The organism is Paenibacillus sp. SORGH_AS_0306, from assembly GCF_030819345.1.
GTDB lineage: Bacteria > Bacillota > Bacilli > Paenibacillales > Paenibacillaceae > Saccharibacillus > Saccharibacillus kyungheensis.
Genome location: NZ_JAUTBP010000001.1, coordinates 2,768,229 through 2,883,571, shown reverse-complemented (window position 1 = coordinate 2,883,571; position 115,343 = coordinate 2,768,229). Strand labels below are relative to the sequence as shown.

At 38.8% G+C, this 115,343-nt stretch carries 98 protein-coding genes, 4 tRNA genes, 1 pseudogene and 2 other annotated features (2 of these 105 cut by a window edge); of the genes and pseudogenes, 89 read left to right on the top strand and 14 right to left on the bottom strand.

Annotated elements, in window-relative coordinates; all coding sequences use genetic code 11:
* From QE450_RS12520 to QE450_RS12340, 37 genes and pseudogenes are all read left to right on the top strand, one after another.
* A protein-coding gene (locus QE450_RS12520; RefSeq protein WP_273613092.1) for a peptide ABC transporter substrate-binding protein crosses the window boundary here: on the top strand, window positions 1-273 show its 3' portion. The gene continues 1,395 nt to the left of window position 1, outside the view; 273 of the gene's 1,668 nt are visible here — the last part of the coding sequence; its start codon lies beyond the left edge, outside the window; its stop codon occupies window positions 271-273.
* A gap of 245 nt (window positions 274-518) precedes the next feature.
* A complete protein-coding gene (locus tag QE450_RS12515) occupies window positions 519-1,451 on the top strand; it encodes an ABC transporter permease (RefSeq protein ID WP_301263745.1) in 933 nt (310 codons plus the stop codon).
* 48 nt (window positions 1,452-1,499) lie between these two features.
* Window positions 1,500-2,375 carry an ABC transporter permease gene (locus QE450_RS12510; protein WP_273616336.1) on the top strand — a complete coding sequence of 292 codons (876 nt, stop codon included), beginning with the start codon at window positions 1,500-1,502 and terminating at the stop codon, window positions 2,373-2,375.
* Window positions 2,376-2,396: 21 nt separating this feature from the next.
* The gene (locus QE450_RS12505) at window positions 2,397-4,169 is read left to right on the top strand and encodes an ABC transporter ATP-binding protein (protein ID WP_204823264.1); all 1,773 of its coding nucleotides are present in this window, start codon (window positions 2,397-2,399) and stop codon (window positions 4,167-4,169) included.
* Window positions 4,170-4,352: 183 nt separating this feature from the next.
* Window positions 4,353-5,999, top strand: coding sequence for a bacillithiol biosynthesis cysteine-adding enzyme BshC (bshC, locus tag QE450_RS12500; RefSeq protein WP_307299566.1), 1,647 nt, complete (start codon window positions 4,353-4,355; stop codon window positions 5,997-5,999).
* A gap of 41 nt (window positions 6,000-6,040) precedes the next feature.
* A complete protein-coding gene (locus QE450_RS12495; protein ID WP_274172253.1) occupies window positions 6,041-7,300 on the top strand; it encodes an adenosylhomocysteinase in 1,260 nt (419 codons plus the stop codon).
* Between the two features lie 279 nt (window positions 7,301-7,579).
* Window positions 7,580-8,017, top strand: a complete 438-nt coding sequence (mraZ, locus tag QE450_RS12490) for a division/cell wall cluster transcriptional repressor MraZ (RefSeq protein WP_204823267.1) — start codon at window positions 7,580-7,582, stop codon at window positions 8,015-8,017.
* Between the two features lie 20 nt (window positions 8,018-8,037).
* On the top strand, window positions 8,038-9,003 hold the full coding sequence (gene rsmH, locus QE450_RS12485; RefSeq protein ID WP_273613088.1) for a 16S rRNA (cytosine(1402)-N(4))-methyltransferase RsmH: 966 nt from the start codon (window positions 8,038-8,040) through the stop codon (window positions 9,001-9,003).
* An 18-nt stretch (window positions 9,004-9,021) separates the two neighbouring features.
* On the top strand, window positions 9,022-9,438 hold the full coding sequence (locus QE450_RS12480; RefSeq protein WP_273613087.1) for a hypothetical protein: 417 nt from the start codon (window positions 9,022-9,024) through the stop codon (window positions 9,436-9,438).
* Window positions 9,439-9,454: 16 nt separating this feature from the next.
* The gene (locus QE450_RS12475; protein ID WP_307299562.1) at window positions 9,455-11,938 is read left to right on the top strand and encodes a penicillin-binding transpeptidase domain-containing protein; all 2,484 of its coding nucleotides are present in this window, start codon (window positions 9,455-9,457) and stop codon (window positions 11,936-11,938) included.
* 111 nt (window positions 11,939-12,049) lie between these two features.
* Window positions 12,050-13,537 carry a UDP-N-acetylmuramoyl-L-alanyl-D-glutamate--2,6-diaminopimelate ligase gene (locus QE450_RS12470; RefSeq protein ID WP_307299560.1) on the top strand — a complete coding sequence of 496 codons (1,488 nt, stop codon included), beginning with the start codon at window positions 12,050-12,052 and terminating at the stop codon, window positions 13,535-13,537.
* Window positions 13,537-14,943, top strand: a complete 1,407-nt coding sequence (locus tag QE450_RS12465; protein ID WP_307302694.1) for a UDP-N-acetylmuramoyl-tripeptide--D-alanyl-D-alanine ligase — start codon at window positions 13,537-13,539, stop codon at window positions 14,941-14,943. The genes QE450_RS12470 and QE450_RS12465 overlap by 1 nt, the downstream gene beginning before the upstream one ends.
* Before the next feature lie 6 nt (window positions 14,944-14,949).
* Entirely contained in the window at window positions 14,950-15,918 is a 969-nt protein-coding gene (gene mraY / locus QE450_RS12460; protein ID WP_204823273.1) for a phospho-N-acetylmuramoyl-pentapeptide-transferase, read from the top strand.
* A 3-nt stretch (window positions 15,919-15,921) separates the two neighbouring features.
* Window positions 15,922-17,400, top strand: a complete 1,479-nt coding sequence (gene murD, locus QE450_RS12455; protein WP_307299557.1) for a UDP-N-acetylmuramoyl-L-alanine--D-glutamate ligase — start codon at window positions 15,922-15,924, stop codon at window positions 17,398-17,400.
* 111 nt (window positions 17,401-17,511) lie between these two features.
* Window positions 17,512-18,633, top strand: coding sequence for an undecaprenyldiphospho-muramoylpentapeptide beta-N-acetylglucosaminyltransferase (murG, locus tag QE450_RS12450; protein WP_307299555.1), 1,122 nt, complete (start codon window positions 17,512-17,514; stop codon window positions 18,631-18,633).
* An 18-nt stretch (window positions 18,634-18,651) separates the two neighbouring features.
* The gene (gene murB / locus QE450_RS12445; RefSeq protein ID WP_274172259.1) at window positions 18,652-19,557 is read left to right on the top strand and encodes a UDP-N-acetylmuramate dehydrogenase; all 906 of its coding nucleotides are present in this window, start codon (window positions 18,652-18,654) and stop codon (window positions 19,555-19,557) included.
* A gap of 159 nt (window positions 19,558-19,716) precedes the next feature.
* Window positions 19,717-20,502, top strand: coding sequence for a cell division protein FtsQ/DivIB (locus QE450_RS12440; RefSeq protein WP_273613081.1), 786 nt, complete (start codon window positions 19,717-19,719; stop codon window positions 20,500-20,502).
* A gap of 366 nt (window positions 20,503-20,868) precedes the next feature.
* Window positions 20,869-22,125: a cell division protein FtsA gene (gene ftsA / locus QE450_RS12435; RefSeq protein ID WP_204823278.1), complete on the top strand. Its 1,257-nt coding sequence runs from the start codon at window positions 20,869-20,871 to the stop codon at window positions 22,123-22,125.
* A gap of 63 nt (window positions 22,126-22,188) precedes the next feature.
* The gene (gene ftsZ, locus QE450_RS12430; protein WP_307299550.1) at window positions 22,189-23,337 is read left to right on the top strand and encodes a cell division protein FtsZ; all 1,149 of its coding nucleotides are present in this window, start codon (window positions 22,189-22,191) and stop codon (window positions 23,335-23,337) included.
* 132 nt (window positions 23,338-23,469) lie between these two features.
* Window positions 23,470-24,381 carry a hypothetical protein gene (locus tag QE450_RS12425; protein ID WP_273613079.1) on the top strand — a complete coding sequence of 304 codons (912 nt, stop codon included), beginning with the start codon at window positions 23,470-23,472 and terminating at the stop codon, window positions 24,379-24,381.
* A 128-nt stretch (window positions 24,382-24,509) separates the two neighbouring features.
* Window positions 24,510-25,355, top strand: a complete 846-nt coding sequence (gene pgeF / locus QE450_RS12420) for a peptidoglycan editing factor PgeF (protein ID WP_307299545.1) — start codon at window positions 24,510-24,512, stop codon at window positions 25,353-25,355.
* A 7-nt stretch (window positions 25,356-25,362) separates the two neighbouring features.
* Window positions 25,363-26,052: a YggS family pyridoxal phosphate-dependent enzyme gene (locus tag QE450_RS12415; RefSeq protein WP_274172262.1), complete on the top strand. Its 690-nt coding sequence runs from the start codon at window positions 25,363-25,365 to the stop codon at window positions 26,050-26,052.
* A gap of 2 nt (window positions 26,053-26,054) precedes the next feature.
* Window positions 26,055-26,504: a cell division protein SepF gene (locus QE450_RS12410; RefSeq protein WP_204823282.1), complete on the top strand. Its 450-nt coding sequence runs from the start codon at window positions 26,055-26,057 to the stop codon at window positions 26,502-26,504.
* 4 nt (window positions 26,505-26,508) lie between these two features.
* Window positions 26,509-26,781, top strand: a complete 273-nt coding sequence (locus QE450_RS12405) for a YggT family protein (RefSeq protein WP_373462044.1) — start codon at window positions 26,509-26,511, stop codon at window positions 26,779-26,781.
* Window positions 26,782-26,847: 66 nt separating this feature from the next.
* Window positions 26,848-27,630, top strand: coding sequence for a YlmH family RNA-binding protein (locus QE450_RS12400; RefSeq protein WP_307299543.1), 783 nt, complete (start codon window positions 26,848-26,850; stop codon window positions 27,628-27,630).
* Window positions 27,631-27,788: 158 nt separating this feature from the next.
* Window positions 27,789-28,292 (top strand): annotated as a pseudogene (locus QE450_RS12395) (DivIVA domain-containing protein); the annotation flags it as partial.
* A 201-nt stretch (window positions 28,293-28,493) separates the two neighbouring features.
* Window positions 28,494-28,794 (top strand) — a binding site (T-box leader).
* Between the two features lie 82 nt (window positions 28,795-28,876).
* The gene (gene ileS, locus QE450_RS12390; RefSeq protein WP_307299542.1) at window positions 28,877-31,972 is read left to right on the top strand and encodes an isoleucine--tRNA ligase; all 3,096 of its coding nucleotides are present in this window, start codon (window positions 28,877-28,879) and stop codon (window positions 31,970-31,972) included.
* Window positions 31,973-32,189: 217 nt separating this feature from the next.
* Complete coding sequence (gene lspA / locus QE450_RS12385) at window positions 32,190-32,681, top strand: signal peptidase II (RefSeq protein ID WP_204823285.1); 492 nt, start codon at window positions 32,190-32,192, stop codon at window positions 32,679-32,681.
* A 128-nt stretch (window positions 32,682-32,809) separates the two neighbouring features.
* Entirely contained in the window at window positions 32,810-33,721 is a 912-nt protein-coding gene (locus tag QE450_RS12380) for an RluA family pseudouridine synthase (RefSeq protein ID WP_307302691.1), read from the top strand.
* Window positions 33,722-34,314: 593 nt separating this feature from the next.
* On the top strand, window positions 34,315-34,878 hold the full coding sequence (gene pyrR, locus QE450_RS12375; protein WP_274172265.1) for a bifunctional pyr operon transcriptional regulator/uracil phosphoribosyltransferase PyrR: 564 nt from the start codon (window positions 34,315-34,317) through the stop codon (window positions 34,876-34,878).
* The gene (locus tag QE450_RS12370) at window positions 34,875-35,786 is read left to right on the top strand and encodes an aspartate carbamoyltransferase catalytic subunit (protein WP_307299541.1); all 912 of its coding nucleotides are present in this window, start codon (window positions 34,875-34,877) and stop codon (window positions 35,784-35,786) included. The genes pyrR and QE450_RS12370 overlap by 4 nt, the downstream gene beginning before the upstream one ends.
* Window positions 35,787-35,825: 39 nt before the next feature.
* Window positions 35,826-37,151, top strand: coding sequence for a dihydroorotase (locus QE450_RS12365; protein WP_307299539.1), 1,326 nt, complete (start codon window positions 35,826-35,828; stop codon window positions 37,149-37,151).
* A gap of 73 nt (window positions 37,152-37,224) precedes the next feature.
* Window positions 37,225-38,355: a glutamine-hydrolyzing carbamoyl-phosphate synthase small subunit gene (carA, locus tag QE450_RS12360; RefSeq protein ID WP_273613069.1), complete on the top strand. Its 1,131-nt coding sequence runs from the start codon at window positions 37,225-37,227 to the stop codon at window positions 38,353-38,355.
* A 1-nt stretch (window position 38,356) separates the two neighbouring features.
* The gene (gene carB, locus QE450_RS12355) at window positions 38,357-41,656 is read left to right on the top strand and encodes a carbamoyl-phosphate synthase large subunit (protein ID WP_273613068.1); all 3,300 of its coding nucleotides are present in this window, start codon (window positions 38,357-38,359) and stop codon (window positions 41,654-41,656) included.
* Window positions 41,657-41,803: 147 nt separating this feature from the next.
* Entirely contained in the window at window positions 41,804-42,553 is a 750-nt protein-coding gene (pyrF, locus tag QE450_RS12350; RefSeq protein ID WP_274172268.1) for an orotidine-5'-phosphate decarboxylase, read from the top strand.
* Window positions 42,540-43,181 (top strand): orotate phosphoribosyltransferase, encoded by a 642-nt coding sequence (gene pyrE / locus QE450_RS12345; RefSeq protein ID WP_273613066.1) that lies wholly within the window; start codon window positions 42,540-42,542, stop codon window positions 43,179-43,181. The genes pyrF and pyrE overlap by 14 nt, the downstream gene beginning before the upstream one ends.
* Window positions 43,182-43,456: 275 nt before the next feature.
* A tRNA-Ile gene (locus QE450_RS12340) sits at window positions 43,457-43,530 on the top strand.
* Between the two features lie 182 nt (window positions 43,531-43,712).
* Here the strand turns inward: QE450_RS12340 and QE450_RS12335 are convergent.
* The gene (locus QE450_RS12335; RefSeq protein ID WP_274172269.1) at window positions 43,713-43,913 is read right to left on the bottom strand and encodes a hypothetical protein; all 201 of its coding nucleotides are present in this window, start codon (window positions 43,911-43,913) and stop codon (window positions 43,713-43,715) included.
* 292 nt (window positions 43,914-44,205) lie between these two features.
* On the opposite strand from QE450_RS12335, the gene QE450_RS12330 reads away from it, so the two are divergent.
* The 24 genes from QE450_RS12330 (at window position 44,206) to murI (ending at window position 66,626) form a co-directional block, all read left to right on the top strand.
* Window positions 44,206-44,619 (top strand): hypothetical protein, encoded by a 414-nt coding sequence (locus QE450_RS12330; RefSeq protein ID WP_307299534.1) that lies wholly within the window; start codon window positions 44,206-44,208, stop codon window positions 44,617-44,619.
* The gene (locus QE450_RS12325; RefSeq protein ID WP_307302689.1) at window positions 44,561-45,478 is read left to right on the top strand and encodes a sensor histidine kinase; all 918 of its coding nucleotides are present in this window, start codon (window positions 44,561-44,563) and stop codon (window positions 45,476-45,478) included. The genes QE450_RS12330 and QE450_RS12325 overlap by 59 nt, the downstream gene beginning before the upstream one ends.
* Window positions 45,479-45,631: 153 nt before the next feature.
* Window positions 45,632-45,717: transfer RNA gene (locus QE450_RS12320), tRNA-Leu, on the top strand.
* Window positions 45,718-45,811: 94 nt separating this feature from the next.
* Window positions 45,812-45,897, top strand: a tRNA-Leu gene (locus tag QE450_RS12315).
* 570 nt (window positions 45,898-46,467) lie between these two features.
* Complete coding sequence (locus QE450_RS12310; RefSeq protein ID WP_307299532.1) at window positions 46,468-47,862, top strand: glycosyl hydrolase; 1,395 nt, start codon at window positions 46,468-46,470, stop codon at window positions 47,860-47,862.
* Window positions 47,863-48,111: 249 nt separating this feature from the next.
* A complete protein-coding gene (locus QE450_RS12305) occupies window positions 48,112-49,158 on the top strand; it encodes a LacI family DNA-binding transcriptional regulator (RefSeq protein ID WP_273613062.1) in 1,047 nt (348 codons plus the stop codon).
* Window positions 49,159-49,405: 247 nt separating this feature from the next.
* Window positions 49,406-50,656, top strand: coding sequence for an ABC transporter substrate-binding protein (locus QE450_RS12300; RefSeq protein WP_307299529.1), 1,251 nt, complete (start codon window positions 49,406-49,408; stop codon window positions 50,654-50,656).
* A gap of 130 nt (window positions 50,657-50,786) precedes the next feature.
* On the top strand, window positions 50,787-51,671 hold the full coding sequence (locus QE450_RS12295; RefSeq protein WP_274172273.1) for a carbohydrate ABC transporter permease: 885 nt from the start codon (window positions 50,787-50,789) through the stop codon (window positions 51,669-51,671).
* Window positions 51,672-51,677: 6 nt separating this feature from the next.
* Window positions 51,678-52,505, top strand: a complete 828-nt coding sequence (locus tag QE450_RS12290) for a carbohydrate ABC transporter permease (protein WP_307299527.1) — start codon at window positions 51,678-51,680, stop codon at window positions 52,503-52,505.
* A gap of 37 nt (window positions 52,506-52,542) precedes the next feature.
* Window positions 52,543-55,227 (top strand): glycoside hydrolase family 2 protein, encoded by a 2,685-nt coding sequence (locus QE450_RS12285; protein ID WP_307302688.1) that lies wholly within the window; start codon window positions 52,543-52,545, stop codon window positions 55,225-55,227.
* 225 nt (window positions 55,228-55,452) lie between these two features.
* The gene (locus tag QE450_RS12280) at window positions 55,453-56,124 is read left to right on the top strand and encodes a uracil-DNA glycosylase (RefSeq protein WP_307299525.1); all 672 of its coding nucleotides are present in this window, start codon (window positions 55,453-55,455) and stop codon (window positions 56,122-56,124) included.
* Window positions 56,125-56,152: 28 nt separating this feature from the next.
* Complete coding sequence (locus QE450_RS12275; protein WP_273613057.1) at window positions 56,153-56,569, top strand: hypothetical protein; 417 nt, start codon at window positions 56,153-56,155, stop codon at window positions 56,567-56,569.
* A gap of 169 nt (window positions 56,570-56,738) precedes the next feature.
* Window positions 56,739-58,637, top strand: coding sequence for an Ig-like domain-containing protein (locus tag QE450_RS12270; RefSeq protein ID WP_273613056.1), 1,899 nt, complete (start codon window positions 56,739-56,741; stop codon window positions 58,635-58,637).
* A gap of 206 nt (window positions 58,638-58,843) precedes the next feature.
* Window positions 58,844-59,110: a hypothetical protein gene (locus tag QE450_RS12265; RefSeq protein WP_307299521.1), complete on the top strand. Its 267-nt coding sequence runs from the start codon at window positions 58,844-58,846 to the stop codon at window positions 59,108-59,110.
* A gap of 147 nt (window positions 59,111-59,257) precedes the next feature.
* Window positions 59,258-59,329, top strand: a tRNA-Val gene (locus tag QE450_RS12260).
* 61 nt (window positions 59,330-59,390) lie between these two features.
* On the top strand, window positions 59,391-59,699 hold the full coding sequence (locus tag QE450_RS12255) for a hypothetical protein (protein ID WP_273613054.1): 309 nt from the start codon (window positions 59,391-59,393) through the stop codon (window positions 59,697-59,699).
* Between the two features lie 230 nt (window positions 59,700-59,929).
* On the top strand, window positions 59,930-60,097 hold the full coding sequence (locus tag QE450_RS12250) for a hypothetical protein (protein WP_273613053.1): 168 nt from the start codon (window positions 59,930-59,932) through the stop codon (window positions 60,095-60,097).
* A 463-nt stretch (window positions 60,098-60,560) separates the two neighbouring features.
* Window positions 60,561-61,175, top strand: coding sequence for a hypothetical protein (locus QE450_RS12245; protein WP_273613052.1), 615 nt, complete (start codon window positions 60,561-60,563; stop codon window positions 61,173-61,175).
* Between the two features lie 223 nt (window positions 61,176-61,398).
* A complete protein-coding gene (locus QE450_RS12240; RefSeq protein ID WP_307299519.1) occupies window positions 61,399-62,178 on the top strand; it encodes an amino acid ABC transporter substrate-binding protein in 780 nt (259 codons plus the stop codon).
* A 148-nt stretch (window positions 62,179-62,326) separates the two neighbouring features.
* The gene (locus QE450_RS12235) at window positions 62,327-62,986 is read left to right on the top strand and encodes an amino acid ABC transporter permease (protein ID WP_274172300.1); all 660 of its coding nucleotides are present in this window, start codon (window positions 62,327-62,329) and stop codon (window positions 62,984-62,986) included.
* A gap of 15 nt (window positions 62,987-63,001) precedes the next feature.
* Entirely contained in the window at window positions 63,002-63,748 is a 747-nt protein-coding gene (locus QE450_RS12230) for an amino acid ABC transporter ATP-binding protein (RefSeq protein WP_307299518.1), read from the top strand.
* A 98-nt stretch (window positions 63,749-63,846) separates the two neighbouring features.
* Entirely contained in the window at window positions 63,847-64,602 is a 756-nt protein-coding gene (locus QE450_RS12225) for an SDR family NAD(P)-dependent oxidoreductase (RefSeq protein ID WP_307299517.1), read from the top strand.
* A gap of 106 nt (window positions 64,603-64,708) precedes the next feature.
* Window positions 64,709-65,728 (top strand): alpha/beta hydrolase, encoded by a 1,020-nt coding sequence (locus tag QE450_RS12220; protein ID WP_307299516.1) that lies wholly within the window; start codon window positions 64,709-64,711, stop codon window positions 65,726-65,728.
* 112 nt (window positions 65,729-65,840) lie between these two features.
* Complete coding sequence (murI, locus tag QE450_RS12215; RefSeq protein ID WP_307299515.1) at window positions 65,841-66,626, top strand: glutamate racemase; 786 nt, start codon at window positions 65,841-65,843, stop codon at window positions 66,624-66,626.
* A gap of 173 nt (window positions 66,627-66,799) precedes the next feature.
* Here the strand turns inward: murI and QE450_RS12210 are convergent, their stop codons facing one another.
* Window positions 66,800-67,228 (bottom strand): hypothetical protein, encoded by a 429-nt coding sequence (locus tag QE450_RS12210; protein WP_307299514.1) that lies wholly within the window; start codon window positions 67,226-67,228, stop codon window positions 66,800-66,802.
* Window positions 67,229-67,439: 211 nt separating this feature from the next.
* Here QE450_RS12210 and QE450_RS12205 point away from each other — a divergent pair, with 211 nt between their 5' ends.
* On the top strand, window positions 67,440-69,713 hold the full coding sequence (locus QE450_RS12205; protein ID WP_307299513.1) for a glycoside hydrolase family 3 C-terminal domain-containing protein: 2,274 nt from the start codon (window positions 67,440-67,442) through the stop codon (window positions 69,711-69,713).
* 184 nt (window positions 69,714-69,897) lie between these two features.
* Window positions 69,898-70,359 (top strand): GNAT family N-acetyltransferase, encoded by a 462-nt coding sequence (locus QE450_RS12200; RefSeq protein ID WP_273613043.1) that lies wholly within the window; start codon window positions 69,898-69,900, stop codon window positions 70,357-70,359.
* 90 nt (window positions 70,360-70,449) lie between these two features.
* Here the strand turns inward: QE450_RS12200 and QE450_RS12195 are convergent, their stop codons facing one another.
* Window positions 70,450-71,187, bottom strand: a complete 738-nt coding sequence (locus QE450_RS12195; protein WP_273613042.1) for an MBL fold metallo-hydrolase — start codon at window positions 71,185-71,187, stop codon at window positions 70,450-70,452.
* 352 nt (window positions 71,188-71,539) lie between these two features.
* On the opposite strand from QE450_RS12195, the gene QE450_RS12190 reads away from it, so the two are divergent.
* Together QE450_RS12190 and QE450_RS12185 are read left to right on the top strand one after the other, a co-directional pair.
* Entirely contained in the window at window positions 71,540-72,094 is a 555-nt protein-coding gene (locus tag QE450_RS12190; protein WP_301263175.1) for a stalk domain-containing protein, read from the top strand.
* Between the two features lie 164 nt (window positions 72,095-72,258).
* Window positions 72,259-72,567: a DUF1292 domain-containing protein gene (locus QE450_RS12185; RefSeq protein ID WP_069329002.1), complete on the top strand. Its 309-nt coding sequence runs from the start codon at window positions 72,259-72,261 to the stop codon at window positions 72,565-72,567.
* Between the two features lie 114 nt (window positions 72,568-72,681).
* On the opposite strand, the gene QE450_RS12180 is transcribed toward QE450_RS12185, so the two are convergent.
* Window positions 72,682-74,166 carry an aminotransferase class I/II-fold pyridoxal phosphate-dependent enzyme gene (locus QE450_RS12180; protein WP_204823334.1) on the bottom strand — a complete coding sequence of 495 codons (1,485 nt, stop codon included), beginning with the start codon at window positions 74,164-74,166 and terminating at the stop codon, window positions 72,682-72,684.
* A 190-nt stretch (window positions 74,167-74,356) separates the two neighbouring features.
* Between QE450_RS12180 and QE450_RS12175 the strand changes: the two genes are divergently transcribed.
* Window positions 74,357-75,697 (top strand): MFS transporter, encoded by a 1,341-nt coding sequence (locus tag QE450_RS12175; protein ID WP_307299512.1) that lies wholly within the window; start codon window positions 74,357-74,359, stop codon window positions 75,695-75,697.
* 84 nt (window positions 75,698-75,781) lie between these two features.
* On the opposite strand, the gene QE450_RS12170 is transcribed toward QE450_RS12175, so the two are convergent.
* Window positions 75,782-76,405, bottom strand: coding sequence for a YktB family protein (locus QE450_RS12170; RefSeq protein WP_307302686.1), 624 nt, complete (start codon window positions 76,403-76,405; stop codon window positions 75,782-75,784).
* A gap of 339 nt (window positions 76,406-76,744) precedes the next feature.
* Here QE450_RS12170 and QE450_RS12165 point away from each other — a divergent pair, with 339 nt between their 5' ends.
* The 3 genes from QE450_RS12165 (at window position 76,745) to QE450_RS12155 (ending at window position 79,651) form a co-directional block, all read left to right on the top strand.
* The gene (locus QE450_RS12165) at window positions 76,745-77,341 is read left to right on the top strand and encodes a hypothetical protein (protein WP_273613038.1); all 597 of its coding nucleotides are present in this window, start codon (window positions 76,745-76,747) and stop codon (window positions 77,339-77,341) included.
* A 202-nt stretch (window positions 77,342-77,543) separates the two neighbouring features.
* Entirely contained in the window at window positions 77,544-78,956 is a 1,413-nt protein-coding gene (gene gndA / locus QE450_RS12160; RefSeq protein WP_204823337.1) for an NADP-dependent phosphogluconate dehydrogenase, read from the top strand.
* 161 nt (window positions 78,957-79,117) lie between these two features.
* Window positions 79,118-79,651: a shikimate kinase gene (locus tag QE450_RS12155; RefSeq protein WP_307299511.1), complete on the top strand. Its 534-nt coding sequence runs from the start codon at window positions 79,118-79,120 to the stop codon at window positions 79,649-79,651.
* Window positions 79,652-79,722: 71 nt separating this feature from the next.
* Here the strand turns inward: QE450_RS12155 and QE450_RS12150 are convergent, their stop codons facing one another.
* Window positions 79,723-80,028, bottom strand: coding sequence for a rhodanese-like domain-containing protein (locus QE450_RS12150; RefSeq protein WP_273613036.1), 306 nt, complete (start codon window positions 80,026-80,028; stop codon window positions 79,723-79,725).
* Window positions 80,029-80,195: 167 nt separating this feature from the next.
* On the opposite strand from QE450_RS12150, the gene aroA reads away from it, so the two are divergent.
* The 4 genes from aroA (at window position 80,196) to ptsP (ending at window position 85,896) form a co-directional block, all read left to right on the top strand.
* Window positions 80,196-81,491 (top strand): 3-phosphoshikimate 1-carboxyvinyltransferase, encoded by a 1,296-nt coding sequence (gene aroA, locus QE450_RS12145; RefSeq protein ID WP_307299510.1) that lies wholly within the window; start codon window positions 80,196-80,198, stop codon window positions 81,489-81,491.
* 75 nt (window positions 81,492-81,566) lie between these two features.
* Window positions 81,567-81,998, top strand: a complete 432-nt coding sequence (locus tag QE450_RS12140; protein WP_307299509.1) for a CoA-binding protein — start codon at window positions 81,567-81,569, stop codon at window positions 81,996-81,998.
* A gap of 263 nt (window positions 81,999-82,261) precedes the next feature.
* Window positions 82,262-84,136: a glucose PTS transporter subunit IIA gene (locus QE450_RS12135; protein ID WP_273613033.1), complete on the top strand. Its 1,875-nt coding sequence runs from the start codon at window positions 82,262-82,264 to the stop codon at window positions 84,134-84,136.
* 2 nt (window positions 84,137-84,138) lie between these two features.
* Window positions 84,139-85,896, top strand: coding sequence for a phosphoenolpyruvate--protein phosphotransferase (gene ptsP / locus QE450_RS12130; protein ID WP_273613032.1), 1,758 nt, complete (start codon window positions 84,139-84,141; stop codon window positions 85,894-85,896).
* A 145-nt stretch (window positions 85,897-86,041) separates the two neighbouring features.
* Here ptsP and QE450_RS12125 read toward each other — a convergent pair whose 3' ends face one another.
* Window positions 86,042-86,569: a type 1 glutamine amidotransferase domain-containing protein gene (locus QE450_RS12125; protein ID WP_273613031.1), complete on the bottom strand. Its 528-nt coding sequence runs from the start codon at window positions 86,567-86,569 to the stop codon at window positions 86,042-86,044.
* 301 nt (window positions 86,570-86,870) lie between these two features.
* Between QE450_RS12125 and ytxJ the strand changes: the two genes are divergently transcribed.
* Together ytxJ and ccpA are read left to right on the top strand one after the other, a co-directional pair.
* Entirely contained in the window at window positions 86,871-87,212 is a 342-nt protein-coding gene (gene ytxJ / locus QE450_RS12120) for a bacillithiol system redox-active protein YtxJ (RefSeq protein WP_273613030.1), read from the top strand.
* Window positions 87,213-87,326: 114 nt separating this feature from the next.
* Window positions 87,327-88,334 carry a catabolite control protein A gene (gene ccpA / locus QE450_RS12115; RefSeq protein WP_069329015.1) on the top strand — a complete coding sequence of 336 codons (1,008 nt, stop codon included), beginning with the start codon at window positions 87,327-87,329 and terminating at the stop codon, window positions 88,332-88,334.
* Between the two features lie 215 nt (window positions 88,335-88,549).
* On the opposite strand, the gene QE450_RS12110 is transcribed toward ccpA, so the two are convergent.
* Window positions 88,550-91,696, bottom strand: a complete 3,147-nt coding sequence (locus QE450_RS12110; RefSeq protein ID WP_307299508.1) for a penicillin-binding protein 1A — start codon at window positions 91,694-91,696, stop codon at window positions 88,550-88,552.
* 173 nt (window positions 91,697-91,869) lie between these two features.
* Window positions 91,870-92,131: a binding site (T-box leader), on the top strand.
* 93 nt (window positions 92,132-92,224) lie between these two features.
* Between QE450_RS12110 and tyrS the strand changes: the two genes are divergently transcribed.
* Complete coding sequence (gene tyrS / locus QE450_RS12105) at window positions 92,225-93,478, top strand: tyrosine--tRNA ligase (RefSeq protein ID WP_307299507.1); 1,254 nt, start codon at window positions 92,225-92,227, stop codon at window positions 93,476-93,478.
* A 226-nt stretch (window positions 93,479-93,704) separates the two neighbouring features.
* A complete protein-coding gene (locus QE450_RS12100; protein WP_307299506.1) occupies window positions 93,705-95,762 on the top strand; it encodes a methyl-accepting chemotaxis protein in 2,058 nt (685 codons plus the stop codon).
* Between the two features lie 165 nt (window positions 95,763-95,927).
* On the opposite strand, the gene rpsD is transcribed toward QE450_RS12100, so the two are convergent.
* The gene (rpsD, locus tag QE450_RS12095) at window positions 95,928-96,527 is read right to left on the bottom strand and encodes a 30S ribosomal protein S4 (protein WP_204823349.1); all 600 of its coding nucleotides are present in this window, start codon (window positions 96,525-96,527) and stop codon (window positions 95,928-95,930) included.
* 401 nt (window positions 96,528-96,928) lie between these two features.
* On the opposite strand from rpsD, the gene QE450_RS12090 reads away from it, so the two are divergent.
* From QE450_RS12090 to QE450_RS12075, 4 genes are all read left to right on the top strand, one after another.
* On the top strand, window positions 96,929-98,899 hold the full coding sequence (locus tag QE450_RS12090; RefSeq protein ID WP_307299505.1) for a sensor domain-containing diguanylate cyclase: 1,971 nt from the start codon (window positions 96,929-96,931) through the stop codon (window positions 98,897-98,899).
* Window positions 98,900-99,078: 179 nt separating this feature from the next.
* On the top strand, window positions 99,079-100,194 hold the full coding sequence (locus QE450_RS12085; protein ID WP_204823351.1) for an aminopeptidase: 1,116 nt from the start codon (window positions 99,079-99,081) through the stop codon (window positions 100,192-100,194).
* Between the two features lie 208 nt (window positions 100,195-100,402).
* Window positions 100,403-100,660 (top strand): HPr family phosphocarrier protein, encoded by a 258-nt coding sequence (locus QE450_RS12080; protein ID WP_069329023.1) that lies wholly within the window; start codon window positions 100,403-100,405, stop codon window positions 100,658-100,660.
* Between the two features lie 196 nt (window positions 100,661-100,856).
* A complete protein-coding gene (locus tag QE450_RS12075; RefSeq protein ID WP_069329024.1) occupies window positions 100,857-101,156 on the top strand; it encodes an Fpa/YlaN family protein in 300 nt (99 codons plus the stop codon).
* Window positions 101,157-101,225: 69 nt separating this feature from the next.
* Here QE450_RS12075 and cax read toward each other — a convergent pair whose 3' ends face one another.
* Window positions 101,226-102,290: a calcium/proton exchanger gene (gene cax / locus QE450_RS12070; RefSeq protein WP_273613025.1), complete on the bottom strand. Its 1,065-nt coding sequence runs from the start codon at window positions 102,288-102,290 to the stop codon at window positions 101,226-101,228.
* Between the two features lie 193 nt (window positions 102,291-102,483).
* Here cax and QE450_RS12065 point away from each other — a divergent pair, with 193 nt between their 5' ends.
* Window positions 102,484-102,846, top strand: a complete 363-nt coding sequence (locus QE450_RS12065; RefSeq protein ID WP_204823353.1) for an Asp23/Gls24 family envelope stress response protein — start codon at window positions 102,484-102,486, stop codon at window positions 102,844-102,846.
* A gap of 71 nt (window positions 102,847-102,917) precedes the next feature.
* Here the strand turns inward: QE450_RS12065 and ftsW are convergent, their stop codons facing one another.
* The gene (gene ftsW, locus QE450_RS12060) at window positions 102,918-104,252 is read right to left on the bottom strand and encodes a putative lipid II flippase FtsW (protein WP_273613024.1); all 1,335 of its coding nucleotides are present in this window, start codon (window positions 104,250-104,252) and stop codon (window positions 102,918-102,920) included.
* A 342-nt stretch (window positions 104,253-104,594) separates the two neighbouring features.
* On the opposite strand from ftsW, the gene QE450_RS12055 reads away from it, so the two are divergent.
* Window positions 104,595-105,776, top strand: a complete 1,182-nt coding sequence (locus QE450_RS12055) for a M20 metallopeptidase family protein (protein ID WP_307299504.1) — start codon at window positions 104,595-104,597, stop codon at window positions 105,774-105,776.
* A 180-nt stretch (window positions 105,777-105,956) separates the two neighbouring features.
* Here the strand turns inward: QE450_RS12055 and QE450_RS12050 are convergent, their stop codons facing one another.
* The gene (locus QE450_RS12050) at window positions 105,957-108,584 is read right to left on the bottom strand and encodes a X2-like carbohydrate binding domain-containing protein (RefSeq protein ID WP_307299503.1); all 2,628 of its coding nucleotides are present in this window, start codon (window positions 108,582-108,584) and stop codon (window positions 105,957-105,959) included.
* 56 nt (window positions 108,585-108,640) lie between these two features.
* Window positions 108,641-109,708: a SurA N-terminal domain-containing protein gene (locus QE450_RS12045; protein WP_307299502.1), complete on the bottom strand. Its 1,068-nt coding sequence runs from the start codon at window positions 109,706-109,708 to the stop codon at window positions 108,641-108,643.
* Between the two features lie 211 nt (window positions 109,709-109,919).
* Between QE450_RS12045 and QE450_RS12040 the strand changes: the two genes are divergently transcribed.
* The 6 genes from QE450_RS12040 to QE450_RS12015 all read left to right on the top strand — a co-directional run bounded on the left by QE450_RS12040 (window position 109,920) and on the right by QE450_RS12015 (window position 114,553).
* Window positions 109,920-110,750, top strand: a complete 831-nt coding sequence (locus QE450_RS12040) for a helix-turn-helix transcriptional regulator (RefSeq protein WP_307299501.1) — start codon at window positions 109,920-109,922, stop codon at window positions 110,748-110,750.
* 169 nt (window positions 110,751-110,919) lie between these two features.
* Complete coding sequence (locus QE450_RS12035; protein WP_273613019.1) at window positions 110,920-111,360, top strand: YlbF/YmcA family competence regulator; 441 nt, start codon at window positions 110,920-110,922, stop codon at window positions 111,358-111,360.
* A gap of 64 nt (window positions 111,361-111,424) precedes the next feature.
* Window positions 111,425-111,673, top strand: coding sequence for a YlbG family protein (locus QE450_RS12030; RefSeq protein ID WP_069329121.1), 249 nt, complete (start codon window positions 111,425-111,427; stop codon window positions 111,671-111,673).
* 392 nt (window positions 111,674-112,065) lie between these two features.
* Window positions 112,066-112,503 carry a hypothetical protein gene (locus QE450_RS12025; protein ID WP_273613018.1) on the top strand — a complete coding sequence of 146 codons (438 nt, stop codon included), beginning with the start codon at window positions 112,066-112,068 and terminating at the stop codon, window positions 112,501-112,503.
* Window positions 112,504-112,710: 207 nt separating this feature from the next.
* Window positions 112,711-113,613 (top strand): selenium metabolism-associated LysR family transcriptional regulator, encoded by a 903-nt coding sequence (locus tag QE450_RS12020; RefSeq protein WP_273613017.1) that lies wholly within the window; start codon window positions 112,711-112,713, stop codon window positions 113,611-113,613.
* Between the two features lie 52 nt (window positions 113,614-113,665).
* Window positions 113,666-114,553, top strand: a complete 888-nt coding sequence (locus QE450_RS12015) for a PHP domain-containing protein (protein WP_301263183.1) — start codon at window positions 113,666-113,668, stop codon at window positions 114,551-114,553.
* 178 nt (window positions 114,554-114,731) lie between these two features.
* On the opposite strand, the gene QE450_RS12010 is transcribed toward QE450_RS12015, so the two are convergent.
* Window positions 114,732-115,343 carry the 3' end of an Rqc2 family fibronectin-binding protein gene (locus tag QE450_RS12010; protein ID WP_307299500.1) on the bottom strand. 1,149 nt of this gene lie beyond the right edge of the window, so 612 of the gene's 1,761 nt are visible here — the last part of the coding sequence; its start codon lies beyond the right edge, outside the window — the gene reads right to left on this strand; the stop codon is at window positions 114,732-114,734.

Genomic DNA, 115,343 nt, shown 5'->3' with positions numbered 1-115,343 from the left:
TTCTTGGATATGTGGATGACTGGTAATGGCAACAATGATGCAAAATACAGCAATCCTGAATATGACAAATTGTTGAAAGATGCGCAAGCAACTCAAGATAATGCTAAACGTATGGATGATATGTCTAAAGCAGAAAAAATTCTAGTGCAAGATGATATGGCTATGATGCCAATCTATTACTACACTAGCGTTTCATTGGTTAAACCAAATCTTAAAGGTATATTTGTAGACTTTAGTGGTGCAATTGACTTTACTCGTGCTTATTTCCAATAATTAAGTAAGATTTCGGTTTAATGATTGCAGCGGGATATGTATGTGTGGATTCTCCATCCATATATATCCCGTTTTTGCGTGTTTATCATTTTTCCATATATTGCTATTCTAAACATGATAATTTCAAGTTCTACTTGTTATCTATTAGATGAAGTTTTAAAATGAAAAAGTTGTTGAATAATGACGAGCTGTTTTTAAACATATTCAATAAACTAGAAAATGTGATAAAGGAGGTTCTTGGGGAAATGGTTCGTTATATCGCCAGTAAATTTTTGTATATGCTGTTATCATTGTTCATTTTGGCATCAGCTACATTTTTCCTGATGAAAGCTATACCTGGTAATCCGTTTATGTCAGAAAAAAATGTACAGCCTCAAATCAAAGAACGTCTAATGGAGCAGTATGGATTAAATAAACCAATTGCTGAACAGTATTTACAGTACCTAGGAAATTTAGTTAAAGGTGATTTGGGGATTTCGATGAAATACCAAAATCAGGAGGTTACACAACGTATCGCTGATACATTCTCACCTTCATTACAAATCGGTATTTTCGCTATTATTATTTCGATTGTAGCGGGTATTGTATTGGGATTAATCGCTGCACTTTACCATCGCAAATTAATTGATAATGTAGCTATGATTATTGCTGTATTAGGTATCGCTGTTCCGAGTTTTGTATTGGCAACATTGATCCAGTATATTTTTGCTCTAAAACTAGGTTGGTTTGATGTTATGGGCTTTAATGAACCAAGTGACTTTGTACTTCCAGTTATAGCACTTGCTGTTCAACCGATTGCATTTATAGCACGATTAACTCGTTCAAGTATGCTAGAAGTATTGAATGCAGATTATATCAAAACAGCTAAAGCAAAAGGTCTAAATGGTTTTACCATTATGACTAGACACGTTGTACGTAATGGTATTCTTCCAGTAGTTACGTATGTAGGTCCTATGACTGCAAATATCGTAACGGGTTCTGTTGTTATCGAGCAAATCTTCGGTATCGGCGGTATTGGTAGAGTATTCGTAGATAGTATTACTAACCGTGATTATACAATGATTATGGGAGTAACTATTTTCTATGGCGTGTTGTTGATGCTTGCTCGTTTTGTTACAGATATTTTATATGTGCTGGTAGATCCGCGGATCAAATTATCAGGTCGGAAGGGGAGCTAAACGTTGTCAGCTAGCGGAAACAAAAACAATCAAAATGCGACTACAGATGTGGTCGGCGAACCAATCGCACTGCAACAGGAAAGTATCTCTTTATGGCAGGATGCTTGGATTCGTTTAAAAGGTAATAAAGTAGCTATGTTTAGCTTGGGTACTTTGATTCTTATTATTATCGCTTCGATCGTTGGACCAATGATCTCTGCTTTTAACTATTACTCTAATGATTTGATGAATACCAATAAGCCACCTTCTGGAGTTCACTGGTTTGGTACAGATAACCTTGGACGTGATATGTGGGTTCGTACCTGGATGGGTGCACGAATCTCTCTTATCGTAGGTTTGGCAGCAGCAGCAATTGACTTAATTATCGGTATTATTTATGGTGGAATCATGGGTTACTTCGGTGGCCGTGTAGATAACATTATGAACAAATTTTCCGAAATTCTTTATTCTATTCCTTATTTGCTAGTTGTTATTCTATTGTTGGTTGTATTTGAGCCAGGTTTGGGAACAATTATCGTTGCTTTGACTGTAACAGGTTGGATTACGATGTCCTGGATCGTTCGTGGTGAAATTATGCAACTGAAAAGTAGAGACTTCGTATTAGCAGCTCGTTCTATGGGTGCAGGTGCTGGACGTCAATTGTTCAAACATCTTTTGCCTAATGCTTTGGGTCCTATTATTGTTACTGTAACTCTTTCTGTACCAAGTGCTATCTTCTCTGAAGCATTTTTGAGTTTCTTGGGTCTAGGTGTACAGGCTCCTGTCGCTTCATTGGGTTCTATGATCAATGATGCATTAACAGGATGGAATTTGTATCCTTGGCGTATGTGGTTCCCGGCTGCTCTAATCTGTTTGACAATGCTTGCATTTAACTTGCTAGGCGACGGTCTTAGAGACGCTCTGGATCCAAAATTGAGAAAATAAAATCTATAGGAGGTGGAACAAGTGGAGAAAATCTTAACAGTAAAGAATTTAAGCGTATCCTTTCAAACGCGTGCTGGTGAATTTGATGCGGTAAAAGATGTCAATTTTGAAATTGGCAAAGGCGAAACGCTAGGTATTGTTGGGGAATCCGGTAGTGGTAAGAGTGTAACAGCTCAAACAATTATGCGTCTGATTCCTTCTCCGCCTTCTAAGATCAAAAGTGGAGAGATTGAATTCCTAGGTCAAAGTCTACTTGCTAAAACGGATAAACAAATGGAAGCAATTCGTGGTAAAGATATCGGCATGATTTTCCAAGATCCGATGACTTCCTTGAATCCAACAATTAAAGTAGGTAAACAAATTACAGAAGTATTGCGTAAACATCAAAATATGTCTTCTGCTCAAGCTAAAGAAAGTGCGCTTGAAATGTTACGACTGGTTGGTATCAAAAATTCTGATGTTCGTTTTAATCAATATCCTCACCAATTCTCTGGTGGTATGCGCCAACGTGCGATGATTGCAATCGCTCTAGCTTGTCGTCCATCATTGCTAATTGCGGATGAGCCTACAACAGCACTAGACGTAACGATTCAAGCTCAGATCCTTGATCTGATGAAAGATATGCAACAAAAATTGGGTACTTCAATCATTTTGATTACCCATGACCTTGGTGTAGTAGCAGGTATGTGTGATCGCGTGGTTGTTATGAAAGAAGGCGATGTTGTTGAAACAGGAACAACTGCTGAAATTTTCAAAAACCCTCAACATCCATATACACAACGTTTGCTTAATGCATTACCACGTTTGGATGAGCCTAAAAAACCTAAATTAGCGTCTGCTAAACTTAATCTAGACCCACGTAAACCGTTGGTTGAAGTAAAAGGATTGAAACAGCATTTTAATTTAGGTAAAGGTAATATCCTTAAAGCGGTTAATGATATTAGCTTCAACATCTACGAAGGTGAGACACTTGGGGTTGTAGGAGAATCTGGTTGTGGTAAATCAACAACAGGGCGTACGATTCTTCGTTTATACGAACCTACCGGTGGTAGTGTGAAGTTTAACGGAACAGACATTTATGATCTGTCTCCACGCAAAATGAAAAACATGCGTAAAGATATGCAAATGATCTTCCAAGATCCATATGCTTCTTTGAACCCTCGTTTTAATATTATGGACATTATCGGCGAGTCTCTAGATATTCATGGTCTGGTGAATAGCCGTGCTGAACGTAAAAAACGTGTAGAAGAATTGCTGGATATGGTAGGCTTGAACCCAAGTCATGCTCTTCGTTATCCTCATGAATTCTCCGGTGGTCAAAGACAACGTATCGGGATTGCTCGTGCACTTGCTGTAGATCCTAAATTTATTATCTGTGATGAGCCATTGTCTGCTTTGGACGTATCGATTCAAGCACAGATTGTTAAATTGCTAGAAGAACTACAACAACGTCTTGGATTGACTTATTTGTTTATTGCGCATGATTTATCGATGGTAAAACATATCAGTGACCGTGTAGCGGTTATGTATATGGGTAAAATTGTAGAATTGGCTGAAAGTGAAGAACTGTATGCTAATCCTCTACATCCTTACACCAAAACTTTGCTATCTGCGATTCCTATTCCTGATCCAGAAGTAGAAGCAAATAAACGTAGAATCTTATTGCCTGAAGAACATCTTGCCGCTTCTCAAGAAGCAGCAGCAACTTTGGCAGCTAAAGATCCGTTTAATTTAGAAAATTCTCAGTTGATCGAAGTATCTGAAGGTCACTGGGTTTCTCAACCTTCTGCTTAATTTATACTTTCAAATCAAAAAACCGCCATTTGCTGGCGGTTTTTTGGTTGTTACTAAAAATATTCAAATATTTTAAGAATAGCTTTTGACTAAACAGTACTAACTTCGTTACAATCAAATAAGATTTAATAAGTTACGATTAGTAACAATCAAAAGCAATAGCGATGAGGAGGACTTCACCCCATGAATGTGATTCCGGAGAGCCTACCCGCGAATCAGCCGCTCGCTGAGCGGTACATCAATGATTTTGCATCGGTAAGCAGTTTGTATAATATGAATGTCTCTGATCCACAAACATGGATCAAACGTGCAGAATGGCTGGATCAGAGTAAAGACTCCCGAATCGACCGTGGAGCTTTAGTTGACTGCTTAACCATATATAACGGTAAGTACAATAATCATGAAGCTGTACAGCAATCTTTAGCAACACTACGAACAGATGAAGCACTTGTGATGGTAGGTGGACAACAAAGCGGACTATTTACAGGCCCACTGTTAGTCATTTACAAAGTGATTACATTGTTAGCATCTGCGCGTGAAGCGTCACAGCGTCTACAACGTCCAATCGTACCTGTATTCTGGATAGCAGGTGAAGATCATGACTGGGATGAAGTGAATCATACGTATCTACCTGATCAAGATGGAGCGGCTGTCAAAATTCGCTTAGATCATGAACGTGGTGGACATTCACCGGTGAGTCGTACATTTATTCATGAACAGAATACTGAACATATTTTGAATCAATTTGAAAGTCTGTTACCGGATACTGAAAATAAAAATCAATGGACACAGACATTGCGAAATATTATGGAGCATGCTACAGATTTGAGTAGTGCCTTTGCTGAACAATTGGGTCTTTTATTTGGCCGTTTTGGATTGGTACTCATCGATTCAGATGATGCTGCTATTCGTCGCTTAGAAATTCCAGTATTTCGTCAATTGATAGAACATAACGATAAATTGACGCAAGCATATATGTCTGCTGCTGAGCAAGTAAGACAGTATGGATATGAAGAACAAGCGACAGTAGATGAAGAAAGTGCTAATTTGTTCTATATCCATAGTGATGAAGTATATACCAACGAACGTTTGTTATTGTTCAAACGCAATGGGATGTTTACAGATCGTAAAGGATTAGTTGTTTTTACCAAACAAGAGTTGTTACAGTTGTTAGAACAATATCCAGAACGGTTTAGCAACAATGTATTAACACGTCCTTTGATGCAGGATTCATTATTCCCTGTACTTAGTACCATTTTGGGAACAGGCGAGATTGCATATTGGGCGTTAACAAAACAAGCATTTCCTGTCTTGAATCTACAAATGCCTCCGATTGTTCCTAGAATGTTATTTACAATGGTGGAAGAAAAAGTTAAAATTTTGATGCAACAGTATCAATTAACATTTGATGATGTCAGACAACGCTTTGATGATATTCGTCAGATCTGGTTAAGTGAGCAAGAAGATTATCATTTAGAAAAAAGATTCACTACATTCCGCGAGCAATTTCAACAATTGTATGCGCCTTTTGTAGACTCTTTGCATGAGATCGATCCTTCATTACCGCATCTCGGAGAAACGACTCAGCATAAGATTGATTTGCAAATTGATTATTTGTACCGCAAAAGTCAAAATGCGATAGCACGTCAACATCAGACAGGATTACAACGTTTGGATCGAATCGCGTATGCGTTGTATCCGTTTGGCAAGCCGCAAGAACGTACGATCAACAGCTATTACTATCTTGGACGTTACGGAGAGCGCTGGATCGATCAATTGTTAACCCTTGAGCCTGATTTTAACGGTTCGCATCGTCTTGTTTATTTATAAAAATAGGTTATCTATTCCAACTAACAAAGGAGAACTGTACAATGACATCATCTATTCAAGCAAGTATTGTTGCCGATATGGCACTTGCTCCTGAGGGACATCTTAAAATTGATTGGGCATCTTCTCATATGCCGGTATTAAATCGTATTCGAGCAGAATTTGAAAGAGATTTGCCTTTCAAAGGTTTGAATGTAACGATCTGTTTGCACTTGGAGGCTAAAACCGCTTATTTGGCTAAAGTTATCCAAGCCGGTGGAGCTAATGTCACTATTACAGGTAGCAATCCCTTGTCTACACAAGATGATGTATGTGCAGCTTTGGTAGAAGACGGTATTACTGTATTTGCAAAATATAATCCAGGTGTTGAAGAATATAAAAGCTTGAACTTAAAAGCATTAGAAGCGAAGCCTGATCTGATTATTGATGATGGTGGCGATCTGATTACATTTTTGTATGGAGAACGTCCTGATCTATTATCAACAATTCGTGGTGGAGCAGAAGAAACCACAACTGGAATCATCCGTCTCAAAGCTTTACAAAAAGAAGGAACGCTGAAAATTCCAATGGTTGCTGTAAATGATGCGTATTGTAAGCATCTATTTGATAACCGTTACGGAACAGGACAATCCGCTTTTGATGGTATTATTCGTACAACCAACTTAATTATCGCAGGTAAAACAGTTGTAGTAGTAGGTTATGGCTGGTGTGGTAAAGGTATAGCGATGCGTGCTAAAGGTTTGGGTGCTAATGTTATCGTAACCGAGGTTGATCCAATCAAGGCGGTAGAAGCACATATGGACGGCTTTGGTGTGATGCCGATGAATGAAGCCGCCAAGCATGGTGACTTCTTTATTACAGTAACAGGAAATAAAAGTGTTATTGCAGGCGAACACTATGACGTGATGAAAGATGGCGCTGTGATTGCAAATGCTGGACATTTTGACGTTGAAGCGAATAAGCCTGATCTAGCAGCTCGTTCTCAATCGATTCGTACAGTTCGCAAAAATATTGAAGAATACAAATTGACTGATGGACGCCGTATTTATCTGCTTGCAGAAGGTCGTCTGGTTAACTTGGGAGCAGCAGATGGTCATCCGGTTGAAATTATGGATATGACTTTTGCTTTGCAAGCAGTAGGTCTTCGTTATGTGAGCGAACACTATGAGCAGTTGGAAGCAGGAGTGATCAGTGTGCCTTATGAACTGGATGAGCAAGTGGCACGCTTTAAACTAGAAAGTCTAGGTATTCATATTGATACATTGACTGAAGAACAAAAATTATATTTAGATAGCTGGTCGTAATCTGTAAGCAATCTCAATATATTTAAAAAATAAAATAAAAGTTACTCATGCATAACAAAAAGAACTGATTTTTCCGATAAAGAGAAATCGGTTCTTTTTTATGCCTATTTTTGCAAATGAATTGGCTGATTTACATAAAATAAAATTTTTCAGTATTTTTCTAAAAAAAAATGATATTAAAAAAGGATTTTGATTTTCTGCGTCGAATCTATTATGCTTATGGTAGTGGTGGATAGTGGGACAAAGTGGGAGACTATGGTTAAGAGGAGTGAAACGTCAATGTTTATGGGAGAATTTCAACATAGCATTGATGAAAAAGGTCGGATTATTATTCCTTCCAAATTTCGTGAACAACTCGGAACTTCGTTTGTAGTCACCCGCGGATTGGATCATTGTCTATTCGTCTATCCTATGGAGGAGTGGTCCCTCCTTGAGCAAAAGCTCAAATCTCTACCGCTGATGAAAGCGGATGCCCGTGCATTTAGTCGTTTTTTCTTCTCCGGTGCAACCGAAGTGGAATGGGATAAGCAGGGCAGAGTCAATCTGCCGGGAAATTTACGGCAGTATGCCAAACTCGAAAAAGAGTGTGTTATTATTGGCGTTTCGAATCGGGTAGAGATTTGGAGTAAAGAAACATGGTCAGAGTATTATGATACTTCTGAACAATCTTTTAATGAAATTGCAGAAAAGCTGGTTGATTTTGATTTCGACCTGTAATCGTCCGGGAGGTTTACATCTTGTTTCATCACATCACAGTATTAAAAGAAGAAGCGACAAAAGCACTTCAGGTTAAGCCTGATGGTATTTACGTTGACTGCACACTCGGGGGAGCTGGTCATAGTTCAGTTATTGCTGCTGAACTTGGAGCAGGCGGAAGACTAATAGCTTTTGATCAAGATGATACGGCACTTGCCAATGCGAAAATAGTACTTGCACCTTATGAAGATCGAGTAACGTTGATCAAAAGCAATTTCCGTCAATTGGAAGAGTCGCTATTGGCAGCAGGAGTACCGGTCAAAGATGGAGTTCCGCAAGTAGATGGCATTTTGTTCGATCTTGGCGTTTCTTCACCTCAATTCGACGACGGTGACAGAGGATTCAGCTATAACCATGATGCAACTTTGGATATGAGAATGGATCAATCTGCCGAACTCACAGCCAAAACTATAGTGAATACTTGGCCGGAAGAAGAAATCGCCCGCATTTTATATCGATATGGTGAAGAAAAATTTTCAAGACGGATTGCTAAAGTCATTGTTGCCAAGCGAAGTATCCAGCCGATCGAAACAACGGGGGAACTGGCTGAACTTGTCAAAGAAGGCATTCCAGCAGCAGCAAGAAGAACAGGGGGACATCCTGCGAAACGGAGTTTTCAAGCACTTCGTATTGCTGTAAATGATGAATTAGGTGCTTTTGAAGAAGCTCTTCATCAAGCAGTACGTTGTCTAACGCCTGGGGGAAGAGCAGCGGTTATCACGTTTCATTCTTTAGAAGACCGTATTTGCAAACAAATTTTTGCGGAATATGTGGAAAAAAACGTCTCACCACCTGGTTTTCCAGTCTACGTTAGTACTGGTGGAGAACTGAAGTTGATTAATCGCAAACCAATCCTTCCTTCGGAAGAAGAATTGGAAGAGAATTCGCGTGCAAGATCGGCTAAATTGCGTGTTGCCGAAAAGGTGGAAAAACAAACGAAAACTTAATTTAGAGGAGACGGATCAATGGCTTATACGCGCGGCAATCTAGCTGTCAAAGAACAATCGGCTGAAAAAGCTGCTCGACGATATCGTGAGACTACAAAGGTAGTCCTACGTCGTAGCGCACTTCCAACGAAAGAAAAGCTGCTTTATTTGATGACTATCATTTTTTGTGCGACAGTAGCAAGTGTAATTGTTTTTCAATATGCACATATCTATGAAGTGAATAAAAATATTCAAAGTATGGATAGTGAAACGGCAAGTATTAAAAAGCAAACGACACAAAACGAAATTCGCAAATATTCGTTACAAGATCAAATTGTTGAACGTGCCACTGCTCTAGGTTACATAGAGCCTACGGATACGGCTCCGATCCAAGTATCTCGGGTAAAGGGAACAGAAGCAACAACCTCGACGACGGATGAGACACAAGGCAAGTAAAACGGGGGAAACAACAGTGAATAAGAGAATAAAACTTCGTACTTTATTTATAGGGGGATGTATTACCCTCTTTTTTGCTGTACTGATTATTAAAGTATTCTGGCTACAAGTGGTTCAAACAGGTAACTGGACTGACAAAGCTATTAAACAATGGACAGCTAACAATGATATTTCAGCTAAGCGTGGTACGATTACAGACCGTAATGGTAATGATCTAGCAATGGATGCTCCGGCTTATAATGTTGCTCTTAATCCTAAAATCATCGCTGAGTATGGGATTAAAAGTGATGTTGTAAGCCAGCTTCACGCTATTTTAGGCACCGATGAAACAGAAATTGAAAAGCAAGCCACTTCTGTATTGACCAGTGGAGATAATATCGGTCAACTTCGTACTTGGCGTGAGCTCAATTCAGGTGGTCGTCTAATCGATCAAGAAAAAGCTGATCAAATCAATGCTTTTATCAAACAACTAAAAGAAAAAACTGGTCAAAAATGGGATGTTGGTGTGTATTTAAGCGCTGATTCCAAACGCTTTTATCCTAAAAACGAATTAGCGGCTCATGTTATTGGTTATACGAACAAAGATGGCAATGCTGTTGCGGGAATTGAAGCGTATTATGATGAAAAGCTTAAAGGGACAGATGGTCATATTCAATATCTTCGTGATAAACAAGGAGATAAATTACCAGATTCCAAAGATGTCTATACTCCTGCTAAAGATGGAGATAATCTGACGTTAACGATTGATGAGACAATTCAGTATTATATTGAACAAGCTATGAAAGATGCTTATGAACAATTAAAACCTGAAAGTATTACAGTGATTGCAGCAGATCCTAATACGATGGAAATTCTAGGTATGGCAAATATGCCAACTTTTAATCCTAATAAGTTTAATGAAGTTACCAATCCTATAGATTTTCGTAATCTGGCTGTCAAAGCGATCTATGAACCAGGTTCTACATTTAAGATTGTTACTCTTTCTGGAGCAGTACAAGAAAATTTATTCAATCCTAATGCTACTTATCAATCAGGTTCTATTCAAGTAGGAGGTACAACACTGCATGACTTGAATCATAGTGGATGGGGAACGATTAGTTACTTAGAAGGTCTGAAGCGTTCAAGTAATGTAGCTTTTGTTAACCTTGGTTATAAGATGCTTGGTGCAGAACGTTTGCGTAAATATATTGATTCGTTTGGATTTGGTGAACAGACAGGCATCGAATTGCCTGGTGAAGCTAAAGGTGCTATTACTTTCCATCCTAATATTCCGACAGAAGTAGCAACTGCTGCTTACGGACATGGATTGGTACAGGTGACACCGATTCAACAGTTAGCCGCTATTTCTGCGGTAGCCAATGGTGGGAAATTATTAACACCACACCTAGTCAAATCGATCACTGATCCCAATACAGGAGTCACTGAAAATACACAGACTAAAGTCGTTCGTCAAGTCGTTGACCCGTTAACTTCTGAGAAAGTACGTGGTTATCTGGAACAGGTCGTTTCGGATCAGGAAATTGGAACAGGTCGTCATGCTTATATTGATGGTTATCGTGTTGCAGGTAAAACAGGTACTGCTATTAAAGTTATCAATGGTAAGTATGATTATACGAAGCAAGTGGTATCTTTTGTAGGATTTGCACCTGCTAATGATCCTAAGATCGCTATGATCGTAGTGATTGACCAACCGTCAGATTCGAAGCTAGGCGGAGGTACAGCAGCAGCTCCGGTATTTAAAAAAATCGTGAGTCAAGTGTTGCCTTATATGGGTATTTCTAAAGTCTTTGACGATGGTGAAAAAAAACCTAAAGCAGAAGTGGATTCTAAAAAACTAATGGCTTCCTATACTGCTCCTACACTAACAGGTAAAATGCTTGCAGATGCGAAGAAAAAATTGCTTGCAGATGGTATTTCCTATACAACAGTAGGATCAGGTACAAAAGTCGTCAAACAGTATCCAGCTAGTGGAGCAGCTATGACAGGCGGACAAACCATTTATTTGATGACAGAAGATCCAACCAAAATGAGTATTCCTGATCTAAAAGGTGAATCGTTGCGGGATGCTCTGCAAATCTTATCGTTGATGAAAGTAGAAGTAACAGCGACAGGCGAAGGATATGTATCTGAACAGGTAGAGTCTTCTAGTAGTGGTAGACGATCTGTAACACTTACACTTAAATCTGCTCGAGCAACAGTCACAGGAGTCGATGATACAGAAGAAGATCCAGCGACTTCAGTTGAAGCCACCACACCAAAAGATGGAGCAACAGACAGTACAGAATCTACATCTTCTGAAGGGTCTTCAACAGACAAAGATACTTCTACAGATCCAAATGCTACAGAATCAAAAGATACAACATCTTCCGATACCAAAACAGATTCTGGCACTACTACTGAAAGTAGTACGGATAGTAAGGGTAAATCGGAAAGCAGTACAGAGCAAAGCCCTACAAGTAGTCTTAAAATTCCAGAGCCTACCGGGGCGCCAACGAATTAATGTAATCTACGATCACCCGGCATCATCAGCAAAGATAGAGTGCAATTGACTCTATCTTTTGTCTGCTATTTGTCGGGTATCGTTATTAATATTTAGAAAAGAGGTAAAACTATGCTTTTGTCAGAAGCAGCACATCTGCTGATCACATCTCAAGTGCTAGGTGATGTTCACACGAAAATATCCGGTATGGAGATTGATTCTCGCAAAGTGAAGTCAGGTGATCTGTTTATCTGTCTGCCTGGTTTTACAGTAGATGGACATGATTATGCCGCTCAAGCGATTCAAAAAGGTGCTACTGCCTTAGTAGTAGAACGTCAACTTGAATTAGATATTCCACAATTGATCGTTAGTAGTTGCCGTCACGCGATGGCTGTATTATCTGATCATTTTTTTGAATATCCAAGTAGAACGTTAAATATGATCGGAATTACAGGAACAAATGGTAAAACCACAACTTCTTATCTGATTGAGCGTATTATGAATGATGCACATATCAATACAGGGTTGATCGGAACTATTGAAATGCGTTATAACGGTACAGCAACACCTATGCCTCGTACAACACCAGAAGCGTTAGAGTTACAACGTTTATTACACGAAATGGTGCAAGCAAATGTAAAAAGTTGTGTGATGGAAGTATCCTCTCATGCTCTAGAGCAAGGAAGAGTAAAAGGAACAGATTACCGTACAGCTATTTTTACAAATATAAGTCAAGACCATCTCGATTATCATGAGACGATGGAAGAGTACATTGCAGCCAAAGGGCTGTTTTTTGCACGTTTGGGGAACCGTTATGAAATAGATCCTGCAAAGCGTAAATATGCTGTTTTGAACAACGACGATCCTGCTGCTGAATATTTCCGTAAAATTACAGCTGCAGATGTGATTACATATGGAGTCGATCATCCTGCCGATGTACATGCTTCACAGATTAGAATTACATCTCAAGGCACGACTTTCCAAGTGGATACGTTTAAAGGCAATACAGAAATCACACTTCAAATGGTCGGCAAATTCAATGTTTATAATGCTTTAGCAGCGATCACAGCTGCTCTCATTGAGAATATTCCGTTAGAACACATAAAGTCTAGTCTTGAACAGATTGCCGGTGTAGATGGGCGTGTAGAGTCTGTAGATGGCGGTCAACCTTTTGCAGTGATTGTGGATTACGCTCATACACCGGATGGATTGGAAAATGTATTGCGTACGATCAAGGAATTTGCAGAAGGTAATATTATTACTGTTTTTGGATGCGGTGGTGATCGTGATCGGAGCAAACGACCTTTGATGGGACAGATTGCTGCTAAATATAGTGATTATGTATTTATTACTTCAGATAATCCGCGTACAGAAGAGCCAGCTACTATTTTGGAAGATATTCAAAAAGGATTAGAAGAGCAACAGATTGCTACAGACAAATACGAATCTATTATTGATCGCAGACAAGCGATTGAAAAAGCGGTTGAAATGGCTAAGCCAGGAGATGTAGTATTGATTGCGGGCAAAGGTCATGAGACGTATCAGATTATCGGTCAACAAACATTAGATTTTGATGATCGTTTGGTAGCCAAAGAAGCGATAAGGGGTCTTTACAAGTGATAAATACAACACTCGGTCAAATAGCCGATATATGTGGTGGACAGCTTCAAGGTTCAGCAGATACCTGTTTAAAAGGCGTTAGTATTAACTCCCGTCAATTGGTTGAAGGCGGATTATTTATTCCTATTGTTGGTGAAAAGTTCGATGGACATAAATTTGTGACATCAGCCTTAACTGAAGGAGCGGTAGCTTCATTATGGCAACATGATCATGGAACACCACCGTCTGGAAATATAGTCATTGTTCAAGATACTCTACAAGCACTACAACAACTAGCTGAAGCGTATGTTCAACAAACAGGTGTAAAAGTAGTCGGTATTACAGGTTCGAATGGTAAAACGACAACAAAAGATATCGTTTATGCTTTGCTAGCAGAAGCTTATCAAGTGCACAAAACAGAAGGTAATTTCAATAATCATATAGGACTGCCTTTGACCATATTAGCAATGCCTGAACAGACTGAAATCTTGATTTTAGAAATGGGTATGAGTGGACGCGGCGAGATTGAACTGCTATCAAATATCGCTCATCCGGAGACAACGATTATTACCAATATTGGTGAATCTCATCTTCAGCAGTTGGGCAGTCGGGAAGAAATCGCACGTGCCAAATTAGAAATTGTCAGTGGATTACGTTCAGAAGGCTTACTTGTCTATTTAGGTGATGAACCTTTATTAAAACAAATTTTGGCGGAACCCGCATTTGAGCAAAAAGAGATGCGTAAAATAACATTTGGGCTGGATCATACGAACAATGTGTATCCAACAGGGGTAATGTTTCAAGGCAAACATACTGTTTTCACAACAAATAGTGAAGCAGACGAAGCATGGACATTGCCTTTACTAGGTATGCATAATGTGACCAATGCTTTAGCAGCAATAACAGTAGCTCAACATTATGGGGTCACAGCAGAACATATCCGTCAAGGCTTATCCAAGCTACAACTTACAGGAATGAGAATTGAGATCATTCAAGGTCGTAATGGAATCACTTTGTTAAATGATGCTTATAATGCAAGTCCTACTTCAATGAAAGCCGCTATAGACGTATTAGGTAATCTCAAAGGATATCATCGTAAAATTGCAGTACTCGGTGATATGTTAGAGTTGGGCGAAGAGGAAGCGATATATCATCAAGAAGTAGGAAAATATATCGATGGACAAGCAGATCTGTTATTCACGTATGGTGTGCTTGGACAACAGATAGCTAATGGAGCTGCTAAAGTATTAGATGCTTCTCAGATTCATTCTTATCTTTCCAAACAAGAACTGATTAACGATCTATTGCAAATGGCTCAGGAGAAAGATGCTATCTTATTTAAAGCATCGCGCGGGATGAAGTTAGAAGAAGTCGTACAGGCGCTGATGCCTGATTCAACAAGTAACGCAGAGGCGCTGGAGGAGTAAAACGACATGGATTTTCGAATATTATTTTTAACAGCAGCAGTTTCATTTGTATTGGCAGTGATTGCTGCACCGCTTTTAATTCCGGTATTGCGCCGTATGAAGTTTGGACAACAAGTACGTGATGATGGCCCACAGAGTCATTTGAAAAAAGCAGGTACGCCGACTATGGGCGGTATTATCATTATGATTGCTTTTACATTAGCGTACGTAAAATTTTCTGTAGTAGATACTAACTTCTGGGTGTTATTGGTAGCTACACTTGGATTCGGGTTAGTAGGGTTTTTGGATGACTTTATTAAAATTGGTTTGAAACGTTCACTTGGACTAACAGCAAAACAAAAGTTGTTTGGACAGTTGTTATTTTCTGCAATTGTCTGTTATATTTTGCTCAAAAGCGGACATAGCACAGCACTAGGTATTCCTGCTACATCATTTTCATTTGATTGGGGTCCTTGGTTTTATTATCCATTTATTGTGATTATGTTGCTGGCGATCAGTAATGCAGTTAACTTTACCGATGGATTAGACGGATTATTGTCCGGGGTAAGTGCGATAGCTTTTGCAGCGTATGCAGTAGTAGCGGTTCAAGCGACTTCACCTGCGGCAGCAGTATGTGCAGCAGCTATGATCGGTGCTGTGATCGGATTTTTAATATTTAATATGCATCCAGCTAAAGTATTTATGGGTGATATGGGTTCTTTAGGTATCGGCGGAGCGATTGGTGGCATAGCGATTGTAACCAAAAGCGAATTGCTCTTTTTAATTATTGGTGCTGTTTTCGTGATTGAATTGCTGTCTGTTGTAATACAGGTTGTATCTTACAAAACAAGAAACGGGAAACGGGTCTTTAAGATGGCGCCGATTCATCATCATTTTGAATTGTCAGGTTGGTCTGAATGGCGTGTAGTAACTACATTCTGGGCAGTTAGTCTAGTATTAGCAGTGATCGGAATTTATTTGAGCAAGGGGTTGTAATACATGAATGATCCTGAGACATATCGTGGACAACAAGTGATCGTAATCGGATTAGCACGAAGTGGCGTAGAAGCAGCCAAAGCTTTGCATCGTCTGGGAGCTATTGTAACGGTTAACGATTTGAAGCCAAGAGAACAATCACCAGAAGCAGCAGAGTTAGAAGCTTTGGATATTCAAGTGATTTGTGGAGGGCATCCTGAAGGTTTGATTCATAAAGGGATCGCTCTTATGGTCAAAAATCCAGGTATTCCTTATACAGCTCCTCCAATCAAACAAGCACTCGATCTAGGGATAGAAGTGATCACAGAAGTTGAATTAGCTTATCGTATCTCTGATGTGCCCATGATTGGGATTACAGGATCTAACGGTAAAACGACCACAACGACATGGGTAGGCAAAATGTTGGAAGCTAATCATCTTCATCCTATCGTAGGTGGTAATATAGGGATTCCATTATGTGAAGCTGTTAGTGACGCTCAGCCAGAGAATTGGATTGTAGCCGAATTAAGTAGCTTTCAATTGAAAGGCACACGTGATTTTAATCCGAAAATCGCTTGTCTATTAAATGTAGCAGAGACACATCTGGATTATCATGGTTCGATGGATGATTATGTTTCTTCCAAACGTAAAATTTTTGAAAATCAAGGCAAAGACGATACAGCAATTATTAATTGGGATGACAGTTATTGCCGTAGCCTTGTGCCTTATATTCAAGCGGGTACTTTAATTCCATTTTCGATCACAGAGAACTTGGGCAATTATATATCAGCAGCCAAGCCATCCGCTTCAGCTACGCATTCACCATTATCAGCAGGATTATACGTATCTCCTGCCTATATTCCAGAAATGGAAGATGAATTACCGCGTACAATGATGTATTGTGATCAAGATGGAGAAGTGGCTATTTTACCTGTACATGAATTGGGTATACCTGGTCGTTACAATGTCGCCAATGCGTTAGCAGCTTGTGCGATTGCTATTACAGCTGGATGTCGTCCTCAAGATCTGGCTGATGTCTTACGTGATTTCCGAGGTGTAGAACATCGCTTAGAATATGTAAAAGAACATGATCAAGTGCAGTATTACAACAATTCCAAAGCAACCAATGCCAAAGCAACGATGACAGCATTATCCGCTTTTCAAGATAAAGGCATTGTACTGATTGCTGGGGGTCTGGATCGTGGTTCTGATTATATGGATTTGTTACCTGTATTTCAGCAACAGGTTAAAGCGTTAGTTGTTTTGGGACAGACCCGTCACAAATTAGCTAAAGTAGCAGAACTTGCTGGAATTACAAAAGTACAAATTATCGAAGAATCAGAGCAACCTGACTTAGCTATCAAGCAAGCAGTAGAGCAAGCAGCAATGTTTGCTGAACCGGATAATATTGTATTATTATCTCCTGCATGTGCAAGCTGGGATATGTTCTCCTCTTATGAAGAACGTGGTCGTGCTTTTAAAGAAGCTGTACACCAGCTATAAGGTTCAACTGAGATAAGTAGCATAAAACGTACATCTACTTTACAATAGATCATTCAGCTACTTAACGAATAAATAACAATAATGAAATTTGAATTAAGGAGGTGATTTATCATGCGGGTCGTATTGACCGGCGGAGGTACAGGTGGTCATATCTATCCAGCACTTGCGATTGCTCAGCAGTGTGAGACCGAAGGATTAGATGCTGAATTTTTATATATTGGTGGCAAAAGAGGATTGGAAAACAAAATTGTTCCTGAAGAAAAAATCCCTTTTGAATCTATTGATATTACCGGTTTTAGACGCAAGTTATTTTCTTTAGAAAATTTCAAAACGATAAATCGCTTCATTCAGGGTGTGAAAACTTCAAAACAGTTATTGAAAGAATTTAAGCCTGATGTGGTCATAGGAACAGGTGGCTATGTATGTGGCCCTGTAGTATATGCCGCTGCCAAGCTTAAAATACCAACTATTGTACATGAGCAAAATGCGATTCCTGGATTAACGAATCAATTTTTGAGTGGATATGCAAGTACAGTAGCTGTAAGTTTTCAAGATTCAGTGAATCGTTTTCCGCGTTCAAAGCATGTGATGTTTACAGGCAACCCGCGGGCGACTATGGTACAAAATGCAAATCGTGAACGTGGACTTGCTTCCTTAGGTCTACCTGCTGATGCACAGATTGTATTAGTTGTAGGAGGTAGCCGGGGCGCTAGAGCACTTGTAGAAGCAATGGTTCAAATTGCTCCTTTGCTCAAACAAAACAATCCAGCGGTACATTATGTATTTGTAACAGGCGAAATTTATTACGAAGAAATTCGCGAACGTATTCGAGATGCTGTAGGATCATTTCCTTATTATCTTCATGTACTTCCGTATATTCCTAATATGCCCGAAGTTCTAGCAGCTACTTCGTTGTTAATCGGTCGTGCAGGGGCTTCTTCGTTGGCTGAGGTCACTTCATTAGGTACGCCATCTATATTAATACCGTCACCTAATGTTACAAATAATCATCAAGAAGCTAATGCTTGGGCTTTACAAAAAGCAGGCGCAGCAGAAGTATTATTAGAGCGTGAGTTGACAGGGGAATCATTGTTAGCTCGAATAGATAAAGTAATGAGTGATGAAGAGGTTAGACAGAACATGTCCAAAGCAGCAACAAGCTTGGGTACACCTCAATCTGCATTTTTGATTGTTGAAGAAATGAAGCGTTTGTCAGGTGTTCTGTCCCGCTAGAAGGGGGAAGTTAACAAAATGCAGCAGTGGATGAATCTTTTATCCCAGCATGCTGTCGGTCAAGTTCTTATCAATGAACCGTTAGCAAAATATACAACATGGAGAATTGGCGGACCTGCTGATGTACTGGTAATACCCAGCAATCAAGATGAGCTAAGTACACTTATGACTATTTTGCATGAGCATGATATTCAGTGGACACAGCTAGGACGAGGTTCTAATCTGTTAGTCGCAGATAAAGGAATTCGCGGAGTGGTTATCAAATTAGGCGAAGGTTTTGATTACGCTAGATTTGAAGAAGATCGGATTATTGCAGGTGGTGCACACTCTGTCGTCAAACTTTGTGTTTTAGCTGCTAAAAAAGGATTGTCTGGTCTTGAATTTGCTGGCGGTATTCCGGGGTCTGTAGGTGGCGCTGTCTATATGAACGCAGGAGCTCATGGATCAGATACATCTAAGATTTTGCAGTCTGCTCGAATAGTTCTTCATGATGGACAAATCGTGACCTATAGCGTAGAAGATATGCAATATGCTTACCGTCATTCGATTTTGCAAGAACAACCTGGAATCGTTGTTGAAGCCTCATTTCAAATGAAAACAGGCGATCGCGATACCATTATGGCTGAAATGAATAAACATAAAGATCGTAGACGGATTACACAACCTTTACAGCAACCTTCAGCAGGAAGTGTTTTCCGCAATCCACCTGGAGATCATTCTGCTCGCTTAATCGAATCAGCAGGACTCAAAGGATACCGGATTGGTGGAGCCGAAATATCGACTCAACATGCTAACTTTATTGTAAATGTGGGACAAAGTACCGCAGCTGATGTATTAGAGTTAATATCACATGTGCAACAAGAAGTATCTAAACAGTTTGGCGTACAACTTCAACCTGAAGTATATCTGATGGGTGAAAAGTAAAAGTGAACCGTATCAAACCGTAGCCAAAGCACATTTAGGTATTCAGCATTCTGCATGATATAATGACAAAGACTTTATTTCAGACAAGTGGATGACTGAATTCAGTTGGTACAAAAGACTATATTGAATAAAACCTAAAAAAGATTTGTGGAGATCGCTATGGTAAAGCAAAAATTAACTGTTATTCCAAATAACAAACCGGCTGGCAATCGGAGACCTTCCTTTAATCCAAAAATAACTCGTAAAACGCGATTGATTATTTTATTGTCGCTTATCCTTTTAGTCGTAATCGGAATTGTATTTTGGTTTTCGCCTATTGGTAAAATATCTCAGATCACGTTTAAAGGAAATACGTTTACAGCCAAAACCGATTTGTTAAATGTAAGTGGATTGGCGAAAGGAAATGCATTTTTTGGTACATCGGCTACAACGATCGAAAAGCGATTATTAACGATCAGTTCGATCCAAGATGCAGAAGTGATCAAGCATTTTCCAGGTCAAATTGATGTGACGATCAAAGAATATCCTGTAGTTGCTTATGAACTGCAAGATTCAGGAGAACTCACAGCTATTTTACAAAGTGGAGCTTTGGTAAGAGCAGATACACGCGGAGTGGCTGTTGAAAAACCTGTGCTTACAGGATGGTCTGATTTTGAAGCTCAGAAAGTGCAATTATGCAAAGTATTAGGGACTATTCCTAATGAATTGTCTTCTGATATTTCTGAAATTAGCCCTTCACCAACGCCTTCGTTTCCAGACCGGATCAAAATCTATACACGTTCTCGCTTTGAAGTGATCACAAGTGTGTCACTTTTAGCAGACAAAGTAGAGTATCTAAATCAGGTTATCGAGACTCAACCGCCAGGTGTCATTACAATGCTTGAAGCAGATGCCTATACGCCTTTCAACCCGGAAGACGTAGCAGATCAGGAAGTTGCACCGTAAGATTTAGCCTTTTGTGATCGATAAATGCGAACGTTTTGTAAAATCATATAGATACAATACTTTCTGCAATGACCGAAAGATGCTAGAATGAAAGTTGTAGATATTAAAGTTTTGTAAACTTTTAAAAATTTACGGTGAAAATAGCCTACCTGATCGTTTTTTCTTCAACCTTTTTATAATGCAAACCAGTGTTCAAAAAGTTTGGAGAAAAAAGAGGGAAAGCATATGTAATGTTGAATATTAATGTAGAGAGCAATTTTGGGAAACAATTTATTTCGGAAATTCAATTTCCAACACATAATGGTGTGATTCTAAAATATTCGAATACACCGTTTTTATTACAGGATAGCGGGAGGTGCCTAGGGCTTGAGCAACAATGACATCATTGTTAGTTTGGACATCGGTACATCCAAAGTTCGTGCTATTATCGGGGAAATCAACAATGGAACCTTTAATATTATTGGAGTTGGATCTGCCGACTCGGAAGGAATTCGCAAAGGTGCGATCGTAGATATTGATCAAACTGTGCAATCCATCCGTAGTGCTGTTGATCATGCTGAGCGTATGGTCGGCATTCAGATATCTGAAGTTATCGTTGGTATTTCAGGCAATCATATCGGACTTCAAACGAGCCACGGAGTAGTTGCCGTATCCAATGAAGATCGTGAGATTGGTGAAGAAGATATCGAACGTGTTTTGAAAGCGGCAGAAGTAATCGCTCTGCCACCTGAACGGGAAATTATTGACGTTGTTGCTAAACAGTACGTGGTAGATGGGTTAGAAGGAATTCAAGACCCGCGCGGAATGATTGGTGTTCGTCTAGAAGTAGAAGCTACTATTATTACAGGTGCTAAAACTTCGATCCATAATCTTCTTCGTTGTGTAGAAAAAGCAGATTTGCGTATCAAAGATCTTGTATTGATTTCATTAGGTGCAGGTCAATTGGCTTTGTCCAAAGATGAAAAATCGATGGGATCGATTCTAGTTGATATTGGTGCAGGTTCATCTACTATTGCAATCTTTGAAGAAGGTTCGCTTAAAGCGACATCAACTTTACCGATTGGTGGAGAATTTGTAACGAACGATATCGCTTATGGATTACGCACATTAACAGAGCATGCTGAAAAAGTAAAACTGAAATATGGTTGTGCTTTGATAGATGATGCTGCATCTGATGTAGTATTCAAAGTTATGCGTATTGGCAGTAACGTAGACAAAGAATTTACACAGCAAGATTTAGCAGCCATTATTGAGCCTCGTGTGCAAGAAATTTTTCAACTGATTCGTCAAGAAGTCACAAGACTCGGTTATCAAGAGCTTGCTGGTGGTTATATACTGACAGGAGGTACAGTTTCAATGCCGGGCGTTTTGGAAGTAGCTCGCGAAGAACTGGCAGCTTCTGTAAGAATAGCAGTTCCTGATTATATTGGTGTACGTGATCCTGCTTATACAAGCGGGGTAGGCATTTTGTACAATGTCATCCGCAATATCCGTGGTGGTGGAAGCACGGCTGGAGCTAATAAAAAAGCACCAGCACGTAACAAAACAACCTCGACCCCGGAAAGCAGTGCCAAGCCGGGCTTGATTGAACGGTTAAAAAATATGTTCAGTGAGTTTATATAAGCTAGAGTTCAATATTATATTGAAACAAGCTATTCATGGACAACGAGGGGGAGATGGGAAAGTATGTTAGAATTTGATTTCGAAATGGAAAGCCTAGCCCAGATCAAAGTCATCGGTGTAGGTGGCGGCGGAAGTAATGCTGTTAACCGTATGATTGAGAATGGTGTTCAAGGCGTGGAATTTATAACAGTTAATACTGATGCTCAAGCATTGCACTTGGCTAAATCTGAACACAAATTGCAAATCGGTGATAAACTGACACGCGGTTTGGGTGCAGGAGCTAATCCAGATGTAGGTAAAAAAGCAGCTGAAGAATCTCGTGATTTGATCATGAGCACTCTTAAAGGTGCAGATATGGTTTTCGTTACTGCGGGTATGGGTGGCGGAACAGGAACAGGTGCAGCACCAGTTATTGCTGAAATCGCTAGAGAATGTGGCGCATTAACAGTAGGTGTGGTAACACGTCCATTTACATTTGAAGGACGTAAGCGTTTTTCACAAGCAGAACTAGGTATCGAAGGATTAAAAGAAAAAGTCGATACATTGATCGTTATTCCTAATGATCGCTTGCTTGAAATTGTAGATAAAAAGACACCGATGTTAGAAGCTTTCCGTGAAGCAGATAATGTGTTGCGCCAAGCGGTACAAGGTATCTCTGATCTAATTGCTGTACCAGGACTAATCAACCTTGACTTTGCCGATGTAAAAACGATCATGACTGAACGTGGTTCAGCTTTGATGGGTATTGGTGAAGCTACAGGAGAAAATCGTGCAGCAGAAGCAGCACGTAAAGCGATTATGAGTCCATTGCTTGAAACTTCGATCGAAGGTGCACGTGGTGTGATTATGAACATCACTGGCGGTAATAACCTTTCCTTGTATGAAGTCAATGAAGCAGCAGAGATCGTTATTTCAGCTTCTGATCCAGAAGTAAATATGATCTTCGGTGCGATTATTGATGAAGACCTCAAAGAAGAGATCAAAGTTACTGTTATCGCAACAGGATTTGAACACAAACCAGCACAACCATTGCCACCGGTACGTCGTCCGTCTCAGCCTGTCGATGAATCTACACCTACTGCATCAACGAATGCAGAAGACAAAGCTCCGACATCACGTCCGTACAACAATACAAATACTACACAACCTAGTGGAGATCAGTTGGATATTCCAACATTCCTACGCAATCGTTCTCGTCATAAAAACGATTAAAATTAAACCTTAAAAAAGTATGTAACTTTTATTAGTTACATACTTTTTTCTTTTTTTGGTAAATTAGACATTATAGTTCAGTAGTGTTAGACTTTACAAATATTCAAAATACATATATACAGGAGGCTTATTTTGAACAAAAAAATATTTACTGGAGTTACTTTAGCTATATCCCTAGCTCTTTTTCCAAGTTTTTCAAATGCGAATCAATTAGAACAAAAAAGTAATACGCAGATAGTAGAGAACAATTATGTAACAGAATTACAAGATGGAAGAATCGAAGCAATTCAAAATCCTGAAGATAAACTAGAAACTAACGAGAAAGATAATTTCTTAGCAGCAATGAATTTTAATAAGGATGAAATAAGTCTGATGTCGGATCAAGAAAAAAATGAAATCATCAGTGAAGGAGGAATAAAAGTAAATACCAATACCGAAAACTATGAAGAGTCTTATACAGATTTAGAAGGTAAAAATCATAGTATAGATAATAGCAATAAATCTGAGATTGAACAAATAAAACAAAATGATCTAAAGAGCTTAGGGATACCACAGAACAAAAGTTTGATGGGCAGTGATGGTAAAGGGATTTTTAAAGGTAGTGGCTCATTAATATATATTGGTAAAACTGCTAATGCAAAAGAGTTTAAGTATTCTTATAGAACAAATTTTTCATGGAGTGCTTTGCCTATTATAGCAACTACTGATCGCGTTGGAATGGCTTGGCAATCAGGAGTTACTGGAGTAGGGTCTAAAGGAGTATTTCAGCCAGTCAATGGTTTCAAGAGTATTGATGAATCTTCAGTATATGGTGTTCATGCTAAATTTAAGACATTAACTAGCGGGGGAAGTGGTTATCTAGCTTCTGAAATTAGAATACCTGTTAGTCTTAAAGGTACTACTGGACTTTTTGCTAGTGCGTATACTCATCCTTATTCAGATGTACCTGGTTCTGCTACCATTGGTCCGGTTAGTATAGTATTTTCCGAACTAGGTGATAAATTTTCTTGGAAAAATAGTTTTATTATTGGCTCAACCTCATAATTTGATATTTGTTTAAAAAAGTTCTTTCTACTTTAGCTAAATTTAAAAGTAGAAAGAACTTTTTTGTTGTTTTTATATCATTAGAGTATAATTAATGCATTGAAAATTTGAAAAATAGAGGGATATACATGGAGAAGTTTGTAAGCCGTACGATAGATAGCGGACCTGAATTATTTGAGTTAGATACTTCTGCCTATAGTCAAGGAATCACAGCAGGATTTACCGGACGCAAAGGTGGAGTCAGTCAAGCGCCTTATGATTCTTTTAATTTAGCGTATCATGTAGAAGATCAACCGGAAGATGTATTACAAAATCGCAAACTATTATGCGATGAATTAAAGTTTGCTTATACTCACTGGGTATCTGGTGAACAGGTACATAGTAATCATATAGAGATCGTTACAGCAGAACATACAGGCAAGGGTTGGCTTGATCGAGAAAGTGCTTTTCAAAATACTGACGGATTAATCACCAATGTACTAGGTATCTTATTAACTTCATTTTATGCAGATTGTGTACCTCTATACTTTATAGACCCTGTACAACAGGTCGTAGGGCTTGCTCATGCAGGTTGGAAAGGCACTGTCGCTAATATTGCAGGTGAAATGATCGAAGCGATGAGAACGCAATATGGAAGTGTTATATCTGATATCCATACTGCGATAGGTCCTTCTATCGGTGGCGAAAGCTATGAAGTCGATGATAAAGTGATGGATGCCGTAAACGTTTGGAAAAGCAAGTTAATGGGTAATGGTGAACAACCTCTTTATGCCCGTCCGGGTGATAATGGTAAAACTTGGCTAGACCTCAAACAATTAAATCGACAATTCATGATTTTTGCAGGAATACCTGCTGACCATATCGAAATGAGTAATTGGTGTACTTACCGTAACCACGATCTTTTTTTCTCGTATCGAGCTGACGGAGGAACAACCGGCAGAATGGCGAGTTGGATAGGTATAGAAACGGAGTGAAATACAGTTGGGATTACAAGAACGAATAGAGCAAGTCGAACAACGAATTCATCAAGTCTGTGAACGAAGCGGACGCAAGCGTGAAGACATTCAGCTTGTGGCTGTAACCAAATATGTTTCTGTTGCCAAAACGGCGGAGGTACTAGATGCAGGGCTATTACATCTAGGAGAAAATCGCTGGCAAAATGCTGAAGATAAATGGAATCAATTACACGAACGTGGAGTGTGGCATTTTATCGGTCACTTACAAACCAATAAAGTAAAAGATGTAATTGGCAAATTTGAATATATTCATTCCTTAGATCGCTTATCACTAGCAAAAGAAATACAAAAAAAAGCAAGTTCTATGGATATTCGTGTTAAAGTATTAGTACAAGTTAATATCTCTGGTGAAGAATCAAAATATGGATTGCCACCTGAGCAAGTGAATTCGTTTTTTGAAAGTATTGCTTCGTTCTCAAATCTAGAAGTAGTAGGTTTGATGACGATGGCTCCAGAAGTTGATGATGCAGAAATGACACGTCCTGTTTTTCGAGGACTTCGTGAATTAAAAGATGATATCAATAAGCGTGGATTAACTAAAAATCCATTAACACATTTATCTATGGGCATGTCGGGTGATTTTGAGATTGCTATAGAAGAAGGCGCTACACTGGTGCGACTGGGTTCCATATTAGTAGGGAAAGAGGAGGATTAACGATGGGAGTAATGAATCGCTTTATGAACTTCTTAGGGCTTCAAGAAGAAGAGGAAATTGTTGAGCGCGAACAGATTATGGATGATGATGAAGAACCTCGTGAAACCTCTGGCACAGAATTACGTAAGAACAATAGAGCCAGCAATGTAGTTAGTATTCATTCTCAGAAAAATGTAAAAGTGATTTTGAATGAGCCGCGTAGTTATGATGAGGCTCAAGATATTGCAGACCATTTGCGATCTCACCGATCGGTTATCGTCAATTTACAGCGTGTTCGTATCGATCAAGCGACACGTATTATTGATTTTATGAGCGGTACCGTCTATGCACTTGGAGGCAGTATTTCAAAAATCGGGGGCAACATTTTTCTGTGTACACCGGATACCGTCGAAATTGAGGGCACGATCGCTGAAATTTTAGGCGAAGATTACGAATATAACAAGATGAGGTGACGCAATTTTGGAAACGGCTTTTGCAGTTTTAAATGCTTTATATCGAATCTACACGTATATGATTATTATTTATATTTTGCTGTCCTGGTTGCCTAGCGCGCGTGAAAGTTCTTTTGGGCAAATTTTGGCACGATTAGTAGAACCTTATCTTGCTCCTTTCCGTCGCTTTATACCACCGATTATGGGAGCAATTGATATATCTCCGATTGTAGCTTTATTCGTATTACAATTGGCATTTAGTGGATTAGTATTTTTATTAAGAAGTCTTATTTACTAATCTTGATCATTTTGTAACAAACAATCTATTACACTTGCTCTAAATATGAAAGGTATGAACAACATCATGCAAAGCAATATTTATCATCATTTTCATCCAGATGAGCGAGAGTTTGTGGAACGGGCTGCGGAGTGGATCGATAACGCAGCCCGTTATCATGAGCTAAAGCTGACCGATTTTTTAGATCCACGTCAAGCTTATATTCTGAATATTCTTGCTGCTCGTAATCTAGATGTGCATATTCGTTTGGATGGAGGATCAGAACATTCAGAACGTAAACGTGCCATCATCGGACCGGATTATATGGATTTGGATAACGAAGATATGCAGTTATCAGTATTATCGATCACGCCAGAAGGGCGTAAATTCGCTGATTTGGAACATGGCGATTATATGGGTTCTATTTTGGGACTGGGGATCAAGCGAGGTAAAATTGGAGATATCCACGCGTTGGCGGATGGTTGTCATACGGTGGTATCGTCTGAGATTGCTTCTTATTTGCATCTAAATTTAACACAAGTTCATCGCTTGCATGTAATGACAGAGATTTTACCGATTACTGAATTACAGGTCGCTACTCCAGAATTGCAATCGATGGAGCTAACTGTAGCTTCTTTACGCTTAGATGGGATAGCAAGTGATGTATACCGACTAAGCCGTAGTAAAATCCTGGTGCCAATCAAAGCAGGACGTTGCCGGGTGAATTGGAAAGTAGAAGAAAATCCTTCTCATGCTTTGCAACAAGGCGATATGATTTCTATTCAAGGGCTTGGTCGCTTTAAAGTATTAGAAATGGATGGAATTACAAAAAAAGGAAGATATCGAGTCGAAGTAGGTAAATTTGTTTGATAAAGAATAGAATAGGCTTCTATTTAAATCGTGAATATACAGCAAATTTATTTATTTTTTAACGTCTTTGGCAGGGATATATCCTTATGCGTCGAAATGAAGTATCATAGCAATAACGAGGCAATTCAACGGCCTAAACATTACAGGAGGTGTCCAACATGCCATTAACCCCGCTGGATATACATAATAAGGAATTCTCGCGTCGTTTGCGTGGTTATGACGAAGACGAAGTGAATGAATTTCTAGATCAAGTGATCAAAGATTATGAAGGGGCGATTCGTGAAAACAAAGAACTGCAAAGTCAGTTAATGTCTATTCAAGAACGTCTGGATCATTTTGCAAATCTGGAAGATACGTTGAGCAAAACGATCATTGTTGCTCAAGAAGCGGCAGATGAAGTTCGTAACAATGCGAAAAAAGAAGCTCAATTGATTATTAAAGAATCCGAGAAAAATGCGGATCGTATTATCAATGAGTCTTTATCCAAATCTCGCAAAGTGTCGATGGAAGTAGAAGAGCTCAAAAAACAAGCTTCTATTTACCGCACACGTTTCCGTACATTGGTAGAAGCTCAATTAGAGCTACTTAGCCAAGATGGATGGGATGCTTTGGAAAATCAAACGCGTGAACTTCAACGCACAAGCAATGAACGTGATCGTGAAAGAGATCGTCTAGAAGATCGCGACCGTGACCGCGATAGAGACAGAGATCGTGATAGAGACCGCGATAACGAAGAACAACATAGTTCAGGTGATTTGTACTAAGATTACGGGTTCTAAGTTGACATTTATAGTCTAAAGCGCTATAAATATTCTATAACTTTATTTCAATTGATTCGTGTAGACGAATATAAATATGAACATCAACATTCATTGATAGGGTCAGTAAATTATACATCGTGTTCACAGAGAGTTGGCGGTTGGTGCAAGCCAATGAACATCGTATAATTGAATATCCCCCTGGAGAAGCGAGGCTGAACGAGCATCAAGTAAGCTAAGCCGGAGTGCCAACCGTTACAGAGGCACCGCATCATTTGTGCGGATCTAAGGTGTCACTTCACCTGAATACAGACAAAAACAGTAGAAATACTGGATTTTAGTTTGTATAGAGGTATAAAGGTCGAAGTGAAACAAGGGTGGTAACGCGAGCAACCTCGTCCCTTTTATGGGATGGGGTTTTTTGATGTTTTCATACGGGATAGTTAGAGTGCATTCGATATTAATAGATGGGGAAGGATGACAAAATCATGCAAAGAGTCGATGTCAAAGAAAAAGCACGCACACGGGATTTACGGATTTTAAATAAATGGAATGAGGAAAATACATTCCAACGTTCGATTCAGAATCGGGAAGGTAAGCCTAACTTCGTTTTTTATGAAGGTCCACCAACAGCGAATGGTAAGCCACATATCGGTCACGTTTTGGGACGTGTCATCAAAGATTTTGTCGGTCGTTATCAGACGATGAAAGGATACCGTGTTGTTCGTAAAGCAGGATGGGATACACATGGTCTTCCTGTTGAACTAGGTGTTCAGAAAAAATTAGGAATCTCTCACAAACATGAAATCGAAGAGTATGGTGTAGAGAAATTTATTCAAGAATGTAAAGCAAGTGTATTCGAATATGAGCAACAATGGCGTGATCTTACATCTGGGATTGGATATTGGACTGATCTAGATCATCCATATGTAACGCTTGAAAATAACTATATCGAAAGTGTGTGGAACAATCTTGCGACGATTCATGATAAAGGTCTATTGTATCGTGGACACCGTGTAAGTCCATATTGCCCTGATTGTCAGACAACACTGAGTTCTCATGAAGTTGCTCAAGGATACAAAGATGTCAAAGATTTGAGCGCAACAGCGAAATTCAAGCTTGATGATAGCGGCGAGTATGTTCTTGCTTGGACAACAACACCTTGGACATTGCCTTCTCACGTAGCTTTAGCAGTTAATCCAGATATGGATTATGTACGTGTAAGTCAAGATGGAAGTGTGTATATCGTTGCTAAAAATTTGGTAGACGATGTGATGAAAGATGGTAAAGGCGAATACGAAGTACTGAGCACATTAAAAGGTGCAGAATTAGTAGGCAAAACGTATGCTCCGCCATTTAACTATTTTACAGCAGAAAAAGCGAACATCATTCTAGGAGCAGACTTTGTTACCGATGCAAGTGGTACAGGTATTGTTCATATGGCGCCAGCACATGGTGAAGATGATTACCGTGTATGTCGTGAAAATGGTATTAGCTTTGTGAATATGGTAGATCTAGAAGGTAAATTTGTAGCTGAAGTGACTGATTTTGCAGGTCGTTTTGTAAAAGATTGCGATATCGATATCGTGCGTTTGTTGTCTGAAAAAGATCGTTTGTTCAGCAAAGAAAGATATGAGCATACGTATCCATTCTGCTGGCGTTGTGATACACCACTATTATACTATGCAATGGATAGTTGGTTTATCCAAACGACAGCCGTTAAAGAACAATTGATCGCTAACAATAAAGAAGTAGAATGGTATCCAGGTCATATCCGTGATGGACGTTTTGGTAAATTTTTGGAAGACTTGGTGGACTGGAATATTAGTCGTGATCGTTATTGGGGTACACCGCTTAACGTATGGGTATGCGCAGAAACAGGTGAGCAGTTTGCACCGCACAGTATTGCAGAACTTCGCGCGCGCGCGATTGGTGATGTGCCTGAAAATATCGAACTACACAAACCGTATGTAGATGATATCAAAGTACGTAGTTCATGTGGTCAATATGAGATGTTCCGTACACCGGAAGTGATCGATGTATGGTTTGATAGTGGATCAATGCCATTTGCGCAACAGCATTATCCTTTTGAAAATCAAGATACATTCCAGGAGCAGTTCCCGGCAGATATGATCTGTGAAGGTATCGATCAGACGCGTGGTTGGTTCTACAGTCTACTTGCGGTATCTACATTAATCACAGGCAAAGCTCCTTACAAAGCAGTTATGGCGACAGGTCATGTATTGGATGAACAAGGACAGAAAATGTCCAAGTCTAAAGGAAATGTAATCGATCCGTGGGAAGTCATTGATGAATACGGAACAGATGCTTTCCGCTGGGCATTGCTATCTGATAGTGCGCCATGGAACAGTAAACGTTTCTCCAAAGGTATCGTAGGTGAAGCGAAATCCAAAATGGTGGATACACTTGTAAATACACATGCATTTATGACATTGTATGCAACGATTGATGGATTCGATCCAGCAGAACATCCTTTCCAACCGTCAGAGCATAAGTTGGATCGTTGGATTCTGTCTCGTCTGAACAGTTTGATCAAGCAAGTTGAAAAAGGGCTTGCTGTAAATGATTTCTTAAATGCTTCCAAAGCGATTGAAGCTTTTGTAGATGAATTGAGTAACTGGTATATCCGTCGCTCGCGTGACCGTTTCTGGGGTAGTGGTCTAACAGAAGACAAATTAGATGCTTACCGTACTTTAACGGAAGTCCTATTAACAACAGCTAAATTGATTGCACCATTTACACCAATGTTAGCGGAAGATATCTATCTTAACCTCAGCAGTGGCGAAAGTGTGCATATGGATGATTATCCTGTTGCCAATGAAGACTTGATCGATCTTGAGTTAGAACGCGATATGGAAACAGCTCGTCGCATTGTCGAACTAGCACGTAATGTACGTAATGAGACAGGTCTCAAAACACGTCAACCTTTATCTGAATTGATCGTTTCGCTGGACAAAGATTTTGATTTGACCAGCTATGAATCAATCATCAAAGACGAGATCAACGTGAAAGGTATTCATACCGAAACCGATGATTCTGGATTTGTAGACTTTACATTGAAATTAAACCTTAAAGTAGCCGGTAAAAAATACGGTAAAAATGTAGGCTTCTTGCAAAACTTCTTTAAAGGCATGTCTGTAGAAGAAACACGTAAAGTGGTTGAAGATGGATTCTTGCATATTCTTTCACCAGAAGGCGAAGAGCTACAAGTGACGAATGAAGAATTATTAGTAGAGAAAAAAGCGAAGTCTGGATTTGCTTCTGCTTCAGGGTATGGTCTAACAGTGGCACTCAATACAGATGTAACACCTGAACTAGAGCAAGAAGGATGGGTACGTGAAATTGTACGTGCGGTTCAAGACTATCGTAAAAAATTAGATCTACCTATCGAAAAATACGTGAATTTAACGTTGTCTGTGAACGATGATCTTCGTCAAGCAATCCAAACATTTGATCATGTATTACGTGAAAATGTATTGGTTAACGATGTAGCATTTACTACTGAAGAAGGCATGGAACAAGTTGAATTGATGGGACAAAATGTAGGTATCCGTATTTCGTAACAAAAGACAGGATGAAGCAGATCATATATCTGATCTAACATAAGCATGGGTATGATCTATCTACTTTTATAGTAGGAAGATCATACCCATGTTTTTTTATTATAAAGGTTCTCAATAGACGACTGATTCTAGGCTGTGCTACAATAAACAAAGCTATGTTTAGTGAGGTTATCGTACTAAGCATATGGACGAGATATCTATAGGGTGGAGGATTATTGTGATATATTATGTGATTGCAATTATAGCGATTATTGTAGATCAGTTAACCAAATACTGGATCGCTACTGGAATGGAACGAGGAGATCAGATTTCAGTGATCGGCAATTTCTTTTTGATTACTTCCCACCGTAATCAAGGCGCTGCTTTTGGTATTTTGCAAAATCAACGTTGGTTTTTTGTCGTGATTACGTTAATAGTCGTTGTTGCGATTATATGGTATATCCAAAAAGTGAAATCACAACCGGATAAATTATTGCCTGTTGCTTTATCACTTGTTTTGGGTGGAGCGATTGGTAACTTTATTGATCGTGCACGTATGGGTGAAGTAGTGGACTTTTTACAATTTAACTTTGGCAGTTATACGTTTCCGATTTTCAATGTAGCTGATTCTTGTATTGTAGTCGGGGTTGCATTGATTATTATAGACGCACTGTTGGATATGAGCCGTCAGAAGAAACAAACTGCCGGTCATGAAGAGGAGAATGTTTAGTGAGTAAGCAAGACAAATCAGAGATGAATGAAGTTCAAGATAAAGACTGGGTAGAGCAAGAATTACCTGATCTAGAACATGTGGAAGAAACAGGCGAAGATGAGACAGAGATCGGTGCTGTTCAAGTGATGGAATGGACGATTGATGCAGAAGATGCTAAAACACGTATCGATAAATACATTACAGACTTATTGCCAGAAGGTTTCTCACGTTCTCAAGTACAACAGTGGATAACCGATGGCTTAGTCACAGTAGATGGCAAAGTAATCAAAGCTAATCATAAATTGATAGAAAATGAACAGGTTGTTGTTCAACTTCCTAGTCTATCTACTGTAGAGATCGAAGCACAAGATATTCCGCTTGAGATCGTCTATGAAGATTCAGATGTAATCGTAATTAATAAGCCTCGTGGTATGGTTGTCCATCCAGCAGTCGGTCATTCTTCTGATACGTTGGTTAATGCTTTGATGTATCATTGCAAAGACTTATCCGGTATCAATGGCGAAGTGCGTCCAGGTATTGTGCATCGTATTGATAAAGACACAACTGGATTATTGATGGCTGCCAAAAATGATAAAGCGCATGCTTCATTATCAGAACAGCTCAAAAATCATACCGTTACCCGTAAATATATTGCACTGGTTCATGGTAATATAGAACATGATCAAGGCACTATTGATGCACCGATTGGTCGCTCTAGCCAAAATCGTAAAATGTTTACCGTTACCGAGAAGAATAGTAAGCATGCTGTTACTCATTTTGTAGTGACAGAGCGTTTTGGTGATTTTTCATTAGTAGAGCTTCGTCTTGAGACAGGACGTACTCACCAAATACGTGTGCATATGAAATTTATCGATCATCCGTTAGTTGCTGACCCAATGTATGGACGTGTAAGAGCCAAAGCTTCTACACTAAATGGACAAGCTCTGCATGCGGCTGTACTTGGTTTTGTTCATCCAACTACAGGAGAATATTTAGAATTTCAAGCACCCATCCCTGATGATCTGGAACAAATATTATTATCATTGCGTAATCGTTAATAAGCATTTTTATTTTAGAAGTCAGTCTGATATTCAGATTGGCTTCTTTTTTATATCTATCCATATGTAAAAGAGCAAAAATGTTTAAGGTTAAAGTTAAGCACTATGAATAATTTATGAATAAAAAATGATAATAATGATATATTTACTTATAATTGTGGATATTTATTCGTATATATTGTATAATTATGATTATTGAAACAAAGTATGACTATTCTTTTACAACTATATAATCATTTCTTCATCATCCCACGGTAAGTTGTGCGGTTGACAGGTAGTGTTGTTTCTGTCATAATTCATTTCAGATGAATAAGCACCTTTAATTCAGTCCCGTGAGACTGGCAAGGTAACGTGAACGATGTTCACTGTAGGACACCCTCTGTGTGGAGTGGTGCATACTACAGTGCGTCTGAGTATGACTGTCATGATGTGTGTCTATGACTACAGACTCCTTGCCGTTTTAGGGCAGGGAGTCTTTTTTATACCCTGACCGAAGAACGTGCAATAGAGTCAAGCAAGAGTATGAACCAGACACGCGTTATGATGTTGACCACGGGGCCCAGGGTGTACACAACCTGAGGAGGCTAACGATAATGAGCACAGAGACTCGCATTATCATGGATGAAACAGCAATCCGACGCGCACTTACACGTATTGCACATGAGATTTTGGAGAAAAATAAAGGGATTGAAGATTGTATTCTGATTGGGATTCGTACAAGAGGTATTTACCTGGCACAACGGATCGCAGAACGTATTCAAGAAATTGAAGGTAAACCTGTTCCTTGTGGTGAGCTGGATATTACAGGATATCGTGATGATCAAGACAATGGACGTCCTACAGATATGAATAGCAGTACGATGCTAACACCTGCTAATCTAACGATTCGTAACAAAAAAATTATTTTGTTCGATGATGTACTGTACACAGGTAGAACGATTAGAGCCGCTATGGATGCACTAATGGATTGCGGACGACCTGAAATGATTCAATTAGCAGTCCTTGCAGATCGCGGACATCGCGAACTTCCGATTCGCCCGGATTATATCGGCAAAAACGTACCAACTTCCAAGCTGGAAGAAATCGAAGTACGACTAAGCGAAATCGACGGTAGCGATCAAGTCAATATTATGCAACATCGTGAGGTGACTGCATGATTATGACAACTACTACATTGAAACAACGCAGTCTACTGGGTCTCAAAGGTATGAGTCAACCGGAGTTAGTTTCAATACTCGATCGAGCAGCTTACTGGGATGCACATACAGAGAAGCAAGTATCTGTTTTGCAATCACGCTTTGTAGCGAATATGTTTTTTGAAAATAGTACACGTACACGTTTTTCTTTCGAAATGGCTGAAAAGCGCTTGGGTGCAGAAGTGTTGAACTTCACCTCGGCAGTATCAAGCGTAGAAAAAGGCGAATCCATTTACGATACGGTTCGAACACTTGAAAGTATGGGAATTGATGCAGGCATCATTCGCTTGAAGCCTTCAGGAGTATTGCAAGAATTAGCAGAAAAAGTGAATGTACCCCTAATCAATGCGGGTGATGGCAACAATGAACATCCAACCCAAGGATTGCTTGATTTGTACACGATGCGTCAACAGTTTGGAGAGTTAAAAGGTCTGCATGTAGCGATTGTAGGTGACATTTTGCATAGTCGTGTAGCACGCTCGAATCTCTGGGCTTTACAGACAATGGGTGCCAAAGTAAGCTTCTGTGCACCAAGCAATATGCGCGCTGATGATATCGGAGAAGTTTCTTATATCAGTATGGAAGAAGCGTTACAAGCAGATGTAGTGATGATGTTAAGAGTGCAACTTGAACGCCATGCTGTAGGCATGCTCAAGTCAGCAGAAGAATATCGCCTACAATATGGATTGACCGAAGAAAGAGCTGCCCGGATGAAACAGCATGCAATTATTATGCACCCGGCTCCAGTCAATCGTAATGTTGAGATCGATGATGCACTGGTGGAAAGTCCTAAATCAAAAATTTTCCCACAAATGCAAAATGGTGTACCGATTCGGATGGCTGTTATTGAAAGAGCCCTACGTAACTAAGCACTACGATAATCAACAATACAATTTCGGAGGTTAACAATGACACTTTTTATCAAAAACGCAAACGTATTGAACGGACAAAATGAACTGGAAATCAAACATATATGGGTAGAAGGTAGTCAGATTGAACACATTTTTGCAGGAGATCAAAATACAGCAGAATTGCTTCAACAATATGGAGCAGGACAAGAAGTAACAGAGATCGATGCAACAGGCAAGTTAGTCACTCCAGGATTGATCGATATGCATGTACATTTACGAGAGCCTGGTTTTGAACATAAAGAAACGATTGCTACTGGGACAGCTTCAGCGGCAAAAGGTGGATTCACAACTATCGCTTGTATGCCAAATACACGACCGGTTACAGACAATGCCGATGTAGTGAAATTGGTACTGGACAAAGCAGCAGAAGCAGGGAGCGTCAAAGTACTGCCTTATGCAGCCATCACAGTCAACGAGTTAGGACGCGAATTAACCAATTTTGCAGCACTCAAAGCAGCTGGGGCTATCGGATTCACAGATGATGGTGTAGGCGTACAAAATGCACAAATGATGAAAAATGCAATGGCGCTTGCAGCATCGATGGATATGCCGGTTATTGCACACTGTGAAGATGATTCACTGGTGGTAGGAGCGGCTGTAAGTGAAGGCGAATTTGCTCGCAAACATGGTCTGAAAGGGATTCCTAATGAATCAGAAGCGATCCATGTAGGACGCGACATTTTACTAGCAGAAGCAACAGGAGTTCATTATCATGTGTGCCATGTGAGTACAGAGCAATCGATTCGCTTGATTCGCTTAGCCAAATCGATCGGTATCAAAGTAACTGCTGAGGTATGCCCGCATCATTTAATCTTATCCGATGAAGATATTCCGGGTATGGATGCGAATTGGAAAATGAATCCACCTCTACGTACACCACGTGATGTAGAAGCTTGTATTGAAGCACTAGAAGATGGAACGATCGATATTATTGTGACCGATCATGCACCTCATAGTGAAGAAGAAAAAGCAAAAGGAATGGAATTAGCGCCATTTGGAATCGTTGGATTCGAAACCGCATTTCCATTGTTGTATACCAAATTTGTCCAAACAGGACGCTGGACATTACAAATGCTTGTAGATCGGATGACATCTGATCCAGCTAAAGTATTCCGTTTGGCAACAGGGCGCTTAGAACAAGGGGCTCCAGCAGATATCACATTAATCGATCTGGAAACAGAGCAAACGGTCGATCCAGCTACATTTGCAACAAAAGGAAAAAATACCCCATTTACCAACTGGACATTACAAGGTTGGCCACAGACAACGATCGTAGACGGTCAAGTCGTGTGGTCGCAGGAAGCTACGGCTTCCAAAGCATAAATATACTAAAAAATGATAAAAATATTCATTTGAATATAACTAACTTTTAAGATAGATAGAGGAGTGAAACGGGATGCAGGCAAAATTGTTATTAGAAGACGGAACATTATTTACAGGCCGTAGTTTCGGAGCAGAAGGCGAAACCACTGGAGAAGTTGTATTCAATACCGGAATCACCGGTTACCAGGAGGTACTATCTGATCCTTCATACTGCGGGCAGATCGTAACAATGACTTATCCGCTGATCGGCAATTATGGTATTAACCGTGATGACTTTGAATCGGTTCGTCCGTATATTAATGGATTCGTTGTTCGTCGACATGAGCCTGTACCTAGTAACTGGCGTGCTCAATATACGATTGATGAGTTGCTACGCGAACATGGCATTATCGGAATCAGCGATATCGATACACGCATGTTAACACGTCGTATTCGTCATCAAGGAACAATGAGAGGCATTTTGACAAGCGGATCATTATCGACTGAAGAATTGATGGAGCGTCTAAACAGTAGCGTATCGGCTACCAACCAAGTAAGTCATACATCAACTTCTCATATTTATACAAGTCCGGGTCCAAAAGAACGTATCGTACTTATTGATTACGGCGCAAAAACAGGGATTGTACGTGAGTTGTCTCAGCGTGGTTGCGATGTGGTTGTGGTACCTCAAGATACAACAGCAGAACAGATTCGCCGCTTACATCCAGATGGTATTCAATTATCTAACGGTCCAGGAGATCCGAAAGATGTACCAGCTGCTGTCAAAGTAATTGAAGAATTGCTTGGAGAATATCCAATCTTCGGTATTTGTCTAGGACACCAGTTGTTCGCTTTGGCTTGCGGAGCAGATACAGACAAATTGAAATTCGGACATCGTGGTGGTAACCATCCTGTCAAAGATTTGCAAACAGGTCGTTGTTACATTACATCACAAAATCACGGATATACAGTGAAAGAAGCTTCAATCGAAGGAACAGAACTGGAAGTAACTCATATCAACAACAATGACAAAACGATTGAAGGCTTGAAGCATAAGAAATATCCAGCATTTTCTGTACAATATCATCCAGAAGCAGCACCAGGGCCTTTTGATAACGGCTATCTATTCGATCAATTTTTAACAATGATTCGTGAATATAAAGAACAACACCCTCAAAAAACGCGTCAAGCCGAAATGATGGCTGCTGTGAAAGGAGCTAACTGATATGCCTAGAAATAATGAACTCAAAAAAATACTCGTTATTGGTTCCGGACCTATTGTTATCGGTCAAGCTGCTGAATTTGACTATGCAGGTACACAAGCTTGCCAGGCACTCAAAGAAGAAGGGGTAGAAGTTGTACTTATCAACAGTAACCCTGCAACAATCATGACTGATACGAATATGGCAGATAAAGTCTACATCGAGCCTATTACACTTGAATTCGTCACTCAAATTATTCGTCAAGAACGTCCTGATGGTCTACTACCTACATTGGGTGGACAAACAGGCTTAAATATGGCTGTAGAATTGGCACGTGCAGGAGTACTAGAAAGCGAAAACGTGAAGTTGCTAGGAACTCAATTAGAATCGATCGAAAAAGCGGAAGATCGTGACTTATTCCGCGACTTGATGCGTGAATTGGATCAACCTGTTCCTGATAGTGTTATCGTAACCACACTTGAAGAATCGTTAGCATTTGCAAATGAGATTGGCTATCCAATTATTGTTCGTCCTGCGTATACATTAGGAGGTACAGGTGGTGGTATCTGTATCAATGAAGAAGAATTACGCGAAACGGTACAAGCAGGTATTCGTTATAGCCCGATCGGACAATGTCTGGTAGAGAAAAGTATCGCAGGTATGAAAGAAGTCGAGTACGAAGTCATGCGTGATGCAAACGATAACTGTATCGTAGTCTGCAACATGGAGAACTTTGATCCAGTAGGCGTGCATACCGGCGATAGTATCGTAGTTGCACCTAGCCAGACGCTTTCTGATCGTGAATATCAAATGCTACGCTCTGCATCGCTTAAAATTATTCGTGCGCTGAATATTGAAGGTGGATGTAACGTACAGTTCGCCCTTGATCCACAAAGCTATCAATACTATGTGATCGAAGTAAATCCACGTGTAAGTCGTTCATCTGCACTTGCTTCCAAAGCAACAGGATATCCAATTGCGAAAATGGCAGCGAAGATTGCAATGGGTTATACATTGGATGAAATCGTCAACCCTGTTACAGGACAAACATATGCTTGCTTTGAACCTACACTAGATTATATCGTTGCTAAAATTCCGCGCTGGCCGTTTGATAAATTTATCAGTGCTAACCGTAAATTAGGTACACAGATGAAAGCAACAGGCGAAGTAATGGCGATTGGACGTACATTTGAAGAAGCGATTCACAAAGCAGTACGTTCGCTTGAAATCGGTGTTCATCGTATTCATCTAAAAGATGCAGAACATATCGAAGATAGTGTATTAGATGAACGATTAATAAAAGCAGATGATGAGCGTCTATTCTTGGTCGCAGAAGCATTCCGTCGCGGCTACAGCTTGGAACAGATTCAACAACTCACTAATATTGACTGGTGGTTCTTAGATAAAATTGAACGTATTGTTGCATATGAATCTGTACTTTCATCAGAAGATACATTGAGCGATGATACATTATATATGGCGAAGCGTCTTGGATTTACAGATCGCTCGATTGCGGAGTTACGCAATATCAATCATCCAGAAGATCCATTTAATAACGAACATAGTATTCGTGCATATCGTAAAGAAAATAATATGATGCCTGTATTCAAAATGGTAGATACTTGTGCCGCAGAATTTGAAGCTACTACACCATATTATTACTCTACATTTGAGACGGAAAATGAAGTAATCGAAAGCCCTAAAGAAAAAATCGTAGTGCTAGGTTCGGGCCCGATTCGTATCGGTCAAGGGATAGAGTTCGATTATTCTACTGTACATGCGGTATGGGCTATTCAAGAGTCCGGTTATGAAGCAGTCATTATTAATAACAACCCTGAGACGGTTTCAACCGATTTTAACACGTCAGATCGACTGTACTTTGAACCGTTGTTCTTTGAAGATGTTATGAATGTTATCGAACAGGAGAATCCGATCGGAGTTATCGTACAGTTCGGTGGACAAACAGCGATTAACCTTGCAGCTCCATTAAGCAAAGCAGGCGTTAAAATTCTAGGAACAAGCTTGGCAAGTATTGATGAAGCAGAAGACCGCAAAAAGTTCGAAGCTTTATTGTCTCGCCTTAATATTGCACAGCCTGAAGGTAGCACAGTGCTATCGATAGATGAAGCGGTAGAAACAGCGCAAAAATTAGGTTATCCGGTACTGGTTCGTCCTTCTTATGTACTGGGTGGACGTGCAATGGAGATTGTATACTCTGATGAAGAATTATTGCTCTATATGGCAGAAGCAGTCAAAGTAAATCCGGAGCATCCGGTTCTGATTGACCGTTATATGCTAGGTAAAGAAGTGGAAGTGGATGCGATCTGTGATGGCGAAACAGTCGTTGTACCAGGAATTATGGAACATATCGAACGCGCAGGAGTTCACTCCGGTGACTCCATCGCAGTGTATCCTCCACAGCATCTTTCAGAAGAATTGAAGCAAAAAGTGGTCGATATCACGATCCGTACAGCTAAAGAGCTTAAAACTGTCGGCTTGGTAAATATCCAATTCGTTATTTTCCAAAATGAAGTCTACGTGATCGAAGTGAATCCGCGTTCTTCACGCACAGTGCCTTTCTTGAGTAAAGTAACCGATATTCCAATGGCGAAGATTGCTACACAAGCGATTCTAGGCATTAAACTTAAAGATTTGGGATATAGCGAAGGATTATGGAAAGAAAGCGAATATATCTCGGTCAAAGTTCCAGTGTTCTCTTTTGCCAAATTACGCCGTGTAGAACCTACGCTTGGACCTGAAATGAAATCAACAGGTGAAGTTATGGGACGCGATCTACTGTATGCCAAAGCTCTGTACAAAGGTCTAATCGGAGCAGGTATGAAAATCCCGGCAACCGGAGCATTGATTGCAACTGTAGCAGACAAAGACAAGCCAGAAGCGGTTCGCTTGCTTAAAGGATTTTACCGTCTAGGATACAAAATTATTGCAACAAGCGGTACAGCAAAAGCATTAGAAGAAGCAGGAATCAAAGTAACCGTGATTCATAAATTGACAGAAGGTGTGCCGAACATTCTGGATCTGATCCGCAGTGGACAAGCCAACTTTGTAGTCAATACCTTCACGAAAGGGAAAACGCCTGCTCGTGACGGATTCCGTATCCGCCGTGAAGCTGTTGAAAATGGTGTGGTATGTATGACATCACTGGATACGGTTGAAGCATTGCTCACAATGTTAGATACAATTAACTTCTCTTCTTATGCTATGCCGTCTTTGACTAATACAGTCACTGCAAATCCGAAAAAAGACGTTGTTAACGATATCGTAGTCGGTCAATTGGAAGATCAGGAAACGATTCTGAGCTAAAAATAAGCGACTATATCACACAAAACTAAAGTACGGCGGACCATTCTAGTGTCCGCCGTCATTTGTGTGCATATAATCGGTCTATACGACTTGTATATCTATATTCGTATCAACCACAAATACGATATCTTCAAGGAGGTACAACAGTTGACACATTCGATCTCCCCATCCATAGCTAAGCGCTTGATTGTAGCGCTAGATTATCCTAATGTAGAAGAAGCACGAGTATTTATTGAACATCTTCAAGACATTCCATGTACGCTCAAAGTAGGCATGCAATTATTTTACAGTGCAGGACCTGATTTTATTCGTGAGTTAAAGTCAAAAGGATATTCAGTTTTTTTGGATTTGAAAATGCATGATATTCCGAATACTGTTAAAGGTGGAGCTAATAGCATCACCAGACTTGGCGTAGATATTTTTAATGTCCATGCATCAGGTGGAGTACAGATGATGAAAGCGGCAGTAGAAGGTATGGAGTCTGCCCTAATAGCAGATACTGACTTAGAACGCCCTTTATTAATTGCTGTTACACAGTTAACCAGTACGTCACAACAAGTGATGAATCAAGAAATTGGTATTCAAGGAACAGTGGAAGAGGCTGTGGTTCATTACGCACGCTTAGCACAGCAAAGTGGTCTGGGTGGAGTAGTATGCTCTCCATTAGAAGTAGCGATGATTCAACAAGCATGCGGAGCGTCATTTGCTACGATTACTCCGGGTGTACGTCCGGCTGGTAGTGATATAGGGGATCAGACGCGTATATTAACGCCAGGACAAGCGATAGCCGGGGGAAGTGACTATTTAGTCGTCGGTCGTCCGATTACCGGTGCAAATGATCCTAGAGAAGCGACACAACAGATTATAGAGGAGATGAGTTTACATGTTAACCATTGAAGAGATTCCAGCTCATATTGCATCTGCATTACTACAGATTGAAGCGGTAGCATTAAGCCCGCAAGAACCTTTTACCTGGACATCGGGTATCAAATCACCGATTTATTGTGATAACCGTCTTACAATGTCCTATCCATACATACGCGATCAGATAGCAGATGCGTTTGCTATGATTATTCGTGAGCAATATCCGGATACAGAAGTGATCGCAGGAACAGCTACAGCAGGTATTCCGCATGCAGCTTGGGTCGCGCAAAAGTTAGATTTGCCAATGGCTTATATTCGTGACAAAGCCAAAGGACATGGTAAACATAATCAGATCGAGGGATTGATTCAATCAGGGCAAAAAGTGATTGTGATCGAAGATCTAATCTCGACAGGAGGTAGCTCGATTAAAGCGGCAGAGGCTGTGCGTGAAGCAGGAGCCGATCCATTAGCAGTACTGGCGATCTTTAGTTATCAACTAGATAAAGCTACAGATGCTTTTGCAGAAGCTAATCTTCCATTACAGACTCTTTCTAACTATACAGCCTTGATCGACAAAGCAGTAGAATTGGGCAAAATTCCAGCAGAAGATTTAGAACTATTACGCTCATGGCGTGAAGATCCATCTGCTTTTGGTAAATAAGTAGATCTAGATTACGATACTACATCGCCATAGTTGTAAAATAAAATCCATATATTTTGATATCATATAGAAGAGGGTATACTGCCTACAGTGTACCCTTACCTTTTAATAAACATACATATTTTGTAAAATATAAACACGATCATGATAAAGTGAAGCATCTGCTTATACAAGATATGCAGAAAATTAACTTGACGTGAAATAGTGAAATACGGTATATTAATTGAGTCGCTGTTTATATTACATTCCAATTGAAATCGTTCTTTTGGAGATGCGGGCCTATAGCTCAGTTGGTTAGAGCTACCGGCTCATAACCGGTTGGTCGGGGGTTCGAGTCCCTCTGGGCCCATTAGAAAAAGACCCTTACATCTGTAAGGGTCTTTTTTTATAAGTAGTGATATTATCTTTTTCTACGTCGCATAAATAACATAACTAATAGTACAACAATAACAACAATTAGAATAAATTTCATAGCATATTACCTCCAAGCTTTAACCCTGATTAAGTAGTTCAAAAGAATCAGAAATATTTTTATTGATGAGAAGAATCTTTCGTCGAAGAGTCTTTTTTAGAATCTTTACTGAAGTCCTCTTTAACTTTATCTACCGATTCGCTCACTGCTTCTTCTAGCAGATTTTCTGCGGAATGATTTTTATTAGAGTCTGGATCTGGTATAGGATCTACACCCGCTCCACGTTCTTCATGGTTTTTGTACTCATCCGGTTTACTCATTATGAAGTCATCCTTTCGTCTATCTAGCGATTTTCGACATAATAGATATCAATCATATTGTAAATCAATATAAAGGCTATGTTATCGAAATAAACCAATGTGACGTCAGATGAATCACAAATATAAACTTTTACTGATTTGATATGTGTATCCAAACATATTCTACAATCATAAAAAAGTACAAAAATTCACAATACATTATTTAAAATTTAATATATAATACATTTAAGTATAATTTGGGTATATAGAACTATATCTAATATTTTCTTAATGAAAGACGGTGGAGTTCATAATGAATACTTCTTCAATCAGTAATATGTTATATCAAAATGTGGGCGATGCAGCAGACCACATTATTAAAATAATAGGTGGACTTATCCACATTAATACTATTTTTATCGCTAGCAATGACGGTCTCAATAATGTGATTATGCGAGCTTATAATCGTGATGAACATCTTGTAGAAGAGGGAAGTATACTTCCTTTAGAATTAAGTTATTGCAGTCTAGTGATCAATAATGAAAAAACAAAAAGTAATATGCCTTTGATTATCGAGAATACCAATGAAAATGAATTAACACGTCATATGGATGTAACACGTTCTATAGGTGGTGGTTCTTTTATAGGATTACCGGTACGTTTGCGTGATGGTAGTATTTTATGGAACGATTTGTGCATTGGATCGCAATACGTACAAGTTCAGTGAAGCTGATATTCAAACGTTAGAAACAATGACGATCTTTTTAGCTTATGTAGTAGAGCTAGAGAAGATGGTAACCGATCTTCAGCAAAAAGAAATTGAATTAGAACAAGCCCGTCTAAAAGCGGAAAAGTCAGCACAAGTGAATCGGAACCTTTTAGCTATTATGGGACACGAAATTCGCACACCGATGACCAATATTGTAGGTGTAGCTGATCTGATGATGGATTCAGAGATAGATCCCCAGCAACAAGTCTATATGGATATTATTGAATCCAGTAATCAGTCGATGTTGACTTTGGTAGAAGATATTTTGAGTTTTAGTCATATGGAAGAAGGCGCAACGAAGATTGATCAAGAACCATTTGATCTCATGCATACGATTCATGAAGTGGTGACTTCACTCGGCACACCTTTGGATGACAATCCCATCGCATTGAAAATGAACACTAACCCAAGTGAACTTCCGTTGATTTATGGAGATGCTTTGCGGTTGAGACAGATATTGATCAATACGCTTAATGCATTGCGTTTCAATTCATTAGGACAATTAACATTATCAGCGTCAACAGCAATAAGCGATTCTGATAACAATGTATCATTAGATATTACTGTTCACAATTCTCATATGACTGTAGATATCACAACGTTAGAACAGTTATTTGATTCGTTAAAAGAAGCTAACGATATGTCATGGTATCAGCAATACGGTAGTATCGGTTTGAATCTGGCAATTAGTCGAAAATTAATCCATTTGATGAATGGAGAATTTGAAATGAATAGTGGAGAACAGGGAACGATTATTCGTTTTAATTTATTGTTGCCGCAGTATATTTCTTTTGAAAATGTAGATATTATATCTTAGAAAATCAACGGTTTGGTTAACTGAAAATAAAATCGAATCCAAAGTGTTGACAGTTAGATATCTAGCATGGTATGATCTTAAATGTTGGCGAAACAATCACAACAAGTGATAAAGTTAACAGGCATGAAGATGAATTTATTTATCTCAACATGTGCCGGGGTGGCGGAACTGGCAGACGCACAGGACTTAAAATCCTGCGGTAGGTGACTACCGTACCGGTTCGATTCCGGTCCTCGGCATACTTATATTTTTGATATAAGTGTAACGCAATACAATCAGTACATAAAGACAAGTAGCACATGTATAACCCTCAACATCAATGTGGGTTACTGTGCCGGGGTGGCGGAACTGGCAGACGCACAGGACTTAAAATCCTGCGGTAGGTGACTACCGTACCGGTTCGATTCCGGTTCTCGGCATTATGAGATGTACAGATAACAAAAGAGCGCTTCAACCGTTGTATAGCGGTTGGGGCGCTCTTTTTGTTTTGTGAAATTACCGTGGAATGTTTCTTTGGATAGTGTGCTGGTTTTGGATATAGATGTAAAAGGCTTCTGATCAAGCGTAAGACACTATTTAATAAGTTAAGCATAAAGATTTATCATATAATCTAATAACGATTTTGAAGCCATACAGGAGCTTATACTGCTACATATATGATATGGAAGTCTATACACTGTTGAAGTGTGAAACATTTTAAATTGATCTTTTAGCAAAAGCAAAAACCATCTGGTATCAACAGATGGTCTTTTTAGTTTGTAAATAATTTTAATGAATTGAAAAATAAGTATATATTTTTATTTTCAAATTATGTAATATATGTATAATAAACAAAATTAAATTTTAAATAAAAGTATAATTATATTATAAAAAAGATAAGGAGGTGATGAGCGGAATTGTAAAAGGTTCAGCAAAAAGCTTGATAAAAAGTGCAATCTACAGGATAGGAGTAGACAGAAAACACTGAACCTTACAAGGGAGGTAATATAATGGTGAAACTAAATTATACGTGGTTGTTAGTTCTAGTGATGTTCAGTTTGGTGTTTGGTGGTGTAGGAATGTCTTTGGGATCGCAAGCAGAAGCAGCGGATATTAATCTGGCTCGTGGCAAAAATGTAGTTGTGTCTTCTACAGAAGCCAGTGGTAATATCGCAACTAATGCAGTAGACGGTAATTTATCGACGAGATGGGCATCGACAAATAGCGATACACAATATTACATTGTTGATCTCGGAACAGCTCAATCGGTATCCAGTGTTATTTTGCGTTGGGAAGCTGCTTATGCGAAGCAATTTCAGATTCAGACATCTACCGATAATGTAAATTGGACGACAGTGTATTCGAACTATAGCAACACTGGAGGAACCAATACGATTACGTTTCCATCGACTACCGCTAGATATGTAAAAATGTATGCGTTCCAACGGGCGACTACCTATGGTTATTCGTTATACGAATTTGAAATATACGGCAGTGGTACACAAGCGGCTACAGGAGTACTTGATTATATTAAAAGCATCAGTGGCAAACAAACCGTAATCGGCATGCACAATCGTGAACCGAATGCTACACCTGCTGTACAGACAGAGAAAGTCAAAAGTATTACAGGTAAATATCCAGGATTATGGAGTGGTGATTTATTGTTTTCAACCAATGATGTCAACAATCGTTGGAATATGATCTATGAAGCTAAAAAGCAGTGGGATAACGGAGCGATTGTCCAGGTGATGATGCACGTTACACCACCTACACAAGCGGATGCTGGCAATTGGGAAGGCGGAGTAGTCAGTCATTTAAGCGATGCTCAGTGGAAAGACTTAACGACTAACGGCGGTACATTAAACAAAGCGTGGAAAGCTCGTTTAGATAATTATGCACAATATCTTCAGTATTTAGAAGACAATAAAGTCACTGTATTATTCCGTCCATTCCATGAAATGAATCAAGGGGTATTCTGGTGGGCAGGTCGTCCGGGTAGTACCGGTACTGCTGAATTGTATCGTTTGACTCATGATTATCTTGTAAATACCAAAGGGTTAAGTAATCTGGTATGGGTATGGGATATGCAAGATTTGGATCTGAATTGGAATGTATACAATCCAGGGAATGCTTATTGGGATATCTTTGCTTTAGACGTATACAATCCTGATGGATTCACTACGCAGAAATACAATACAGCTTTGAGCGTAGCCAATGGCAAGCCGATAGCGATTGGTGAATGTGATGTATTACCTACACCTAGTCAGTTAGCGGCTCAACCGAAATGGGCATTTGCTATGAGTTGGGCAGAGCTAACATTTGAAAAGAATACCAATGCTCAGATCCAGACTGTCTATAATGCTTCTAATGTAATTACACGTGATGAGTTACCGAAGTTAAAGTAATAGTGAAGCAAAGGAAAGATTAGAGTTAGAGTATAAGTATTTTATTGTATGTAGCAAGTCATATTAGATAGCTTGTAAAATAATCGATCCAAACAGTATGCTAAGAGAAATCTCTTGGTTGCTGTTTGGATTTTTTTGATACATATAGAGAATAGGATTAGAGTTGAAATTTGTTGAATAAAGCTTTATTGTTAAGTCAAGTGAATTCACTATAGATAGATTATAGAACAAAGGGGGATGATTAGCTCCATGAAAAAAATTACGCTCCAAGTGATTGCAGATGAATTGAAAGTCTCCAAAGCACTTGTCTCTAAAGCGTTATCCAATGACCCTGCTGTAAATGAAGGTACACGAGAAAAAATATGGCAAACTGCTGAAGAAATGGGTTACCGTATTAAGCCTGTTCGCAAAAAAGCTTCCGATACTCAAACAGGTAATATCGTTGTTCTGATGCCTAGAGCATACCTAGATGATATTGAATACTGGGGTAAAGTCATGCAAGGGGTAGAAGCTGAATTAACCAATCATCAATTTAGTATGATTTTATCGACAATAGATATTAGTTTATTCCCAAAAGAAGGATTGCCGTCTAGCATTTATGATCGCAAAGCAGATGGAGCGATAGTGATGGGACATTTACCGGATAATTATATCGAAATGCTACGCTCGATCGATTTTCCATTTGTTATGTTAGATGCTAACTTACTTGATCCTTCGATTGATCATATTCTGGCCAATAACTTTCTTGGTGCTTATCAAGCGACCAATTATTTGTTTGCACAAGGTCATCGGAAAATAGGATTTGTTGGTGATCCAGATGCTTCGTGGAGCTTTCGTGAACGTAGTCGGGGATTTCGTGAAGCGATTCGTGATTTTAATGAGAAAAATGATGAAGAAATTCAAGCTACATTTATTGCTGGTATCGGTGTAAGTGGGACAGGGATGTACATTACAGGTGAATTTGCAGATACATTGAAAACGCAAACAACTTCAGAGCAAGCTTTAACCGGACTATTTTGTGGGAATGATGTAGTTGCTTTGGAAACACTCAGTTTATTATCGAAATGGGATATTCATTGTCCGGATGATGTATCGATTATCGGGTTTGACGATTTAACGTTAACAGAATTGATGAACCCCAAATTAACGACTATTCGTGTTCCCAAAAATGATATTGGCATGCGCGCAGTACAGATGTTAATGCGCCGAATCGAACATCCTGAGGTTACACCCGAGCACATATTAATGTCTACCCAATTGATTGAGCGGGCATCGATTACAGCACCCAAGCAGTGATATAGAAGAAAGTCATAGTGATAAACGACGAAAAGCGATGTTATACAACGATATGGAATACAAATAGTTTATAAAAGACACTTAGCAAGTATTACTTATACGCTAAGTGTCTTTTTGGTGTGTGTTTATCTAAAGTCTATTTCAAAAATATCAATATGTTGAATTAAATATAATTATATTGTTGAAATAGAAGTTTAATTATGTTAATGTTTGAATGTAAGCGATATCAATATTAGGGGGCTTTAAAGTGAAAAAGATATATTTGTCTGTACTGCTCGTTTGTATATTTTCGGTATTGTTAACAGCCTGTGGTGGAAATCAGAGTACATCAGCAGACAAAAATGAAATTAGTGGCACGATCACTTTTTTAACAAATCGGACAGATATGGTTGGCGAAAAATATGATGATTATGCCAAACGTTTTAATGAAAAATATCCAGATGCTCATGTTGAATTTGAAGCAGTTACAGATCTAGACAAAACGACCAAAATTCGTGTCGGTTCTGGCGAATTTCCTGATGTGGTATTGATTCCAACGATTCCTAATTCAGACCTCCCCAAATATTTCACCCCATTAGATGATCTCGGATTGAATGATCGTATTTATTTTAAAGATTACAAATCGTTTGAAAATAAAGTGTATGGTATTTCAGTAGGTGCGACCACAACAGGTATTTTATACAACAAAAAAGCTTTTGCCGATGCAGGTATTACTGCGGTTCCCCAAACGCTTGATGAGTTCTATGCAGCAGCAGACAAGCTCAAAGCCGCAGGTAAAGTTGCGTTAGCTTCTAATTTTAAAGATCAGTGGACATTGTATCCGTGGTCTTCTGAGATTCCAACTGCAATTGCAGGCGATGCTAATCTCAACAACAAACGACTTGAAAGTAATGCTCCTTACCAACTGGATAACCCTTACGGTCAATCGATGAGCATTATTCGCAATATGTACGAAAAAGGTTATTTAGAGCCAGATATTAACTCTACCAATTGGGAACAATCCAAAAAAGATATCGCTAGTGGTAAATTCGCGATGTATGTGATCGGTAACTGGGCGATTCCGCAAGTGATTGAAAGTGGCACTGATTCCAGCAATATCGGGTACTTTCCATTTCCTTACGATAATTCTGGTAAATACAATGTCACATTAGCACCGGACTGGGCGTATGGTGTGAACAAAAATAGTGAGCATCCTGCAACAGCCAAAGCTTTTGTAAAATGGATGCTAGAAGATTCAGGGTTCGATGATTTTGCTGGATTTATCCCTGTATTGAAAGATAAAAAGCCGGCTGTAGAACAATTGACAGAATTTAATAGCTTCAAACCCAAGTATCTAGAAGCAGTATCTGATGATCCTAAAGTTACTGCTATCGTCAATAAAGCACAAATTACCAAAGAAGCCTTTGTACAAGAATTTGTACTGGCTCCTGATCCACAAACGATTATGGATAAATATAATGCCGAATGGGCAAATGCCAAAAAATCGTTAGGTCATTAACAATAGAACATAGACGTCTATTTGTGCTCACACTAGAACAGATGAAGAAGATCCGCAAAGCAGCTCATTTTATTAGAGTGATCTTGCTTTGCTGAATGAAGCTGTTACAGAAAGGGAATGAAGTGGAACGATGAGTCATATTTCATATCCATTACAACGAAAATTGATATTGATTTCGTTTTTGTTAATACCTTTAGCATTATTAGCTATTTTTACGTATTATCCAGCGATGCGATTAGTGTATTTGAGCTTTACCAGTTGGGATGGAATCAGCCCGGTCAAAGAGTGGCTTGGACTGGGTAACTATATTGAAATTTTCACCAATCCTGATTTGTTTGGTGTATTTCTTCATCAGATTCCTTATGTATTGATTGGGATTATTCAAAATATCGTAGCGATTGTATTTGCTGTGATTTTAAATTCCAAATTGCGAGGACGCAATTTTTTTAGAGTGATGTTATTTCTTCCTTTTATTATGAATGCTGTTGCAGTGGCTTTTATGTTTCAGTATGTATTTGATACGACTAATGGATCGTTAAATGGATTGCTAGGGCTTGTTGGATTAGAATCATGGCAACAAAGTTGGTTAGGGAATGCTTCGCTGGTCAACTATGCACTGGCATCTATCGGATTTTGGCGCTTTATGGGCTACAATATGGTCATTTATCTGGGAGCTCTTCAATCGATTCCCGGAGATATGTATGAAGCCGCCAGAATAGATGGAGCCAGCCGATTTCAAATGTTATGGTCGCTTACGATTCCTAATTTGACACCTATTATTTCATTAAATATGTTCCTTACGCTTAGTGGTGCTTTGGCGGTATTTGATTTACCGTTTGTTTTAACTAAAGGTGGGCCTGCTGGAGCAAGTGAAACATTTTTGTTCAAAACGATTGAAACAGCATTCCAATTTAACAATTACGGTCTAGCTTCAGCGATGAGTGTAGTTCTGCTTTTATTTACAGCTATTATTTTGGTGGTACAAAATCTAGTCATTAACCGGAAAGGAGATTAACTGCTTATGAATCGAAAGTTTGATATCGTGCATATGCTCAAATATGTCATTTTGATCGTAGGAACATGTACCGTTTTGTTTCCACTGTATGTGGTATTTGTGAATGCATTCAAAAAAGAAGATGAAGGCAGTAATCCTTTCTCGTTACCTGCTAGTTTTTTGAATTTTGAAAACTTTGCAAATGTTATCGACCGGGCAGATATTATGCACGCTTTTTTGAATACATTTCTAATTATTATTATCGCATTGCTTGGCAATATTATACTCGGTACGATGGTGGCTTATGCTGTAGGTCGAATTCAATTTAGAGGCAAACGGTTAGTGATTGGTGCGTTTCTGATCGCTACTATTATTCCGACGATTACGACTCAAGTGGTTACATTTTCGATTATTCAAGCGATGGGTATTTATAATACGCTTTACGCACCGATTTTATTATTTGTAGGGGCCGATGTGATTCAGATTTATATCTATTTGCAATTTATCAAAAATATTCCGTATGAATTGGACGAAAGTGCCATGATGGATGGAGCCAGTCTGTTACGGATTTATCGCAGTATTATTTTACCGTTGCTTGGGCCGGCAACAGCGACTTTGATTATTTTGAAAACGATCAATATTTACAATGAGTTATATATTCCATTTCTGTATATGCCCAAGCAAGATTTGGTTGTGGTCTCTACAGCGATTATGCGGTTTGCAGGCAATAATCAAGCACAATGGACGAATATTTGTGCGGCGATTCTGATTATTATGATTCCGACGATTTTGTTGTATTTGTTTTTACAGAAGTATATTTTCTCGGGCGTTACCAGTGGAGCAGTGAAAGGATAAGCATCTAACAAAGGAGGGAACGATTCTATTGGCAAGTATGTATACATCTGATCGTGAATATTCGTTAAGCCAGATGACATGGGAACTGAAAGGATTCTGGCCATGGGTTCCGGTCAAAGGCACAAGTATGGAAATTGGGAATGAATTGTTAGGAGTTACAGAATGGATGCCAGCGACTGTACCGGGAGGTGTTCATTATGATCTGTACCGGGCAGGATGGATAGAAAATCCGTATCAAGATATGAATAGTCTGCAATGTGAATGGGTGGAGAATCGCTGGTGGGTGTATCGGACTTGTTTTGAATGGAAAGATATTTATCCTCAGACAGATACAGTAGCTACCGAATTAATCTGTCAGGGATTAGATTATGAAGCACTCATTTATTGGAATGGACAATATCTTGGTGAACATATCGGAATGTACGAACCTGCGGTATTCGATATTACAGAGCAACTGCAACAAAGTGAACGTGTTGAACTGTTGATTGTACTCAAGCATCCACCGGATGAAATGGGGCAAATCGGCAAAACGTCAGCAACATTTACGCAGAAAAGTCGATTCAACTACAAGTGGGACTTTTCTACACGTCTGATTAATATTGGCATTTGGGATGATATAGTGCTCAAATCCTATCAACATTGTTCTTTACAGGATATTCAAGTAAAGACTGATCTAAACGAACAACATCAAGGAGTTATTCAGATCGGTGGAGAGATCCAGCCACATGGGAAAAGTAAAGGCAAAAAGTCTACGCTAGTACAAGTGGCTATTTTTGATCCGACAGGAAAGGCTGTTGTTCAATTAGAACAATCACTTACAGAGAGTGAGTCCACATTTACTATACAAAGTATGATAGATTCTCCTCAATTATGGTATCCCAACGGATATGGAGATCAGCCACTATATACGGTAGAGATTACATTGCTTCAGCACAATACCATATGTGATATGTATACATGTTGTGTAGGAATACGGCAATTGGAATATGTATCTAATGAAGGAAGTCCAACCGATGCGTTGCCTTATACTGTTCGGATCAACGGACGTAAAATCTATATCCGTGGAGCAAATATCACTCCGCTCGATCATTTATATGGAAATGTAACCGCTCGTCGTTATGAATGGCTGATTCATCTTGCTAAGGAAGCAAATATGAATATGCTTCGTATCTGGGGTGGCGGTATTATCGAAAAAAGTATTTTATACGAGCTATGTGATATTCATGGAATTATGATCTGGCAAGAATTTATTCAATCGAGTTCAGGGATCGATAATACACCTTCACAACGTCCTGAATTTTTGGATTTATTACAACGCAATGCGATCTCAGCGCTCAAGCGTCGTCGTAATCATACCAGTCTTACGATCTGGAGTGGTGGCAATGAATTGATGAGTGCACCTAATATTCCTTCCACCTATGATGATCATAATCTAGCATTGCTTCAGCAACTGGTACAGCAGTATGATCCACAGCGAATGTTTTTACCAACATCTGCTTCAGGACCTGTACAGTATATCACCCATGAAAAAGGGGTCAGCCATGATGTACATGGTCACTGGAAATACGAAGGTAATCCTCAGCATTACGTGTTGTACGGTGAAGCAGATCATTTATTTCATAGTGAGTTCGGTGTAGATGGACTAAGTCATGTTCGCAGTCTACATAAATTTCTAAGTCAATCTTACCGACAACCGACTTCGATGGAAGATAGTCTGGTCTGGCGACATCATGGAGAATGGTGGGATACGTATAGCCGGGATATCGAATTATTCGGTTCGCTCGATACTTTAGAATCATTTGTCGATTGTAGTCAATGGATTCAAGCCGAGGGATTACGGTTTATTTTGGATTCTAATCGAAGCCGTCAATTTAACAATAGTGGAAGTATGGTCTGGCAATTGAATGAACCATGGCCGAATGTCACCTGTACCAATCTAATTGATTATTATAATGAGGCGAAAATGGCTTATTATTGGGTGAAAGAAGCCTATGCTCCTTTTCGAGCAAGTATCGATTATCGCAGTCTGCATTATGTTGTTGGTGAGACGGTGGAGTTTCCGTTACGTGTTGTAAGTAATCATGCGTCCAGAGAATTCACTATCAATATGCAACTATTAGATAGTACAGGTCAGATGTTGCAACACCATTCTATTGTTGGGACAACTAATATCGATTATGCTATTACTCCTACAATATTCTGTTGTGAGATTCCACAGACCGCAGATCAGTTATTTTATATTCGTGTGCAATCAGTATGTGGAGACCAGCCTATTGCAGATAATATCTATCCTTTTTCAACAAGACAACAGTCGATCTATGCCCCTACGCTTGATCAAGCAGATGTTGACTTAGCAGTAGAAGCTCATCATGATTGGATTCATTCTTCTTTATCAGGATATCATCATACGTCATTTTGGAAACGGGAATACACAGTGACCAATCAAGGTAATACAGTGGCTTTGCATATTTATCCGTATGAATCTACAGACCGATTTTGGATGACAGCAAGCGAAGGGTACTTTACGTTGTTTCCCGGTGAGTCTAAACAAATAGTAGTGACTTGTTGCGATCAAGCCGCAGAACTATTTCCAGCAGATCGGTCGATATTATATACCGCTAAGGATGACCAGAACGAGCAGACATCACAACCTGAAATAGCTTTTGCATCCTTTCAACAACACGCTATCAGAAGCAATATAGAGCGATCATTGAATATGTAGATTTCTTGCCTTTCCAACCTAAAATAAGCTATAATACAGACGCATAGCAACATTTACTTTCTATTATAAATGTTGCTCATAGGTGAACGGTGAGATCCTTAGCATTCAAGTAGGTATACGTGTTTATCATAAGTACACCTATCGTATAAAGGACTGACTCATGAATAATGGGTTGGTCCTTTTTTTGTCAGACTACAAATCAATGAATAAGAAAGGATGTTGTATATGTTCGGTAATGATTGGGATGAAGTGCTCAAAGATGAAATGGAGAAACCTTATTTTCAACAGCTAATGACATGGTTAGATCAAGAGTATGAAGAAGCTGTAGTCTATCCGCCACGTGATTTACTTTTTCAAGCGTTCCGATTAACACCATATGCTGAGGTGAAAGCTGTAATTTTGGGACAAGATCCTTATCATGGAGCAGGGCAAGCAGAAGGATTAAGCTTTTCGGTAATGCCAGGGGTACGAGTACCGCCATCGTTACGTAATATCTACATAGAGTTAAAAGAAGATCTAAATATACCGACACCGAATCATGGTTCGCTTGTACAATGGGGCAAAGAAGGCGTTCTTTTGCTCAATACCGCATTAACAGTCAGAGAATCCAAGCCTGCTTCACATCGAGGTAAAGGATGGGAACAATTCACCGATGCAGTGATTCATGCGTTGAATGATCGCTCAGAACCGATGGCGTTTTTATTATGGGGCAATCATGCCGCCGAAAAAGAATCTTTTATCGATCAAGAGCGTCATTTGATTATTCGGTCAGCTCATCCCAGCCCATTTGCAGCTCGCAAAGGATTTTTTGGAAGCAAACCTTTTTCACGTACAAATGAATTTTTAGAGCAACATGGAGAACGTCCGATCGACTGGCATATTCCAAATATCACATAAAGATTCATACTTCAAGGGAGGTGAAAAGATGAAGCATTGGGAAGGTAAAAAAGTAATGGTTACTCGTGACGATGAATACACTTCTAGATTGTATGGTACGATCCAATACTGGGACGAAAGCAAAAATCGATTGATTTTACAACCAGGAGCGATCAATGTGCTGTTGAATGATATTTTGTATATCAAAGAATTAGAACAGTTACCTCAAGAATTAGAATCTTCTGCCGCAGAACTGAATCATATCGGGTATGTTATGAAATTACCGGTGCAATTCGATAATGCTATTCTTTTCGGCTCCCAGGTTATGATCTGGCAAGGCGATCGATTGGTTGAATTACAGGCTAAGATTATAAAACATGATCATCAACAAGTATTTTTAGGCAATGGTCGTATTTTGCGCAAATCAGATTATCGATTTATTGTTCGCTCTCTACGTGGATGCTGAACAGCTTTACTCGTGAAAATACACCTTGATTTTCCAGAAAAAGAAGAGAATTTACAGGACTATAGCCTTATTTTGGATCAATTGTCTTCAAAAATATAGTATTCCAACCGATATTAATACAGGAATGGACAGAGAAGATCACAAATACGTTATACAAGGAGAGAAATTAATGACACATACTGCCAAAATGGCAAAATGGATGCTTGCACTTGTTATCGTAGCGAGTACACTATTTCCAGCCGGAGTTTTCGCAGCAGACAGCAGTGCGGTATCACTCAAATTTTCAGACGACAATGCTTTAACTCTATCTCTAGATGATGATGCTACTGACTTAACAGTATCCACAGTAGACGGTTCAGGCAATACAGAAGATGTATCTGATGATGCAAAATGGACTTCTTCCGCATCTACAGTAGCTACTGTCAAAGCAGGAACAATTACCCCCGTTGGCACAGGTACAACAACAATCACTGCTAAATATGGCGATCTATCTGCTACTAAAAAAGTAACAGTGACTTCACCTTATACAGCATTAAAAATTTCGCCAGAAGTAGCAGCAAATGTAACGATCGGACAGCCTTATACATTCAAAGCAACAGCTACCAAAACAGACGGTAGTTCAGAAGATGTAACTTCTTCAGTAACATGGTCTACATACAGTGCAGCAGTAGCCACTGTATCTCTGGGTACGGTAAAAGGAATCAAACAGGGTACAACAACAATTACAGCTAGATATGCAGGACTTGCAGATACACAAACGATTTATGTACGTTCTTCTTTCCAGGGTCTAATGTTAACACCTGAAGAAGATCAAGTAATGTTTATCGGTGATACTCCAAAACAAATCAAAGCAGAAGTAGCAGATGCCACTCGCGTTCCTACGGATGTAACGAATGATGTGAAATGGACTTCATCTAATGCAATCAACGTAACAGCAGACAACGGTCTGCTAACTCCATGGGTAGAAGGTACTTCTACAATCAAAGCAGAATATGAAGATTATACAAAGAGCTTCAAAGTAACTGTCTACAAAACAATGAAAAAAGTAGAAGCTAGTGTAGATTCAATTGATTTGGTTACAGGAGATAGTGCTACACTTCCTAAAGTAACAGGAACAGCAGTAGATGGAACAACTGTAGATTTGTCTAAGCTTGTAGAATGGAGTGCAGGTGACGGAAGTATTGCTTCAGTCACAAGTACAAAAGTAGAAGCTGAAAGCGAAGGTAACGTTAATCTAGTGGGTACAATTGGTGATCTTAAAGTAACTGTACCGGTATCGGTTCAGACCAAATTGCTTGTATTGACACCAGACGTAACAACATTAAGTATTGTAGTTGGTGAAACTGCAAGCTTGCCTAAAGTAGAAGCAATGACAGTAGAAGGTTCTACCGTTGATGTAAGCAATGATATCGATTGGACATCTTCTTCTGAAAGCTTGTTGTTAACAGGTTCCAAAGCAAAAGCTTTATTAAACGGTAAAGCAACGCTTAAAGGAACGTACCTTAACAAAACAGTTAAAGTTGCGGTAACGATGGAACCAAAAATTAAATCAATCACTGTTACACCAGATGTGGTTGAGTTGAATATCAAAAAGAGCAAAACTATTAAAGCAGTAGGAATCTATGCTGCAACAGGTAAATCGGTAACATTGTCTACTAAAATGAATTGGGTTTCTTCGAATCCTTCTGTAGCGACTGTTAAAGGATCAAGTGTTAAAGCACTGAATCTAGGAACAACAACGTTAACAGGTTCGTATCAAGGATTAACATTGACAGTTAAAGTGAATGTAACTGCGAAGTTGAAAAAATTAACGTTCTCTGAGAAAGCGTTGAAATTGACTGTAGGCGATGCTAAATCTGTTCAAATCGTAGCTGAATACGATACAGGTACCAAAGTCGATGTTACCAAAGAAGCAACATGGACAAGTACTAAAGCAAATATTGCTACAGTAACAGAAGGTAAAATTACAGCACTTGCTAAAGGAACAACTACGATTAAAGTAGAATATGGCGATAAAAAGCTATCAACTACAGTAAATGTAAAAGAAGTTGTACCAGCCAAACAATAATCATATCGATTCACTTCATGTGAGGATATAACTTTAAGACTCTACCTAATCAGGTAGAGTCTTTTGTATAACAAGGATAGTTTGAGCTAGCAGAAGATATATAGAAGAGCGACTTGCCAAAAGGCAGTACTTCATTTAAAATAAGAACAAAAGTTCGTATATAGTTATAGATAGACTTTATACGATATTGTTAGGAGAGATACAGAATGTTAGAAGATAACGAACGCAAATTGTTACGTATTTTATATAACTTCTTTTCGTTATACCGTCGTATGCCAGAATGGAGAGAATTATCATTTAAGACAGGCAAAACGACAAATGAACTCAGTCAAATCTTATTGTCTTTAGAAAATAAAAAATACATATACTGGGATAGCAAACTTGAAGTAAACAGTATCGTCATGATCCAGGGCTGGGAGCGTAAAGAAAAGACGGTACTGCCTCTTCCAGAGTCTTATTGGACACAATATTGAAGTACATATACAACAGACGTAGTGGAGTCTGTATCCTGCCTAACCGGAAATGTGAATCACTACTAGAAAGAGCATAGTCGTATGCAAGCAATTGATTGACAACACTATAAATTCTTGATATTATATGGAAGTTGTCATACTTATTTTGACCTGTTAGCTCAGCGGGAGAGCACTATCTTGACAGGGTAGGGGTCAGTGGTTCGATCCCACTACAGGTCATAACCGAAAGTCCTTGTCTCTCAAGGGCTTTTTTATTTTTTGAATAAAGGAGCGACATCATATGATTCAGCGTTACCGTATTACCAGAGAGATGCAACAACCAGAAGGTCAAGTGGATCCGATTACATTAGAAGAGTGTCAGGCTTATTTTGCGTTGCAGCCGGACTTTATCTATACCCCTGTGTTTACCGTTAAAGGAGAAGCGACGATGTCGATCGAAGGAGATTTCTTCTTGTGGGATATTGGAACAGCTTCAATTCCGTTTCGTCATTATGAAGGTGATCTATACGTATCAGGTACCAATGAAGCTGTTATCCCGAAAATGATAGAAGTGGCTAGTGCATTACGAGCAGACATTGCAGAAGGATAAGGCTGTCTGTATAAAGTTCCAAAAGATTTTGGAACTTTATTTATTTTTATAAAATTCCTCAAACAACATATTAATACTATTTGATAACGATTACAAACTACATATACTTCTAACGATTTTCTAAGTATTTCCAATATGTTTGTGAAATTGTGTTTTAAACGACTGTAATCGGGGTCATATTAAATAAGCGTATCATTCAAGAGCGTATTAATTGATTTGGAGGAATTATGATGAACTTAGAATCTATGGTAACAGCACCTGTAATGGAAACAGAAGATACAGAAAATAGCTTTGTGGCTCAAGTACATGCTATTTTGAAAAATCGTCAAAATTCCGATTTAGCAGTAAGAGGCAAAATCAGCGAATTGGTTAGCCGATATACAGCAACAACCAACTAAACTGCATACATTTATCTAACAACAACTATAAATCATACTATATATAAAAACAGGCTGAACATTAGTGTTCGCCTGTTTTTTGATGTGTAGATTGATAAAGCATACATAGAGGCTCCTCTTACATATGTATCTGCAAAGTAAAAAAGAGGCAATAAAATACGCTCGATGCAGGTGTAATAAAACAGTAAAAAGCCCTGTATATCTACAAATATTCCAACAAAATACCAGATAGGTTTACTATAAGCACAGAAAAAAATGGTTTAATTTTTGACTTATGGTAAATATTTTTGATAATAACTGTGCTTCTTTTGATTTGAATTGTAATTAAAAGGTTAAATCCTTGTATAGATTAGATTTATTTGTATACGATGGTAGCTTAGTACATTTATTTTAAAGGTATCCACCTTGTCGAATAAACGATTTACTAGCCCAATCAATTCAACAAGAAAAGGGGTAGAATCTTATGCGTCAACAGCACCGATATGTCAATATGGATGTGCAGTACAATGACCAGATTCTTGATGTTAGTATTGTTTTTTATATGTATGGTAAGTTATCCAAATCGTATATTCGTTTTCGTTACAAAAAAGTAGATATCTTTGAATTGTATGATAGTAAAGAAGAAAATTACCAACAAGCTGTAAAAACAATCTGTGAATTGATTGATACGATCGGAGTCGAAACTTATAGAAAATTCGATCGTAGTATGGGCGAATTGAAACGCATCTACAGTAGACGAATTATTGTAGACAATAAAGTATATGCTAATTTTTATGAAAGTGAATTGAGTGTAGGCGAACGATTTATGTATAGCCGCGAAATTATGATGAACGATGGTAACCAATTAGAAGACCATTTGCTAATTGAAGACCGTGAAGATGTAGAATCTAAACAGCAAGTTTTGCGTAATTTGCGTCGCAAAGTTAAAAATTATTTTGAGGAAGTCGAAGTTTTACCACATCCTCAATATTTAAATACAAAATATAGCTTGGTGTATCAGGACATTACCGATTGGATGGAACAGAATATTCCTACTTATTATATTCAGCGTTTTATGAATGCACTGGAAGCCGTATAATAGCTATTCCAACAGCACCCCTAAGCGGGTGCTTTTTATATGTATTTTTACGATAAGTATTATGATTAGACGTTGGATACATAGTCACAAATGCTAAATAACTAAATATCTATTACTTCTATACGATAGCGCTCGACTTCACTTCCATGCTATGTTATTATAGTGGTTCTGATAACGTGGTAACGAACTAAAGCGTTCGGTAAATTGTAAGAGGAGCGATCATATGAAACAGAGAAAAATAGCAGGATGGGTATTACTTTTTAGTGTTGTTTTATTGGTATTGGCAGGATGTTCTAGTGGTACTAACAAGGACGACAATAAGTTAGTAATCGGCATCGATGACAAATTTGCGCCTATGGGATTTCGTGATGAACAAAATAATATTGTTGGTTTTGATATTGATTATGCCAAAGCGGCAGCCGCTAAAATGGGTAAACAAGTTGAGTTTCAGCCGATAGACTGGTCTGCCAAAGAATCTGAATTAAACAGTGGACGGATTGATCTGATCTGGAACGGATATACGATTACAGATGAGCGCAAGCAAAAGGTACTATTTACCAAACCTTATCTAGCGAATAGTCAGGTAGTAGCAGTGCTTGCTAACTCACCGATTACTACGTTTAGTGATCTAGCTGGCAAAACTGTAGGACTACAATCACTATCTTCCGCTTCAGATGCGTTGGAAGCAAACCCGATCAAAGCACAACTTAAAGAAGTAAGCGAGTTTCCTGATAATGTACTGGCATTGAGCGATTTGAAAAATGGTCGTCTGGATGCTGTCGTGATTGATGAAGTAGTTGCTCGTTATTATATGTCTAAAGAGCCGAATACTTTTAAATTACTGGATGAATCGTTATCTCCTGAAGAATACGGTATCGGTGTGAAGCAAGGTAATGAAGAATTGCTTAACAGCTTGCAAAAAGCGTTGGATGAATTGAATAGCGACGGTACCGCAGCCAAAATTTCAACAACATGGTTTGGCGAAGATAAGGTTCTGAAATAACACCAGTAAAGATGATGTATAACTGTTTGATAAAATAGTGCACCACATATAAAAATCATCAGAAAACCGGTTGAGCGATACAACCCGGTTTTCTTTTGTAAAGAGCAAGACTTGAATTCAAAATGTTGAGATGTAGGAGTCGAATATCATGAGTGTAGATTATTTATTACAAATCATAGGCCCGATGCTAGAGGGTGCTAAAAATACGATTATTCTATTTTTGATTGCAATCGTACTTTCGATCCCATTAGGATTTGGAATTACATTGTTAGCTAATAGCAGTATCAAATTATTATCTTGGATAGCCCATACGTTTATTTATATTACTCGTGGAACACCGCTATTGTTGCAATTACTCTTTTTCTGCTTTGGATTACCGATGTTGCCGATTATAGGTGACTATTTGGTATTTGATCGTTTTGTAGCAGCAGGACTTGCTTTTGTATTGAATTATGCGGCTTATTTTGCAGAGATTTTTAGAGGTGGATTATTGTCGATTGATAAAGGTCAACATGAAGCTGCACAGGTGCTTGGACTTAGCAAATGGCAAACGATGACCAAAGTCATTATCCCGCAAATGATTCGGGTAGCATTACCTGCACTGGCAAATGAGTCAATCACGCTGGTAAAAGACACTGCATTATTGTATGCGGTAGCTGTACCGGAATTGCTTCACTTTGCACAAACAGCTGTCAATCGTGATTTTACAATTACCCCGTTTGTCTTGGCTGGTATTATTTATCTATTAATGACATTAGTATTGACGTTGCTGTTCAAAGGATTGGAACGTCGATTTAAATTTGAATAAAAGGAATGTCTATCTATGACTATGATTGAAGTACAACAACTCAAAAAAAGTTTTGGCGACCTAGAAGTGTTAAAAGGTGTTAATTTTACAGTTGAACCTGGAGAAGTAGTTGCTATTATCGGACCTTCTGGCTCTGGCAAAAGTACTATGTTACGCAGTCTTATTCATCTGGAAGAAGTCAACAGCGGAAGCATTTTATTTCAAGGTCAAGCATTAGTAGAGGACGGAAAATATACTAATGCAAGTCAGATCAAAAAAATAACGTCACGTATGGGAATGGTTTTTCAGCACTTTAATTTATTTCCGCATTTGACGGTGCAACAGAATTTGGAATTGGCTCCCAAAGCGGTCAAAAAAGAAAGTGTAGCTGATATTCGCAAACGTAGTGAAGTGATACTGAATAAAGTCGGATTGCTTGATAAAGCCAATGTATTACCAGCTAATCTTTCCGGCGGGCAGAAGCAACGGGTAGCGATTGCCAGAGCATTAATGCTTAATCCTGATATTTTATTATTTGATGAACCCACTTCGGCGCTTGATCCAGAATTAACAGGTGAAGTATTGCGAGTGATGCAACAACTAGCGCAAGAAAAAATCACGATGGTTGTTGTCACACATGAGATGAATTTTGCTAGAGATGTAGCGGATCGGGTGATCTTTATGGATAAAGGCGAGATTGCTGAATCCGGTACTCCGCAACAGATTTTTGAGAATCCTCAATTAGACCGTACCAAAGCTTTTCTTAGTCGTGTAGAAAAATAAAAATCAGTCTATACTTAGAGTATAAATACTTATAAGTAAGTCTGATACCAGCATGTGATGATGCTATGTATTCAGAATACTTCTGATGGAGGAATAGAATGAATACACAATCCAAAGTAGCTATTATTACAGGAGCTGGAAGCGGTCTTGGTCAAGCAACCGCACTAAAGTTAAGCGATAACGGAGTGAGTGTAGTTGTTGTCGATATCTCTGAAACTGCTGGTCAAGAAACCGTATCTATGATCGAATCCAAAGGTGGAACAGCCCTGTTTATCGCTGCTGATGTCAGTCAAGCACCACAGGTAGAGCAGTTTGTTGAGCAAACGGTAGCTACATTTGGGCGTATAGATATGTTTTTCAATAATGCAGGCATTTCAGGCCCGGGGCTAAAGTTAGCAGATCATACGATTGAACAATTCGATCAGATTATTAATATTAATTTGCGTGGAGCTTTTTATGGAATGAAATACGTAATTCCTGAAATGCTCAAAACAGGCGGCGGTTCGATCGTCAATACAGCTTCTACCGCAGGTGTAGTAGGCGTACAGACAGTAGGCCCTTATGCCGCTAGCAAACATGGTATCATCGGCTTAACACGTACAGCAGCGATCGAATACGGCAAAGATCATATTCGTGTTAATGCGATTGCACCGGGTACGATTGAGACACCGATGGTCGCTGAATTTGGTAGACAAAATCCAGAGACGATGAAAGCAACAGTAGACAGTATTCCTTCTGGACGTTTAGGTAGACCGGAAGAAATTGCGAATCTGGTAGCTTTCCTATTAGGTGATGAAGCTCCTTATATTAACGGGGCGGTATATTCTATCGATGGTGCTGTAACCGCGCAATAAGATAGAATAGGTTATCGCACTAGAATTTGGTACAATACGTATGCAAGAACCCTTGAATAATCATTTCAAGGGTTTTTCTTATTTTGAAAGTATAGGAGCTGAAGACATGACTACACTAACATACACACGTCTTATTAATCGAACACTTGAAATTTTGGCAGAGAATAGCAGTCAAGAAGCTTATACTTATATAACTGAACATGCTCATGAAGTGAAAGGTAACGAGGCACAGGTGTATAATTTTCGTTATTCGTTAGCGGCGGCGTCAGGCATGAATACAGAAGCATTGCAATTATTACAAGAAGCTATTTTGGAAAAAGGGTACTGGTATTCTTCAACGTATTTGCTGGAAGAAGAAGATTTGAAGTCTTTGCGTGATCAAGATGAATTTCAGAAATTAGTAGAATTATGCGCAGAACGAGAAACACTAGCACGTGAAGAGTCTACACCTGAATTGAAAATTCTGTATCCGCATGATCAAGAAGATCATACGATAAAGCAGACCATTATTGCGCTACATGGTGATCAGGAAAATATTGAGATTGTAGAACCGTACTGGATCAGTCTACTTGATCATCATTACCGGTTAGCTTTACCTCAATCTTCGCAAATTCTTTTTACAGATGCATATGAATGGGAAGATGTAGAGCAAGGGGTAGAAGAGTTGAAATGGCATCTTAGTGATATTATGACCGAAGATGCGCAAAGCCCTGCTACACCGTCACTCAAGCCGATTGTAGGAGGATTTTCTGCAGGTGCAAGAGTAGCATTATATACAGCAATTCAAGAGCCTACAGCGTTCAGTGGCTTGATTCTATTAGCACCATGGTTGCCAGAAGCATCAGAATGGGAGCAAGGTCTAGCAGGGTTACAAGAAGCTGGAGTGAAGCTTTCAATTATGTGCGGAGAATGGGATGACGATTGTCTACCGGGCACAATGGAACTGATCGAAGCACTTCAAGAAGCTCATATAGATTACCAGTATATTGAACTGCCTGAACTGGATCATGATTACCCTGAATCATTTGCTCAGTTACTGCACGAATCAGTCACTTATATTCAATCGACAGAGCAAGAAGACGAAGATGAACTGAATCCTACAGAATCTACAGACAACAACGAGTAATCTAAAATCATATCTCAAGTTTATTTTAAAAATGAATTCAAAAAAGTTATAATCATAGAACGATTTTATTACAAAGACAACAAGTTGCCGTCTTGAAAGAAGAGTGAATACATTGAAAATTGGAGTTTTTGACTCGGGGATTGGTGGATTAACTGTTTTACATGAAGTGCTCAAAGTATTGCCAGCAGAAGATTATCTATTTTACGCAGATACTCAACATGTGCCTTACGGTGAAAAGCCCAAAGACGAGGTGCGTCAGTATATTTTTGATGCGGTAGATTATCTGGCAGCGCAACATATTAAAGCATTGGTAATCGCTTGTAATACAGCAACCAGTATAGCGGTAAATGATCTACGTCAGCGTTATGACTTTCCTATTCTGGGGATTGAACCGGCAGTTAAGCCTGCTGTACAGAACAGTATGATCAAGCACAAAAAAGTACTCGTTTTAGCAACAACATTAACATTACGAGAAGAAAAATTTCAAAATTTGGTACGTTCAATAGATACAGCTGATATTGTGGAAAGTTTGGCTTTGCCAGGTCTGGTACAACTAGCAGAAAAAAGACAGTTTGCAGAGGCAGAGGTACAGTCTTATTTACAACAAGCACTAGCAGGATTGGATCTCAATCAATATGGTACTATCGTATTAGGATGTACACATTTTCCTTATTTTAGAGAACATTTGCATCATTTCTTTCCTGAAGAAGTCGATATTATTGATGGTGGAGAAGGAACTGCACGCAATCTGTACCGCATTTTGCAACAACGTTCTCAGATCGGTGAAGGAACAGGTCAGATCAGTTATGTAGAATCAGGTCAGATTATCCATGACCCTGAGCGACTCAATAACTATGATCAATTGCTGTTGAGATTGTCAGCTTCTTCGACATTATGATGATTGTAAAACCTGATTGAACTAACACAAAAGATATCAAGTCAAGCGCAGACTTCTATAGGAAGCTGCGCTTTTTTGTGATAGATATAAAAGGAGAGTATGGAGTTGAAAGATGGATATTATAGAAATATACATTATCACCATAACGATAAATGTAACTGGCGCAGCTATGATTACGAAACTTGCGTAGGAGAAGTAGAAGCAACATTAGGCGTTGTAGAATGACGAAGAGAACGGGTAGTTGTAATCGAGATGAATTTACGTCTGGTAGCAGTAGGTCTGACGACAGATTGAGTTATAGCAGTAGAAAAAGATTCAGTAGTCTGGCGAGCTGTAGCATCTATAATCGGAGATGCAGTATATCCAGTCAGACGAGGATGAAGCGGTTGAACAGGCTTAATCGTAGGCTTGAGCTTGGACTTCGCAGGTTGCCACGCAAGAATCTGATCTTCACGAAATGTACGCGGACTACCTGTACGTAGACAGTCAGCATAGACTAGACCTTTGCGAATATGCTTAATCTCGATGCGTCGCTGTGTCAGTTGATTAGAACGATCCATATATACAATTTCCACAATTTCACCTACATATTTAGATAACATGGCATGTACTCCTATCCGAACGTTTGTTCTTATTTATATTCTTATTATATACGAACATACGTTTCTTTTTCAAGTGTTATTTGTTGTTTTCAAAATAAGTACCAATTACATATGGATCGTACCATACAGCCTATACATTTCAGCTTATGCTTATATTGGGTAAATGAATTAATGAAGATTAATTTTAGGTATAGCCATTTAAGGAGGACTTATGAAAACAGATATTTCACAACTATTATCGCAAATGACACTTGAAGAAAAAGCTAGTCTTTGTTCAGGTCTTGATTTTTGGAACACACAACCTATCGAACGTCTAAATATTCCATCTGTAATGATGACAGATGGCCCGCATGGATTACGTAAGCAAGCTAAAGAAGCCGATCACTTGGGGTTGAACGATAGTGTACCGGCTACCTGTTTCCCATCAGCCGCAGGAATGGCTTCTTCTTGGAATCGCGATCTTATTCGCCAAGTAGGAGAAGCACTCGGTCAAGAATCGCAAGCAGAGAATGTCGCTGTTTTGCTTGGACCAGGAACTAATATCAAACGCTCTCCGTTATGCGGACGTAACTTTGAATACTTTTCAGAAGATCCGTATCTTTCTGCTGAATTAGCAGCTCATCATATTCAAGGGGTACAAAGTCAAGGTGTAGGTACATCACTTAAACATTTTGCCGCTAATAATCAAGAAGAACGTCGTATGAGTGTAGATGCTATTGTCGATGAACGTACATTACGTGAAATTTATCTAGCTAGCTTTGAAGGAGCTGTTAAGCAATCTCAACCCTGGAGCGTGATGTGTTCATATAACAAATTAAATGGAACATATACTGGTGAGAATGAATTTCTATTAACCAAAGTATTACGTGAAGAATGGGGATTTGAAGGATTTGTAGTGTCAGATTGGGGCGCTGTTAATGAACGTGTAGACGGTCTGCAAGCAGGTCTAGAACTTGAAATGCCTGCAAACAATGGTATCGGTGATGCCAAAATCGTCAAAGCTGTACAAGAAGGGCAATTGGACGAAAAAGTTGTCGATCGAGCAGTAACACGGATCTTAGAATTTATTTTCAAAGCAGTAGAACAGCGTCAACAAGATAGTTCATATGAGGCAGAAGAACACCATGCACTAGCTCGTAAAATAGGTCAAGAAAGTATGGTTTTACTTAAAAATGAAGATCAACTATTACCGCTTGCTAAAAAAGGAAATATTGCGGTGATCGGTGAATTTGCTCAGAATCCACGTTACCAAGGTGGCGGTAGTTCCCATGTGAATCCTACACAACTGGATAAAGCATTGGATGAAATGACCAAGCTTGTTGGGGATCAAGGTCATGTATCGTATGCAGCTGGCTATGATCTGGATAGCGATGATATCAAAGAAGAATTAGTTCAAGAAGCTGTACAATTAGCAGCAAAAGCTGAAGTTGTAGTGTTATTTACAGGGCTCCCTGATCGTTATGAATCAGAAGGATATGATCGTACACATCTTCATATCCCACAAAATCATCAGCATTTAATCGAAGAAATTGCCAAAGTGCAGCCTAATTTGATTGTTGTACTTAGCAATGGTTCACCTGTGGTCATGCCATGGATAGGACATGCCAAAGCAGTACTAGAAGGGTACTTGGGTGGACAAGCATTTGGCGGTGCAGTTGCCGATTTACTATTTGGTGAAGTGAGTCCAAGCGGAAAATTAGCTGAGACTTTCCCTATGCAGTTAAGCGACAATCCATCCTTTTTGAATTTTCCAGGTGAACAAGATCGGGTAGAATATCGTGAAGGTATTTTTGTCGGCTATCGTTATTATGATACTAAGCAGATCCAACCTCTATTCCCGTTCGGTTACGGGTTAAGCTACACTACATTTGCATACAGTGATCTCAAAGTCGATCGTGAGCAATACAGCGATCAAGATCAAGTAAAGGTAAGTGTGAAGATTACCAATACAGGTCAAGTAGCAGGCAAAGAAATTGTACAATTATATGTAAAAGATAGTGAAAGTATAGTGATACGTCCAGAGAAAGAACTCAAAGGATTTGCTAAAGTGCATCTACAAGCAGGAGAAAGTCAGACCATAGACTTTACACTCGATAAGCGTGCATTTGCTTATTACAATGTAGAATTAGCAGACTGGCATGTGGAATCAGGAACATTTGAGATTCTGATCGGTTCTTCTTCTCGTGATATTCATGTCCAACAATCGATCAACATTCAATCCAGTGTAGAACTTCCGCTGACGATTGATCGCAACACCACGATGGGCGATATTACGACTCATCCCAAAACAGAGCAACTGGCTAAAGAATTGCTGGATCGTTCAGGTATGGGACAATTGTTCGACGCTAGTGATGATATGATGTCAGCGATGGTTAAAGGAATGCCGTTACGGGCAATGGTCAATTTCGGACAGGGAAAATATACAGAAGAAATGCTTGCCCAAGATATCGAAAAGTTAAATCAAGCATTTGTACCACATCAATAATTATCAGATCAAACAGCTCTTTTTCATATAGAAAAGGGCTGTTTTTTTGTATGTTTTAGAACGAAGATTATAGGATCTAAATATAAATTATGTATCCAATGCTAATAACAGCCGTCTTTATCTTCTATTTATATGATACAATTGTAAAGAGTACACAATGGGAAGATCGAAGGAGCAAAATAAAATGGCGATAGAAGTGATACGCGTACAAACTCAACAACAGTTAGAAGAATGCTTGAATATTCGGAGACAAGTATTTGTTGTAGAGCAGAAAGTTCCTGAAAGCAGAGAAGTAGATGAGTATGATCAATTGCCCAATGACGGCGTAGCTTATCATTTTCTGTTACAAAAAGATGGCGAGAATATTGCCGCAGGTCGTATGATTCGTTATGAAAACGGAGCAGCTAAAATGCAACGTATTGCTGTATTACCTGGTTATCGTAGAGGTGGGTATGGCAAATCTATTCTTTTGGGTATGGAAAATTATGCGCGCCAAAATGGATTTGAAAAAGCTTTACTTGATTCTCAATGTCAAGCCGAAGGATTTTACAATAAAATGGGATATATCACAATTTCCGAAGAGCCTTTTGAAGATGCAGGTATTGCTCATGTTAGTATGAAAAAGCAACTTGTGGTTACCATCTAAATTATTACGATCGTTATCAATCGTTGTTAACATAGCAAAACCGCGCCAATTGTATCTGGCACGGTTTTTTTGTTGTATTTCAAAAGGGAATTAACCCAATGTATAAAATTGATGTTGCTCCAAAAAGGTCATCTCTTTGGTTTTGCCGATAAAATCTTCTTTGTCATCATTATAATGCATCAACAAAATAGTCGAACGTACTTGCTCGGGTAAAGATAACAATTCATCCAGTGTCGCATGTACGATACCCGGAGGATGTAACTGGCAATCATGCAGAATCGTCTGAACCCCACGCTCATAGACTAAATGTTCCAATAGATGAGGTTGGAATTTCATATCTCCACTATAAAAAATAGTCTCATTTACTAAAAACGAATAGCTATTTTTTCCATCAATATGAGGTGTCTGAATTAATTCGATATCCAATCCTTCGGTTAACGTGATCGGTTGTTCAGCCACAATCGGTCTTACATCAAATACATCTTCAATCCGCTCTATTCCTTCTTGCGTCATACCACCGGATAATGTGTGTTCCCACAAAGGACGTACTAATGTACTAGCAATATATAGAACCGGTTTACGATTATAGATAAATTTCATCTGAAATCCTAATTCTTCAAGACCACCTACGTGATCTCCATGAATATGAGTAATCAGAATCGCATCAATTTCATTAACAGTTTTGCCTAACTGGTGTAACGCAAGCGGAGCTGTAATACCGCAATCCACCATTAGCGTATAGTCACCTACATGAATCAATGCATTATTATTATGATAATTTTTGGCAAAAGCATTACCTGTTCCTAGCATCTGTAGTTCAATAGACACAGTATTCCTCCTGTCTGTATGGTACATGTAATAAAGAGATGTCTATCCAATCATCAGACATTCTTCCTTCTCAATGTACCATGAATAGAAGCCAGAAGGGAAATGCAGGAATTGGATTCTGGCATAAATGCAGATAAAGATACAACTACACGTAATTAGTTTAATGATAGTTGAAACAGCAATCGTGCGAGAATCGTACTTGTCAAAAGGTTACAATTTTTTTACCGCAACTGAACGGGACTATTGGAGTATATATCTATAAGAAGATCAGCATAGAGATACAATGCTTTTATAATACAGAAAGAATTGGAGTCGATAAGCTTTTTCTAAATATAAAAGGAGGGGTTTTTACGTGATATGGAAAAGAGTTGCAGTCTGTGCATTAGCCTTTTTCTTAATGAGCAGTTCGGTGCTATTTGCAGATGCTGTAAGTCAAAAGATTAAAGTATGGATTAATGGAAGTGAGGTCAGTGATGGAGCTTACATGATCGATGGCAAAACCTATGTGCCTTTGCGTGAAATTCAAGGTCTTGTCGATTATGATAATGATGCCAAAACCGTCAAACTTACCAAACCCAACGTACATATCTTTTTATTCAAAAATGATACGGCGTTTGGCAACGTCAGTAAAGGAAAGCTCAAATTCAATGTATTTAGTCAGGTAGACAATCTACAAACAGATATTGTGGCCGTCAAAGTGGCTATTATTGATCCTTCAGGCAATCAAAAAGATATCCAAAGTCAGGATATCACGCAACAAAAAGATAACTTCTGGTTCCGCACATATGATTTCACGTATGATTTTAATACCGCAGGGAAATATACGGTTGGATTTTATATGAAAAAGTCTAAAGCTAGCGATTATGTGCTTGTCTCACAAAAAGTAATTACAGCGCTAAATCAATAATAATGAACACACAGTAGCGATGATCTATAGAAGGTGTGGCTCTCAATTGACCTGTCTAGGGGAAAGTGGTAAGATACACAAGTATTATTTCATGAATGCAAGGTATTACACCTATTTATGAACCTAAATGACATTCAATTTTATACCGAAAGTAGGTTATCCTAATGAGCGATAAACACGTACATGATGAAAATTGTAATCATGATCACGACCATGACCACGAAGCGGAAGAATATGTATTAACATTGACTGACGATGAAGGTAATGATGTAGAAATGGTTCTTGTTGAAACATTTGATGTTGGCGAGAAACTATATGCACTTCTATTAGAGCGTGGTAACCCTGAAGCAGATGGTTATATCATGCGTCTTGAAGAAGAAGAAGACGGATTCGAATTGCAAAATATCGAAGACGAAAAAGAATGGGCAGCTGTAGAGAAAGCATACGGCGAGCTTATCGAAGAATCTGAATAAGATTCAATATCGTTATAAATAAAGCCGGAATGGATATTGTATATTTCTATACAGTATTCATTCCGGCTTTTTTTGTATTCTATCTGGTCTCTTTCAATAGAAAAGAGTACGAATTTAGAAAATAGCGTCTGTTTCTACGATTACTTTTACATGATGTACAGTACGATCTTCAGGTCCTTTGACCGGCAATCCTACTTCAACATGATCTGTAATATAATCAATATTTTCTTGCGAAATTACTTCACCCGGTAACAAAATAGGAATACCTGGCGGATACACATAAATAAATTCAGCGATAATACGTCCTGCGGATTCTTTAAAAGGAACCACTTCTGTATCACCGTAAAAAGCATCACGCGGAATCAAAGACAATTGCGGAATCTCTGGAATTTTGACAACCAGTTCGTGAATTTCTTTAGAACCGTCCGTGCTGTAATATTGAGATGCCATATCGGTCAAAGAGCGCACCAGAATATCGACACTATCCTGCGTATCACCTGGAGTTACCAGACACAAAATATTATACATATCACTGAGTTCAATCTCTAGATTGTAATGCTCACGTAACCAGTTCTCTGCATCATATCCCGTAATACCTAAATGACGAATATGAATAGTCAGCTTGGTCGGATCATAGTTAAATGTTGCTTCACCGCCAAGTAATTCTTTACCAAAGCAGTATAATCCCGGAATATCATTGATCTTTTGACGAGTTTCTTGCGCCAATTGAATCGTACGCTCTGCCATATCATGTCCGTTAAGCGCTAGATTGCGGCGTGACGTATCTAGAGACGCTAATAGGATATATGAAGTAGAGGTTGTTGTCAGCATGCTAATAATGGTCTGTACGCGGTGAGGATTCACATGCCCATTTTTGACATTTAGATTTAACACCGAACTTTGTGTCATCGAGCCACCTAGCTTATGTACACTGGTAGCCGCCATATCTGCTCCAGCTTCCATCGCAGAGATCGGCAAGTCTTTATGGAAATGAATCAAAACACCATGCGCTTCATCAACCAATACAGGAACACCACGACTATGAGAAAGATCAACGATTTCTTTTAGATCAGCGCAGACTCCGAAATAAGTTGGATTAATCACAAGCACTGCTTTGGCATCAGGATGACGATCTAGAGCACGACGTACAGAAGAAGTCGTAATCCCATGATCAATCCCCAAATTTTCATCACGTGCTGGAGAAACGAATACTGGCTTCGCTCCTGCAAAAATAATAGCAGACATAATCGATTTGTGTACATTACGTGGAACGATAATTTTGTCACCCGGCGAACAAACTGACAAAATCATTGTCATAATAGCGCCACTTGTTCCCTGTACTGAAAAATACGTATAATCAGCACCAAAAGCATCAGCAGCTAATTTTTGTGCTTGTTCGATAACACCCATCGGTTGGTGCAAATCATCAAGTGGTGCAATATTGATCAGATCTATAGAAAGGGTATTATCACCCACAAACTCTCGGAATTCCTGATCACTGCCGATTCCTTTTTTGTGCCCTGGAATATGGAATTGGACGGGATTGCTTGCCGCGTGCTCTCGTAGAGCGGTGAAAAGCGGCGTTTGCTTATGATCCATTGAAGCTGTCACAACCTTTCTGAGGTAAAGTAATTATTCTGAGGCTAAAATGCTTATCCAACATTTTGCCAAACAAAATGAGTATAGCAAAACGTGGGGGGAATGCAATAGTTATTATGATAAGATAAAATGCATATAAGATAAATGGGTATACATTCAAGGGTAGACTTGAAGGGAGTCATCGTTATTAATGGTATCAATTTCAAATGCTGACACAGATCATCAGAATCAAGCCAAAAATCGTCAACGTAATATTTTTGTATTCGTATGCCTGTGGTTACTTATTTTTTTAGTTGAATTTGTTAAAGGTGGATTATTAGTTACTTTATTACCTGTATATATGGGACATGTACTTGGATTGCCTGCTTTTGCTATCGGTATTGCTTTTGCTTTGCAGTATGTAGGTGATAATGCACTTCGAGGTCCTGCGGGTTGGTTAGCAGAACGATTAGGATTTCGGATGATTATGTCGATTGGTATGATCCTTGTCTTAGGTGCAGTATTTATTATGGCAACAGAAAAAAGCACAGGCTGGTTAATATTTGCTTGTGGTGTGATGGGGGTTGGCAGTGCTCCATTATGGCCTTGTGTAATGTCTAAGATCACCGATCTGTCACATGCAGATGGAAAATACGGAACATCTATGAGTATTATCGAGATTGCTTCTCTTGGAGGAGCAGGGCTTGGGCCGGTTACAGTCAATTGGATTAGTGATACATCGTACCAATCTACATTATGGATGATGTTGATTTTTATGACTGTTGTACTAGCTATCGCATTATGCTTACCCGGTCGTAAAGAATCAGCTTCTATAGCAACAGGGAGTCACCATGAAACCGAGCAACACAACGATGCTACTACTGGATCACTCCATGAAAATCAATTATCTGTACCTCATGTATCGGTGACACGTATCACTGGTAAACAACGGGTACAGCAATATATAGCGTTGATTCGTTCACTACATATTCATCCGCTATTGTATCCAGCCCTTTTTTTGCAATCTTTTGCTTTAGGTATTTTGACGCCTATTATTACTTTATACGTAATCAGTCAGTTAGGATTAACCCCCGCTTATTTTAATGGATTGTTAATTGCTGGTGGTGGTGTTACTGCTTTGGGTCTGATTCCAGCAGGTCGTCTGATCGATCGGTGGGGCAGTCGATTTTTTTTGCATATCGGATTTTTATTAGCAGGGACAGCGTTAATAGGGATTGCTTCTACAACGATACTGGCTTGGATATGGATATTTGTAATAGGTATTGGTCTTAGTTACGCGATGATTTTACCAGCATGGAACTCGTTACTGGCTAATCTTGTACCTGCACAAGAGCGCGGTATGATCTGGGGATTATTTTTGACATTACAAGGATCAGGGCTTGTTATTGGCCCTTTGGTATCGGGAAAGTTATGGGATATCATCAGTCCTCAAGCGCCGTTTTTTGTTAGTGCCAGTTCTATGTTTATTTTATTCGGTATTCACTGGATTATGATACGTCATACCCGAAAATTATCTTCCTCAAATAGTTAATGAGCAATATATGAAAAAAACAGATGCAAAAAAACCTTATCTGCATAACAGTAGATAAGGTTTTTTTATTTTCACAATGATCTATTAAAATGCCATACGGTACAACGGAAGCAATTGTTCAAAAGTCTGTTCTACTTTTTCGATAAAAGCTTTGCCATCTTGAAGTAAAGGATCATCTTTTTCGATCCGTAATCCACATACGATTTCGGATTTTTTGACATTTTGCAATCGTTCAGCAGTATCTACCCAGTATTGATCATCCAATTCTCCCTGAATATTAGCTTGTGGCGACATATGATCGGTAGACCAGTAAAATTCATCTGGAATCATTTGTTTTACCTTTTTCCAATCTTTCTGAAGCGCTTTTCCAAAATCAAGTTTACGGGGACTTTCATAAATAATAGCAAACACAATAAAGACATGACTACCAAACATACCTACTTCAAAATGAGGCAATGCTTTATAACCACGTTTATTCGATGCCCATGCTACCCATGTATCTTTAGGTGGATTAACCGTACGACGAGCATGCTTGGCAACATGCACATACATCTCTTCACCACATAATGTAGCTAGATAAGGCTGTATCTGTTCACCAATTATTGTTAATTTAGGTCGAATCGTGCTAATCAATGCATCCATACGTGGTTCTAATCCATCAATCGTGAATACATCAAAGTCTTTAGAATCAAAACCGTTAAATTCAATATTATTCATCTTTGTCATGCCTCTCTTTCCAAATCAATCCATATCAATGTAGAGATAATCAGCGTTTATTATAGCATAGGAGCAGGCAATTATTTCATGAAGATTACATGTGACTGTATGCTTTAGTGCTTAGACAACCTTGTAAAGGGGTAAAATTATATTAAGTATATATTGTACTAAAGATGCAACAGATAACTACACTCTTCATAGGTATCATTTCAGAAACAGTATTCGTTATTTATACTTTTTTTTGTATATTTTATCAATTAACTACAGAACAGCTAAACAGATATATAGACCCACATACAGATAAACCAATGTTAAAAAGGAGGTACTACTATGAACAAAAGTTATGAAGTAGAGTATTGTAACTTGGAATTGCGTTTTGAACGTCGTGATATTCAGAATTTGATTCGTGATTTGATCAAAGAAGGGTATTCATTGTATTGGAGAGAAACAGAGGATTCATTTATCGTCTCGATCCGTACAGATGATCATATGACCAAATTACGTTTTCAACAAACGCAAGAAGGATACAAATTGATCGGAGATTATCGTATCCATGATTCACGTTTGTCGGAATGGATGGAAAAACTAATCGGTGATACGCGTGGTCATGCTATTGTCAAACGATTTAAAGATCAACAAATTTTAGTTGAGAATATTCTGTTTGGCGAAGTGATTCGAATGGTCGAAATTTCTGGTTTTGAACAACGTGTTTTGTATCAAAAAGAATCAACGTTAACGCATGAAGCGTTACACACACTTTTTTTATCAACGGAAGGTGAAGAGAGATTGGAAAATATAGAGACCCAAATTGACGAGTCCCTTGATCGATTGAATGAAGCTATCAAAACAGGCGATACTGAAAAAATTGATGAATGTAAAAAAGTGTTGGAAAATCTTCGTTTTGAACTGATTCGTTTGGAAAAGTAAACTTTAAAACGTGATCCCCAAAATAATTTGTTGAAATAGCCAAAATATTCACAATTCTTTCAACAATTCTATGAATTTTGGTCAGATCACGTTTTGAGACTTTCCTTATGACATTAAAACCTGTAAAATGATGAATTGAGCCAACTTATTTTATGCAAAATCATGAATACAAAATATTGAAGCAAAGGATGGAGAACCAGAAATGTCTAAACAACAAATTGGTGTTATCGGTCTTGCCGTTATGGGTAAGAACTTAGCTTTAAATATTGAAAGCAGAGGCTTCACAGTATCTGTATTCAATCGTTCTCCGCAAAAAACGAACGATTTGCTTGAAGAAGCAAAAGGTAAAAATTTAACAGGAACATTCTCTATTGAAGAGTTCGTGAATTCTTTAGAAGTTCCACGCAAAATTCTAATTATGGTTCAAGCAGGATCTGCAACCGATTCTACAATTGAACAATTGATTCCTTTCTTAACTGAAGGCGACATCATTATTGATGGTGGTAATGCTTACTTCCCTGATACGCAACGTCGTAGCAAAGACTTGGAAGCTCAAGGATTCCGCTTTATCGGTACAGGTGTATCCGGTGGTGAAGAAGGCGCACTTAAAGGACCTGCTATTATGCCAGGTGGACAAGAAAGTGCTTATAAATTAGTAGAACCTATTCTTACAGCGATTTCGGCTAAAGTCGATGGCGACCCTTGCTGTACATATATCGGACCAGACGGTGCTGGACACTATGTAAAAATGGTGCATAACGGTATCGAATATGGCGATATGCAGTTGATTGGTGAAGCATATAACTTGCTTACATCTGTTCTAGGAACATCTGCTGAAGAATTGCAATCGATTTTCAGCGAGTGGAACAAAGGCGAGTTGGATAGTTACTTGATCGAGATCACAGCAGATATCTTCTCTAAATATGATGAAGAAACAGGCAAACCGATGGTTGATGTGATTCTTGATTCTGCTGGTCAAAAAGGTACAGGTAAATGGACAAGTCAAAGTTCACTTGATCTAGGTGTTCCTTTGTCTATGATCACTGAATCTGTATTTGCACGCTTCTTGTCTGCAATGAAAGAAGAACGTGTAGCAGCTAGCAAAATTTTAAACGGACCTAAAACAGATGCTTTTGCAGGTGATAAAGCTGAATTTATCGAAGCAGTACGCAGAGCATTGTTCGCTTCCAAAATCGTATCTTACGCTCAAGGCTTCGCACAAATGCGTGCAGCTTCTGACGAATACGGTTGGGATTTGAAATATGGTAACATCGCTATGATCTTCCGCGGTGGCTGTATTATCCGTTCACGTTTCTTGCAAAACATCAAAGATGCGTATGACAAAGATTCTGGCTTGAAAAACCTATTGCTTGATGATTACTTCAAAGGTGTAGTTGAAGAATATCAAGATGCATGGCGTGAAGTAGTATCGATCGCTGTGAAATACGGTATTCCGGTTCCTGGATTCTCCAGCGCATTGGCTTACTTTGATAGCTATCGTACAGAAAGATTGCCAGCGAACTTGTTACAAGCTCAACGCGATTATTTCGGTGCTCATACTTTCAAACGTTTGGACAAAGAAGGTACTTTCCATCACGAATGGATGCAAGAATAGTCTGCTGACTATCATATTAAATATATCAAAGCGCACTGGTACTCCTATAAATATAGGAAAAGCCAGTGCGCTTTTTTCATCAAAACGAATGATTGTCTTATGTTTTATCTCTATGCTATGATGGGTGAAATAGCATAGTTGTTGAAAGAGGTGTAGATATAGTGCATCAATCAGAAGATAGTGTACATTCCAATATTATACTGGTTGGAATGATGGGCACAGGTAAAACAACCGTAGGCACATTACTAGCTGATTTATTACAATATCCATTAGTTGATATTGATGCAGTGATTGCAGAATCAGAAGGTATGAGTGTACAAGATATTTTCGCTTCCAAAGGAGAATTGTATTTTCGTGAGCTTGAAAGCCAAACGCTTGCTAGCGTATTAGAGCAAAAAGGGCAGATTGTTTCTACAGGTGGTGGTTCAGTACTACGTGCTGAAAATTGTGATCTGATGATCGCTAAAGGGCTTGTAGTCTGTCTGACTGCGGATATTGATCATATTGTACAGCGAGTAGGCGGAGATGATAACCGTCCATTACTAGCAGGAGATACGTATGAACGGGTAAGTAGTATTATGGAGCAACGTAAACATGCTTATCAATTTGCACATGTTATGGTAGATACATCGCTTTTGAATCCTGATGAAGTGGCTTCACATGTTTTAACACGTTACCGCGTTCAAGCTTTTTAATGTTTAGGTGCGAAAGTAAAAGACTTGTTACATGAAGTCAACAAGTCTTTTGAGTAAAATCTAGCTATATATTATTGATTTTCTACCCAATCAATCATACCGCCAGACATATTAAGGCAATGGTCGTAACCTAACTGTTGTAAGTACTCGCGAGCACGTTCACTACGGTATCCACTACGACAAATCAAAACAGTTGGTAACGTTTTATCGATTTCATTCAGACGATCAGGAATTTGACCCAAAGGAATATGTTTGGCACCGTCGATCATACCCTGGTTCACTTCTTCATCTTCACGTACATCAATCAATTGCAATTTTTCTCCTGCCGCTATGCGTTCGCGCAGTTCATCCGTGTCGATCTGAGTAGGATTAGACATATATGTTATACCCTCATTTCTGAATGTGTTTTTAACTTCTTTATCATACCGAAGCGTGTTCTGGACTGTCAATTGAAGTGAGCCGATAACTGCAAAGAAATACCAAACATATAAGCAAATGTATCACTATATAAATACTATTATTTTATTTAAAGGAGATTGAACTCATGGATGTTATTGTTACCCCTACCCCTGAACTCAAAGGAGAAATCGGAGCGTTATCTTCTAAAAATTATACGACTCGTTATTTGTTAGTCGCTGCTCTAGCAGAAGGAACAAGTACGATTCATTTTCCAGCACATAGTGAAGATAGTGATGCTATGCGTCGTTGTATTCGTGATTTAGGCGCTGTGTTGGAAGAAGACGATGAGAAAATAGTGATAACAGGTTTTGGTAGTAAACCTGTAGATGTAAAAGAGCTTAATGTAGGAAATGCTGGAGCTGTACTACGCTTTTTGATGGCCATTGTTGCATTGTGCCCTGAAGTGACGTTTGTGAATACATATCCTGATTCACTGGGTAAACGTCCACATGATGATCTGATTACATCATTAGGTCAATTAGGTGTAGAAGTAGAACATCAGAACGGAAGATTACCGATTACGATTCGTGGAGGTCAGCCGCGTGGTGGCAAGATTACTGTATCCGGTAGTGTAAGTTCACAGTATTTGAGTGCGCTGTTATTTTTGACTCCTTTATTAGAAGAAGATAGTGAAATTACAGTTCTACATGATCTCAAATCCAAAGTAGTCGTAGGTCAGACACTTGAAGTATTGGCTCAAGCAGGTATTACAATTGAAGCTAGTGAAGACCTCATGACATATAAAGTACCTGGTCGTCAAAAATATGTAGCTCAATCTTATACTGTACAAGGAGATTACCCTGGGTCAGCGGCTGTACTTGCAGCAGCGGCTGTGACAAAGTCTGATGTTATTATTCACCGTCTACCTGTAGAAAGTAAGCAAGGCGAAAAAGCAGTAGTTGATGTATTGCAAATGATGCAAGTTCCATTAACGCATGAAAATGATATTGTTCATGTTAAAGGAACAGGTCAACTCCAAGCGGTCGAATTTGATGGAGATGCTGCTACAGATGCTGTCCTTGCGATGGTAGCCGCGGCTGTATTTGCAGAAGGAACATCACGCTTCTATAATGTAGAAAATTTACGTTATAAAGAATGTGACCGGATTACTGATTATTTGACAGAGCTTCGCAAAGCAGGAGCAAATGTAGAAGAACGTCAAGCAGAGATTATCGTACATGGTCGTCCTGAAGGAGTAGAAGGCGGTGTAACGATCGATGCTCATTACGATCATCGTGTTATTATGGCGCTGTCTATTGTTGGCTTACGTGCGAAACAACCGATTGTTATTCGTGATGCTCATCATGTAGCGAAGTCATATCCACAGTACTTTGATCATATTCAGGCGCTTGGGGCTAATATAGAATGGGTACAAGGTTAATATAAGCATTCATATATAATTGAATAGACTCATCCACTTTTTATGATCAAATACACATCAAGGAGGAAGATCAAGATGGCTTTTACCAATCCTTCACGAGAAGAAATCAAAACGATTTTGGAAAACGTAGGCAATATTGCAGTAGTAGGACTTTCTGACAAAATGGATCGTACATCGTATATGGTATCCGCAGCAATGCAAAATCGGGGATATCGTATTATTCCTGTTAATCCACAAGCAGCAGGTCAGAAAATTCTAGGCGAAACGTGTTATGCCAGTCTTAAAGATGTTCCTGAACCGATTGATATGGTCAATGTATTCCGTCGTAGTGAATATTGCGCAGATATTGCTAGAGAAGCAGTAGATGTGGGTGCCAAAACGATCTGGTTGCAATTAGGTGTAGTCAATAATGAAGCAGCCCAGATCGCACAAGAACAGGGTATTGATATGATTATGGATCGTTGTATTAAAGTAGAAGAAGCGATTGTGCGCCCTGTAAGAGTATAAATGTAGAACAATATACCGGATCCTATCCTGTACAGGATAGGTAATTCATAAAAATATAGAAAAGTCTGTAGGATATCTGATCAGGCTTTTCTATATTTTTTTGTCATTTCATTGTGTTTTGCCGAATAGGTATAGAATAGATTCTAAAATAGGTGTATGTTATATATGAAAATGAGGAAATCATGACATTCTTATCATATAGAGCCGCTTTGACAAAACATGGCCTACAGCGTACCATCAGGTATAGGAAGGGGGAGGGCGCGTTGAATTGGCTAGGTTCCCTGCAACAGTTCGGAAGAGCTATTATGCTTCCTACCATGGTACTTCCGGCAGCGGCTATTTTGCTCAGTGTAGGAGGGCTTCCATGGGGAGCATGGGGCTTACCTGTCGTCTCTGAGGTAGCTACAATAGCAGGTCAAAGTATTTTTCATTATTTACCGTTTATTTTTGCGATAGGTGTTGCGTTAGGGCTTGCTAATCAAGCAGGCACCGCAGGGCTTGCCGCTTTTGCCGGAATGGCATTATATGATCAGGTGACCAAGCATTTTAGCAGTGATTTGATACAGCCTTCCACATTGATTGGAATTATGATGGGTATCATTGCCGGGGCAGTGTACAGGCGATTCAAAAATGTACGTCTTCCCGAAGCGATCCAGTTTTTTGGCGGATCGCGTTTTGTTTTGCTGTTTATGGGGTTATTCTCTTCTGTGTTTGCTTACGTCATGTTGTGGTTCGCTCCCATATTACAGCACCTATTAAATGGGCTGACATGGGGATTATCGACGATGGGCGGGTTTGGACTCTTTTTATATGGAGCCTTATATCGCATTTTGTCTGCTTTTGGACTGCATCATTTATTGAATAATATTGTATGGTTCCAGATCGGTTCGTATGAAAGCCATGGAGATATCGTACAAGGCGATTTGCCACGCTTTTTTAGTGGCGATCCGACAGCCGGTATTTATATGGCAGGATTATATCCGGTGATGATGTTCGCTTTGCCAGCAACGGCATTAGCGATTATCCAAGAAGCACGCGAAGACTTGAAGCCCAAAGTACGTAAAACATTTATGCGTGCTGCTCTAGTATGCTTTTTAACAGGCGTATCCGAGCAGATTGAGTTTGCCTTTTTATTTGCTTCTCCATGGTTATTCGGTATTCATATCGTATTGTCTGGACTCGCAATGTGGATTACGTATGCGTTAGATATTCATCATGGCTTTTCGTATTCAGCAGGAGCGATCGACTATGTGCTGAATTATCATTTATCTAGCAATGCATGGATGTTAATTCCGATTGGAATAGCTTATGGACTAGCATATTACTTTATTTTCCGATTTGCGATTCGGCGCTTCCGAATTCCGACACCAGGTCGTGAAGAAGCTTCTACATTAGGCGATTGGGTAGGAAATATTCCGTATCAGACACCGCTTATTTTACAAGCATTAGGTGGCAAAGAAAATATTGTACGCGTAGAAGCGTGTATTACAAGATTGAGATTAACGGTCGTTAATGATCGTGCTATAGATAGCCGTGCATTAAAGTCACTGGGTTCAGCAGGATTGATCAAGTTAGGTGGCGGTAATGTACAGATTGTATTTGGAACATATTCGGAATTGATTCGCGAAGAGATTCGGAAGTTGATGGATCGCGATCTGACACATGTTCAATTTTGTGCACCTGTACAGGGTAAAATGATTGCCCTATCTGAAGTGCCTGATCAGATTTTTGCAGGTAAGTTAGTCGGTGAAGGTGTAGCCTTTTTGCCTGAAAGTGGTGAACTGGTATCGCCTGTAGCTGGAACGATCATGCATTTGTATCCTACGATGCATGCGATCGGTATCGGTACATCAGAAGGTGTCGAAATATTGCTTCATATCGGTATTGATACCTCTCAGCAAAAAGGCTGCTTTGAAGCGGTTGTAGCTGCTGGCGATGTAGTAGAAGCCGGACAATTATTGATTAAGTTTGATTTGGAAACATTGCAAAAAAACGCACCGTCACTTGCAACTCCGATGGTTATTACTAACCCTGATCGTGTCCGATCATGGAGTTATGCTCCATTTAAAAATGTAAAAAAAGGACAAGGGGCTGTAATGTCGGTAGTATTGCATGATAAGAGCGGTGGGGGGGACTAAACATGATCAAAGGAATCGCAGCTGCTGGTGGAGTAGCCATAGGAAAAGCTTTTGTGTTGCCAACATGGGAATGGGATGTACCGGATCAGTGTCTTGATCCGACAGACCTTGCGCAAGAATTTGAGCGCTTATATGAAGGCATTCGTACATCCAAAACTGAGATTGAGCTGATGAAAAATGAATTCGAGGAAATCGCAGGTCCTGAAGAATCAAGTATTTTTGATGCTCATTTAGCTATTTTGGAAGATCCTGAATTTATGAATGAGATTCGCGGTATTATCGAACGCCAATACAAAGCGGCAGAAGTGGCTGTACAAGAAGCGATTAACCACTTTGTAACGATGTTTGATCTACTGGATGATGAATATATGAAAGAACGGGCTGCTGATATTAAAGATGTCGGTAACCGTCTACTTAAACATTTACTTGGTGCACCTGAGGTGACTTTGCCTACAGATACACAACCTTATATTTTGGTCGCCAAAGAGTTATCGCCTTCGCAATTGGTTCATTTGAATCCACATAATGTACTTGGAATTGCTACTATTCTAGGTGGAAAAACATCGCATTCTGCGATTATGGCACGAGCGATCGGTATTCCGCTTGTCTCTGGATTAGAAAGTCAATTAGACCCACCGATTCAGACAGGCGAAATGATTATTGTCGATGGCGATAATGGTAAAATTATTGTTCATCCTGATCAACAAACGATCGAGCATTATAAGCTGATTAGAACCGCTCAGGATCGCCGTAAGCGTCAGCTAGAGATGTTGTCTACTGTTGACTCTATTACCAAAGACGGTATCCCTATGCGTCTCTCAGCGAATATTAGTTCGATTAAAGAATTGGATATCGCTTTGAAAAATGGAGCCAAAGGTGTAGGCTTGTTCCGTACAGAATTTATGTATATGGATCGTAATTCTTTTCCAAGTGAGCGAGAGCAGTTTGAAGTGTACCGCTTAGTGGCAGAGAAAGCCAAAGGACAGGCAGTGGTTATTCGTACGCTTGATATTGGTGGAGATAAAGAACTGGATTATTTCCCTTTACCTGAAGAAGAAAATCCATTTCTCGGTTATCGAGCGATTCGTATCTGTCTGGAACATACAGAAATGTTCAAAACACAGCTTCTTGCGATATTACGTGCAAGTGCTTATGGAGCAGTCAAAATCATGTATCCGATGATCTCTTCTGTAGAAGAGGTACAACAAGCTAATGTTATTTTGCATGAAGCGATGGATGAATTGGATCAACGAGGATTGCCTTACAATCGTGAGATTCAAGTTGGTATTATGATCGAAATTCCAGCAGCAGTCGCGATAGCGGATCTACTCGCGGAAGAATGTGACTTTTTCAGTATTGGTACCAATGATCTGGTGCAATATGTACTGGCTGTTGACCGTATGAATGAACATATTGCTCATATGTATAATCCTTATCATCCAGCTGTGTTGCGTATGTTACGCAGTACGATTCAAGCAGCTCATGCAGAAGGTATTCCTGTGAGTGTATGTGGAGAAATGGCTGGCGATGAGCGTTCTATTCCATTTTGGTTACAGATGGGTGTCGATCATCTAAGTATGTCACCACAATCATTGTTGCGAGTTAAACAGAGTATACTGAATACTGATTCCAAGCAAGCGAGCAGTCAAGCATTATCATGGATGAAATTAAAAACATCGCAAGCGATTGAAGAAGGTATTCAACAATATATGAATACATTAACAGATTCCGATGCTTCTTTTGCTTCTTCTACTTCATAACATGATTTACTTTATTCCATAGTGTAGAACAAAAAAAGACATACCTTTTAACGGTATGTCTTTTTTGTTTATATTTAGCCTGTTATGTCTATTAAAATATTGCTGTACTTATGCTGTTAAATGGTGACCACCACAAATACAATAGTTACACTTTTTCAGCTAACGCATCACAAAAGGCTTTGCCATATGGGGGAAGATCCGGTGGACGACGAGCTGAAATAATATGTCCATCAACTACAACAGCTTCATCTTTCCAGATAGCACCTGCATTTTGCATATCATCACGAATACCCGGTGTAGAAGTAACAGTAACGCCTTCTAAAATGCCGGCTGAGATCAATACCCATCCTGCATGACAGATTTGACCGATAGGTTTGCGAGCCTCATGCATTTCTCGCACCAGTTCTAATACTTTAGGATAGCGACGTAATTTATCTGGTGCCCAACCTCCAGGAACCAAAATACCATCATAATCAGCACTGTCTAATTCGTCAAAGCTATATTCTGCTTCAGCAGGTACTCCATATTTACCAATATACTTTTTACCGCGATCCGCACCAGCTAGATGAACTTCAGCACCTTCTTCACGTACTCGATACACAGGAACCCATAGTTCCAAGTCTTCAAATTCCTCATCTACTAAAGCAATGACTTTTTTACCTGCCAATCTCATATCATCATTCCTTTCAGAGTTATATTCTATAGATAGCGATCGATATGAACCGATCAATCCCATTATTGAGGTTCATTGTATCAAAATAAACGATAAGGATCAAAATCCATGATCATGAAAAAAAGACTCAGAAGAATGAAAAGAAAACATTATGAAAATTACATTCATCTGAATTCGGCTGAAAAAACGGTAACAATGACAAAAAAATGGATTTTTACACTGTTATTTGTTAAGATACTTATGATAGTTATTCATGAAAACGTTCTTACATTAATTAATAGCAAAAGGGGATGTGTGCATAATGGCAAGTGTAACTCAGATGACTACAACCGATCAGTTACAAGAAGCTTTGAATCATACAACACAAAAACCACTGCTTGTATTTAAACATAGTACTCGTTGTCCGATTAGCGCTGGCGCTTATAGTGAATTTAAATCGTATTTGGAAAGCAATCCAAGTGAAGATGTCGATTATGGATTGGTCTATGTAGTGGAAAATCGCGATGTATCGAATGCAGTAGCAGAACATTTGCAAGTCAAACATGAATCACCACAAGTGATTTTAGTTAAAAATGGTGAGCCTGTCTGGAACACTTCACACTCGAAGATTACAGTAAGTTCGCTACGTGAAGCGTTATCTTAACATCATAACAATGATTGCAAGTCATACTATTTTAGCGTATCATGAATCTAAATGAAAAACGAAGCAAATTCTTGAAAACATGAAGAAAATTTATTGGTAATGGAGAGAAGGACCGTGACAGTAACCATTTATGATGTAGCACGCGAAGCTGGAGTATCTATGGCTACAGTATCTCGTGTAGTGAATAATAATCCGAACGTAAAACCACAAACACGCAAAAAAGTTTATGAAGCAATAGAACGTCTAGGATATCGTCCTAACGCAGTCGCACGTGGATTGGCAAGTAAGAAAACGACCACTGTAGGCGTTGTTATTCCTGATATTTCAAATTCTATTTTTGCAGAAATTGCCCGCGGTATCGAAGATATTGCGAATATGTATCATTACAATATTATTCTTTGTAATGCAGATAAGAAAAAAGAAAAAGAAATTCGTGTGGTAAACACATTGTTAGAAAAGCAAGTAGATGGTCTATTATTTATGGGCGGAACAGTAACAGAAGATCATTTACAAGCATTTCAATCTTCAGCTGTACCGATCGTATTATGTGCAACTCGTGATGAAAATGGATTGATTCCATCAGTAGATATCGATCATGAAGCAGCAGCTTTTGATGCTGTAAACACATTGATTCGTCATGGACACCGCGAGATTGCAATGATCAGTGGTACATTACAAGATCCTGCAAATGGATACTCCCGTTTTCAAGGATACAAAAAAGCATTAGAAGCAGCCAATATTGAATACAAAGAAGACTGGGTACGTATCGGTAACTATCGTTATGAATCTGGCGTAGAAGCTATGAAATATTTTATCGGTCTCAAAAAACGTCCAACTGCTATTTTTGCAGCAACCGATGAAATGGCTATTGGTGCGATTCACAGTATTCAAGACGAAGGTTTGAAAGTACCGGACGACTTCTCTATTATTTCTGTAGATAATATTCGTCTTGCTTCTATGGTTCGTCCACAGCTTACAACCGTAGCGCAACCGATGTATGATCTGGGTGCTGTAGCTATGCGTCTATTAACGAAATTGATGAAAAAAGAAAACGTTGAAAATACGCGTGTTATTTTGCCACACGAAACGATTCTACGTCTTTCTGTAAATCAATTGAACTAATAGTTCATATCATCAATAACTATGAATATAGATAAAAGCATCTTCTCCTGTAAAGGAAAGATGCTTTTTTTGTTGTGTTTTATAGGTGTAGTAGGCGAGTGTTACGATTGAATTCAAATCAATGTTTATTACTTTTTATCTATAAACAAACAGAAAAAAAACAGCGAATATCGATTATATTCAATCGGTATTCGCTGTTTAGTATATCAGTATTTTTACTTAACTTTATATTGTATTGGCGATGATGGTGGGGATGAACCACTCTCATTGACCGCTACTACATAAAACCAACCATCAATTTTGCGACTGGAATTATATTGGAACTTTGTATCTGGTGTAGATCCGGCTAGATTGTAAGGACCACCACTGGTTTTGCTAAAGTATACTTTGTAATTAGTTGCAGGCTGAGATGGAGCGCCCCACGAGATCACGACTGCACTTTTACCTGCACCTTTAGCGCTAAGTGAAGATGGAGCAGAAGGAGCTACTTTTGCTTTAGCAGGAGCAGCTTCTTCTGTAGTCGTAGCAGGGTCAGTAGCGTTACCTTCAGCTGGTGATGTACCATCTGTTGAAGGTTCTTCAGTTGTTCCATCTGGTAATAAAGTGCCTTCATCTGGCTCTTCTACAGGCACAGGAGCAGCACTGTAATCAACAGTATTACTTGGACTGGATTCATGTCCACCTACATCGACAGCAGTAACATAGAAAGAGAAATTGCCATTAGCAGAGACAAATGAATTGAATTGACTGCTGCCTAATTGTGCTGATTTCTGATATTGATACGATCCATCGCCAGCTGAACGATATAGACGATAACCGACTACATCACCAGAACCTCCAGAGTTAAAGGTAATACGAGCATCACTACCGCTAGTAGATAAGCGTACATTGCTAGGCGGATTAGGTGAGCCACCATCATCTTGCCTTGGATCAATACGTGTTGGAGCATCTGCGCCTGCATCTTCAGGTAGATAACGCCATAGTGCGTATTTAGGGCCTGACATATTAGCTAATGCATGTTGCAGATCTTTGATCAATTCAGAGATCGGCATTTCACGTTTGACTACAGTACGTTGATTCACCATATCATCTGGTGTGCCATCTTGTGGAATATAGTTTACACCATTGTACGTAATGTATTTCGCGTAAGCCACACCGTCATCAAAGTCTTTAGGTACATACTTAGCATTGAAAATATCAGTGACAAGGTTACCAGATTGCCGTGTAGCAGACGTTGGTAATTTACCGCTGAATCCAGAGACTGTTTGCGTTACAATGCCGTCTGGTTTGGTAAATGCGTCTGTTTTGAACAATTCAGGATCACTATCAGTCACTTTGTTCATAATCGTTGCCCATAAAGTACGAGCACGTTTTTTTCCATCTTCGGATAGGGTGTTCACCGGTTCACGATAACCTGCCCATACCCCGAGCGTTACATCTGGCGTAAAGCCCATAAACCAGACATCGGCATAGTTCTGAGTGGAACCCGTTTTACCGACGATTGGTATTTTGCCGTATTTATTAAATAACGTCTGCATCGTTCTACCTGTACCGCGTGAATCTGTAATAACAGTACGGAGCATATCTGTCATAAGATAAGCTGTTTGTTTGGAAAAGACTCGTTGTGGATCAGCTTTGTGTTTGTAGACAATTTTGTTATAAGGATCAACAATTTTATCGATCATATAAGCATCATTGAATATCCCTTGATTCGGAATAGATCCATACGCATTGGTTAATTCTTCGACAGTCACTCCATATTTAAGACCGCCGAGTACTCCGGTTTGTGCAGAGTAATCGGTATCCTGAATCGTCGTAATGCCTAATTTTTTAGCAAATGTCCATGCTTTATCAATACCTACTTTTTGATTAAATAGTTTGAGAGCAGGGACGTTTAACGATTCATCAAGAGCAGTACGGGCAGTTACCAGACCTTGATAACGTCCATTTGCATTCGCAGGGATGTGATATCCTTTGCCCCCGTCTTTCAAAATAATCGGAGCATCATCTACAATACTTGCCGGTTGCACCAGCCCTGCATCAAGCGCAGGCAGATAAGCAGCGATTGGCTTCATTGTAGAACCTGGCTGACGTGTCATCTGAGTAGCATAATTCATTTGTTCTTCTTGGAAGCTACGACCTTCAATCATACCGAGAATAGCGCCAGTTTTGTGATTAATCATCATAGCGGCTGTTTGTTCTTTACCTTTAGTATTGCTATCAGGCGAGAAGTTGCTACTGTCTTCTGCTACTTCATGCATCGTGTTATAGACCGTTTTGTTAATCGTCGTATATACACGATAACCACCAGTCAACAATTTTTGACGAGCATCTTCAAACAATTGATTGCGTTCTTCTGAAGATAAAGTAGACATATCCAAATCTGGATTTTCCATTTTTACAATCGTTTGTGCGCCTTGTCGTTCAATCTCCATCATAAGATAAGGATATTGAGAATACGCTTTGGCAGTTGGTTTAGCCAGTGCACTTTTGAGATCGAAATTAATCGCTTCATTGTATTCACTCGCTGTAATCTTACCTAACTCTTTCATACGTTCAAGAACCAGTTGTTGCCTGCCGACAGCACGTTTAAATCCTTTTTCATTGAATTTACCGTTGCTATCAAAAGCAGAATAAGCTGTTGGTAATTGAGGTAGCCCTGCAATATAAGCGGCTTCAGCAATATTGATTTTACTCAGATCATTTAGAGCAAAAATCCCTTTGGCTGCTGCTTTGATTCCAAAAATATTGTATCCGCTTGAACCTTTACCAAAAGGCATTTTGTTCAAGTAGGCAGTCAAAATTTCGTTTTTGGTCATAAAGCGTTCGATACGAAGAGAAAGCAACATTTCTTTAATTTTGCGATCATCTGTTTTGTCCAAGTTCAAAAATACCCGTCTCGACAATTGCTGTGTAAGCGTACTCCCTCCGGTTTGGACGGATTCATTCAGTACCCGCTGTTTGACAGCGCGCAGCGTACCATTCATATCTACACCTTTATGTTCATAAAAATGATTATCTTCTATGGAAATAATGGCGTCGATGACAGGTTGAGGAATCTGTTCATAAGTCACCAATCGACGATCTTCTTCTGTACGAAGTTGTCCAATCGGGGAACCGTCATTAAAATAAGCAAAGCCGGTCACTGCATTTTCATTGATCTTTTTGACTATTTCTTCACGCGAACGCACAGGTTCGTCTTTTACAATCGAAGAAACGTAGCCCATCAAAATACCTCCACCGAACAGGCAAATAGCAAAACCAGCAATAACTACCCATTTGAACACAGTGAGTAATTTGTGGAATCCAGAGTGCTTGCTAGCGGACTTATTTGTTGGACGCTTGTCCTTCTTTTCAGCCATGTAACTTCCCCCTTTTACCAGCCACTATTATAGCATAAAAATTACGCTATAATCAGTTTCTTCTGAACGATAAAAGTAGGATGGGCACAAAGTCGGATGTGAACAAGCATTGACTTGTTTGCAAAAGGTATGTTATAAAAGTGATACGTTTAAGCAATCTACAATTACATAACACAAAGACGAAGAAAGACACCCAGTAGAAGTGGAGATTACCGTTCTCAGAGAACCGATGGTTGGTGCAAATCGGCAAGCGGACTTCCTTTGAATTACAGGTCTGGAGTCGTTTGATATTAATGAATGTATCTATAATATCAAGCCGGGATGAAGATTCCGTTATATATAATGAAGTGAGAAGCTGACTATATCTTATGATGTTATAAGTATGAGATCAGTCTTCTAATTAGGGTGGTAACGCGAGGCCTGCTCGTCCCTTTATGGGGATGGGTAGGTCTTTTTTGGTGCTCATTTTCAAGCAGGCACTCTAACGGAAGTTATCCGTATAATGATGTGATAGGGAGCGAATAAATAATGAAATGGGAAGAATTAACATCAGCACAACAAGCAGAAGTAGAAAAACAATTAAGTGTAATTGAGCGAGGAACAGCAGAGATTATTCCTGAAGATGCACTGCGTCAAAAAGTTATCAAATCAGTAGCAACAGGTAAACCATTAACGGTCAAATTAGGTCTTGATCCATCTGCACCAGATATTCATATTGGACATACTGTTGTTTTGCAGAAGTTACGTCAATTTCAAGAATTAGGGCATCATGTTCAATTGATTATTGGTGACTTTACCGGAAGAATTGGTGATCCAACAGGTAAATCAGAGACACGTAAGCAATTAACCGAAGAACAAGTTAAGCATAATGCAGAGACATACAAAGAGCAGATCACAAAGATTCTTGATCCTAGCAAAATGAAAGTATACTTTAACTCCGAATGGCTAAGTCCGATGAATTTTGCAGATGTAGTCAATCTAGCTGCCAAAGTTACAGTAGCCCGTATGTTAGAACGGGATGATTTTACAAAGCGCTACCAAGGTGGTCAGCCTATCAGTATTCACGAATTTTTCTACCCATTGATGCAAGGGATGGATTCTGTAGCACTTGAAAGTGATATCGAAATTGGTGGTACAGACCAGAAGTTTAACTTATTGATGGGACGTACACTACAAAAGGAATACGGTAAAGCAACTCAAGTAGCGATCACTTTACCGATTATTGAAGGATTAGATGGCGTTCAGAAAATGAGTAAAAGTCTGGGTAACTACATCGGCATCAACGAAGAGCCGAACGAAATTTTTGGTAAATCCATGAGTGTACCTGATGAATTGATGCTCAAGTACTACGAGTTAACAACAGATATTTCAAATGAAGATCTGGCTAAGCTCAAAGCAGGACTTGCAGATGGTTCTATCCATCCACGTGATGCCAAAATGAATCTAGCTCAAAATTATGTACGTATGTTCCATAATGAAGAAGCAGGAGTGGCTGCAAAAAATCATTTTGTGACTGTATTCCAACAGCGTGCATTACCTGATGATATTCAAGAGGTAGTCATTGATGAAAGTCTTTTGGAAAATGGACAAATCGGTCTTATTAAATTGGTCATGACTTTGGGATTTGCAACATCTACCAGTGAAGCTAGACGTAGTATTCAACAAGGTGCTCTCAAAATTAACGAGCAAAAACATGATGATGTGAATGCAAGTATCGAACTGTCTGATGGAGATATCGTACAAGTAGGTAAACGTAAATTTGCCAAAATCAAAAAAGCTTAATCCAGATTCAATCCAAATTCAATACAAATGCATTTCAACCTTTGGTATTACTTCGGTAATGCTAAAGGTTTTTTTGTGTTCATTATAGGTAACGGGATAAACAGTCACAAAATAGTCAGTTGTTTATCCAATATCTCAAAGTGAAACTATTAATTTTATGTATCAATTTGTCGATATAAGTAGAATGTGGATTTTATTATAGATAAAGAGAGGATAGGTAATTACATTGCGTAGATTCAAGTTTAAAAGTATCCAGGCTCGCACATTATTAACATTACTTCCGATTGTTATTATCGCTCTTGTAGGGATTAGTGTGTTATCGTACCAATTTGCAAAGGAGAAGCTTAATACAGAAATCAATACCAATGCTAATAACACATTAATAGGACTGAATGAGAGCTTAAACAGTCAATTAAAACAAAATTCAATGATTGTATCATCACTTGCAGCAGCTACAGGAGAATTAGGAAATAATCTAGATATTGCCGATTATTTTAAACTGACAGAACGCTGGCAAATGTTAAGTCCATTTACGTACGGGGTAGGTATTTTCTTCGCAGAAAATCAGTATGAACAAGGTGTTAAATATCGGTCTGCTTATGCAATCCGAGATGGAGACAAAATTACAACAACAACAGAATATGATGATCCCGCTTATGATTATTTAACACAACCTTATTACACTGCAACTCTTAATAACTTTGATAAAATCTATTATACAGAACCATTTACCGATTCGGTTAGTAAAATCAAAATGATTACAGCAGGCAAAACGATTCGTAATAATGATGGTCAAGTGCTCGGTGTCGCTTTGGCAGATATCAGTATGAATAATATTCGAGATTATGTAAATAATCTTAAAATAGGTACAGCCGGTCGTGCTATATTGGTCAGCGGTAAAGGCGAAGTACTAGCAAGTGGTAGACCTGAGATTGTAGCGGATATGCCTTTGAAAGATGAAAAAATAGAGGGTATGGATACAGTAGCTAACCTGATTAACAAAAATCAAACAGGTCGTACAGTAGTGAATATTCAGGGAGAATTAAATACTATTTTCTATATGACTGTGCAAGAAACAGGTTGGAAAATTGCTGTAGTATTACCTGATTCTGAAATTCAACAGCCTACTCAAGAATTGCTACATATTCTAATTATTGTAGGCGCAATCGGTATCATCATTATTAGTGCCGCGATTTTGTGGAATAATATAGGGATGATTCGAGAAACGCGTAAAGTAGTCGAAGTCAGCCGTAAAATGGCTGTAGGCGATTATTCTGCACGATTGTCTAATCAAAGAGCCGATGAATTTGGTCAGATGGCTAACGAGTTTAACAAAGTGCTAGAGTCTACCAGTGGCATTATGAATCATCTGAATCAACAATCGACTATGATTCAAAATGCAGCTACAGAGATCGCTCAAGATTCAACGATGGCCGCCACAGATGCAGGTCATAATGTCAAAGAGTTGCAACAAATGGAAAGTGGTGCCGAATTACAATTAAAAGCTGCTGATGAAAGTACAGTAGCGATGGAAGAAATGGCGATTGGTGTACAACGGATCGCAGAATCGGTACAAGAAGTATCAGAAGCTACAGTTATTATTGAGCAAAAAGCAGAGCAGGGTAACCAGCATCTGAACAAAGCGGTTCAGCAAATTGATAGAGCTAAAGAAGTCATGGATGAAGCAGGACGTATGGCGGCTTCACTAAATGAACGTTCTCAACAGATCAGTAGCATTATAGATATGATTCAATCGATTAACAAACAGACGACATTGCTTGCTCTGAATGCTTCTATTGAAGCAGCACGAGCAGGAGAAGCAGGTCGTGGATTCGCTGTAGTCGCGTCTGAGATCAGTAATCTAGCGAACAACGTTGGAGATTCAGCTAGATTGATTACTGAACAGATCGTCTCTATGCAAGCAGAAACGTCTGCTGTAGTAAATGGGATGAAAGATGGCTCAACACAGGTTACCGACGGTATCATCATGTTGGAAGATACGAAGCAGATGTTTGCTTCTATTAGTGGAGATATTGAAAGTGTGGCTGGTGAGATTCAAGAAGTATCATCTGCATCTGAACAAATGTCAGCTGGCGCAGAAGAAGTGACAGCGTCTTTGAACAACCTGGCGGATATTGCTAAATCATCAGCAGTGCGTGCAGCAAGTGCAACAGAACGTTCTACACAACAGTCACAATCTTTACAGCAGTTACAAGCTTCCGCACAATCTTTGGATGCTGTATCAGATGCTTTGAATGAACTTATTTCTAAATTCCGTACTTGATAGCATGATCTCTTTATGATGATGAAATAGATTCAAATGGATAGGATAGACCAAAAAACCGCCTGCAATATGCTGGCGGTTTTTTGGTGTTGTGCTCAATAACCAAATCAATAACCAAATAAAAAAAGCTGTCAGAAAATTCTCTGACAGCTTTGAATTTAAATCTTAACGGTTGTAGAACTCAACGATTTGTTTTTCGTCGATTTCTTGAGACAATTCAGAACGCTCTGGCAAACGGATATATTTACCTTCAACAGCGTTTTCGTTGTACTCGATGTAAGCAGGCAAGTGTGAACGGTTTTCGATAGCTTCTTTAACAGAAGACAAGCTACGGCTTCTTTCACGAAGACCAATAACATCACCTGGTTTTACGGAGTAAGAAGCGATATCTACTTTTTTACCGTTAACAGTGATATGACCGTGGGATACCAATTGACGTGCTCCAGCGCGGCTGTTAGCAAAACCAATACGGTAAGCCAAGTTATCCAAGCGGCTTTCTAGCAAGAACATGAAGTTTTCACCAGCAATACCTTGAATTTTTTGTGCTTTAGAGAACAAAGTACGGAATTGTTTTTCGCCCAAACCATACATGTGACGCAATTTTTGTTTTTCTTGTAATTGCATACCATAGTTACTCATTTTACGACGTTGGTTCGCTCCGTGTTGACCTGGAGGGAAAGGACGTTTCAAATCTTTACCATTGCCGCTTAGGGAAATACCAAGACGACGACTTAATTTAAATTTAGGACCAGTGTAACGTGACATTTATAATAAGCTCCTTCGTAATTAAAGTTTTATTTTGAATATAAACATTCCGGGGCTTTGGGTCTGTGATTCATGTTGCCGCGTTTTGTTTGTCGTAGGCTCGGATAGGAAGCGTACTACTAGCAAAAATGTTCAGCCGCAGTCTTGCTAGCAACAAAAAGCGTGAGGGTGAAACAACGTTACCCCAAATTAAAGTCTATCCAGTCTTCATCAATAATAAATTATATAGGAAATAGGGATCTGTCGTCAATAGGTTTGTAAATATTGTTTGTGTAAAATTTGTTACGGGTTATTTCTGTATTAAATATTGTGTGCAAACCATAGCATAAAATTGTAGAATGAGTGTATTAATGTTAAGAAATTTAGTCACTTATTAGTATTCGTGAAAGGAGGCATTTTATATGTCAGACAATCAATGGAATTATCCGGTGCAAGCCTGGCGTACCGAAGAAGGACATGCCTCCTATCCGGTTGTATCAACTGCTGACGAAACGTTCTGGCTGCAAAATCTGGATATTAATCCTGAAGATTTTCCGCATATTGAACCACTGTTGCAAGAAAGTCTGGAAGATTGGCAACAACAAAATCATTCTCAAATGCGGATAGGTAATGCACATTGGTTTTTAATAAATCATATGCATAAATATATAGGCGGAGATCAGACAAGTGATCATTTGATACCAAAGATAGATATAGCAACCTTAACTCCTCATACGAATCAGGAGCATGTGATTGAATATGAAGAAGGACCTTATCGATATACGATGGTTCCTATTTATACTCGCCGTCATCATCAACAATTTGCGATGATGGGATGTGCTCAAATCCATCGTGACTCCGATGTATTATCGACAGAAGAAATTAAATTGCTTGTGTTGCATTATAAAAGTCTATTTTATCGTCGCTTCGAATATACATTTGTAGCGGATATGTTACATTCCAAAACACTAGCAGAGCGTGAAGCCCAGCGTCGTTCTGTCTTGTTTCAAGTGATTCAACGTATGCACGACAAATTCGATATCGATGCTTTGATCAATGAGCTTTTTGCTATCGTGGATCAGATGTATCCACAGGTAGAATTTGAATTGCTAGTATCACAAGATAATAAAAGTAACAATGCTAGAGTAAAGCCTTTATCGTTGCAAAATCCAAAAGAAGATATGTGTGTACGTGCTTTTACAGCAGGGCAACCACTTATGGAAATACACGCCAAAGCTCAAGGTTCTGATCGAATGGAAGTAGCGATTCCTCTAATCGGGAAGCAAGCGATCTATGGTGTATTTCATCTATTGTCTGAGTCTCCTTTAGAGGAAGAAGATATAGAGCTCATGAGGATTATGGCAGAAGCGGCTGGACGTACATTTGAAAATGCTAAATTATATGAACAATCACAATTGCTCAACGAAGATCTGCGTCTCATCAATGAGATTACAAGAAGGCTCAACCAAAGTCTGCAATTGAACGAGATTTTTGATATTGCAGGTAAAGAATTGCTTGATGTATTCAAAGCAGAGACCGTCGCAGTACTCCATCTGAATCCAGAGACAGAGCAATTTGAAGTGGTCACCGGTAACGTTCCAAGTATGGAAGGCAAGTCAGTAGGGAAAGATCATGGATATACCGGATTACTGTATCGAACCAAAGAGCCTGTGATCTTATCTGATTATTGCCAAAATCCCAGTCTGGAATCGTTATTTATGAATGCTTCAGGTTCTTGTTCGATGATCGCTTCTCCGTTAATGAGTGGTGGAGAAGTCAATGGATCGATCTTTTTAGGTCATCGTACCAGTCATTATTTTTCATATGGTAATTTTAAGCTATTACAAGTCATTACAACGCACATTGGACTAGCAGTAGCCAATGCAACCCTACATGATGAAGTAAGACGTATGGCAAGCCGTGACGCGCTCACAGGGTTATATCTACGTCGCTATCTAGACGAAAAGATTCACAGCTATCAAAGCAAAGAAGATAGCGGAACGTTATTGATGGTCGATATAGATAAATTCAAACAGGTGAACGATACGTATGGTCATCAGATCGGCGATGAGATTTTGAAGCAAGTCAGTAAAATGATTCAATCTTCTATTCGTGAAGACGATATTGCAGCCCGATGGGGCGGAGAAGAATTAGCGGTATATTTTCCTCAGATTGATGCAGAGAAAACAGAAGTGATCGCTGAACGGATTCGTGAAAAAATCGAACAGGAAACAGATCCAACAGTGACCGTTTCTTGCGGAATTGCAGCATGGGATCGCAAAGACAAAAAAGTAAGTGTAGAATCTTTATTTTATCGTGCAGACATGGCGCTATATCAGGCTAAAAAAAGTGGGCGTAATCAAGTCTGTATTGATGAAAGTCCAAGAGAATAATATAAGGAGTAGTTCTATGGATCATTATCGATAAGCGATATAGATGCTAGAGCTACTTTTTTTATTTTATAACGACAGGTAAAGACAAGAAACTTAACATCATGATACAATGTTTTTTGAATAATTAACCGTTGTTCAAAAAAATATTTAAAAAACTATTTACGAGGGGAAGATATGTGATGCAAGATCCTAGAGTAAAAGTATTAGCCAAAAATTTGGTTGAATATTCAATCGATGTACAACCAGGGGAAAATGTTTTGGTCGAAATGATCGGTAATGAACGTGATCTATTAAATGCAGTGATTCATGCGATTGGCGAACGAGGCGGTAATGTGTTTGTTCAATTGACTGATCGTAAAGTACAACGTGCTATGTTGATGAATGCGACAGAATCAAGCATGAAAACATGGGCTGCACTTGATCTAGAGCGTATGAAGCAGATGCAAGGATATATTGGTATTCGTGCAGGCGAAAATATCAATGATCTATCCGATGTTCCTGATGACAAACAAAAGTTGTACAACAGTATTTATCAACATGCTGTTCATAGCGAGCAACGTGTTAAACATACCAAATGGGTAGTACTTCGTTATCCAAATGCAAGCATGGCACAATTGGCAGGAATGAGCACAGAAGCATTTGAAGATTTCTATTTTGACGTATGTAATCTAGATTACGCTAAAATGGACAAAGCTCAAGATGCGTTAGAGCAATTAATGATCCGTACAGACAAAGTTCGCTTAGTCGGTAAAAATACAGATTTGCAATTCTCTATCAAAGATATCGGTGCTAAAAAATGTTCCGGTCAACGCAATATTCCAGATGGTGAAGTATTTAGCGCGCCGGTTCGTGATTCGGTTAATGGCGTTATCAGCTACAACACACCAACGGTATATAACGGTACTACTTTTGAAGGCATCACTTTCCGTTTTGAAAATGGTAAAATTGTTGAAGCAACAAGTAATGATACCGAGAAATTAAACAGCATTTTGGATTCAGATGATGGTGCTCGTCATATCGGAGAATTTGCGATTGGATTCCATCCTCATATTTTGCATCCGATGAACGATATTTTATTTGATGAAAAAATCGCAGGTAGTTTCCACTTCACACCAGGACAAGCATATGAAGAAACAGATAACGGTAATCGTTCTTCGATTCACTGGGATCTAGTATTTATTCAACGTCCAGAATACGGTGGCGGTGAGATTTACTTTGATGATGTATTGATTCGCAAAGACGGAATCTTTGTATTGCCAGAACTAGAAGCGCTTAATCCAGAGAACTTGAAATAATCTTTTAATAAATACTATAAAAGATTGAAAATGGTAAAAGAGGTTATATATTGTTGAGAGCATCTTATACGCTATTCACAATCGTAACCTCTTTTTATCGCTCTCATACGCTGTAAGAAATGGGTTGCATAAGAAAGCGTATTCAATTATGATGTAAATGGAAAACCTGAATTGTTGAAAATTTTAGTCGGAGTAGGAGGGTTCTCAAATGGCAACAAGTAATACGAATAATGCCGCAGTAGTTGAAATCGCACAGACAGCAGGTCAGTTCACTTCTTCTATTGTTTTACAACACGAATCTAAATTTATTGATGTTAAAAGTATTTTGGGGCTATTTACAACACTTGTGAAAAATCAAGACTATGAGCTCCATGTACATGGACCAGACGAAGAAGAGGCTAAAAAAGCAGTAGTTGCTGCTTTTGAAAAGCACGGACTTGCCGTAAAACTTGCAGAAGGTCAATGATTAACGAAATGCTGCTGATTCCTTGTGAATCGCAGCATTTTTTGTATGGATCAATCCGAATTCTATTTTTCAATAAATAGTTAAAATATAATGTAAATTCCTTTAATTTCGTTAGGGGTTCTTGTATTAGCCTCCAATTTCGTCTAATATTAATAGTAGTAGTGACTGACGATTCTCGAACATGGGGGGGAAGAGCATGACTTCATCTGATTTACAAGAGCAGTTGAATATAAAAGCATTGAATCTTCTACAAGAAGATGCAAATAAAATTGAAAAATTAATTGAAATACAGATGGAGAATTTGGATACTCGTTACTGTCCTCTGTACGAGGAAGTTCTGGATACTCAAGTATACGGCTTTTCCAAAGAAGTAGATTTTGCTATACGTGCTGGATTTGTTTCTGAGCCTGTAGGCAAACAGCTGATCAGCAACCTGGAGCGTAATTTGTCTGTGTTGTATGAAGCCATGAATAATAAACAACAGTCTGCTGAGTAGCAGACTTTCGTTACATAGAAACGCCTGTACCTTCAGAAGAGGGCACAGGCGTTTTTGGTTTGTTTTAATTTAGACAAGATAGAAAGAGACACCGAGAATAATATAAGTGACTAATAACAATAGCCCTTCATACCAGTTGGTCGAACCATCTTGAATAATGGATTTGGCGATAAATACAGATACCATAATTGCGACAAGTTCTAACGTCGTAAATACAATATCCATCGTATTGCCTAAGAAAAAGCTCACAAAAATCAGTACTGGCGCTACAAAGAGAGCAATCTGTAGACTACTACCGACAGCAATCTCAACCGATGCACCAATTTTGTTTTTCATCGCTAGCATAATCGCAGCACTATGTTCAGCAGCATTACCAATAATCGCTACTACAAATGCACCGACAAATAATTCACTGAATCCAAAGTCTGTTGTAAATGTCTCAAGCGTACCTACAAGCCATTCACTGACAAAAGCAGTCATAACAGTAGCAATCACCAAAAACAAAATAGATTTATTTTTAGACCATTTGGGTTCTTCATGATCTTCAGGTGCTTTGGGATCTTTCACATCTTCAAGATACTTTTTGTGTGTAATCATCGAGAAGATCAACCAGGCAACATACGCAGCGATCAATAGTCCGGCTACAATCAGACTAAGTGTATCGACTTCGGTAGGAGTGATCGAATGAGTATTCAAAAACAAAGCAGGAACAAATAGTGCGATGACAGCTACAATCATCAATGAACCGTTCATATTAGCAAGCGCTACATTAAAGTTCTGAATCTTATGCTTTACACCACCTGCAAAAATACTAAGACCAAGTACCAGTAATAGATTGCCGATAATCGAGCCGGTTAAGCTGGCTTTGACCATATCGTATAATCCTTCACGTAGCAACATGATAGCGATAATTAATTCTGCGGCATTACCAAAGGTAGCGTTAAGAAATCCACCTAAACGTTGTCCCGCATAATGAGCTACACTTTCTGTAGCCCGTCCTAGAAATCCAGCGACTAATACAACAGCTATAGCCGAGACTACAAATTGTAGAATAGGATTCAAATGTGCATAATGAGCAATAGCACTAAACACAAAAAAGATAGCCAATAAAATCGTAGATAAATGTTTCTTCATTCTGCACCCCTTTTTCTATATATTTTATGTAAATTCTTTAACATTATAACCAAAACAGTAGTGTATTTAAACCAATTGCGTGAGATAAAGTTTAGATTTTGGCAGAATGCTGATACAATAGAGGAGAAAAGTCAGCTTGATATAGAAGTTCTTTTATAAAGATAATGGCTTAAGCTTTAGAGGAGGATGGGACATGACCGAATCATTACAATTGGAAATGGGTATTATCAAAATTGCCGATGACGTCGTAGCAAAAGTAGCGGGCATGGCCGCTTTAGAAACGCCAGGTATTGCTGCTATGTCTGGAGGATTATCCGATGGATTTGCCAAACGTCTAAGTGGTAAAAATGTACAAAAAGGAGTTACGGTAGAAGTCGGACAATTGGAAGCTGCAATTGATCTACGTATTATCGTGCTGTATGAAACTCCAATTCATGAAGTATGCCGCATGCTTCAACAAAATGTACGCGAAGCTGTAGAAAATCTAACTGGGCTTAAAGTGGTTGAAGTCAACGTAAAAGTAGAAGGCGTTGCTTTTAAAGACGATATTTTGTAGACATTTTGATCATAAACATACAAAAAGACGACAGAAGTAATCTCTGTCGTCTTTTTTATACTATCGTTTTATTATTTCATTCGCATCGAGATCGATTGACGATTACCGATACGTGAATTGGTTGTTTGTGATTTCTCACTAGCTACACGATTAGTTTCACGAGAAATACTTAACATGATTCCCATACTGGTCATCATCATAATCAATGATGTACCACCATAACTAATAAATGGTAGTGTAACCCCTGTGATTGGAATCGTATTCGTAACACCGCCGATATTAATAAATGCTTGAATCGCAATCAAGCTCATGATACCAACACCGACCAGTGTTCCAAAGATATCAGGGCAACGTAATGCGATAAACAAACCTCGCCAGATAAAATACCCGTACAGTAGTAGAAATAAGCTGGTTCCTATAAATCCGAATTCTTCACCGATTACTGCAAAAATAAAGTCATTGTAAGGGTTAGGAAGGTAATGAAGCTTCTGAATACTTTGTCCAAAACCTGAACCTGTAAATCCACCAACTCCAATAGCAGTTAACGATTGAACAAGGTTGTAAGAACTTCCTTTTTCATCAGCCATCGGATCAAGGAAAGCTTCAATCCGACCTGCTTTGTAGCTACTTTCTGTACCAGTGTTATCATCATGATTAAAAAGAGCACCTATACCTAATACAAGTGATGCTCCAAGAACGAGTAAAAGCACAGAAGCCATAATGTGTTTTACACTAGCGCCACCTGCAAAAATAATTAGACCCGCTGTGGCGACCAAAATCATACAAGAACCTAAGTCATTTTGTAAAAAGATCAAGCCAGCAATTAAGCCGACCACGACCATGACCGGAATATAGCCGCTACGTAAATCTCTTAATTTATCTCCTTTTTTGGAGATCAAAGCTGCTAGATACAAAATAACAGCTAATTTGGCAAATTCAGAAGGCTGAAGTGAAAATCCAAAAATATTCAACCAGCTTCGAGCACCATTGAGCTCTTTACCTACCATTAGAACGATAACCAGTAAGGCTAAAGTAATTAGAAAAAAGGGCGCAAACCATTTTTTATATTTACTATAGTGAGCTTTCATAGCGAAAAACATACCTACAAGACCGATAACCGCATATAAAATATGCTTTTTCGTAAAATACAAGGAGTCAAAGTTATAGTTTTTGTTCGTCCATGCAATGCTTGAACTTGCACTAAAGACCATAATAATACCAAAACAGACTAAAATGACGGTCATGATTAACAATTGAAAATCAGGAGCACCTTTTTTAGTGATTTTCTGTGCAGGTTGCTGTATATTACGCACATTAGAACTGGAAGAAGGATTCGCGTTCCGATAGCGATTAGCTGTTGTCTGGTTGTTTAGTGTTCGTGGCGAAGTATGTCTGATTTTATTCATAACGTGTCTCCAAGGATAGAACGGATATGTACAGATCAGAAGTATTCAAGGCAGTTAACCAACTGCTAATTTTCATGCACAAATCCTCCTTTTGTAATAAAAAAATGTATCTATTTTTTGTTTCATATCAAATTATGGTTAAGTTCACTTTTCATGATAGTACGTTTTGTAGGTAGGTGCAAGCTTTACCCGTCAGTTTGAACATAGATATTACCATGAATATACTATAATGAAACAGAATCTAGTCATATAAACTATTATTTAACCACCTGAGCAGTATTGAAACGTATAATTATGTGTATAATGAAATAATGAGAATAGCATTGAAAGGATGAAGAGCAGATGGGGAATTACAATTGGGAAGCTTTATTTCCAGATATGGTAGAATGGCGCAGGCATCTTCATCGTCATCCTGAATTATCTTATCAAGAACATCATACAATGAAATTTATTGCTGATCTATTAATATCTTTTGGAATTGAGACAACGTCCGGTGTCGGCGATACAGGAGTCATTGGTGTTATCAAAGGAGATTTACCCGGCAAAACAGTTGCGTTACGTGCTGATATTGATGCTTTACCTATTCAAGATGAAAAAGAATGTGAATATGCTTCACAGGTAGATGGTGTTATGCATGCTTGTGGACATGATGGTCATACCGCAGGTTTATTAGCAGTCGCTCGTTATTTTAGTGAACACCGAGCAACGTTAAAAGGTGAAATTCGTCTTATTTTTCAACCGGGTGAAGAAGTATGTCCAGGTGGCGCTCTGAAAATGATTGCCGCAGGTGCTCTTGAAGGTGTAGATGTTATCTATGGTGTGCATTTATGGTCGCCTTTGCCTGTCGGAATATTAGCTAGTGCCGCAGGTCCGATTATGGCTTCTGTTGATGACTTTGTGATTGATATTACAGGAAAAGGGGGTCATGGTGGGATTCCTCATGTGACTGTCGATAGTGTACTTACTGGAGCGCAATTGGTGGTGCAATTACAATCTATCGTGAGTCGTAATGTAAATCCTTTGCAACCTGCTGTGTTGACGATCGGAACTATCAATAGTGGAACAGCCAAAAATGTAATTGCTGAAACTTGCCGAATAACGGGAACAGTACGTACATTTGATGAAGAAACTAGAGCAGTTATCCGTAAACGGTTTGACGAAGTGACCCGTCATGTATGTGCGATGAATGGGGCAGAAGTAGAGATTGATTATATGATGGGTTATCCACCACTGGTGAATCATGCAAGCGAAACAGAACGCTTTTTCGAAGTGGCTACTGAAGTCTTTGGAGCAGATCATGTTGAAGTGACTCCACCGATGATGCCAGCAGAAGATTTTGCTTATTATGTACAAGAAGTGCCAGGATGTTTTATTTTTGTTGGAGTTGGCAATGAAGATAAAGGCATTACGTATCCGCATCATCATCCAAGATTCGATATGGATGAAGCAGGAATGTTAAATGCCGCCAAAATATTAACAGCACTCGCTGAAAATTATTTGCAACAATCTGCGGTAGAAACGTAATCTATTTTGCAACACTGAGTTGTAGTGTTATTTATAATGATGTGAAAAGTATTCAATAAACTATACTTTGTAAAAAAATTAGGCAACCAAAAAGATTCAGAACGGGTGAACAATACACCCCATTCTGAATCTTTTTTACTACCAGCTGTTCCTATTTATCCATCATGTCATCATGATCACTCAAGTATCTGTAGAATTGATAATATTCAGATCGATTTTGAGTTGTGCTCCTGAAGCGAATTCAAGCTGTAAGCCTGACTTGCCAACTGCTCGTGATGTTAAAAAACTTCGTGTTAGCGTATACGTATCTCCATTAACTGTATAATCTTTGCCTTCGGTCAGACTACTCAACACATTTCCTTCTGTTCCGATATAACGAATCGTGGATAACGTATCTCCATTCAGATAGACATCCCATGTTACTTGATTCGCAGGATCATTTTGTTTGGACGGATTCAGATCATATGTTGCTGAAGTGATCGAGGTTGTCGGTTGTTGCGGATTTTCAGTACTGTTGTTATTGTATACCTGAATTTCAGTGAGTGTAGGCGTTCCAGTTGCACCAGGTTTGACGCTATCAATTAGCAAGCGAAGCTGACTACTTGTAATATCACCAAAATCTTTTAACGAGACATTGGTTCCCAAACCGTTGGTCTGCTTTTGAAAAGTAGTCCATGTATCTGTAGCTTCATCATATTGTTGCAATTCATATTCAAGAATACGTGGATCGGTTCCGCTATCGACATATTCGTCTAAATAGACTTCATCAAAAGCAATAGGTTTACCAAAATTGATAGTAATCTCGATTGGATAGGTGACTTCATCCGGGCTTGCCCAGCGTGTCGTTGTTTTGCCATCTACCAGATTAGTAGCTTCTAAGCCTTTATTTGGATGAGTATAATTAGCTGTAATCTGCTGATGAAGCGCTAGATTTTCACGTGGTGCAGGTTGCTCATTTTCGATAGGATTGGTATCCACAGGTGATTCAACTTTGGTTCCTATTGGACTTTCTTGAATTCCGATATCAATATTGTCGCCATAGTATAGATGATTGTTAAAGAAATCGGCTTGTCCTGCATGTACATTATAGCGACCAGTATCAATTAATGGTGAAGTTGGTTTGACTTTGAAATTAGCGGCTGAATCAACAATGTTAGCAACGCCATTACCACGTTTGTAATCCGCAGGATCAGCTACAAATTGCGGATCTGCTAGTACAGCATGCGCATCGGCTGGTTGTTGTGCAGACTGTACGCCACCAGCTTCATAGTACGCATTGTTCGAGAAGACAGCTTTGTTCAATGCTCCTTCTTTGCGGTACCATTTAGTAGGCGTAGTTGTTGATGTGTTATAAAATACATTATTTAAGAAATAAACGGTATCTTTAAATACTTCATCGTGGAACCAATCCATTTTGGAAGCATCATAGACAAATACATTATTCAGGAAATACGTAGGTGAATAGTTGGTAGATAGCATATTTTTAACAATAACTCCGTTATCATTTACACTTAAATTGTAGCGTGCAATCGAATTAGAGCTATTCCCCATATAAGCCATCCAACCTGCTGCATTATCATGAGAATAATTATATTGATAGGTCACATTAAAATTGGTGAATTCCAAATCCCACGGGGTACCATCATATTCTCCATACGGTCCGCCGTAGACTTCGTTATATTGCATAACCGTATCTGCCCCTGCCCATAAGTACAACCCACAAGAAACGGCATTATAGCGTTGCAAATAGCCATTCACTTCATTGTATTCGACAGTCATATCTTTGGTATTCGCTAGCTGAATCGCGCCTTGACCAATATCTTCCGCATAGTTATGACCGATATACACATCACGACTATACAAATCTCTGTTTTTCACCCATAGCTGTTCCCAACCTTCATGAAATTTACCTGTTTCATCATATTCACCAGAACTAGCATCGCGATCATAAAACCAGTTAAAAGCAAATTCAATCGCATGTAGTTCTGTTTGGTAGAAACGGTTATTTTCGATACGGACATCTTGGAAATAATAAGCACCTTCATCGTAAGATTTATAACTTTTTTCTCCAAATACTTGAAAAACGATGCCACCATAATGAATTTTTTGCCAGTCTGTAGGCCCATCAATATTGTGAATATAATTATCACTGATTCGGAAGTAATCCATAATTTTATCGTTTCCTTCTAGTAAATCAGCATTAATGGAAATAGATATACCATCTCGAACAACTGACTTGGTTTTGGCAGAGACATTAATATCGGTATTGAAATCATCATCATTGGATAATTCAAGATTATGAATTTCCCAGTATTGCTGATTGCGTAGAACGACAGCACCGGTCAAGCCGACTTTATTTTTATCTTTGACAAAATCTCCATTTATATATTGAAGAGGGTTATCTACTTTGCCGTTGGTAGCAATATAAGGTTTGCCCAGTGCTTCATCACCATAACGATCGATCACAATCGGTTTACCGGCTGTTCCTGATCCTTTGGGCCAGAGTTGCTGATTCTGCCAGCTCTCACCAGATTTAAGCAAAATGCGATCTCCTGGCTGAAATGTAGTATTGTTTGCTTTTTGTAACGTTTGCCATGCAGTATCGATAGATTTACCGTCATTTGTATCTTTTCCGTTGGTTGCATCAAGATAATAATCGGTTCCGCCGTATGGATTAGGAGCATTGCCGCTAAGTGCATTTTTAGGTGAGTCTACAGAAGTATTAGCATTCGCAGAATAAGTAGGGAATAGAGTAAATAATAACGTAAACAATACCAAGCCAATACAAGCTTTTTTAATGTTAGGCATTATAGACCTCCAATTGAATTTACTTTTCCAAACTACAGAATAAGCAATATAGAATGCTACAGTATCATGAATGAAGAAGTGGCTAATACAGTACTAATTTTGGGTTGATCTACTGTAACCGGAAGGGATTGTTGAACGTGTTTTAAATACGTATTCAGTCGATCTTCTAGCAATGTTTGTGTAATCTGCGCTTGGTACTGTTTGAAAGCTTCTTCTTTATTGATAGCGGTGTGTTCCAATTGATACAAATCAAAACCTTGCTTTGTCTCGATAAATATTGGTTTTGAAGCATCATCAGTATTTCTAAGCTTCATAATCAGTTCATTTTGATACGAATTTTGCGAGGTATTGCTATCAGGTGTAACAGTCTCTGCTATTTTTTGAGGTAGTTTGTATTTGTTTTGAATCATAGCAAGACTCATATTTTGTTGTAGGTCTTGTGTGATTTGTTGCAAAGTAGTTGCTTTCTGTTGCTGAGTAGAAGGGATATGAAGCTTAGTTATTTCGTACGTAGTCGCATTAACCGTCCAATCTGCTTGATGAGCATTAAAGTAGGCGTAAGCGTCTTTGTTATCAATATAAAGAGGGTCATTTGGAGATTGGCTTAATTTCTTTTTCAGTTCTGTTCGAAGAGAGGTTAGCAAGTGAGAATAATACGATTGTGGTGTGAAAGAAGTTAATCCATATACAATTTCACCACGCGATATCGCCTCGGTACGACTTTTGTTTTCGGTATTCATTGCTTGAATAATATCTGCATAATCGATATGTTCGATCAAATGCTGCTGTTTGCCAACAATTAATAATGTTTTGTCTTTTACAATTTGAGCTAACGCTTGTTGCTGTAACTGATCCATAGGTGTTGTTCCGTCAACTTTTTTGTACCAATCTTCTTTACTAAGTGGACGTTGGTATTTGGTTTGAAATTCATTTTGTATTTTAGGACGTAATTGTTGCATATAAAAGGTTAATTCTTGTTGACTGATAGCATGTTCATCGACTGTGGCAACTTTATCATTGGAGTTGAACATATACAGCATAACAGTTAGAAGTGTACCCCCTACGATAAATAAACCTGTGATTAATAACAAAAACGATTTGGTGTTTACTGCTTTTTTGCTCATCATTTATCCCTCCTTTAGTGTTACAAAATGAATGTATGAATAAGTTTATTATACGTTTGCCATTTAGATTAGAATTTATCTTTATTGCTATGTATTTTAGATTTATTGCTTTAAAATAAATAATATGACTAAATAGTGTGAACATTGGGTTCATAGGATGTAAAGAATTGTTTATAAAGGTGGATGATTTTAGAATGAAGAGGTGATAATGATGAATAGTGGAGGACATTCGTCTACGATCGATGTTCATTCGTATGTCAATGCGGAGTTAATTTATATTAACAAATCGGATACGGATGGAGAAAATTGGGTCACGATGAAGCATTCACACCATTTTGTTGAATTTTTTTATGTGACGAGTGGAAGAGGAGAATTTCTAGTAGAGGATAAGAGATTTGCAATCAAAAAAAATGATGTAATCGTTATTAATCCCAATGTTGAACATACGGAAATTTCAGATACACACCAGTTGCTTGAATATATTGTTATTGGAATTCATGGCATTTCATTAGTAAATGAAGAAAATCCTTTTTCTTATCTTAAAATAGATGATGTGAACAACAGTATTTTATTTTATGTGCATCAACTTTTTGAAGAATACAATGCCAGACAGTATGCTTATGAAGAAATAGGCAGACATCTGATCCGTATTTTGCTTTATCTTATTTTACGTAAAAAGTCTGTATCATTGCATGTAGAACCTTCCCAAAAAGTAAATCGTGAGATCGCTCTTGTACGCAATTTTATCGATATTCATTTCAAAAAAGATATTACGCTAGATGTATTAGCCAGTGAAGCACATATTAATAAATACTATCTATCTCATGCTTTTAAAAAAACATACGATATATCGCCACTTAAATATTTGTCTACGGTTAGAATCAATACAGCTAAATTTTTGTTAGAATCTACGAATTATTCGATTTTGGATATCTCCGAAATTGTAGGATTTAAATCGCAATCGTATTTTTCCCAACTATTTAAAAAAGAAATAGGTCTATCTCCGATGGATTATCGCAAAGAATGTTCACCTTTGTTGTAAGGTATTTAGAAGAAAATCGTTGTTTTATCGCTAAATATAGTGAACTTTATGTATTAAAGATACCATTTTTGGAAAAGCACTTCTAATCTGTTCTCGGCTTATGCTATGATAATAAAGACAACTAAGTTAGAGGGTTGTCCACTTTATATACAGAAACGAGATGAATTTCATGAGCGTAACCGAGATTAGGACGGTCGATATGGCCGAAGTCTTGACAAGCGCCTATGAATTAGGCGATATGATCAACAATTCTATCGAAGTCGCGAATTACCTATATTGGGAAGAGCGTATGCTGGCTCACCCGGAAGTTATAAGCTTGATGCACAAGCTCAACAGCAAAAAAGAATTATTTGAAGAAACACAACGGTTTGGACATTTTCATCCCAACTTCCATGAAGCCAAAGAACAGGTAGAAGCTGTTCAACGAGAAATGGAACAGATAGAAGCGGTATGGCGCTTTAAAGATGCTGAGGAAAAATTGGATCAAATGTTATACGAAATGTCAGAGTTGATAGCACATTCGGTCTCTGAAAGTATTAAAGTTCCAAGCAATAACCCTTTACCGAAAGGAGGCGGATGTGGTAGTGGAGGATCATGTGGATGCAGTTGAGAACGAACAACAAGAAAATGTAACACAGCAACCAGAAGAACAAGAATTAGCACTGCCTTCACGTATGGGCTACATTATCTGGGTTAATGATGTTAAAGCAGCACGCAATCTTGAAAAATATGGCTGTGTTCATTATATTTCACGTCGCATGCATTATGTAGTTATGTATTTGTACACTGAAAAAGCAGAAGAAACACTCAAAAATATCCGTCGTCTTTCTTACGTGCGCAAAGTTGAACGATCTTATCGAAATGAGATCAAAACGGAATATACCAAAGCGGTACCTGATCAGACTCAATTTTACGGTATTTAATCAAGTATTTTGAAATGAGCAGTTCTGACTACCATTTATCAGCGACCTTTAATGGTCGCTTTTTTATATTTTATTGTAGGAAACGGTTTCATTTAACAGCGTTTAAAGGTATGTACTAAGTATTATTTATGATAATTTTGAAGATTTATCATTTATGGGTTAAAGAAACGTTACTCCCTGTCGATATAATATTTAGTGGGACTACAGAACTGTAAGGTTGCAAAGACAAATATTGAATTTAAATCAATTTACTTTAAAAATTAAATAAATTTAGTGAAATGAGTTAAAAAATGGTAGCTTTTTCGTCTTGTGTAGGGCGAACGATGTATATATCTTAATAGGTATAAATACTTAGACGGAAAGACCCATACAGAATGGGGAGTGAATAGTTAATGAGAGATAAAGTAATGGAACGTTGGAGCACGTATGAACCTTTTCATGTAGAACTTGGCGAGAAAAAAGTTGCAGATATCGTAATTACGAATCATGCTATTAGTCGTTATAACGACCGTATCGCTAAGGCTCAGACTAAACCTGAAGAAATTGCTTCATTTATGTGGGAAACGCTTAAACAAAATCGTATTGTATCGTATTATCGCAAAGAAGAAGATGTATATTTAATTGATGAAGACCTTGTTGTTGTTGCTGAATTTGCTGATCTACCAGGTGAATACGATCTTACAGGTAACCCACTGCACAAAATGATTATCGTTACATTTTTGGGTAAAATGTCGGAAACGATTGAGCTTCGCGATCTTAAATCTTACTATTCATGGTTAAGACACTCTCGTCGGATGACTTTGATCAAAAACAGTCGTAAACGCAAATAAGCTTTGTATATCGACAGCAGATGTGCCTAATAGAAAAGAAGACATAGCGTTGTATTAGGAGTTTGCGTAAACATGCAATGTTCATAAAACGACTCACATATCTAATCATAATACTTTTGAAAAGAAGCGGCTGTTAAAGCGAGCTTCTTTTTTGTATGCTGATTTGAAAATGGTACAATATATACATAGCAAGGAGGGGGAACGGTAGTGGCATTTAATTTTCATCAATTACACATTTTTTATACAGTTGCCGAGCGTGGCAGTTTCTCAGCGGCGGCGCAAGCTCTTCATATGACGCAACCGGCAGTCACGATGCAAGTGCAGTCTTTAGAAGATCATTTTGGCACCAAATTGTTCAATCGGACGACCAAGCGCATTGAGTTATCTGAAGCAGGTCATGCGTTAATGCCGTTCGCTTCGCAAGGGATTCATTTGATGCGGGAAACCGATGCAGTCATGTCCAGATTTACCGATAGTCTAGCAGGGCGATTAGTGTTAGGTGCAAGTAATACGATTGGTGAGTACGTATTACCTCGTCTGCTCGGTCCACTGGGTCAGCAATATCCACATATGAAAGTCATGCTCAAAGTGATGAATACCACTCAAATTTTAGATGAAATTAGTCGTAATCAGCTAGATTTTGGATTGATCGAAGCGCCTGTTGAACATCCCGATATGACGATTAAGCCTGTGATGCAAGATGAACTCAAACTCATTGTACCCGGCAACCATCCTCTGGCTGATCAAGAGATTGTGCAATTAACAGATGTGTTGAAGTATCCATTTGTGTTACGTGAAAAAGGCTCTGGAACTCGCCAGGTGATGGAAGAAGAACTAATTAGACATCAAGTCGACCTTTCTCAAATTCAGACAGTGATGGAATTAGGGAGTACAGGAGCTGTAAAATCTGCTGTAGAAGCTGGACTCGGCATTACGATTTTATCACCATCATCGGTTAAGCATGAAGTTACTTTAGGATTATTGAAAGTATTAACTATTGAAAATGTTTCGTTTCAACGGCAATTTTATTCGATTCATCTTAAATCTACATTATTGACTATTCCGGCAGTCACTTTTTTACAATTTGTACAAGAGTATGAGTGGGTGTGAATATAGAAGTGTAATAGATAGGTAGAAGCAATAACATAGGAGTGATTAGATAATGGATAATTCTCAAGAAGAACGTTATGCAGATTTGCATACTCATAGTCAGGCATCAGATGGTATGAATACACCAACGCAAAATATAAAGTTAGCAGTAGAAGCAGGTCTGGGCGCGATTGCTGTAACCGATCATGATACGGTGGCTGGTGTAGCCGAAGCGATAGAAGCAGGCAAGCAGTATGATATTGAAGTGATTGCTGGTGTAGAAATTAGCACTAGAGAAGATAATAAAGATATTCATATTCTTGGTTATTACCTTAATACAGAAGATCCTCAATTGCTAGAACGTCTGCAAGGACTACGTGAAGTTCGAGACAATCGTAACGTACAAATTTTGCAAAAGTTACGTGATCTGGGCGTAGAGATTACGATGGATGAAGTCATCCAGCAATTAGGCAGAGAATTAATGCCTGATGAAAGTATCGGTCGTCCGCATATGGCGGATGTATTGGTAGCGAAAGGATATGCTGTCGATCTAAAAGATGCTTTTAACAAGTATCTAGCAGAAGGAGCGGCTGCATATGTCTCTCCACCACGTATTACAGCTTCTGATGCAGCGGTATGGATTCGTGAAGCCAATGGAGTTCCTGTAATGGCACATCCAGGTATTTATGGTGATGATGCATTAGTAGAGCGTATTCTGGATAACAGTTCTATAGCAGGCTTAGAAGTGTATCATTCCGATCATTCTCCTGAAGATGAGCAACGATATCTGGAAATAGCCCAACGCCGGGATCTAATAGTTACCGGTGGCTCTGATTATCATGGAGAGCGTCAAGGAAAAGTATTTCATGGCCCATTAGGTGGCAAAAATGTACCGATGTCTACCTTAACTCAACTGCGCCAATTACAGACAGCTATCGAGACAGGGATTACAGCAGAATAATCATCATACAGTAATCACAGTGGAATGATAGCAAAAACATTAGATATAGTTATAAGAAAAACGGCTGGATGATCACCTGTAATAGGTGTAGTCCAGCCGTTCTTTGTTTGATTTCAACATAAGAGCCTATTTAAAGCATACTTTATTGAAGCATACCTATTCTATAGTCAGACGAGCATTACGATTTGATCGTGCTTTCCAAGCTTTTGACTACCTCTTCTTCAGGAGTGATAAACAGCGTAGTCTGTTGTTCGTAAATCACAAATCCCGGCTTGGCTCCACTTGGCTTACGTACATGACGAATAAGAGTGTAATCTACAGGCACACTACTAGACTCTTTAGCCTGACTAAAATAAGCGGCAAGCTGAGCGGCTTCTGCTAATGTAGCTTCGCCAAATTGTTGACTACGGATAACTACATGAGAACCCGGAATATCTTTGGTGTGTAACCATGTATCATTCGAATGAGCTAATTTATTCGTAATGTAATCATTTTGCAAATTATTTTTCCCTACATACATTTCGATACCTTCACTGGAAGTGTAGACATGAAGAGTAGGGCGATTGTCTTTGCGTTTCTTTTTGGCACGTTTATTACGATTACGTACATACCCTTGTTCAGCTAATTCTTCACGAATCTCATCAATATCTTGTAGTGAAGCACTACCTAGCTGTTGGAGTAACGAATCTAAATATTGAATTTCAGCATGTGTTTTGATTAATTGTTGATCAATTACAGCGAGACTATTTTTATATTTGTTATAACGTTTGAAATAGCGCTGTGCATTATC

Bases quoted from the DNA above. Each gene is read 5' to 3' on its own strand.
- QE450_RS12515 (WP_301263745.1), top strand. From the start codon at position 519: ATGGTTCGTTATATCGCCAGTAAATTTTTGTATATGCTGTTATCATTG.
- bshC (WP_307299566.1), top strand. From the start codon at position 4,353: ATGAATGTGATTCCGGAGAGCCTACCCGCGAATCAGCCGCTCGCTGAG.
- QE450_RS12495 (WP_274172253.1), top strand. From the start codon at position 6,041: ATGACATCATCTATTCAAGCAAGTATTGTTGCCGATATGGCACTTGCT.
- mraZ (WP_204823267.1), top strand. From the start codon at position 7,580: ATGTTTATGGGAGAATTTCAACATAGCATTGATGAAAAAGGTCGGATT.
- QE450_RS12480 (WP_273613087.1), top strand. From the start codon at position 9,022: ATGGCTTATACGCGCGGCAATCTAGCTGTCAAAGAACAATCGGCTGAA.
- QE450_RS12470 (WP_307299560.1), top strand. From the start codon at position 12,050: ATGCTTTTGTCAGAAGCAGCACATCTGCTGATCACATCTCAAGTGCTA.
- mraY (WP_204823273.1), top strand. From the start codon at position 14,950: ATGGATTTTCGAATATTATTTTTAACAGCAGCAGTTTCATTTGTATTG.
- murD (WP_307299557.1), top strand. From the start codon at position 15,922: ATGAATGATCCTGAGACATATCGTGGACAACAAGTGATCGTAATCGGA.
- murG (WP_307299555.1), top strand. From the start codon at position 17,512: ATGCGGGTCGTATTGACCGGCGGAGGTACAGGTGGTCATATCTATCCA.
- murB (WP_274172259.1), top strand. From the start codon at position 18,652: ATGCAGCAGTGGATGAATCTTTTATCCCAGCATGCTGTCGGTCAAGTT.
- QE450_RS12440 (WP_273613081.1), top strand. From the start codon at position 19,717: ATGGTAAAGCAAAAATTAACTGTTATTCCAAATAACAAACCGGCTGGC.
- ftsZ (WP_307299550.1), top strand. From the start codon at position 22,189: ATGTTAGAATTTGATTTCGAAATGGAAAGCCTAGCCCAGATCAAAGTC.
- pgeF (WP_307299545.1), top strand. From the start codon at position 24,510: ATGGAGAAGTTTGTAAGCCGTACGATAGATAGCGGACCTGAATTATTT.
- QE450_RS12410 (WP_204823282.1), top strand. From the start codon at position 26,055: ATGGGAGTAATGAATCGCTTTATGAACTTCTTAGGGCTTCAAGAAGAA.
- QE450_RS12400 (WP_307299543.1), top strand. From the start codon at position 26,848: ATGCAAAGCAATATTTATCATCATTTTCATCCAGATGAGCGAGAGTTT.
- ileS (WP_307299542.1), top strand. From the start codon at position 28,877: ATGCAAAGAGTCGATGTCAAAGAAAAAGCACGCACACGGGATTTACGG.
- QE450_RS12380 (WP_307302691.1), top strand. From the start codon at position 32,810: ATGGAATGGACGATTGATGCAGAAGATGCTAAAACACGTATCGATAAA.
- pyrR (WP_274172265.1), top strand. From the start codon at position 34,315: ATGAGCACAGAGACTCGCATTATCATGGATGAAACAGCAATCCGACGC.
- QE450_RS12370 (WP_307299541.1), top strand. From the start codon at position 34,875: ATGATTATGACAACTACTACATTGAAACAACGCAGTCTACTGGGTCTC.
- QE450_RS12365 (WP_307299539.1), top strand. From the start codon at position 35,826: ATGACACTTTTTATCAAAAACGCAAACGTATTGAACGGACAAAATGAA.
- carA (WP_273613069.1), top strand. From the start codon at position 37,225: ATGCAGGCAAAATTGTTATTAGAAGACGGAACATTATTTACAGGCCGT.
- carB (WP_273613068.1), top strand. From the start codon at position 38,357: ATGCCTAGAAATAATGAACTCAAAAAAATACTCGTTATTGGTTCCGGA.
- pyrE (WP_273613066.1), top strand. From the start codon at position 42,540: ATGTTAACCATTGAAGAGATTCCAGCTCATATTGCATCTGCATTACTA.
- QE450_RS12335 (WP_274172269.1), bottom strand. From the start codon at position 43,913: ATGAGTAAACCGGATGAGTACAAAAACCATGAAGAACGTGGAGCGGGT.
- QE450_RS12330 (WP_307299534.1), top strand. From the start codon at position 44,206: ATGAATACTTCTTCAATCAGTAATATGTTATATCAAAATGTGGGCGAT.
- QE450_RS12325 (WP_307302689.1), top strand. From the start codon at position 44,561: ATGGTAGTATTTTATGGAACGATTTGTGCATTGGATCGCAATACGTAC.
- QE450_RS12310 (WP_307299532.1), top strand. From the start codon at position 46,468: ATGGTGAAACTAAATTATACGTGGTTGTTAGTTCTAGTGATGTTCAGT.
- QE450_RS12305 (WP_273613062.1), top strand. From the start codon at position 48,112: ATGAAAAAAATTACGCTCCAAGTGATTGCAGATGAATTGAAAGTCTCC.
- QE450_RS12295 (WP_274172273.1), top strand. From the start codon at position 50,787: ATGAGTCATATTTCATATCCATTACAACGAAAATTGATATTGATTTCG.
- QE450_RS12290 (WP_307299527.1), top strand. From the start codon at position 51,678: ATGAATCGAAAGTTTGATATCGTGCATATGCTCAAATATGTCATTTTG.
- QE450_RS12285 (WP_307302688.1), top strand. From the start codon at position 52,543: ATGTATACATCTGATCGTGAATATTCGTTAAGCCAGATGACATGGGAA.
- QE450_RS12280 (WP_307299525.1), top strand. From the start codon at position 55,453: ATGTTCGGTAATGATTGGGATGAAGTGCTCAAAGATGAAATGGAGAAA.
- QE450_RS12275 (WP_273613057.1), top strand. From the start codon at position 56,153: ATGAAGCATTGGGAAGGTAAAAAAGTAATGGTTACTCGTGACGATGAA.
- QE450_RS12270 (WP_273613056.1), top strand. From the start codon at position 56,739: ATGACACATACTGCCAAAATGGCAAAATGGATGCTTGCACTTGTTATC.
- QE450_RS12265 (WP_307299521.1), top strand. From the start codon at position 58,844: ATGTTAGAAGATAACGAACGCAAATTGTTACGTATTTTATATAACTTC.
- QE450_RS12255 (WP_273613054.1), top strand. From the start codon at position 59,391: ATGATTCAGCGTTACCGTATTACCAGAGAGATGCAACAACCAGAAGGT.
- QE450_RS12250 (WP_273613053.1), top strand. From the start codon at position 59,930: ATGAACTTAGAATCTATGGTAACAGCACCTGTAATGGAAACAGAAGAT.
- QE450_RS12245 (WP_273613052.1), top strand. From the start codon at position 60,561: ATGCGTCAACAGCACCGATATGTCAATATGGATGTGCAGTACAATGAC.
- QE450_RS12240 (WP_307299519.1), top strand. From the start codon at position 61,399: ATGAAACAGAGAAAAATAGCAGGATGGGTATTACTTTTTAGTGTTGTT.
- QE450_RS12235 (WP_274172300.1), top strand. From the start codon at position 62,327: ATGAGTGTAGATTATTTATTACAAATCATAGGCCCGATGCTAGAGGGT.
- QE450_RS12230 (WP_307299518.1), top strand. From the start codon at position 63,002: ATGACTATGATTGAAGTACAACAACTCAAAAAAAGTTTTGGCGACCTA.
- QE450_RS12225 (WP_307299517.1), top strand. From the start codon at position 63,847: ATGAATACACAATCCAAAGTAGCTATTATTACAGGAGCTGGAAGCGGT.
- QE450_RS12220 (WP_307299516.1), top strand. From the start codon at position 64,709: ATGACTACACTAACATACACACGTCTTATTAATCGAACACTTGAAATT.
- QE450_RS12210 (WP_307299514.1), bottom strand. From the start codon at position 67,228: ATGTTATCTAAATATGTAGGTGAAATTGTGGAAATTGTATATATGGAT.
- QE450_RS12205 (WP_307299513.1), top strand. From the start codon at position 67,440: ATGAAAACAGATATTTCACAACTATTATCGCAAATGACACTTGAAGAA.
- QE450_RS12200 (WP_273613043.1), top strand. From the start codon at position 69,898: ATGGCGATAGAAGTGATACGCGTACAAACTCAACAACAGTTAGAAGAA.
- QE450_RS12185 (WP_069329002.1), top strand. From the start codon at position 72,259: ATGAGCGATAAACACGTACATGATGAAAATTGTAATCATGATCACGAC.
- QE450_RS12180 (WP_204823334.1), bottom strand. From the start codon at position 74,166: ATGGATCATAAGCAAACGCCGCTTTTCACCGCTCTACGAGAGCACGCG.
- QE450_RS12175 (WP_307299512.1), top strand. From the start codon at position 74,357: ATGGTATCAATTTCAAATGCTGACACAGATCATCAGAATCAAGCCAAA.
- QE450_RS12165 (WP_273613038.1), top strand. From the start codon at position 76,745: ATGAACAAAAGTTATGAAGTAGAGTATTGTAACTTGGAATTGCGTTTT.
- gndA (WP_204823337.1), top strand. From the start codon at position 77,544: ATGTCTAAACAACAAATTGGTGTTATCGGTCTTGCCGTTATGGGTAAG.
- QE450_RS12150 (WP_273613036.1), bottom strand. From the start codon at position 80,028: ATGTCTAATCCTACTCAGATCGACACGGATGAACTGCGCGAACGCATA.
- aroA (WP_307299510.1), top strand. From the start codon at position 80,196: ATGGATGTTATTGTTACCCCTACCCCTGAACTCAAAGGAGAAATCGGA.
- QE450_RS12140 (WP_307299509.1), top strand. From the start codon at position 81,567: ATGGCTTTTACCAATCCTTCACGAGAAGAAATCAAAACGATTTTGGAA.
- ptsP (WP_273613032.1), top strand. From the start codon at position 84,139: ATGATCAAAGGAATCGCAGCTGCTGGTGGAGTAGCCATAGGAAAAGCT.
- QE450_RS12125 (WP_273613031.1), bottom strand. From the start codon at position 86,569: ATGAGATTGGCAGGTAAAAAAGTCATTGCTTTAGTAGATGAGGAATTT.
- ytxJ (WP_273613030.1), top strand. From the start codon at position 86,871: ATGGCAAGTGTAACTCAGATGACTACAACCGATCAGTTACAAGAAGCT.
- QE450_RS12110 (WP_307299508.1), bottom strand. From the start codon at position 91,696: ATGGCTGAAAAGAAGGACAAGCGTCCAACAAATAAGTCCGCTAGCAAG.
- tyrS (WP_307299507.1), top strand. From the start codon at position 92,225: ATGAAATGGGAAGAATTAACATCAGCACAACAAGCAGAAGTAGAAAAA.
- rpsD (WP_204823349.1), bottom strand. From the start codon at position 96,527: ATGTCACGTTACACTGGTCCTAAATTTAAATTAAGTCGTCGTCTTGGT.
- QE450_RS12090 (WP_307299505.1), top strand. From the start codon at position 96,929: ATGTCAGACAATCAATGGAATTATCCGGTGCAAGCCTGGCGTACCGAA.
- QE450_RS12085 (WP_204823351.1), top strand. From the start codon at position 99,079: ATGCAAGATCCTAGAGTAAAAGTATTAGCCAAAAATTTGGTTGAATAT.
- QE450_RS12080 (WP_069329023.1), top strand. From the start codon at position 100,403: ATGGCAACAAGTAATACGAATAATGCCGCAGTAGTTGAAATCGCACAG.
- QE450_RS12075 (WP_069329024.1), top strand. From the start codon at position 100,857: ATGACTTCATCTGATTTACAAGAGCAGTTGAATATAAAAGCATTGAAT.
- cax (WP_273613025.1), bottom strand. From the start codon at position 102,290: ATGAAGAAACATTTATCTACGATTTTATTGGCTATCTTTTTTGTGTTT.
- QE450_RS12065 (WP_204823353.1), top strand. From the start codon at position 102,484: ATGACCGAATCATTACAATTGGAAATGGGTATTATCAAAATTGCCGAT.
- ftsW (WP_273613024.1), bottom strand. From the start codon at position 104,252: ATGAATAAAATCAGACATACTTCGCCACGAACACTAAACAACCAGACA.
- QE450_RS12055 (WP_307299504.1), top strand. From the start codon at position 104,595: ATGGGGAATTACAATTGGGAAGCTTTATTTCCAGATATGGTAGAATGG.
- QE450_RS12050 (WP_307299503.1), bottom strand. From the start codon at position 108,584: ATGCCTAACATTAAAAAAGCTTGTATTGGCTTGGTATTGTTTACGTTA.
- QE450_RS12045 (WP_307299502.1), bottom strand. From the start codon at position 109,708: ATGAGCAAAAAAGCAGTAAACACCAAATCGTTTTTGTTATTAATCACA.
- QE450_RS12040 (WP_307299501.1), top strand. From the start codon at position 109,920: ATGAATAGTGGAGGACATTCGTCTACGATCGATGTTCATTCGTATGTC.
- QE450_RS12035 (WP_273613019.1), top strand. From the start codon at position 110,920: ATGAGCGTAACCGAGATTAGGACGGTCGATATGGCCGAAGTCTTGACA.
- QE450_RS12030 (WP_069329121.1), top strand. From the start codon at position 111,425: ATGGGCTACATTATCTGGGTTAATGATGTTAAAGCAGCACGCAATCTT.
- QE450_RS12025 (WP_273613018.1), top strand. From the start codon at position 112,066: ATGAGAGATAAAGTAATGGAACGTTGGAGCACGTATGAACCTTTTCAT.
- QE450_RS12015 (WP_301263183.1), top strand. From the start codon at position 113,666: ATGGATAATTCTCAAGAAGAACGTTATGCAGATTTGCATACTCATAGT.